We start from the raw sequence: 113,360 nt of genomic DNA on the forward strand, positions 1-113,360 counted from the left end.
CCTCGCCGGCCTGCAGGCCTCGCGCCGGGACCCTGCCTTCGCCGCCTTCCGCGCCCGCCTCGAGGCCGCCGGAAAGCGTCCCAAGCAGGCCATCATCGCCGTCGCACGCAAGCTCCTCACCGTCCTCAACGCCATGCTCCGCGACGCCAAGGACTACGCGACAGCCAACCCCTGAGGTTACAGTTGCCGGGTCGGGCCCGGGACGGGTTCGAACAGTCGCGATCGTCATGGATCACCTCGCAGGTTCACCGTGCGCGGCGGCTCCGCGGGGTCTCGCGGGGCGGCTGCCGGAGAGCCGGCCACCCCGGAGCCGTCACTCCATCGGAGCGATCGTGCCCGCCTCGACCGCGGCGGCCAGCTCGCCCTCGTCGGGCATGCCGCCGCGGCCTCGGCGGACCATCGCCCGCGGCGCTGGATTCCCCCGCGCCGCTCGGGTTACGTCCGCCGCACAGCGACAGAAGGACGCCCCATGCCCCGCCAGATCGTGATCGACACCGACCCCGGACAGGACGACGCGGTCGCAATCCTCCTCGCCCTCGCCTCGCCCGAACTGGAGGTCCTCGGCATCACCGCGGTCGCCGGCAACGTACCCCTGGAGCTGACGGCCCGAAACGCCCGCGTGGTGTGCGAGCTGGCGGGACGGACCGACGTGCCCGTCTTCGCCGGCTGCGACCGTCCGATGGGCCGCACGCTCGTCACCGCCGAGCACGTGCACGGCACCACAGGCCTCGACGGCGCCGACCTGCCGGAGCCGACGATGCCGCTGCAGGACGCCCACGCCGTCGACTGGATCGTCGAGACCGTCCGCGCCCGCCCCGAGGGCGCCGTCACGCTCTGTCCCCTCGGCCCACTGACGAACATCGGCACCGCCCTGACCCGCGCCCCCGACATCGCCGCCCGCCTCGCCGGCATCGTCCTGATGGGCGGCGCCTACTTCGAGGTGGGCAACATCACCCCGGCGGCGGAGTTCAACATCTACGTCGATCCCGAGGCGGCGGACGTCGTGTTCCGCTCCGGCGTGCCGCTGACGGTCATGCCGCTCGACGTCACCCACAAGGCGCTGACCACCCGCGCCCGCGTCGACGCCATCCGCGCCCTCGGCACCCCGGTCGGCGACGCCGTGGCCGGCTGGACCGGCTTCTTCGAGCGGTTCGACAAGGAGAAGTACGGCTCCGAAGGCGCGCCGCTGCATGACCCAACGGTGATCGCGTACCTGCTGCGCCCCGACCTCTTCACCGGCCGGCACGTGAACGTGGAGATCGAGACGGTCTCGGACCTCACCCGCGGCATGACCGTCGCGGACTGGTGGGGCGTGACCGACCGCCCGAGGAACGCGACCTTCGTCGGCGACCTCGACGCCGACGGCTTCTACGCGCTGCTGACCGAGCGGCTGGGACGGTTGTGAGCACCGCCCTGCACCTCTGCGGCCCGGACGACGCGGACCGGCTGGCACCCCTCCTCGCCCGGTTCGCCGCGGAGTTCGGCCTGCCGGACGAGGGGCGCGGGGCGGCGGTAGCGCCGCTGCTGCAGGGGTCGCCCTACGGCATGGTCTACCTGCTGGGGCCGCGCTCGGCGCCGATCGGCTACGTTGTCGTGACGCTCGGCTGGGGAATCGAACTCGGCGGGATGGAGGCCTGGATCGACGAGATCTGGATCCGCCCCTCGGTCCGCGGCCGCGGCATCGCCACCGAGGTGCTGCAGGCCCTGTCCACCCGCCTCGCCGCCGCCGACGTGAAGGCGATCCACCTCGAGGCCGACCGCGACGCGCCGGAGGCGCACCGCCTGTACCGGCGCGCTGGCTTCGCCCTGCGCGAGCGGCACTGCCTGATGACGCGGGTCCTCTGACTGGCGAAGGGCCCCTCGCCGACCTAAGTCCGTGACATGACCCTTCACGTCCCCTTCGACAACAGCTACGCCCGCCTGCCCGAGGCGCTCTTCACCCGCCAGCCGCCCCAGCCGGTCGCGGCGCCGCGGCTGATCGCGCTGAACGAGGACCTCGCCCGGCTGCTCCGCCTCGACCCCGCCGCGTTGCGCTCGGACGAGGGTGTGGCCGCCCTCGCCGGCAACGCCGTGCCCGACGGCGCCGCGCCGCTGGCGCAGGCCTATGCGGGCCACCAGTTCGGCAACTGGAACCCAGGCCTCGGCGACGGCCGCGCGCTGCTGCTGGGCGAGGTGGTGGGTACCGATGGGGTGCGGCGCGACATCCAGCTCAAGGGATCCGGCCGCACCCCCTATTCCCGGATGGGCGACGGCCGGGCGTGGCTGGGGCCGGTGCTGCGGGAATATCTCTGCTCCGAGGCGATGGCGGCGATGGGCGTCCCGACCACCCGTGCCCTGGCGGCCGTCGCGACGGGCGAGACGGTGGTCCGCGAGGCCCCCCTGCCCGGCGCGATCCTGACCCGCGTGGCGCAGAGCCACATCCGCGTCGGCACCTTCCAGCTGTTCGCCGCGAAGGGCGACCGGGACGCCCTCGCCGCGCTGGCCGAGCATGCGCGTGCGCGCCACTATCCGGAGGCCGACGGCATCCCCGGCCTGCTCGACGGCGTCGTCGCCGCACAGGCCCGGCTGATCGCGAGATGGATGAGCCTCGGCTTCGTCCACGGCGTGATGAACACCGACAACATGGCGATCTCGGGCGAGACGATCGACTACGGCCCCTGCGCCTTCATGGACGTCTACCACCCGGCGACGGTGTTCTCGTCGATCGACCAGTTCGGCCGCTACGCCTACCAGAACCAGCCGCAGATCGGTTTGTGGAACCTCGCGCAGTTCGCCTCGTCGCTGGTGCCGCTGATGGACGACCACGACGCGGCGGTGGAGCGGTTCACCGCCTCCCTCGACCGCTTCGCCGACCTCTACCAGGCCGCCTGGCTGGAGGAGTTCGGCGCCAAGCTGGGCCTCGCCGACGCGGGCCCCGACGACCGGCCGCTGATCGAGGAGCTGCTGACGCTCATGGCCACCGACGGCGCGGACTTCACCAACGCCTTCGGCGCCCTCGGCACGCCAGCGGCGCGGGACCAGTTCACCGACCGGGACGCCTTCGCCGCTTGGGACGAACGCTGGCAGGCCCGCCGGCCCGACCTCGCCCTGATGGCGCGGACCAACCCGAAGGTCATCCCCCGGACCCACCTCATCGAGGCGGCGATCGCCGCGGCCACGGCGGAGGACGTCGCGCCGTTCGAGCGGATGTTGGCGGCGGTGACCCGCCCCTTCGACGATCCGGGCCCGCCCTTCACCGTGCCGCCCACCGACGCCGAGCGGGTCACCCGGACCTTCTGCGGAACCTGACCTGCACCGGCGCACATGGGGCGCGCGATTTCTCCGTCTTTGCTCGCTGGCCGAACATGGCCCATCTTCGGCGCAGTCAGACACGCAATCGAAGAAGACCACGCCATGATCGACACCCTCACCCGCCACCAGCCCAACGCCCTCGCGCTCCTGCGCGTCGTCACCGGCCTTCTGTTCCTGCACCACGGCACGCAGAAGCTGTTCTCGCTGCCGCCGCTCCCCGAGGGGATGCAGGGCATGCTCGGCCCGCTCTTCTGGCCCGCCGGCATCCTCGAGGTGGTGGGCGGCGTCCTCATCATCATCGGCCTGTTCACCCGGCCGGTCGCATTCCTGCTATCCGGCATGATGGCCGTCGCCTACTTCCTCGCCCATGCGTCGCAGAACTTCTACCCGGCCCTGAACGGCGGCGACGCGTCGATCCTGTTCTCGTTCGTGTTCCTGTACCTGGTCTTCGCCGGCCCCGGCGCCTTCAGCGTCGATGCCGCGCGTCGCGCGCCCGCCTACGCCTGACGGACGGCAGGACGCGGGGGCCGGTTGATCAGCACGAGCCCTGCAGCGACGAGGAGGAGGGCCAGCGCCAGCGTTGGCCCCACCTCCTCGCCCAGCAGCGCCCAACCGAGCGCGACGGCGAGGACGGGCGACAGGAACGAGAAGGACGCGACCCCGGACGCGGGGTAGATCGACAGAAGCCACAGCCAGAAGACGAAGCCCGCCGTCACCACGACGACGATCTGGAAGGCCAGACCCCACAGGTGGATCGGCGCGAGATCCCGCACCAGCGGCCCGAACAGCGGCGCCAGCAGCAGCAGGATCGGCGCCGAGACCAGGACCTGCCACATCAGCTGCATCTCCGGCCGGACGGTCCGCAACGGCGACGCCTTCGCCAGCAGCCCCGTCGCCGCCCAGCCCACCGCCCCGCCGAGCGCGGCGAGATCCCCCGCCAGCGACGCCTCTCCGCCCCGCCGGCCCGCGAACGCGACCGCGACGCCGGCCATCGCGACCAGAAGGCCGAGGCCCTTGCGCGATGTGATCCGGTCGCCGGGGACGAAGACATGCGCCATCAGCGCCATCCAGACGGGCATCGAGTAGAAGATGATCGCCGACCGGCTGACCGTGGTGAGGTCGAGCGCCACGAACAGGCACAGGAACTCCAGCGCGAACACCGTGCCCGTCAGCACCCCGTACAGCGCCACCCGCCGCCCGCCGAACTCGACCGGCACGCGCCGCAGCCGCAGCCACAGCAGCAGGCACAGCACCGCCCCGGCCGAGCGCAGCCCGGCGAAGAACACCGGCTGCAGCCCGCCGTTCGTGACCTTGATGACGACCTGGTTGAAGGCCAGCAGCGCCGAGAAGGACGTGAGCGCGATCGCCCCGAACGCGTCGATGTGAGGCCTCGGCTCCATGCCCGGCACCGGGCACCGGGGGGCCGGCGCTGTCAAGCTGCCCCTCTCATCGAGCCATAAATATTCCCGGGGGAGTCCCGCGTCAGCGGGACGGGGGGCAGCGCCCCCCGAACGATCGCGTGCGCCCGCAAGGGCGCTCCGCTGGATCGGTCGGAAGGGAAGTGGCGCGGTTGACGGGGCTCGAACCCGCGACCCCCGGCGTGACAGGCCGGTACTCTAACCAACTGAGCTACAACCGCGCGTGAGGCGTCGTTTATGGCCCCCCGCCGGGGAGGTCAAGCGCCCCCGCGACGATTTCCCGACGAATTTCTCACCACCGCCAGACGATCCTCCGGGCGATCACCGGCATGCCGTCGATCTCGTCCTCGAACGGCCCGCCATCGACCCCGCCGAGGGCGGCATAGGCGGCGCGGGCGTCGTGGTTCTCCTCCGCGACCTCCAGCCAGAGCCCATGCCCGCCGCCTGCCGACAGCCGCGCGCAGGCGGCGCCGAACAGGGCGCGGCCGATGCCCCGGCCCTTCAGGTCCGGCCGGACGTGGAAGGCGCGGACGAACCCGACGGGCAGGTCCAGCCCGCCGCGGTTGCCGCCGCCCGGCTCCACGTAGAGGAATCCCTGAAGGTCGCCCGGCCCCCCGTGCAGCAGGATGAACCCGGTCTGCGGCAGCGCGCCGAAGCGGGCGGCGAGGAACCGCTCCACCGGCTCGCCCAGGTAGTCGGCCGGCAACAGGTCGGCGTACGCGCTGCGCCAGCTCGCCACGTTCAGGGCGGCTATCTCGGGCATGTCCGCCTCGGCGGCCTCGCGGATCGGAGTCTGGTGCAGTGTCATGTCGGAGAACGTCACCTCTCGGGCAGGGGGATGAATTCGGACGCGTCGCCTGGCGGCAGCTGGAAGCGCCCGTGTTCCCAGTCGCCCTCGCGCCATGCCTCCTTGGCGGCCTCGATCCGCTCCTTCGAGGAGGCGACGAAGTTCCACCAGATGTAGCGCGGTCCGTTCAGGGTTGCACCGCCCAGGACCATCAACCGAGCGCCCCGCGGCCCGGCGGTGACCGAGATGCGGTCGCCGGGGCGGAACACCATCATCCGGCCGGCCGGGTAGGTCTCGCCCGCGACCGTCACCTCGCCCTCCAGAACGTAGATGCCGCGATCCTCGTGCTCGTCCGGCAGCGGCAGCCGCGCGCCGGGGGCGAGCGTGGCGTCGGCGTAGACCAGCTCCGTCGGCACCGGGACCGGCGCCGCCGCGCCCCAGCCGGTGCCGAGGATCAGCCGCACCTCCTTGCCCTCGCCCTCCAGCACCGGCAGCTCGTCCGCGCCGGCATGGACGAAGGCCGCGGGGTCGTCCTCGCGCTCGTCCGGCAGGGCGAGCCAGGTCTGGATGCCGAACAGCCCGGACGGGCGCTGGCGCATCTCGCCGTCGGTCCGCTCGGAGTGGGTGATCCCCTGCCCGGCCGTCATCAGGTTCACCGCCCCCGGTTCGATCCAGGCGTCGGTGCCGAGACTGTCGCGGTGGTGCATCCGGCCGCGGTGCAGGTAGGTGACCGTCGCCAGCCCGATATGCGGGTGGGGACGCACGTCGATTCCTTGCCCGGTCAGGAACTCCGCCGGGCCCATCTGGTCGAAGAAGATGAACGGCCCCACCATCTGCCGCGCGGGCGCCGGCAGCGCGCGCCGCACCTCGAACCCGCCGAGGTCACGGGCGCGGGGGACGATCAGGGTCTCGATCGCGTCGACCGCGTCGCCGGTCGGGCAGTCGGGATCGAGGGCGGGGTTCCAGCTCATGTCTCCAGCCTCCTTGCTGCGGGATGAAGCTAGGACGGTCCGGCGGCGGCGGGAAGCGCCGCGGGGCGCACAGTGAAGGTGCGGAGCGGCCGGGCTGGTGGGTGGTGAGGGGCTCGAACCCCCGACATCCTCGGTGTAAACGAGACGCTCTACCAGCTGAGCTAACCACCCGCGCCCGGTCCGGTCCCATAGCCGAAGGACCGCGGCCCATCAAGCGGCGTCCCCCGGCTCGCCCGCGTCCAGCGTCCGGTGCGCCCCGCCCGCGACATGGTGGATCACCCCCTGCCCGCCCGGCACCTCGGCGACGCGATCCAGACCCAGACCCAGCGCGGCCGTCCGCAGGAACCGCGATGTGACGCCGTGCGTGATCGCGACGGTCGGTCGGTCGAGGCCTTTCAGATACTCCGTCACCCGCGCGAGCAGCGCTTCGAACGGCTCGCCCCCCGGCGCGGCTTCGTAGAGGGCGAGGAAGTGGGCGTCCGGCCCCAGCCCCGCCTCGACGCGGATCTCCTCGCGGTTGCGACCGGCCCACGCGCCCACGCCGATCTCGCGCAGGCGGTCGTCCACGCGCGCCTCCCCGGCGCCATTCAGGATCAGTTCCGCCGTCCGCCGCGCGCGCCCCTGCGGGCTGACGTCGAAGCGATGGGTCGCGGGCGTCACTCCCATCTCCGCCAGCAGCCGCCCCATTGCCCGTGCCTGCGCCTCGCCCCGCGGGGTGAGCGCACTGTCGAGAGGTCCCTGCCAGCGGCCGATGCGGTTCCACTCGGTCTCGCCGTGGCGGACGACGTAAAGATCCGGGGGCGTCAGGAGCACCGGCGGCTCGTTTTCCGGTCAAGCGGGCGTGACGGCCGGACAACGCCGGGCGTTGCACCGACACCTTCGATGCGACCGCGGCGCGCCGGCTGGATGAGGGTGGCGTGAGACGGCGCAAGAGTGTCGCGGCTGCGCACCACCGATCGGGTGCAGAGGCTGCCGTCGCGGAACATAAGGCATTCAAGATGGACAAATTGCCTTCGACCTCGATTAGGTAGGCAAGCGTGCATTGCGGAGCAGGACGCGGATATGGCCACGACGGATCGGGAAAGCGTCGAAGCCCTGGCTGAGAAGCTCCGCATCACCCTCCGGGCGATCGCCACGACGAGCGGCGAACCGAAGGCAGCGGGGCGGCTGGGCGTCAATGCGTACCTCACGATGCACCTCCTGCTCGATGAACGCGACCTGATCTGGAACGAGGCGATCGAGGCCGCTGCCGTCGAGGTCGAGACATCGACGTCCGAGATGATCGCGGCCGCGGTGGCGCCGGCCATCCGGATGCTGAAGCGCTAGACCGCCCGGTCATCCGCGGCCCGGGCCGGACCTGCCCCGCAGACGCGCGGTCCAGTGCAACGATGAGATGCGGCGCGAACGGCGGAAGGCTGGTGGGTGATGAGAGATTCGAACTCCCGACATCTTCGATGTGAACGAAGCGCTCTACCACTGAGCTAATCACCCGTCGGGCGAGGCCTTAAACGTCCTCGCCGGGGTCTGCAAGAGGGTCCTTGGCGGCGTCCATGATGACTTTCACGGTAAGGACGCGACGCTTCTCCCCCGCCTTGCTGCCGACGATCCTGATCTTGCCGAGACCGGTCAGGCGCATCTCCTCGCCGCTCCGCAGCGCGTCGCCCAGCACCTCGAGGGCCGCCGACGCGGCGGCGCGAGCGTCGGCGCGGCGCATTCCCGTTCGATCGGCAATGCGCTCCGCGAACTCCCCGATCCGCAGCTCCGAAGGTTGTAATGCAGGGGCGTCGTCCGCCGAGGAGGAGTCCCCGACCGGCGATCCGCCGGACGACGCGATGGTGAAGGTCGGCCTGGATTTCGCCATCGGAACCTCCTGCTGCGCCACCGGTGTAGCAGGAGCGGAACCTTCCCCATACGGTCGCGTGGGCCGCGAGGCGACGCGGCCGGCGGCGCCGTGTCGGGAATCCCACGATGCCGGATCCCTTGACAGACAGGGCCCGGCGGGCGGAGGCTGCGCACGTTGACGCTAGGACATTGGACACAGGAGATTGCAATGATCCGGACCTCCCTCATCGCGGCAGGAGCCTTGGCCCTGTCGCTGGCCGGCCCCGCCGGCGCCGGTGGCTTCGCCGACGAGATTGTCGAGGCACCGCCCGCCGTCATCGTCGAGCCGCCGGCGCCGCGGGGGTCGTTGCCCGGCTGGGTGATCCCGGCGGTGCTCGTCGCCGGCCTCATCGCGCTCGCGGTGTCTGGCGACGACAGCGACGACGACGAAGGCGTCGGGGGCTGATCGGGGGACGCCCTCACGACGGCATACGAAAAGGGCGCGCCGCAGTGGCGCGCCCTTCTCCGTCTTATGTCGCCTGCGCGGCGGGCGTCAGTGCGCCGTCGCGCCGGGCCCGTCGCCGGTCTGCAGCGCCTTGGCCGCCGCTGCGGCGTCCTCGGCCTCCTCGTCCCAGTCCACCGCCTCGGGCTGGCGGACGAGGGCGAGCTTCAGCACCTCGGAGACGTGGGTGACGGGGATGATCTCCAGCCCCTCCTTCACGTTGTCCGGGATCTCCGGCAGGTCCTTCTCGTTCTCCTGCGGGATCAGCACCGTCTTGACCCCGGCGCGCAGCGCCGCGAGCAGCTTCTCCTTCAGGCCGCCGATGGCGCTGGCGTTGCCGCGCAGCGTGACCTCGCCGGTCATCGCGATGTCCTTCCGGACCGGGATGCCGGTCAGGACCGAGACGATGGCGGTCACCATCGCCAGGCCGGCCGACGGGCCGTCCTTGGGCGTGGCGCCGTCGGGCACGTGGACGTGGATGTCCCACTTCTCGAACCGCGGCGGCTTCACCCCGATGGTGGGCGCGATCGAGCGGACGTAGCTGGACGCCGCGTCGATCGATTCCTTCATCACGTCGCCCAGCTTGCCGGTCGTCTTCATCCGGCCTTTGCCGGGCAGGCGCAGCGCCTCGATCGAGAGGATTTCGCCGCCCACGGACGTCCAGGCGAGGCCGGTAACGACGCCGACCTGGTCCTCCTTCTCGGCCAGACCGTAGCGGAAACGCGGCACCCCGAGGAAGTCGGAGAGGTTGTCCTTCGTCACCTCGACGCGGGTCGTCTCCTTCTTGATCAGCTTGGTGACCGCCTTCCGGCCCACCTTGGAGATCTCGCGCTCGAGGTTCCGCACGCCCGCCTCGCGGGTGTAGGTGCGGACGATCTCGAGCAGGGCGTCGTCGCCCATCGAGAATTCCTTGGCGCGCAGCCCGTTGTTCTTGAGCTGCTTGGGCAGCAGGTGCTGGCGCGCGATCTCGAGCTTCTCGTCCTCGGTGTAGCCGGCGAGCGGGATGATCTCCATCCGGTCGAGCAGCGGCCCCGGCATGTTGTACGAGTTCGCCGTCGTGATGAACATCACGTTGGAGAGGTCGTACTCCACCTCGAGGTAGTGATCGACGAAGGTCCCGTTCTGCTCGGGGTCCAGGACTTCCAGCATCGCCGACGCCGGGTCGCCCCGGAAGTCCTGTCCCATCTTGTCGATCTCGTCGAGCAGGATGAGCGGGTTCGTCGTCTTCGCCTTCTTCAGCGCCTGGATGATCTTGCCGGGCATGGAGCCGATGTAGGTCCGGCGGTGGCCGCGGATCTCGGATTCATCGCGCACGCCGCCCAGCGAGATACGGATGAACTCGCGCCCCGTGGCCTTGGCGACCGACTTGCCGAGAGAGGTCTTGCCGACGCCGGGCGGGCCGACGAGGCACATGATCGGCCCCTTCAGCTTGGCCGACCGCTGCTGCACGGCGAGATACTCGACGATCCGCTCCTTGACCTTCTCGAGGCCGTAGTGGTCGGCGTCGAGCACCTTCTCGGCGCCCGCGAGGTTCTTCTTGGTGCGCGACTTGGTGCCCCACGGCACGCCCAGCAGCCAGTCGAGGTAGTTGCGAACGACCGTGGCCTCGGCCGACATCGGGGACATCGACTTCAGCTTCTTCAGCTCGGCCTCGGCCTTCTCGCGCGCCTCCTTGGAAAGCTGCGTCTCGTTGATGCGCTTCTCCAGCTCCGCGACCTCGGACGCGCCGTCCTCGCCGTCGCCCAGCTCGCGCTGGATCGCCTTCATCTGTTCGTTCAGGTAGTACTCGCGCTGCGTCTTCTCCATCTGGGTCTTGACGCGCGACTTGATCTTCTTCTCGACCTGCAGGACCGACATCTCGCCCTGCATCAGGCCGTAGACCTTCTCCAGCCGCTCGGCGACGGAGAGCGTCTCCAGCAGGTCCTGCTTCTGCTTGACGTCGATCCCGAGGTGACCCGCGACGAGGTCGGCGAGCCGCGCCGGTTCGGTCGTCTCGGTGACGGCCGACAGCGCCTCTTCGGGGATGTTCTTGCGGACCTTGGCATACTTCTCGAACTCCGCCGCGACCGAGCGGACCAGGGCCTTGACGATGTCCTCGTCGCCCATCGTCTCGTCCAGCGTCTCGACCGACGCCTCGAAGAAGCGGTCGTTCGAGGTGAGGTTCTTCATGCGCACGCGGCTCTTGCCCTCGACGAGGACCTTCACGGTGCCGTCGGGCAGTTTCAGCAGCTGCAGCACGTTCGCCAGCACGCCGGACCGGTAGATGCCGTCCTCGCCCGGGTCGTCCTGGCTGGGGTCGATCTGGCTCGACAGCAGGATCTGCTTGTCGTCCGCCATCACAGCCTCGAGCGCCCGCACCGATTTCTCGCGCCCCACGAAGAGCGGCACGATCATGTGCGGAAACACCACGATGTCCCGCAGCGGGAGCACCGGGTAGGAGGAGTGCTGTGAGAGTTCCATGCTCGTCATCCTTGTTCTATGGCAAGGCGGCCTGGTCCCTTGTTGGCAACCCTTGGGCCGTCCCCCCGTCAGAGCCCAAGACTTGGGACCGCGGTGGACCCGTTTCAAGCGTCCCGAGACCTGCCGGCCAGTCTGCCGTCCGGCCCCGCGGCCCGCAAGCGCGTAATCCGCCAAATTGCCGGGACGGGGTCGTCGCTCCGCCACAATCAGTTGCGAAGGCATTCGGAATGCACGCATCCGCGTCCGGCCCCCGGGCGGCGGGAGGCGCCGAACCAAGGAGGGGCGATGACCGGCCCGATCACGCTCTCGCGACAGGGGCGGCGACTGGCCCTCGTCGCCGTCGCCGTCGCCTTGGCGGTGCTGCTGCGCCTCGGCCCCACCGTCTGGGCGATCTACCTGGCCGCCGTCGCCTACGTCGCCGCCGTTCTCGTCCTGCGGTTCGCGCCGCGGGCGCGGCGCGGACTGGACGCCGCCGCGGTCGGGCTGGCCCTCCCGGCGGCGTTTCCGGTGGCGGGCGACGTCTACGCGGGCCTGTCGCTCATCGTCGGCGTCACCTTCTGGCACGCAGTGCACGGCAGCCTGTCCTGGCGCGGTCCCCTGCGGGTGTCCGTCACCAGCACCACGAGCTTCCGCGCCGAACTGCCGCTGCACGCGGCGTGGGAGAGGCTGGTTCCCGGCGCAGGGCATCCGGACGATTTCTGGACCGGGACGATGCTCGACTACGACACCGATCCGGACGATCCCATGACGCTCTACACCCGCTTCGCGACGCCGGACGGCCTGTTCTCGGAGGCGACCGTGACCGTCCTCGGCGCCGAGCCACCGGGCGAGGTGCGCTACCGCCTCGAGACCGACGCCCGTCCCTCGGAGGAGGAGACGACGCACGTCCTGCGCCTGACGGCCGCGGGGCCCTTCGAGACGCGGGTCGGCTGCGAGGTGACGCACGAGGCACTCACCCTCGGCGCGGCGCTCGAGTTGTGGCTCGACGACGCGGTCGGCCTCGACCTCGGGCGCGTCGCCACGCCGCTGTCGCGACGCAGCCGCTGGCGCCTGACGCGGATGTCCGCGGAGCCTGTCCCCGCGCCGCGCCGGGCCGAACGGATGCCGGTCCAGGTGCGGGAAATCGGACTGCCTCCGCAGGCCACGCCGATCGACCGCCGCCACTCCGCTCCTGCCGCGGCGGGACAGAGGGTCATGAACACGCGCCTGCAGGACCTGCCCGATCCCGACGATTTCGAGGAGCCGCTCGACATCATGGCGGTGATGGAGCGACTGCAGGCGAACTAGACCGGCTCGATGTCTCCCGCCGCCCGGGCGGCGTGGAACTCCGCCTCGAACGCGGCGAACCGGCCGGCGGCGATGGCGTCCCGCATCCCGGCCATCAACTCCTGGTAGTAGTGCAGGTTGTGCCAGGTCAGCAGCATGCCGGCGATCATCTCCTTCGCCCTCACCACATGGTGCAGGTAGGCGCGGGAGTAGCCGCGGCAGGCCGGGCAGGTGCAGGCCTCGTCCAGCGGGCGGGGATCGTCGGCGTGGCGGGCGTTGCGCAGGTTCACCTGCCCGCGTCTGGTCCATGCCTGCCCGGTCCGGCCCGAGCGGCTGGGCAGGACGCAGTCCATCATGTCGATGCCGCGCTTCACCGCGCCGACGATGTCGTCCGGCTTGCCGACGCCCATCAGGTAGCGCGGGCGGTCGGCCGGCAGCATGCCGGGCGCGTAGTCCAGCACGCCGAACATCGCCTCCTGCCCCTCGCCGACGGCGAGCCCCCCCACCGCGTAGCCGTCGAAGCCGATCCGCGTCAGCGCCTCGGCGCTCTCCTGCCGCAGCTCGCGCGTCACGCCGCCCTGCTGGATGCCGAAGAGCGCGTGGCCGGGGCGATCGCCGAAGGCCGCCTTCGACCGCTCGGCCCAGCGCATCGACAGGCGCATGCTCTCGGCCACCCGCGCCTCGTCCGCGGGCAGCGCCGGGCATTCGTCGAACGCCATCACGATGTCGCTGCCGAGCAGGCGCTGGATCTCCATCGACGTCTCGGGGCTGAGGAAATGCTTCGAGCCGTCGACGTGACTGCGGAAGGTCACGCCCTCCTCCGTGAGCCGGCGCAGGTCGGCCAGGCTCATCACCTGGAAGCCGCCGGAGTCGGTGAGGATCGGCCTATCCCAGTTCATGAAGCTGTGCAGGCCGCCGAGGCGCGCCACCCGCTCCGCCCCGGGGCGCAGCATCAGGTGGTAGGTATTGCCGAGCAGGATATCGGCGCCCGTCGCCGCCACGCTGTCCGGCAGCATCGCCTTCACCGTCGCGGCCGTGCCGACGGGCATGAAGGCGGGCGTGCGGATCGTGCCTCGGGGGGTCGAGATGGCGCCGGTGCGTGCGGCACCGTCGGTCGCGTGCAGGGCGAAGGAGAAGCGGTCGGTCATGGTGGGGCGATACGGCGGGACGGAGGCGGTGTGAAGGGGCAGCCGGTGGTCGCATCTGGCTGGCAGAGATGATGCCGACCGCGAAGGCGGCGTTTGGCCGCGGCCGGACGCTCCGGCGCGGCGGTGGGGGCGCTTTATCTCGCCTCTCCCGGACGACCTGAAGCGTCTCGCAGGTGGCGAGGAAGCGTCTGGCCGGGGGGCGGCCAGACGCTGCCCGGGCCGCTTGCGCGGCTGTTCCGGGCGGACACTTGTCTCGGGTGGGCGAAAGTCACCGGGACCGGCATCGGTGGGTTTCGCTCAGAACAGCGACAGCTGGTCCCCCGCCCGGGGCGGCACCCGGAACAGGTCGCACCGTAGCGGCGGCAGCTTGCGGTCGAGGCCGAGGCGGCGGCAGGCGATCTCGAAGCGGTGCCGGAACAGCCGCGCCCACTCCCCCTGCCCCGTCATCCGCTTGCCCCACTCGGGATCGTAGTCGCGCCCGCCATGCAGCTCGCGCACCCGCCCCATGATCCTCTTCGCCCGGTCGGGGAAATGCTCCTCCAGCCAGTCGCGGAACAGGTCCGCCACCTCGCGCGGCAGACGCAGCACGATGGCGGAGGCGACGACGGCCCCGGCGTCGCGTCCCGCGGCGAGGATCGTCTCGGTCTCGTGGTCCGTGAGCGCCGGCACCACCGGCGACACCATGACCCGCACCGGGATCCCCGCCTCCGACAGCCGCCGGATTGCCGCCAGCCGCCGCGCCGGCGCCGGCACCCGCGGCTCCATCGCGCGCGAGACCCTGGGGTCCAACGTCGTCACCGAGATGCCGACCCGCACGAGCCCCTCCGCCGCCATCGGCGCCAGCAGGTCGATGTCGCGCTCGATCAGCGTGCCCTTGGTGACGATCGAGACCGGGTGCCTGTGCGCCGCCAGCACCTCCAGCACGCCGCGCATCACCCGCCGCTCTCCCTCGATCGGCTGGTAGGGGTCGGTGTTGGTGCCGATGGCGATGGTCTGCGGCACGTAGCCCCTCGCCCGCAACTCGTCCTCCAGCACCCTCGGCGCGTCCGGCCGGGCGATCAGCTTGGTCTCGAAGTCGAGGCCGGGCGACAGGCCGAGGAAGGCGTGGCTCGGCCGGGCGAAGCAGTAGATGCAGCCGTGCTCGCACCCCCGGTAGGGATTGATCGACCGGTCGAAGCCGATGTCGGGCGAGGTGTTGCGGGTGATGATCTTGCGCGGCCTCTCCACGCTCACCTCGGTGCGGATCGGCGGCAGCTCCTCGTCCCGGCCCCAGCCGTCGTCCACCGCCTCGGTGGTGAACCGGTCGAAGCGCACGGCGGGATTGTCCACCGCGGCGCGGCCACGGCGCCGCTCGGCCGGAATCGGAATCGGGGCGTCCTGCATGACGGGCACTCTAGAACGAAAAGAGAACACTTGAAAGAAGCGGCTGCACACCATGAGGATTTCTCATTTGCGCCGGCGTCGGTCGCGGTGCAGGCAGTGTCGGTATCCGTCCAGACCGATGACGCGTTCGGGCGCACAGGCTGGGATCAGATCACCTGCGAGCAAAGGCGCCCCGCCATGGCAGACGACAACGACGAGATCATCCTCTCCGAACTCGACGACGAGGATCTCGTCCAGCAGATGTTCGACGACCTGTACGACGGTCTCAAGGAAGAGATCGAGGAGGGCGTGAACATCCTGCTCGAGCGCGGGTGGGAGCCGTACCGCGTCCTGACCGAGGCGCTCGTCGGCGGCATGACCATCGTCGGCCGCGACTTCCGCGACGGGATCCTGTTCGTCCCCGAGGTGCTCCTCGCCGCGAACGCGATGAAGGGCGGCATGGCGATCCTCAAGCCGCTGCTGGCCGACACCGGCGCCCGGACCATCGGCAAGATGGTGATCGGCACCGTGAAGGGCGACATCCACGACATCGGCAAGAACCTCGTCGGCATGATGATGGAGGGCGCGGGCTTCGAGATCATCGACCTCGGCATCAACAACCCGGTCGAGAACTATCTCGGCGCTCTGAAGGAGCACGACGCCGACATCCTCGGCATGTCGGCGCTGCTGACGACGACGATGCCCTACATGAAGGTCGTGATCGACACGATGGTCGAGCAGGGCATCCGCGACGACTACGTCGTGCTCGTGGGCGGCGCGCCGCTGAACGAGGAGTTCGGCAAGGCGATCGGCGCCGACGCCTACTGCCGCGACGCGGCGGTGGCGGTCGAGACGGCCAAGGAGTTCATGGCCCGCAAGCACAACCAGGCACGGGCGGGCTGACGCGGGCGGTCAGCCCCCACGCCGATGGGCGGAGGGAGCAGCGCAGGCCCGACGGGGAACCGCCGCTCCGTCCGCCGCGACGCTTTCGCCCGGCGGCGGCGCCCCCGCACCGGACCTGTTCCGGGCCTAGCATCGGCCAGGTTCATGGAGGCCCCGGCTCAAGGCCGGGGCGGAGCGTCCGGCTCGACAAACTCGCAGACCCGTCGCCGGAGCCCCACCCGCCCCGGATCTGATCCGGGCCTAGCGTCGGCCAGGTTCATGGAGGCCCCGGCTCAAGGCCGGGGCGGAGCGTCCGGCTCGACAAACTCGCAGACCCGTCGCCGGAGCCCCACCCGCCTCGGACCTGATCCGGGGCCTCGCTGGGCCAGCGTGCAACCTATCTCGTCGGGGCCCCGGCTCGAAGACCGGGGCGCGAGGCGCGTGACAATCCCGGCTCGCCCGGGGCGGCGCGTCCTTCAGCCCTTGATGTCGCGCCAGCGGCGGCCGTCGCGGTGGATCAGCATCTGCGCGTCCTCCGGGCCGCCGGCTCAAGGCCGGGGCGGAGCGTCCGGCTCGACAAACTCGCAGACCCGTCGCCGGAGCCTCACCCGCCCCGGACCTGATCCGGGGCCTCGCTGGGCCAGCGTGCAACCAGTCTCGTCGTGCCCCGCTCGAAGGCCGGGGCGCGAGGCGCGTGACGATCCCGGCTCGCCCGGGGCGGCGCGTCCTTCAGCCCTTGATGTCCCGCCAGCGGCGGCCGTCGCGGTGGATCAGCATCTGCGCGTCCTCCGGCCCGCCGGTGCCCTGCTCGTACAGCTTGGGCACGTCCGCCCGGCGCTCCCACCCTTCGATGATGGGGTCGGTCCAGGCCCAGGCGGCCTCGACCTCGTCGCCGCGCATGAACAGGGTCTGGTTGCCGCGGATCACGTCCATGATCAGCCGCTCGTAGGCGTCGGGCACGTCCTCGCCGTCGGGCCCCAGCGCATCGGCGAAGGTCATGTCGAGCGGCACGTCGACGAGGCGCATGCCGCCCGGCCCCGGCTCCTTGATCGTCACCTGCAGGTCGATCCCCTCGTTCGGCTGCAGCCGGATCGACAGGATGTTGCGGTGCCGCGCCTCGTCGCCCTCGAACATCGAGTGGCCGAGGTCCTTGAACACGACCGCGATCTCGGACGAGCGCGCCTTCAGCTTCTTGCCGGTGCGCAGGTAAAACGGCACCCCCGCCCAACGCCAGTTGGCGATCATCACCCGCATCGCGACGAAGCTCTCGGTGAAGCTGCGGGGATTCTCGGAATCCTGCCGGTAGGACGGGCTGTCCTCGCCGGCGTCGTACTGGCCGCGCACGATGTGGTGCGCGTCGACCGGCTGCAGGGCGCGGATCACCTTCAGCTTCTCGTCGCGCACCGCGTCGGCCTCGAACTGGGCCGGCGGCTCCATCGCGATCAGGCAGAGGAGCTGCATCAAATGGTTCTGCACCATGTCCCGCATCGCGCCCGACTTGTCGTAGTAGGCGCCGCGGCCGCCGACGCCCACCGTCTCGGCGACGGTGATCTGGATGTGGTCGACATAGTGCGAGTTCCACAGCGGCTCGAACAGGACGTTGCCGAAGCGGATCGCCATCAGGTTCTGCACCGTCTCCTTGCCGAGATAGTGGTCGATCCGGTAGATCTGCCGCTCGTCGAAGTGGCTGGCGAGCGTGGCGTTCAGCGCCTTCGCGCTCTCCAGATCGCGGCCGAAGGGCTTCTCCACCACGATCCGACTGTCGCCGTCCGCGATGCGGTGCTGGTGCAGCCGCTCGGCCAGCGGGCCGAACAGCGAGGGCGCGACCGAGAAGTAGAAGGCCCGCACCACGCCGTCGCGCATCAGCCCGGACAGCTGCGACCAGCCGCCCTCGCCGGTGGCGTCGATGGCGACGTAGTGCAGCCGCCCCAGGAAGTCCTGCAGCGCGGGGTCCTTCTTCTCCTCGCCGCCGAACTCCTCGATCGCGGCGCGGGCGACCTCGCGGTACTCGGCGTCGTCATGCTCGGACCGAGCGGCGCCGATGATGCGGCTGCCCTCGGGCATCTGGCCGGCGATGAAGCGGCGGAACAGGCCGGGCAGGATCTTGCGCCGGGCGAGGTCGCCGGTGCCGCCGAAGATCACGAGGTCGAACGGATCGACCGGGATGACGCGCGAAACCATGGTGCCCCCGCCTGTCTGGACCACCGCGCGCATACCGTCCGGGCGGCGCCAAGTCCAGCGAGAGGCGCCCGATTCCGCCTTGCCCGGGGGGCCGCGGGCGGTCACATGGAGGGATGGACAGCGCCTTCTTCGGTCTCGACCCCTATCACATCCTGCTGCTCGCCCTCGGGACCGCACTTCTGTTGTCCTACTGGCTGCCGCGGCTGATCTTCCGCCGGGCGCCGGCGGCGACGGCGTTGCTGATGGTCTTCGGGGTGCTGATGGGCTTCGCCATGCCGCAGCTCTTCACGGGGATCGACCCGACCGAGAATCCGGCCCTGTGGGAGATCTCGGCCGAACTCGTGGTGATCGTCGTCCTGTTCGGCACCGGCCTGCGCATCGACGAGCTGGGGAGCCTGCGCATCTGGCGGCCGACGATCGGCCTGCTGGCCATCACGATGCCGCTCACCATCGCCGCGATCGCCCTCGCGGGGTGGAGCCTTGCCGGCATGACCGTCGCGGGCGCGATCCTCCTCGGCGCCGTGCTTGCGCCGACGGATCCGGTCCTCGCGGGCGACATTCAGGTCGGCCCGCCGCTCGAGGGGCGCGAGCATCCGGCCCGCTTCGCCCTCACCACCGAGGCGGGACTGAACGACGGCCTCGCCTTTCCCTTCGTCTACCTCGCCCTGCTGATCGCCGAGCGGGGGGCGGCGCCGTCGCTGTGGCTGGCCGAGTGGCTGACGATCGACGTGGCCTACCGCATCGGCGTCGGCGTGCTGCTCGGCGCCGCCATCGGCTGGGTGCTGGGGCGCATCCTCTTCGCCGTGCCGTCGTGGAACACGCTCGCCGCGTCGGGCCCCGGCGTGATCGCTCTTGCGGGCGTCTTCATCACCTACGGTTTCGTCGAACTTCTCGAGGGCTACGGCTTCATCGCCGCCTTCGTCGCCGGCGTGGTCTGCCGCCGGGCCGAGAGCGGGCACGCCTTCCACGGCCGCCTGCACGGCTTCCTCGAAAGCGTGGAGCATGCGATCACGGCGATCCTGCTCGTGCTGCTTGGCGGCATCATGCCGCTGCTCTGGGGGCACCTGTCCTGGCCGCACACCGTGATCGGCTTCGGGCTGATCCTGCTGGTCCGCCCGCTGGCGGGGCTGGTCGGCCTGATCCCCTCGGGCCGGCCGATGCGCGAGCGGGCGGTCGTCGCCTTCTACGGGGTGCGCGGGATCGGCTCGGTCTACTACCTCGGCTACGCCGCCACGCACGTGGAATTCATCGACGAGGGCGCCCTGTGGGCGGTGGTCGTCTTCACCATCTTCGCCTCGACCGTGGTCCACGGCCTGACGGCGAAATACAGCGTCGAGCTGCTGGAGGACGACCCCGGGGGCCGCGCCGCCTAGGCCTCGAGCTCGGCGTCCCAGTAGAGGTAGTCCAGCCAGCTGTCGTGCAGGTACCCGGGCGGGAACTTGCGGCCCATGTTCCGCAGCTCCTCGGCCCCCGGCTGGCGCGGCGGGCGGCGCAGCGACAGGCCCGACTGCCGCAGGCTGCGCGAGCCCTTGCGCAGGTTGCACGAGGCGCAGGCCGCGACGACGTTCTCCCAGCTGGTCACGCCGCCGCGGGCGCGCGGGACCACGTGGTCGAAGGTCAGGTCGCCGCGGGCGCCGCAGTACTGGCAGCAGAATTCGTCCCGCAGAAAAAGATTGAAGCGCGTGAAGGCCACGCGCTTCTGGGGTTTCACGAAATCCTTCACGACCACGACCGAGGGTATTCGGATCCGGGTCGAGGGCGAGTGGACGAAGTCGTCGTACTCGGCCACGATGTCGACCCGGTCGAGCCAGACCGCCTTGATCGCCTCCTGCCAGGGCCAGAGGGACAGGGGGTAGTAGCTGAGGGGTCGGTAGTCCGCGTTCAGGACGAGGGCGGGGTGGCTCTTCAGCGCCGCCGGTTCACGTACGAAACTCGTCCTGAAATCACCGTCCATCGCAGCGGACTCCTCTCCACTCCATCGCCCGTGTGCCGGGGGCGGAGCGGGAGCCCCGCTCCTGCCTTCGGTCGGACTATATCTGGCACTTTCCGTCTGGCAAGCCCAATAGGTTTAGTCCTTGCTGCACCTGCACTAGCCCGCCTCCGTGAAGGCGACGTGACAGTCGTCCACAGGCGTCGCGACCAGCGTCCGCGTGGGCCGGAGGGCGGCGGCGAAGGCCTCGTCGTGGGTGACGAGGATCAGCGCCCCGCCGAAGCCGGCGAGGCCGGTCTCCAGCAGCTCCAGCGCCTCCAGGTCGAGGTGGTTGGTCGGCTCGTCGAGGATCAGCAGCTCCGGCGGCTCGGGCGCGCCGAGGACCAGCGCGAGGCCGAGGCGCAGCCGCTCCCCGCCCGAGAGGGTCGCGGCCGCGCGGTCGCCCGCTGGCCCGCGAAAGCCGGCGCGGGCAAGCGCGGCGCGGGCGCCCTGCTCCGTCGCCGCCGGATGGCGGGCGAGGTAGGCCGCGACGAGGGGCACGGCCGGATCCGGCGCCGCGAGCGCCTGATCGAGAGAGGCGCGGCCGGGGGTGACGCGGCAGGTGCCCCGGGTGAGCGGGAGCGCGCCCGAGATCATGGCAAGGAGCGTGGACTTGCCGGCGCCGTTGGGGCCCGCGATGCGCAGGCGCTCGGGTCCGGTGACGGTGAGGTCGACGGGACCGTAGCGCCGGCCGCCGCGCTCCGCCTCGGCCGCGCTCAACTGCAGGACCGTCCGCCCCTCCGGCAGCGGCGCGGCGGCGGCGTCGAAGCGCAGGGCGACGGCGGGCCGGATGGCGCCCTCGGCGCGGGCAAGGCGGGCGTCGGCAGCCTCGATCGCGCGGGCGTCCAGCCTCGACGCGCCCGAGGCGGTGTTCTCCGCCCGCTGCTTCTGCATGTCCATCAGCATCTTGCCGTGGCTGCCGCTGGCCCGCAGGCGCCGGCCCTGCCGCCCGCGGCCCGCCGCCGCCTGCGCCCGCGCCTCGGCCGCCGCGCCCGCCGCCGCCCGCGCGTCGCGGGCACGGTCCAGCTCCGCTTCGGCCCGCTCCGCCGCCGCCGCCCGGGCGGCGATCCAGTCGGACCAGCCGCCGCCCGTGAGCGTCACGCCCTCCGGCGACAGTTCGGCGATCCGATCCGCCCGCTCCAGCAGCGCCCGGTCGTGACTGGCCACCAGAGCGACCCCGCCGAACCCCTCCAGCATCCGCGCGACCGCCGCCTGACCATCCGCGTCCAGATCGTTCGTCGGCTCGTCGAGCAGGATCGCCGCCGGCGCGTCGAAGGTGACCGCGGCCAGCGCCGCCCGTCGCGCCTCGCCGCCGGACAGCTCCCCTACCCGCGCATCGGGCGGCGCAGCCAGGTCCATACGGGACAACGCCGCAACGATCCGCTCGGCCAGCGTCCAGTCGATCTCGTCCGCATCGTCGAACGCCCCCGCCTCGGCGCGACCCAGCGCGTCCCACGCGCGGCCCTGCCCGAACAGGTCCACGATGCGCAGGCCCGGGTCCGGCGCCTGCTCCAGCCGGCGGAGGGCACCGGGCGCACGGGCGGTCCCCTCGTGCGGGATGCGGCCGGCGATGGCGTCGAGAAGGGTGGTCTTGCCGCAGCCGTTGCGACCCACGAGCCCGGTCAGGCCGGGCGGCAGCGAGACGGTGACAGGGGCGAAGAGAGGAGAGCCGTCAGGACGGCGGACGGTGAGATCGGACAGGATCAGGGCGGACATCGGCAGCTCCGGAGACGACAGGGACAAGGGCGAGCGTCACTGCCGTCCGATCCATCTGTCCGTTCTCCATGCGCGTGTCCGTCCGTCCACCTTACCCGATCCCGGCGCGCCGGGCCAGCCGCTACTTCTTGAGCGGGTCGTGGCCCCAGTTCATCAGCGAGTAGCGCCAGTTCGTCTCATCGACGTCACCGTCGGGCCGCTGGGCCGTGTGGCGGCCGATATAGCCGTTGACCTTGGCCATGTGGTCCCACTGGTCGTCGGTCAGGTCGTCCTTCTTCGTGCTCTTGATCTCGATGATCCTGCGGCCGGACTTGTGGCCGGTGGACTCGCCCTCGCCGCCGGTGTCGCCGACGGATTTCGACTCGCCCGTCTCGAGCCACTCCTCCAGCTCCTTCGGCGTCATGTTCACGCGCTCGCGCCACTCGTCCCAGATCGTGTCCCGGTCCTTGCTCATCGTGCTGTCTCCTTCATGGTCTCGGCCCAAGCGCCCGTGGCGGCGGGGCGGTTCCGCCGCTATGGGTCACGTGAGCGACAGGAGAGAGCGGGATGGGCGCACCCTCGGCGGCGGAGGCGATCGCGAACAACGTCGCGCTGTGCCGGGCCGTGCTGTCGGCGAACGGGCGGCGGGTGACGCCGTTCGGCGACGGCTACGTCACCTGGGACGCGCCGCTGCCGCTCTACCCGTCGGCGGTCCTGACGGCGCCGGAGAGACCCGACGGCCTGGTCCGGCTGCCCGAGGGCGCGGGGGTGAAGGACGCGACGGGGCGCCACGACCTGAGCCCTCTCGGCTTCCGCCGGCTGATCGAGGCGCGCTGGATCGGCTTCCCGGCCCCACGACCCGAGCCGGCGCACGCGCCGGAGCGGATCGGCCGCGACGGCCTGCGCGACTGGGCCGCGGCGTGGGACGGCGGCGCCGAGGTCTGGCGGTCGGGCCTTCTCGCCCTGCCGGAGGTGCGGATCGTCGGCTGGCGACTGGCGCGGCGCCTGATCGCGGGCGCCGTCCTGAACGAGGGGCCCGCGGGCACGGTCGGCCTGTCGAACCTGTTCGGACCGCCGGAGGACCTGCCCTCACGCATCGCCGGCATCGCAGCCACATGGCTCGACCGGGCCGTCGTGGCGTGGGAGGCGGACCCCGCCCCGTTCCTCGCCCTCGGCTTCGCCGATCTCGGCCCGCTCGCCGTCTGGCTGCGCACCTGACCGCCCGCCGGCGGACCCTCGCCCGGCCCCATCCCATGTGGATGACAGCGGGCGGGAACCTGCCTATAGTGCCCTCACCGGAAGACCCCGACCCAACGGGGCGACGGCGAGAGGCATCGGCAGGAAAGACCAGACATGGCACGGATCACGCGCCGGGGACTGACCCTCGGCCTGCTGGCGGGGGGCACGCTCGCCGCCTGCGGCAACGGCATCGGCGGCGACGGGGCCGCCATCATCGACAGCCGCGTCGACCAGACGGTCAACTACATGTTCGGCGCCTACCCGGGCACGCAGGACCTGATGGCCCGCTCGGCGGGCATGCTGGTCATGCCGGTGGTGACCGAGGTCGGTCTCGGCCTCGGCGGCACCTACGGGCGCGGCGCGCTCCGCGTGCGGGGCGCGACGGTGGACTACTACTCGCAGTCCTCGCTGTCGGGCGGCCTGCAGCTGGGCGCGCAGCAATATTCCCACGTCCTGTTCTTCATGACGGCGGAGTCGCTGCTCAACTTCCGCCAGTCCGACGGCTGGGCGGTGGGCGGCGACATCGAGTACGCCTACCTCGACCAGGGCGAGACGCTGCGGGCCGAGACGACGACCTCGCGTCTGCCGGTGATCGCGGTGATCTTCGCGCAGACCGGCCTGCGGGTCGGCGCCACGATCGAGGGCACGAAGTACACGCGGATCATTCCCTGACGGCCGCCGCCGCCTCGACCCGTGCCACGTCGAACGGGTCGTCTATCTCGCGGCGCACCCGCTCCATCGCGCGGGCGGCGCAGGCGCGGGCCGCGGCGGCGAGCCCGGGATCGGCCGACCGGCCGAGGGCGGCGAGACGCTTCTGCAGGAAGATCTGCACCTCGGCGAGGCCGGCGCCGTCGCGGGCGATGGCCTCGAACGCATTCACCACCAGCGTCTCGGCCTCGATCCGGGGCGCGGTGACCACCGCGCCTTCCGCCGGGGCGCAGGGGCGCCAGCATTCCAGCACCCGGGCGATGCGGCCCAGCACGTCGATCGCGGTTCCGGGGTCGTTGATGCCGGGCGACAGCGCCTTGGATCCCAGCTCGGACAGCAGGATCAGGCCGAAGCGCGGGTCCTGCTCGGTGGTCCGCAGCACGCCGAGGTGAAGGGCGTCCCGCACGGCCTGGTCCAGCTCCTCCCCGCCGCCGCCCTCGACCACCGCCAGCACATCGCCCACGTCGATGAAGCTGCCGGGCCCGACGGCGAGGTGCACGCGCGCGCCCGCCTCCTCGGCAGCCTCGATCAGCGGCTCGGGATTCAGCGCCTGGACGTAGGCGCACTCCTCCGCGCAGATGCGCCGCCCTTGCGGGATGTGGTCCGGCGGCGCGCCGAGCCGCTCCCAGAAGTCGCCCGAGCGCGCTTCTGTCGCCCGGATCGCCTCGCGCTCGATCCCGGCCCCGACATGCAGCAGCGAGCCGACGCTCTGCAGGTGGATCATCCAGCGGATCATCTGGCCGACGATCAGCGCGAGCACGAGGAGCGTGGTGAGGTAGAGCGCCGCCTCGTCGGCCTTGGTGAAGCCCGGCCGTTCGGACAGGACGATGGCGATGAGGGCGTAGATGTAGGCGCCGATGAAGGTGGCGAGCGCGGTCTGCGTGCGCGTGTCCTTCATCAGCTCGCGGTGCGTCCGCGGCGTGAACTGCTGGGACGAGGACCGGAACACCGAGACCATCACCGTCAGCGAGAAGGTCGTGACCGTCAGCATCGAGGTCGCGATGATGTCGAGAAGACGATGGACGGCGTCGGTGCCGATCTCCTCGACCAGGCTCTCGCCGATGTAGCCGCCGACGATCTGCGCGATCAGCAGCGCGATGATCGCGAGCGAGGCGACGAGCGCGATCCTCACGTAGAGGCGCCGCGACAGGCGGCGCAGCGTCCGCAGGATCCCCTTCATTCCGCCGTCCCCCGCTTCTCGCGTCACGGCACGTCCTAGTCCGACGCAGGCGTCGGTCGAGATCGCGCGAGACTTCGTCGCGGCTGCGGGGCGCCGGTGACGGCTTGACCGGCCGACCGCGTCGTGGCCAGGCTCGCTCCATGCAGCCGCTGATCCTGACTACGTTCGACTGGGTGCCCGAGGGGCCGCGCGGCTATGTTCGCGACCTGCGCGTGCGCTGGGCGCTGGAGGAGGCGGGCCTGCCCTACGAGGTCCGGACGACCAACGCGGTGGACCGCGGCGCCGACCACCTGGCGCGGCAGCCGTTCGCGCAGGTGCCGTACCTTCAGGACGGCGACCTCTGCCTCTTCGAGAGTGGCGCCATCCTCTGCTGGCTGGGCCGCCGGAGCCCGGCGCTGATGCCACAGGACGAGGCCGGGCGCGCCGTGGTGACGCAGTGGATCTTCGCCGCGCTCAACTCGGTCGAGCCGCATGCCGTTGCCTGGGCCAGCGCCGTGGCGAAGGGGGCGGAGCCGCCGGCCACGCTGGGCCGGCGGCTGGACGGGCTGGAGCGGGAGCTGACGGGGCGGGAGTGGATCGCCGGCGCCTTCTCGGCCGCCGACATCGCGCTCGCCGACGTGCTGCGCGGGCCGGACCGCCGCGGCGGGCTGGACGGGCACCCGGCCGTCGCCACCTACCTGGCCCGCGCCACGGCGCGCCCGGCGTTCCGGATCGCGCTCGCCGACCAGCTGGAGCATTTCGCCAAGGCGCCCCCGCCCGGACCGGTGGGAGGGGCGCGATGACCGGCGGGCCGTAGCCGGAGCGGCATGCCCGGGCAGGCAGCCTCCGGTCCCGGACAGACGCTTTCTCGCGGCGGGATGGTCGAGGTCACGCGGGCACCGCGGCATGAACCCGCTACCGGAAAAGCGGCGGTGCGTCCGACCGCGGCCAGCCGCCGCCCTCCGTGAGGGCTGCGGGCATCCTGAAGATCCGCAGCCATGCACGGGCCAGAACCGACGCGATCGGTCGCAATCCGACCGTCCGGGCCGTGCCGCCCTTGCCAAGCTCGGCGGAAAGCGGACGGGGGAGTGCGGGCGATGAGGACGACGACGCGGGTGGCGGTGATCGGCGGCGGCGTGGTCGGCTGCTCGGTCCTCTATCACCTGACGAAGCTGGGCTGGTCGGACGTGATGCTGATCGAGCGGTCGGAGCTGACCTCCGGCTCCACCTGGCACGCGGCCGGGGGCTTTCACACCCTCAACGGCGACACCAACATGGCGGCGCTGCAGGGCTACACGATCCGCCTCTACCGCGAGCTGGAGGAGCTGACGGGCCTGTCCTGCGGCCTGCATCACGTGGGCGGGATCACCTTGGCGGACAGCCCGCAGCGGATGGACCAGCTGAAGGCGGAGCGGGCGAAGCACCGCTACATGGGCCTCGACACGGCGATCCTGTCGCCGGCCGAGGTGGCCGAGATGACCGACGGGCAGGTGAACACCGACGGGTTGCTCGGCGCGCTGTACGACCCGCTCGACGGGCACCTCGACCCGTCCGGGACGACTCACGCCTATGCCCGGGCGGCGCGGATGGGCGGGGCGGAGATCGTGCTGCACAACCGGGTGCTGGAGACCAACCCTCGCCCGGATGGGACCTGGGACGTCGTGACCGAACAGGGCACCATCCACGCCGAGCACGTGGTGAACGCCGCCGGCCTGTGGGCGCGCGAGGTCGGCGCGATGGCGGGCGTCTACCTGCCGCTGCTGCCGATGGCGCACCAGTACCTCGTGACGGACGAGATCCCCGAGATCGTCGCCTTCCTCGACCGCGGGAAGGAGTTCCCGCACGTCATGGACCCCGGCGGCGAGAGCTACCTGCGGCAGGAAGGCCGCGGCCTGTGCATCGGCTTCTACGAGAAGGCGCCCGAGCCGTGGGGCCTCGCCGGCACGCCGTGGGAGTTCGGGCACGAGCTGCTGCCCGACAACCTCGACAAGGTGGAGGACAGCATCGCCTTCGCCTACCGCCGCTTCCCGGTGCTGGAGCGGGCGGGCGTCAAGCGGGTGATCCACGGCCCCTTCACCTTCGCGCCCGACGGCAACCCGCTGATCGGGCCGGTGCCGGGGCTGCGGAACTACTGGTCCGCCTGCGCAGTCATGGCCGGCTTCAGCCAGGGCGGCGGGATGGGCCTCGCCCTCGCGCAGTGGATGATCGAGGGCGAGGTGGAGCGCGATCCCCGCGGCTTCGACGTCGCCCGCTTCGGCACCTGGACGACGCCGGGCTACACCGTGCCGAAGGTGGTCGAGAACTACCGGATGCGGTTCTCCGTCTCCTATCCCAACGAGGAACGCCCGGCGGCGCGGCCGTTCCGGATGACCGCGATGTACGACACCTTCGACCGAATGGGCGCCGTCTGGGGCCAGCAGTACGGCCTGGAGGTCGCGAACTGGTTCGCCCGAGGCGGCGAGCCGCGGGTCGAGACGCCGAGCTTTCGCCGCTCGGACGCGTGGGAGGCCACGGCGCGCGAGGTGCGGGCGGTCCGCGAGCGGGTCGGCATCAACGAGCTGCAGAACTTCGGCAAGTACCGCGTGACGGGCGCTGGCGCCGAGGCGTGGCTGTCGCGTGTGATGGCCGGGCGGCTGCCGGCGGAAGGGCGCATCTCGCTGTCGCCGATGCTGGCCGACAGCGGCAGGCTGATCGGCGACTTCACCATCGCGCGGCTGGGGCCGCAGGCGTTCCAGCTGACCGCGTCCTACGGCGCGCAGGGCTGGCACATGCGCTGGTTCGAGCGGCACGCGGGCGAGGGCGCGGTGGTCGAGAACATCTCGGACCGCTGGACCGGCTTCCAGATCGCGGGGCCGCGCGCGGCGGAGCTGCTCGGCCGGGTGACGAACGCCGACGCGGGCGCCCTTCCCTTCCTCGGCGCGGCACGGATGACGGTCGGCATGGCGGATTGCCTCGTGCTGCGGGTCAGCTACACCGGCGACCTCGGCTACGAGATCTACGCCGACGCCACCTCGCAGCGGCACCTGTGGGACGTGCTGTGGGGCGCGGGCGCGGACCTCGGCCTCGCGCCGTTCGGGATGCGGGCGATGATGAGCCTCAGGCTCGACCGCGGGTTCGGCTCGTGGGGCCGGGAATACACGCCCGACTACACGCCGGCCGAGACCGGTCTCGGACGGTTCCTGGACTGGTCGCGGGAGGGCTGGATCGGCCGCGAGGCCGCGCTGGCCGCGCGGGAGCCGTCCCGGCGGCTCTGCACGATGGTGGTGGAGGCGGCGGACGCCGACGTCTCGGGGTGGGAGCCGATCTGGCTGGACGGCGCCGTGCGGGGCTTCTGCACCTCGGGCGGATACTCGCACTGGACCGGCCAGTCGGTGGCGATGGGGTTCCTGCCGCCGGAGGCGATCGCGGACGGGCGCGCGGTGGAGGTGGAGATCCTGGGCGCGCGGCGGGCAGCGACGGTGCGGACCGCGCCCCTCTGGGACGATCCGCGGATGAGGGCGTGAGCGGGGTCGCCTCCCGGGAACGTGTGCCCAAGGGCCGGCCCGCCCCGGCCCTGAGCCGGGGCCCCGCGGGACCGGGTGCCGCGTCCCGTTAGGGCCTCGGACCCGACGGCGGGGCGGCATACAGGCTTGGTTGCGCGAGGCCCCGGGTCGCGCCCGGGGCGGGATTCCACCGGTTGTCGACGATCCTCCTGTGCCGCGCGCGGCCCCTGCCCCGTTGCCGGCGGACCTGCCGCTGTCTAGCTTCGCCGGATGACCCCGATCCTGATCCTCGCCGCCGGCCTGTCGTCGCGCATGCGCGGCCGCGACAAGCTGGCCGAGACCGTGGACGGCGTGCCGCTCCTGACCCGGATCGCAGGCGCGGCGGTGGCGAGCGGTGAGCCGGTGCATGTCGCGCTGCCCGCCTTGGACCATCCCCGCGCCCGGCTGCTCGACGGGCTGGACGTGGTGCGCCTGGTCCTGCCAGGCAGCGCGGACGGCATGGGCGGCACATTGCGCGACGGCGTCAAGGCGCTGCCCGAGGCGGCGCGCCTCCTCGTCCTCCTCGCCGACCTGCCGCTGATCGGGCCGGACGAGATCGCCGCCGTCCTCGCCGCCCCCTCGGCCGCGCCGCACGCGCTGATCTGGCGCGGCGCCGCGGCTGACGGAACGCCGGGCCACCCGATCCTGTTCGACGGCTCGCTGCGGCCCGGCTTCGCCCGGCTCGGCGGCGACGACGGCGCGAAGGCGGTCGTCGCCGCGCACCGGGACCGGACCCACCTCGTGCCCCTGCCTGGCCGGGCCGCCACGCTGGACCTGGACACCCCGGAGGCATGGGCCGCGTTCCGGTCCGGCTCGGCCCCCGAGACGTGAAAAGGGGGAAGCGCCCCCCCGCGCTTCCCCCTCGATCCGTCCGCGCCGGCGTCCCCGGGACGCCGGCGGGACAGGGCTGCAACCAAAGTCTACCGCGCAACCAACAGCCGGGCCTCGTGCTTCTTCAGCGAGCGACGGGCGGCCTGGTAGCCTTCCAGCCCCTCGGCCGACTTCAGCTCGGGGAACAGTTCGAAGATTTCGGAGCGCTGCGCGTCGCCGATGCCCTTCAGGCTCCAGTCGCCGGGCTGGAAGCTTTCGGTCCAGGCCCCGTTCGACAGGACGACCTCGTGGCGGTCGAACATGAAGTGCACGTAGGTGACGCTCATCGCCTCGACCGAGTGGATGCCCGGCGCGCCGACGAGGTGCTTGGCCGAGGCGAGAACCTCGCTCTCCTCGAAGTAGAGCTGCGTCCGCTCGCCGCTGACGAGAACCCGGTGGTTCGGCGAGACGATGGTGTCCCGCTCGGGCAGGCCGTTGCCGAGGGCGCCGGCGCGGATCAGCACCGGCTGCAGGTGCGGCGCGGACATCAGCGCCTTGCCCGACATCACCTTGGTGCCGACCCAGCGGATCTCCTGGATGCCGTTGTCGCGGGTGATGATCCGGTCGCCCTCGCGCAGCTCCTCGACCAGCCGCTCGCCCCGCGGGGTCGCGATGACGGTGCCGGGGGTGAAGCAGGGCACGATGTTCTCGATCTCGATGAAGTCGAGACGCGAGCCGTCGCCGAAGGTGACGTAGCCGTCCTCGCGGTCCTCGGAGGTGTAGGTGATCGAGTCGAAGTCGACGCCGGTCAGGTCGAGCACGTCGAAATCGTCGCCGCCCGAGCCGCCGTCGACGTAATCGCCGCCGTTCCCGCCGAAGAAGATGTCGCGATCGTTGCCGCCGTACAGTTCGTCGTTGCCCTGGCCGCCGATGACGGTGTCGTTGCCGCGGTCGCCGTGGATCGTGTCGTCGTCGATCTGCCCGTCGAGGTAGTCGTCGCCGCCGCCACCGTACATGGTGTCGTCGTCGTCGGCGCCATAGACGGTGTCGTTGCCGGCGCCGGCATAGATCACGTCGAGGCCGTTGTCGGTGACGAGGTCGCCCTCGTCATCACGAATGTACAGGCTATCGACCGTCGGCGTCTCGAAGCCGCCGTAGATCGTGTCGTTGCCGGCGCCGCCGTAGATCGTGTCGTTGCCCTCGTTGCCGATGAGGGTGTCGTCGCCCTGGTTGCCCCAGACGGTGTCGTCGTCGATGCCCGCATCGACCCGGTCGTCGCCGGCGCCGCCCTTCACCTCGTCGCTGTCGTCGCCGGTGCGGATCCAGTCGTTGCCGCGGCCGCCGTCGACGGTGTCGCGATCGTTGTAGGGGTCCGGATCGGTCGGCAGCGGCGGGTACGGATTGTCGAACAGGCCGATGTTGCCGTCGCTGCTGTCGATGTGGTCGTCGCCGTCGCCGCCGTAGATGCTGTCGTTGCCCGAGCCGCCCATCACGCTGTCGCCCTGCGGGCCGGAGAGACGGATCTCGTCGTCGCCGGAGCCGCCGTCGACGCTGTCGGCACCGAGGCTGTCCTGGATGTAGTCGTTGCCGGCGCCGCCGTTCAGCGTGTCGTCGCCGATGTTGCCGAAGATCGAGTCGTCGCCGTTGCCGCCCGAGATCGAGTCGTTGCCGGCGCCGCCGTAGATCTCGTCGTTGCCCTCGAGGCCGCGGATCACGTCGTTGCCGCCGAACCCGTAGACGAGGTCGTCGTCGCCGAACTCGCCCGGCAGCAGCGCATCGTCGTTGTCGATGCGGTCACCTTCCGGGTCGCCGGTATAGCCGAGGTCGATGATGTCGTCGCCCGACGTGCCCTCGACCGTGCCGTCCGGACCCGGAGGCGGCGGCGGCGGCGGGTTGTTCTTGAACTCCTCGATCTCGTCGAAGTCGATCGTCTCGCCGGTCTCGTTGCCGTGCTCGTCGAGGAACACGACCGTGCCGTTGTAGCCGTTGCCGTTCGAGTCGGTCACCAGGTTGTCGAGGCGGTAGTTGCCGAGGCCCGTCAGGTCGAGGACATCCCAGTCGTCGCCTTCCGAGCCGCCGTCGGCATAGTCGCCGGCGCCCGCGAACAGGACGTCGCGATCGGCGCCCCCGGCGACCCAGTCCTTGCCTTCACCGCCGATGACCGTGTCCGACCCCTCGCCGCCCTTGAGCGTGTCGTTCCCGGTGCCGCCCTTCAGCAGATCGTCGCCCGACCCGCCCCACAGGATGTCGTCGCCGGCGCCGCCGTCGATGGTATCGTTCCCGGGCCCGCCGTACGCGGTGTCCTGGTCGTCGCCCATCTCGACGATGTCGTCACCCTCGCCGGCGTGGACCACGTCCTCGCCGCCTCCGGCATAGATTATGTCCTGGCGGTCGGCGCTGGTGTCGACCTGCGCGCCGCCGATGACGTCGTCTCCGGACGTACCTTGAACCGTAACGGGCATTCCACTGTCTCCTCTACACGCCGCGGGCGGCGGCGGCGGCGTGGCCGCACACATGTCTGGACGGGACGGCACCGTTCAGGTGCACGATCCCGCACGCTTCGACGATCGCCGAAGCGGTGAGTCCTTGTTCCGCGACGAGGCAAGGGACGCCCTGTGCAGACACTTTCACTTTCGCGGGCCGAAACTGGCTCGCGCCGGCCACCCCCATGGCCGGGCCCCTCGGAGGGGACACGAAGAGTGATAGAGGCAGGCTTGTGTCGAACAAAGAGAAAAGTGTTGGTAAATCGACCTGACGGGAGCCTCACTGGTCTGAAAATACGTCCCTTTTCAGGAGACGCTCACTCCCCCCGGGAAGGATTGTTTCCGATTTTCCCTACCGCCGATGGCACATTCAGCGCTTGAGGCCGCAGCATCTTGGTCTGCCCGAGCGCCTCCTGCACGCGAGGGTTGCACTCCGAATGGAATTTGTAGCCGCGCCGGAAACGGAAGGTCCGCCGTGGATCGGCGCTGGCGGTTGACGCGGCGTCCGACCGCCTGGCGCCCGCGTCGTAGGCGGTCTGGAACCAATCGCCCGGCTCGCGTCCCATTGCGGCCGAAATCTCGACCGACTAGCCGAATCGTAACGATCGGAGAGGTTTTCGACAGGCCGGTTCGGCATTTGGAAAGGAAAGTTGGTGCCGGCGGAGAGACTCGAACTCTCACGATGTTGCCATCGGCGGATTTTGAATCCGCTGCGTCTACCATTCCGCCACGCCGGCCGGCCGCCCTCGCAGTAGCCGGGCGCCCCTGTTCCGTCAATCTGCCGCGAAGGCGTCCGTCTCGGACGCTCGGCCGTGTCCGCTACAGGCGCTCGGCCGAGAAGGTGTCGCAGTTGGCCATGAGCGGCTCTTCGTAGCCGCGGGCGAACCAGCGCTGGCGCTGCTCCGACGTGCCGTGGGTGAAGCTGTCGGGGCGGACGACCTGCCCGGACTGGCGCTGCAGCGTGTCGTCGCCGATGCGGCTGGCGGCGTTCATCGCCTCGGCGATGTCCCCCCGCTCGATCACGCCGAGGCGGTCCTCCGCGAGGCGGGCCCACAGACCGGCATAGCAGTCCGCCTGCAGCTCGATCCGGACGGAGATCGCGTTCGACTGCGCCTCGCCCACCTGCCCGCGGACGCGGTTCGCCTCGCCCAGGGTGCCCGTCAGGTTCTGAACGTGGTGCGCGACCTCGTGCGCGACGACGTAGGCCGCGGCGAAGTCGCCGCCGGCCCCCAGCTGCTGCTGCAGGGTCACGAAGAAGTCCGTGTCGAGGTAGACCTGCTGGTCGGGCGGGCAGTAGAACGGTCCCGTCGCCGACCCGGCCACGCCGCAGGCAGAACTGGTGCGGCCGGAAAACAGGACGAGGACCGGGGGCTGATAGGTCGCGTTCAGCTGCTCGGGGAAGACCTGGCCCCACACCTGTTCGGTGTCGGCCAGGACCACCGAGACGAACTGCCCCGCCTCTTCCTCGTCCTGCGTCAGTTCGCGCTGGGCACCGGTCTGCACCGCGCCGTCGCTTCCGCCCAGCAGGGGCGTGAGATCGACGCCGAGGAAATAGCCGACCACGACGATCGCCAGCACCCCGAGGCCGCCGGCCCCGCCGACCGCGAGACCCCCGCCGCCGGAGCGGCGCCGGTCCTGGATGTTGCGGCTGCCCCGCCGTCCACGCCATTGCATCGCCTGCACTCCGCTTGCCTTGACGGAGGCAGTTGACCACGCGGCGCCCCCGTGCGCTAAGGACGAAAACGCAGGGGCGGTTCCCTTTCCATGCTGCGCAGGATGTACGACGCGACGATGGCGCTGGCGGGTCACCGCCGGGCCGAGCCCGCGCTCGCCCTCGTCAGCTTCGCCGAATCGTCCGTGTTTCCGATCCCGCCCGACGCGCTGATGGTGCCGATGGTGCTGGCCCGGCCGGACCGCGCCTGGATCATCGCGGCGATCTGCACCGCCGCGTCGGTCGCCGGTGCGTTGCTCGGCTACGCGATCGGATGGGGCCTCTACGAGGCCGTCGCCCGGCCGATCCTCGACTTCTATGGCAAGGGAGAGGATTTCGCCGCCTTCGCCGCGCGCTACAACGACTGGGGCGCCTGGGCGGTGCTGATCGCCGGCGTCACCCCGTTCCCGTTCAAGGTCATCACCCTCGCCTCCGGCGCGACCGGCCTGTCCTTGCCGGTCTTCGTCGTCTCGTCCATCGTCGCGCGCGCAGGCCGCTTCTTCCTCGTCGCGGGCCTCCTGCGCTGGATCGGGCCGCCGGTGCGCGACTTCATCGAGCGCCGGCTCGGCCTCCTGACCGCCCTCTTCACGGCCGCCCTCGTCGGCGGCTTCGCACTCGTGAGGTTCCTCTAGATGCGCTCGCCGCTGATCCTTCTGGCCACCCTCGGCTCCGTCGCCCTTCTCGGCGGCGCCTTCCTGTTCCAGTCGTTGGGCTGGCAGCCCTGCGCGATGTGCCTGTGGCAGCGCTGGCCGCACGCCGCCGCGATCGCGATCGGGGTGATCGCGCTGGCGACCGGCTGGCGGGGCCTGGCCTGGCTGGGCGCGCTCGCCGCGGCGACGACGACCGGCATCGCGATCTTCCACACCGGGGTCGAGCGCGGCTGGTGGGAGGGCCCGGCGAGCTGCACCGGCGTCGGCCCCGGCCTCGGCGGCGACCTTCTGTCCACCGACGGCCCGGCGCCGGTGCTGTGCGACGTCTTCACGCCGTTCCTGTGGGGGCTGTCGATGGCGAACTGGAACGCGATCCTGTCCGCCCTGCTGGTCGTCGTCTGGGTCGCGGCCGCGCGCGCGAAGGGCTGACGGGGCGCTGACCCCGCGGCGGGGCTGGTCAGACGGCCCGGCCCGCCCCATCATCGACCCCATGACCAGGATCCTCCTCATCGGCGCCCCGATGGACGCCGGCAAGCGGCGGCGGGGCTGCCTGATGGGCCCCGACGCCTACCGTACCGCCGGCCTCGGCGACGCGCTGACGCGCCTCGGCCACGAGGCGGTGGACCTCGGCAACGTCGTCCCAGACGACGCGGCCGTGGCGCCCTGCCCCAATCCGGCGGTTCATTCGCTGGCCGAGTGCGTCGGCTGGACCTCGGCCCTGCGCCGGGCGGCCGAGAGCGCCGCGCCGGACGGCGTGCCGGTCTTCATGGGCGGGGACCATGCGCTGTCTCTCGGCTCCGTCTCGGGCATGGCGGCGGTCGCGGCGCGCGAGGACAAGCCCCTCTTCGTGCTGTGGCTGGACGCGCATTCCGACTTCCACACGCCGATCACGACCGAGACGGGCAACCTGCACGGCACGCCGGTCGCCTACGTCACCGGCCGCGACGGCTTCGAGGCGTTCCCCAAGTTGGCGGCGAGGGTGCCGATCGAGAATGTCGGCATGATCGGCCTGCGCAGCGTCGACCCGCCCGAGCGCGAGGCGCTGGAGGCGGGGAACGCCATGCTCGTCGACATGCGCCAGATCGACGAGGAGGGCATCCGTGCGCCCCTGGCGGCCTTCCTCGACAGGGTCGCGGCGGCGCGTGGCCTGCTGCACGTCTCTCTCGACGTCGACTTCCTCGATCCCTCGGTCGCGCCGGCCGTCGGCACCACGGTCCCCGGCGGCGCCACGGTGCGCGAGGGACACCTGGCGATGGAGATGCTGTCCGACAGCGGTCTCGTCCGCTCGCTCGACCTGGTGGAGCTGAACCCGTTCCTCGACGAGAAGGGCCGCACCGCCTCGCTCATGGTCGAACTGACGGCGAGCCTGTTCGGCCGCCGCGTCTTCGACCGCCCGACGCGGAGCTACGCGTGACGGCACCCGGCCCCAAGGCGCTGGTCCCGTTCGTCAGCGTCGAGCACATGATGCGCATCGTCCACCGCGTCGGCCTGCGGCCGGCGCTGCGGGCCATCGCGGGCGAGATCGAGGCCGACTTCCGCCGCTGGGAGAGCTTCGACAAGACGCCGCGGATCCCGGCGCACCACCCGCTCGGCGTGATCGAGCTGATGCCGACGGCCGACGGCGAGACGTACGGCTTCAAGTACGTGAACGGTCATCCGAAGAATGCCGCGGGGGGCCTCCAGACCGTCACCGCGTTCGGGCTGCTCGCGGACATGGCGACGGGCTACCCGGTGCTGCTGTCCGAGATGACGATCCTCACCGCGCTGCGGACGGCGGCGATGTCGGCGCTCGCAGCGAAGTACCTGGCGCCCGAGACCGCGACCATGGCCGTGATCGGCAACGGCGCGCAGTGCGAGTTCCAGTGCCTCGCCTTCGCCGAGCTGTGCGGCATCACCGACGTGCGCCTGTGGGACATCGACGGCCGGGCGACGGAGAAGGCGGCGCGCAACCTCGCCGGGACGGGCCTGCGGGTGACGTCCTGCGGGTCGGCCGAGGAGGCGATCGAGGGGGCGGGCATCGTCACCACCTCGACCGCGGACAAGCGGAACGCGACGATCCTGTCGGACAACATGGTCGGCGCGGGCGTGCACCTGAACGCTGTCGGCGGCGACTGCCCGGGCAAGACCGAACTCGCCGCGGGCATCCTGCACCGGGCGTCGATCTTCGTGGAATACCCGCCTCAGACCCGGGTGGAGGGCGAGATCCAGCAGCTGGACCCGGACCATCCGGTGACCGAGCTGTGGCAGGTGATCGCCGGCACCGCGCCGGGGCGGCGGTCGGCGACCGAGGTGACGCTGTTCGACAGCGTCGGCTTCGCGATCGAGGATTTTGCGGCGCTGCGCTGGGCGCGAACGGCCGCGCTGGAGACGGGCCTGCACGCCGAGCTGGACCTGCTCGCGGACCCCGACGATCCGCGGGATTTGTTCGGCATGGTCATGCGGGCGGCGCCGGCGGACGACTAAGCCGGAGCGCGAAAGAAATTCGTCGAATTTCCCTCTTGGAACCGGTCAAAATTCGACGAATTTTGTCCGGGACCAGCTGAAAATTCGAGAATTTTCAGCGCTGCCCGGCGTCAGTGGTACACGAACTCCCCCGTCACGTTCCGCCACTCGCCGGGCGAGATCATCTTGCGATGGACGAACCGCACCGAGTGGAGCGGTCCCTCGATCTGCTCCTGCCAGAACTCGATGAAGCCGAACAGCTTCTCGTGGTCGGGGGCCAGATCGTAGTCCTGCCAGACGAAGGTGTTGAGAACGTTACGATAATCCGGCATGCGGTAGAAAAGTTCCGCCGTGGTGAGGCCGTAGCCCTTCAGCATGAGCTCGGTCTCGGACGGGGTGGTGTCGGGCATCGTGGTCTGCTCCTGGTCTTGACGCCATGGGAAAATGAGAGCATAGGCCCGGCAAAAGTCAATTAACTCAATCTATTAGCCACTAGCGCCTGCGGCTGCCAGTTTGGGCGGCTCAGGTCTGTTGCACCCCATCCTTGGTCCCTATATAGCCAATATCACCCAGATATTGTGAGCGGTCCGGAAAGGCGGCAAGCGTGAGCGACACCCCCGTCCCCCCGAGCGACGACGAAGAAGAGGGCGCGCCGCCCGAAAGACCGGCATGGGGCGGACCTTCGGTCTCGATCGCGCACGAGATGAAGACCGCCTACCTCGACTACGCGATGAGCGTGATCGTCTCCCGGGCGATCCCCGACCTGCGCGACGGGCTGAAGCCGGTGCACCGGCGGATCATCTACGCGATGGACGAGGTCGGGAACACGCACGACAAGCCCTACCGCAAATCCTCGCGCCCGGTCGCGGACACGATGGGCAAGTACCACCCGCACGGCGACAGCGCGATCTACGACGCGCTGGTGCGGATGGCGCAGGACTTCTCGATGTCGCTGCCGCTGCTGGACGGTCAGGGCAACTTCGGCTCGATGGACGGCGATCCGCCGGCGGCGTTCCGTTATACCGAGGTGCGGATGGCGCGGGCCGCGTCGTTCCTGATCGCGGACATCGACAAGGACACGGTCGACTTCCAGGACAACTACGACGGCAAGGACGAGGAGCCGACGGTCCTGCCGGCGCGGTTCCCGAACATGCTGGTCAATGGCGCGGGCGGCATCGCCGTCGGCATGGCGACCAACATCCCGCCCCACAACCTCGGCGAGGTCATCGACGCGACGCTGGCGCTGATCGACGAGCCCGACCTCAGCTCCGAGCAGCTGATGGAGTACGTGCCCGGCCCCGATTTCCCGACCGGCGGCGTGATGCTGGGCCGCTCCGGCGCACGGAAGGCCTACCTCGAAGGCCGCGGCAGCGTCATCATCCGCGCCAAGACCCACGTGGAGGAGATCCGCCGCGACCGCTGGGCCATCGTCGTCGACGAGATCCCCTACCAGGTGAACAAGGCGACGATGATCGAGCGGATCGCCGACGCCGCCCGCGACAGGCGGATCGAGGGCATCGCCCACGTCCAGGACGAGAGCGACCGCCACGGCGTGCGCGTGGTGGTCGAGCTGCGCCGCGACGCCACCGCCGAAGTGGTGCTGAACCAGCTGTTCCGCTTCACGCCGATGCAGGTCAGCTTCGGCTGCAACATGCTGGCGCTGAACGGCGGCAAGCCCGAGCAGCTGACGCTGCGCAACTTCCTGCATTACTTCCTCGAATTCCGCGAGGAGGTGATCGCCCGCCGCACCGCGTTCGAGCTGAACAAGGCGCGCGAGCGCTCTCACATCCTCTGCGGTCTCGCCGTCGCGGTGACCAACGTTGACGAGGTGGTCGCCACCATCCGCTCCAGCGCCGACGCCGCCGAGGCGCGCGAGAAGCTGATGGAGCGGCGCTGGCCGGCGCACGACATCGCCGACTACATCCGGCTGATCGACGATCCGACCCACACGATCAACGAGGACGGGACCTACAACCTGTCCGAGGTGCAGGCCCGCGCGATCCTCGACCTGCGGCTGCAGCGTCTCACCCAGATCGGCGTCAAGGAAGTGACGGACGAGCTGCAGGACCTGGCCGCCAAGATCAAGGACTACCTCGACATCCTGCGGTCGCGCGAGCGCATCCTCGGCATCATCCGCGACGAGCTGACCGAGGTGCGCGATCTCTTCGCCGTGCCGCGGCGGACCGAGATCGCGGACTGGGCCGGGGACCTCGACGACGAGGACCTGATCGAGCGCGAGGACATGGTCGTGACCGTCACGCAAGGCGGCTACATCAAGCGCACGCCCTTGGCCGAATTCCGCAGCCAGCGGCGCGGCGGCAAGGGTCTGGGCAGCATGCAGACCAAGGAGGATGACGTCGTCACGACGCTGTTCGTCGCCAACACGCACGATCAGCTGCTGTTCTTCACCACCGACGGCATGGCCTACAAGCTGAAGACCTGGCGCCTGCCGCTGGGCAGCCGGACCGCGCGCGGCAAGGCGATCGTGAACATCCTGCCGATCCCGCAGGGCGTCTCGATCGCCGCGATCATGCCGGTCGACCGCCCCGAGGAGGACTGGGACGAACTGCAGATCGTGTTCGCCACCTCGGCGGGGACCGTGCGGCGCAACGCGCTCAGCGACTTCACCAACGTGAACCGCGCCGGCAAGATCGCGATGAAGTTCGAGGACGAGAACGAGGGAATGCGCCTGATCAACGCGCGCATCGCCTCGCCCGAGGACGACGTGATGCTGGTCACCGCCCGCGGACGGGCGATCCGCTTCCCCTCGACCGACGTGCGGGTTTTCAACTCCCGTGCCAGCGTGGGCGTCCGCGGCATCCGCCTTGCGGACGGCGACGAGGTCGTCTCCATGTCGGTCATCCGGCACTTCGAGGCGACCCCGGAGGAGCGGGCCGGCTACCTCAAGATGCGCCGCGCGATGGCCGGCGTGACCGAGGAGGCCGAGGCCGACGAGGACGACGAGGCGGTGGCCGGCGCGATCAGCTCGGAGCGCTACGCCGAGATGTCCGCGTCCGAGAACCTGATCCTCACCATCACCTCCCGCGGCGCCGGCAAGCTGTCGTCGAGCCACGACTATCCGGTCCGCGGCCGTGGCGGCCAGGGCGTCGGCGCGATGGACCGCGCCATGCGCGGCGGCCGCATCGTCTCGTCCTTCCCGGTCGAGATGGGCGACCAGATCATGCTCGTCACCTCCACCGGCCAGTCGATCCGTGTGCCGGTCGAGGGCATCTCGTTCCGCTCGCGCACGGCCGGCGGCGTCAAGGTCTTCGACACCGGCCGCGGCGAGGAGGTTGTGGGCGTGGCCTGGATCGCCGAACAGGCGGAAGAGGCCGCGGCCGAGGCCGGCGAGCCGCCGCCCGAAGCGCCCGAAGCGCCCCCCGAGGCGTGACGATGGCGCCCGTGATGCACGGGCGCCACATCCGGCTCCGGTCCGCGAAGGCTTCCCGAGGGAAGCCATGTTGTTTCGCCGCCGCTGCGGCACAAGACTGCACCCGGTCGGCGAGTGGACCCGCGAGCTATGCAGAACTGGGATGACCTCCGCTTCCTCCTGGCTCTCGCCAGATGCGGCACCATGACCGAGGCCGCCAAGCGGCTCGGCTCCAACGTAGCCACCGTCTCGCGCCGAATCGAACGGCTGGGCACGCGGCTCGGCTATCCCCCCTTCGCCAAGACGGCAGAGGGGTGGGTTCCGGCCTCGTCCATCCTGCCCCTGATCGACATCGCCGAGACCGTCGAGGCCCGCCTCGCGCTGGAGCTGAACCGGGCGCGGGCGATGACGTTGACCGAGCGCGTCCCGATCCGCCTGGGCGCGCCGCCCGTCGTGACGCTGGGCGCCCTCCTTCCGATGCTGCGCGACGCGCCGCACGCGCTCGGCGGGATCGAGCTGACTCTGATCGACCGGGTCAGCGGGGACGGCCTCGGCGATCACGACATCATCGTCCGCTTCGACATGCCGCCCGCGGGGCGCCTGATGACCCGCAAGGTCGGCCGCCTCGACGTCCGCCTCTACGGCCGGCCCGATGCGGAGGAGACCGGCGACTGGGCCGGCCTGACCGGCTGGACCGAGGCGAGCGGGCCGATGCAGCTGGGCCTCGCCCGCTTCGGCCGGCCGCCGTCGCTGCGCGTCGACACCTACAACACGCTTGCCAGCCTCATGCGCTCGTCGGGCCTGCCGGGGCCCCTTCCCGACACTGCGCTGTCCTTCGACGACGTCCTTCAGCCGCTCGATCCGGGCGGCGCCTCCTGGTCGGTCGATCTGTGGAGCGCCTACCACGAGACCCGCCGGAACGACCCGGCCATCGATCGCGTGCTGGAGTGGATCGTCGCCGCCTGCGCCCGGGCGCAGGACCGGGCCGGACCGGTTGCGAAAACGCAAGCGCGATCTCGCAGCAAACAGGGTTGATCGCCTCCAAGATCGGCTCAACCTTGGGTTTAATCGGGGCGTCAGTCCCCGTGCACCCCTTGAGGTTGAGTACGATGAATCCTTCGATCCTTCTTCCGTGCCGCATGGGCATGGCGATGGTCTGCGCCTCCTGCGCAGTCCTGTTCCTTGGCAGCCGGAGCCTGCAGGGCCCGGCCGAGATCGCGATCGGCGCGATGCTCGCTGTCGCCGGCATCTGGCTGCTGTTCGGCGTGCGGACACGGGTGATGGCGGTGATCGCGACGGTCCTGATCTCCGGCCACGCTGTCCTCGTCGGCGCCGCCACTCCCGTGCCCGACGCGATGCCGCTTCTGGCAGCCGTCCTCAGCCTGCCGCTCGCCCTGTTCGGCGGCGGCCCGTTCGCGCTCTACAGCAAGGGCTGGCGCGAGATCTTCTGACCTCCCTCCGGGGCCTCTCGGGAACGGCTGGTCCGCGCAAGCGCGGGCCGGCCGTTTCACTCCCGGTCCGTCGCGACCCTTCCCTCGCCGGCCCGGCGACGATATGTGCGCCCCATGACCGAGACCCTCCACATCGTCGGCGGCGGCATGGCCGGCAGCGAAGCCGCCTGGCAGGCCGCGCGCCTTGGCATCCCCGTGGTGATCCACGAGATGCGCCCCCGCGTCGGGACCTTTGCCCACAGGACCGGCAATCTGGCCGAAATGGTCTGTTCGAACTCGTTCCGCTCGGACGATGACGAACAGAACGCGGTCGGCCTCCTGCACTGGGAAATGCGCGCCGCGGGCGGACTCATCATGGAGACGGCGGACTGCCACCGCCTGCCGGCGGGCGGCGCCCTCGCCGTCGACCGCGATCCGTTCTCCGAAGCGGTAACCGCGCGCCTTCGTGACCATCCTCTGATTTCCGTGACGGACGAGGAGGTTACCGAGCTTCCCTCGTCCGGCCACTGGATCGTCGCCACCGGTCCGCTCACCTCCTCCGCCCTCGGCGCCGCCATCGCCGCCGAGACCGGGGCCGAGGCACTCGCCTTCTTCGACGCCATCGCGCCCATCGTCCATGCCGAGACGATCGACATGTCCGTCGCCTGGCGCCAGTCGCGCTACGACAAGGGCGAGACCGAGGAGGAGCGCACCGCCTACATCAACTGCCCGATGACGAAGGCGGACTACGAGGCGTTCATCGACGCCCTTCTCGCCGCCGACAAGACGGAGTTCCGCGAGGGGGAGACGGCCGGCTATTTCGACGGCTGCCTGCCCATCGAGGTGATGGCCGAGCGCGGCCGCGAGACGCTCCGCCACGGTCCGATGAAGCCGATCGGCCTGACCAACGTCCACCGGCCGGAGGAGAAGGCCTACGCGGTGGTCCAGCTGCGCCGAGACAACGCGCTGGGGTCGCTCTACAACATCGTCGGCTTCCAGACGAAGATGAAGTACGGCGCGCAAGCGCAGGTTTTCCGGATGATTCCCGGCCTGAAGGACGCCGCCTTCGCGCGCCTCGGCGGCATCCACCGCAACACGTTCCTGAACTCGCCCACGCTGCTCGACGGCCAGCTGCGCCTCCGCTCGCGCCCGAACGTCCGCTTCGCCGGACAGATCACCGGCGTCGAGGGCTACGTCGAGAGCGCGGCCTCCGGCCTTCTGGCGGGGCGGCTCGCGGCGTTCGAGATCCTCGGCCGCGCCCTGTCCGCGCCGCCGCCCACCACGGCGACCGGCGCGCTCGTCACCCACGTGACCGGCGGCGCCGAGGCGAAGACGTTCCAGCCGATGAACGTCAATTTTGGCCTGTTCCCGCCGCTGGAGGACGCCCGCGGCGGCCGGCGCGGGCGCCGCGAGCGGTACAAGGGCTATACCGACAGGGCGAAGGAGGACTGGCAGGGCTGGCTCACCGCGCAGGACGCACCGGCGCTTGTCTGACGCGGCGGCGATCCCCACTTCAGGGAACGAACCGCGACCCATCGGAGTTCGCCGCCCATGCTGTACCTACTCGCCCTCCTCCTCCCCCCGCTCGCCATCGCCCTGGCCGGTCGACCGATCCTCGGCGTCGTCATCTTCTTCGTCTGGCTGCCGGCGATCGTCATTTCGGGCGGGCTCGGCCACCCGATCTTCATCCTGCTCGCGTGGTTGGTGATCCATGAGCGCAGCACCGGCTGGGCCTCGCGGCGCTCCTGACGTCCGCACCCGCTTCGCGCCCTCGCCTACCGGCCCGCTCCACCTCGGCCACGCCTTCTCGGCCCTGACCGCCGCACAGCTGGCGGAGAAGGCCGGGGGGACGTTCCTGCTGCGGATCGAGGACATCGACCGACAGAGGTCGAAGCCGGAATGGGAGCAACGGATCTACGACGACCTTCGCTGGCTCGGCCTTGAATGGCCCGAGCCCGTCCTGCGCCAGTCCGAGAGGATGGCCGCCTACGACGACGCGCTCGAACTGCTCTGGCGGGCGGGGTTGCTGTACCCCTGCAGCTGCAGCCGCGCCGACATCTACCAGGCGGCCAGCGCCCCGCAGGAGGGCGCGCCGCTGACCGGTCCCGACGGCATCGTCTATCCCGGCACCTGCCGCCCCGCCGACGCCCCCGCCCGCCGCACCGACCGCCGCCCCGGCGGGGCGCTCCGCCTCGACATGGCGCGGGCGGCCGGTCGCCTAGGCGACATGCCCTACATGGAAACCGGCGAGGGCGGGCCGCGGTCGGTCGCGGGGCCGGCGGCGATGATGGTGGAGCGGATCGGCGACGTGGTGCTGCAGCGGCGCGACTTCGGCACGTCCTATCACCTTGCGGTGGTGGTGGACGACGCCGCGCAGGGCGTCACGCTGGTGACGCGGGGCGCCGACCTGGCCGAGGCGACGCCGATCCACGTCCTGCTGCAACGCCTGCTCGGCCTGCCGCTGCCGTGGTATCACCACCACCGGCTGATCCGCGACGAGACCGGCCGGCGTCTGGCGAAACGCGACGACGCCCGTGCGATCTCGCGCTACCGCGCCGAAGGGGCCACGCCAGAGAACATCCGCCGCATGGTCGGCCTCGCCTGACCTGCTCCCCTATCTTGCCTGCAAATACTCCGGCGACCGGCCCGCCGCCCGCGCGCCGCTCAGGCCTCGGGCGCCAGCAGTTCCACCTCGTCCCCGTCCCGGACGGCCGTATAGAAACACGCCCTCCGGCCGGTGTGGCACGCCGGCCCGGTCTGCCGCACCAGCGCCAGCAGGCAGTCGCGGTCGCAGTCGAGCCGAAGCTCCACCAGCTCCTGCACATGCCCCGACGTCTCGCCCTTCACCCAGAAGGCCGCGCGCGAGCGGGACCAGTAGGTCACGCGCCCCGTCTCCAGCGTGCGCGCCACGCTCTCGGCGTTCATCCAGGCCAGCATCAGCACCTCGCCCGTCGCCGCCTCCTGCGCGATGCACGGGATCAGGCCGGCGGCGTCGTAGCGGAGCGTCGCGGGGTCGAACATTTCGGGAAATCCTTTGGCATTGCCGGACCGCGCGCCTATCTAGTGGGCAGCGCCAGAGAGGGCAACGCGATGTCCGAGACCGACCTCATCAAGCTGTATTCCGGCCGCATCCTCGAGCTTGCGGCGTCGATCCCGCATCGCGGCCGGCTGGACGCGCCCGAGGGGACGGCCCGCAAGCGCTCGCCGCTGTGCGGGTCGACCGTGACGGTGGACCTGAACGTCGAGGACGGACGCGTGGCGCAGTTCGCGCAGGACGTGAAGGCCTGCGCCCTGGGGCAGGCGTCGGCGTCGATCCTCGGCGCCTCCGTGGTCGGGCAGGACGAGGCGACGATCCGCCGCGGCCGGGACGAGCTGGTGGCGATGCTGAAGGAAAACGGGCCGGTGCCATCGGCCCCGTTCGATGAACTGAAGGTGCTGGAGCCGGCGAAGGACTACCGCAACCGGCACCCCTCGATCCTCCTCGCCTTCGAGGCGACCCTCGACGCGTTCGAGGCAGCCCGGGCGCGACAAAGCGCCTGAGCGGCCCCACGGGGGACTTTTCCGGCCCCCACCCGACAGCCTGAAAAAGAAAACCGCCGCACCTTCGGGACCGAAGGGCGGCGGCAGGCAGAAGGCATCCCGTTGGGACAGTCGCTGACCGCTGGGGGAGGCAAACCCCGGGGGAACGGCCCGCCGGCAGGCGACCGGCGGGCAATCTGGCCTGCGCGGGGTTGGGACAGCGCGCAGGCGGGCGGTCGGCGAGACGGGACGCCGGGCAGAAACTCAGAACAGGTGAGGCAGCGACAGGCTCCCCATCAGAAGGACGACGAGGGCCGCGGCCCCGACGCAGTCCGCGATCAGGGTCGAACGGCTGCGGATGATCGCGTCGCGGATGTCGTGGGCCATGTCGTCCTCCGGGTCAGTCACGCTTTCGTTGACCCTTTGTTCTCATATCGTTCCGCACCTGTCCAGAACTTTCTGAGAACATCCGTCAGCCGATGCCGATCAGCCGGATCGCCCGGTCCTGCTCCATCAGCCACAGCAGCAGCCGCGCCGCCTGTCCGCGCTCGCCCTCCAGCCCCGGATCGGTCGCCAGCAGCGTCCGCGCGTCAGACTGCGCAAACTCCATGAGCGCCGCCTGCCGCTCGATGTCGGCGATGCGGAAGCGCGGCAGCCCCGACTGCGCCGTGCCGATGACGTCGCCCGCGCCGCGCATGGCGAGGTCCTCCTCGGCGATGCGGAACCCGTCCTCGGTCTCGCGCAGGATCTCCAGCCGGCGCCGGCCGCCGTCGGTGAGCGGCTGGCCGTAGAGCAGCAGGCACGTCGATTCGGTCGCCCCGCGACCGACGCGGCCGCGCAGCTGGTGCAGCTGCGCCAGCCCGAACGTCTCGGCCCGCTCGATCACCATGATCGAGGCGTTGGGCACGTTCACCCCCACCTCGATCACCGTCGTCGCCACCAGCACCTTGGTCTCGCCCGCGACGAACCGCGCCATCGCGGCGTCCTTCTCGGCCGGCGGCAGCTGGCCGTGGACGAGGCCGCAGACCCCCTCGCCGAAGATCGCCCGCAGCCGTTTGAACCGGTCCTCGGCGGAGCTGAGGTCGGACGTCTCGCTCTCCTCCACCAGCGGGCAGACCCAGTAGACCTGGCGCCCCTCGGCGACCGCGCCGCGCAGCCGCTCCACCACCTCGTCGATGCGGCCGATCGAGACGAGCGAGGTCTTCACCGGCGTCCGCCCCGGCGGCTTCTCGTCCAGCACCGACAGGTCCATGTCGCCGTACTGCGCGAGCGCGAGGCTGCGGGGGATCGGCGTCGCGGTCATCACCAGCATGTCCACGCCCTCGCCCTTGGAGCCCAGCTCCATCCGCTGGGCGACGCCGAATCGGTGCTGCTCGTCCACCACGGCGAGGCGCAGGTCGGCGAAGGCGACGTCCTTCTGGAAGACGGCGTGGGTGCCGACGAGGATGTGGATGTCGCCCGCCGCCAGCGCCTTCAGCTTGGCTGCGCGTTCCGCGCCCTTGTCCCGGCCGGTGAGCAGCTCCACCACCACGCCCGCCATCTCGGCCAGGGGCCGCAGGCCGTCGAGATGCTGCCGCGCGAGGATTTCGGTCGGCGCCATCATCACGCCCTGCCCGCCCGCCTCCACCGCGATCAGGAGGGCGAGGAACGCGACCAGCGTCTTGCCGGCGCCCACGTCGCCCTGCAGCAGGCGCGACATCCGCGCCTCGCCGGCCATGTCGGCGGCAATCTCGTCCACCGAGCGCAGCTGCGCCCCGGTGGGCGCGTAGGGCAGCGCGGCGAGGACCTTGTTCCGCAGGCGACCGTCCCCTGTCGTCGGCCGCCCCCGCGCCTTGCGGGTGCGGGATCGCGCCAGCGCCAGCGTCAGCTGGTGCGCCAGCAGCTCGTCGTAGGCCAGCCGCCGCCGCGCCGGCGCCTCCGGCGAGAGGTCGGCGCCGTGCTCCGGCCCGTGGGCGGCGTGCAGCGCCGTGCGCCAGTCCGGCCAGCCCTCGCGGGCCATCAGGCTCGGCTCGATCCATTCCGGCAGCTCGGGCGCCAGCGCCAGCGCCGCGCGGGCCGCCTTCGTCATCGTCTTGAGCGTCACGCTGCCGGTCAATGGGTAGACCGGTTCGAAGTCGGGGATGTCGTTCGCCTCGCCGGGCGGCAGCACGTGGTCGGGGTGGACCATCTGGGCGATGCCGTCGAACAGCTCCACCCGGCCCGAGACGAGGCGCCGCTCGCCGGTCGGCAGCAGGCGCTTCAGGGAGTCTCCGCGGGCGTGGAAGAAGACGAGCTGGAAGGCGGTGCCCGCGTCCTCCACCGTCACCCGGTAGGGCCGGCCCTTCACCTTCGCCGGCTGGTGCGCGCCGACCGTCACCTCGACGGTCGCGACCGCGGGCGGCGTCACCTCGCGCACGCTGGCGCGGCGGCGACGGTCGATGCCGGAATGGGGCAGCGTGAAGAGAAGGTCGCGCGGCTTCTCGATGCCGCCGGCGGCGAGGGTCTGCGCGGTCTTGGGGCCGATGCCGTCCAGCCCGGTCAGGTCGCCGAAGAGCGGCCACAGGCGTTCCGGCCGCCCCGCCATCAGAGGCCGCCGATCAGCGCGATCCAGCCGTCCTCGTCCAGCGTCTCGACGCCCAGCTCCTCGGCCTTCTTCGCCTTCGAGCCCGCGCCGGGGCCGGCGACCACGAGGTCGGTCCTGGCGCTGACGCTGCCGGCCACCTTGGCGCCGAGCGCCTCGGCGCGGGCCTTGGCCTCGGCGCGGGTCATCTTCTCCAGCGTACCGGTGAAGACGATGGTCTTGCCGGCGACCGGGCTGCCCAAGTCGCGCGCCTCCGGCGGCTCGACGGTCAGGTGGCTGACGAGGCGGTCGATGGAGGCGCGCTCCGCCTCGCTGCCGAAGGCCGTGACGAGGGACGCGGCGAGCACGCCGCCGACTCCCTCGATGCCGACGATCTCGTCCCAGGCGTCCTTCGCCTCTGGCGCCACGTCCGCCCAGGCGGCGTCGCGGACCCGTTTCGGCTCCGCCCGGCGTCCCTCGTCCGCCGCAGCGGCGCGCTCCTCGGCCTCGGCCGCCTCGGCGGCGAGGTGGGCGGCGGCGGCCGGGCGGGCGCGGTCGACGGTGGCGGTGAGCGCGTCCCATTCGCGAAAATGCCGGGCGAGGTCGGCGGCGGCGACCTCGCCCAGATGCCGGATGCCCAGGCCGAAGAGCAGGCGGGCGAAGGGGATCGTCCGCTTGTCGTCGATGGCGCGGAAGAGGTTGGTCGCCGACGTCTCGCCGTAGCCGAGGCGGTTCTTCAGCCTTGTGACGTTCTTCGCGTCCCGCTCTTCCAGCGTGAAGATGTCCGCCGGCTCGCGGATCGGCAGCTGGTCGTCGGCGAAGAACATCTCGATCTGCTTCGCCCCCAGCCCGTCGATGTCGAAGGCGGGGCGGCTGACGAAATGCTTCAGCTTCTCCACCGCCTGGGCCGGACAGATCAGTCCGCCGGTGCAGCGGCGCACGCTGTCGCCGGGCTCGCGGATGGCCGGGCTGCCGCAGTCGGGGCAGGTCTCGGGGAAGGCGTAGGGCGCGGCATCCTTCGGCCGCTGCGATAGGTCCACGTCCGCGACCTTGGGGATCACGTCGCCGGCGCGGTAGACCTGCACCCAGTCGCCGACGCGGATGTCCTTGCCGCCCCGGATCGGCGCGCCCCTGTTGTCGCGGCCGGCGATGTAATCCTCGTTGTGCAGCGTCGCGTTCGAGACGACGACGCCGCCGACGGTCACCGGCGTCAGCCGCGCGACGGGGCTGAGCGCGCCGGTGCGGCCGACCTGGATGTCGATCGCCTCGAGCCGGGTCCAGGCGAGTTCGGCCGGAAACTTGTGCGCGGTCGCCCAGCGGGGCGTGGTGGAGCGCAGGCCGAGGCGGCGCTGCAGGGCGAGGTCGTTCACCTTGTAGACGACGCCGTCGATGTCGTAGCCGAGCGTGGCGCGCTGCGCCTCGATCTCGCGGTAGGTGGCGAGCATGTCCTCGGGCCCGTCGCAGAGGCGGGTGAGCGGGTTGGTGCGGAAGCCGAGCGCGGCGAGGCGCTCGATCGCGCCCAGCTGGGTGTCCGCCAGCGGCTCGGACAGCTCGCCCCAGGCATAGGCGAAGAAGCGCAGCGGCCGCTCCTTCGTGACCGCGGGGTCGAGCTGGCGGAGCGAGCCGGCGGCGGCGTTGCGGGGGTTGGCGAAGGTGCGCCCGGTCTCGGCGCCGCGGGCGTTCAGTGCCGCGAAATCATCGTGGCTCATGTAGACCTCGCCGCGGACCTCGAGGACGTCCGGCGCGCCCTGCAGCGTCCGCGGGATGTCGGGAATCGTCTCGGCGTTGCGGGTCACGTTCTCGCCCGTCGTGCCGTCGCCGCGGGTGGCGGCGAGGACCAGCGCGCCGTTCTCGTAGCGCAGCGACAGGGACAGTCCATCGATCTTGGGCTCGGCGGTGAAGGCCAGGTCGGCATCGTCGCCGAGCCCCAGATAGCGCCGGACCCGCGCCGCGAACTCGGTCACCTCGGCGTCGTCGAAGACGTTGTCGAGCGACAGCATCCGCACCGCGTGCGGCACCTTGGCGAAGGCGCCGGAGGGCGCGGCGCCGACCTGCTCGGACGGGCTGTCCGCGCGCTTGAGCCCGGGGAAGCGCCCCTCGATCGCGGCGTTGCGGCGCTTCAGCGCGTCGTACTCGGCGTCGCTGATGTCGGGCGAGTCGGCGCCGTGATAGGCGTCGTTCGCGGCAGCGAGCCGCTGCGCGAGGTCCGCGAGCTCGGCCTCGGCCGCCTCGGGCGTCAGGCTGTCCACGTCGGAGGCCCCGGTCGCCCCGCCCTGCCCTCGCCTGCCTGTCGCCACGCCTCGTCCCCGCCGGCCCATGCCCGACGCCCGTCTTAGAAGCCGTCCTCCCGTCCGTAAAGCAGTCCCGTGAGTGGGGCCGGCGCGGAGGGCGGGCTGCGCCCGGGCGTCAGGCGCCGAGGGCGATCTTCTCTGAATCCTCCGCCTTCGGCTGGGGGTCGCGCATGACGTAGCCGCGGCCCCAGACGGTCTCGATGTGGTTGTCGCCGCCGGTGGCCTGGCTCAGCTTCTTGCGCAGCTTGCAGATGAAGACGTCGATGATCTTCAGCTCGGGCTCGTCCATGCCGCCGTAGAGGTGGTTGAGGAACATCTCCTTGGTCAGCGTCGTGCCCTTGCGGAGCGAGAGAAGCTCCAGCATCTGGTATTCCTTGCCGGTCAGGTGCACCGGCTCGCCGCCCACCTCGACCGTCTTGGCGTCGAGGTTCACGGTGATCTGCCCGGTCTTGATGACCGACTGGGCGTGCCCCTTGGACCGGCGGATGATCGCGTGGATGCGGGCGACCAGCTCTTCCCGGTGGAAGGGCTTGGTCAGGTAGTCGTCGGCGCCGAAGCCGAAGCCGCGCAGCTTGCTCTCGGTGTCGTCGTCGCCGGACAGGATCAGGATCGGGGTGTCGATCCGGCTGAGCCGAAGCTGACGCAGCACCTCGTGCCCCGTCATGTCGGGAAGGTTGAGGTCGAGGAGGATCAGGTCGTAGTCGTAGAGTTTCGCCAGGTCGATCCCTTCCTCCCCCATGTCTGTGGCGTACACGTTGAGGTTGGCATGGGTGAGCATCAGCTCGATGCTGCGCGACGTCGCGGGATCGTCTTCCACCAACAGGATGCGCATGCTCGGCCTCCGAACTGTTGCGTTGTCCCGACCCTAGACCGCAAATGGTTAACCTGACGTTACTAAAAGGACGAACGGTGAACGGACGCCCGGAAACCTTACCGCCCGTGTCCCGACCTGTCACCCCGGGGGTTGCCGATACTTCTGCAGCGCAGTCGCGCGCAGCGCCGCCTCCCCGTGGATCGCGACCGCCGTCACCCATTCCTCGAACTCCTCTCCGGAGATCCGGTAGGTCGTCAGCGCCGTCTCCCGGCTGATGAGCCCCGCCGCGACCGCGCGCACCACCGCCGCCTTGCGCGAGGCGACCCACCTCTCGGTGTCCGGCGGCGGCAGGTCCGCCCGCGTCATGATGCGTCCGTCCGGCAGCGTCACCGACCGCGGACCATCCACCTTCTTGAGATACATCTCACACCCCATGATCAGCATCGTGAGCGGGGCGGACCTTCGGTCGGCGGCTTTTAAGGCTGCGTGAAGCGGTCCCTTGAGAACACGGCCAATTTTCCTATATTCGCCGCCTTGCGCCCGCCCTTTCCCCGAACGAGGCCTCCCATGCCGCTCGATCCCGCGCTCAACTCGCTCGGCCTGGCCAAGTCGCCGGCGGATACCCGCGTCGTCGTGGCGATGTCGGGGGGCGTCGATTCCTCGGTCGTGGCCGCGATGCTGGCCGAAGAGGGCTACGACGTCGTCGGCGTGACGCTGCAGCTGTACGACCATGGCGCTGCGCTGGCCAAGAAGGGCGCCTGCTGCGCCGGGCGCGACATCCACGACGCCCGCCGCGTGGCCGAGACGATGGGTTTCCCGCACTACGTCCTCGACTACGAGAACACGTTCCGCGAGGCGGTGATCGACGAGTTCGCCGACAGCTACATCGCCGGCGCCACCCCGGTCCCCTGCATCCGCTGCAACGAGCGGGTGAAGTTCCGCGACCTGCTCGGCACCGCGAAGGACCTCGACGCCGACTGCATGGCGACGGGCCACTACATCCGCCGCGAAATGGGCGTGGACGGGCCCGAGCTGCACATGGCGGCCGACCCGGCGCGCGACCAGTCGTACTTCCTGTTCTCGACCACGGCCGAGCAGCTGTCCTACCTGCGCTTCCCGCTCGGCGGCCTCGTCTCCAAGGCCGAGACGCGGGCGCTGGCGCAGCGCTACGGCCTGCCGGTGGCGGACAAGCCCGACAGCCAGGACATCTGCTTCGTGCCGAACGGCAACTACGCCGCGGTGATCGAGAAGCTGCGCCCCGGCGCGGCCGAGCCGGGCGAGATCGTCCATGTCGACGGCCGCGTCCTCGGCGAGCACCGCGGCGTCATCCACTACACCGTCGGCCAGCGCCGCGGCCTCGGCATCGGCGGCCTGACCGAACCGCTGTACGTGGTGAAGCTCGACGTCGATGCGCGGCAGGTGGTGGTCGGCCCGGCCGAGCTGCTGGCGACGCGTACCGTGCCGGTGAAGGAGATCAACTGGCTGGGCGACGGCGCCTTCGAGGCGGGGGCGCGGGACATCTCGGTCCGCGTGCGGTCCACCCGCCGGCCGGCGGAGGCGGTGCTGCGGCCGACCGGGCCGACGACGGCCGAGGTGACGCTCGCCGTCGCCGAGGAAGGCGTGGCGCCGGGACAGGCCTGCGTCTTCTACGAGACCGGGGGCACCCGCGTCCTCGGCGGTGGCTGGATCACCCGCTAGCGCGCGCGGAACAGCCCGCCGAGGATGCCGCGGACGATGCGGCGTCCGGTGGTGCCGCGCAGCTCCTTCAGCGCCGCGTCGCGCAGGGCGTCGCCGAAGCCCTTGTCGTCTCGGCGCGCCCTCTCCTGCCGGACGCCGCCGCCGCGGCGGCCGCCGTCCCAGCGGCGGGCGTGGTTCAGGCCGTCATCCTCGGTCTCCGACGCCGCCGGCTCGGACGCCTCCTCCGCCCGCCGGGCCAGCATCTCGCGGGCCGACTCGCGGTCGACGGGCGTGTCGTAGCGCCCGCCGAGGCCGGAGCCGGCGATCAGCCGCGCCCGCTCCTCCGGGGTGACGGGGCCGAGCTGCGACGAGGGCGGGCGGATCAGCGTGCGCTCGACGAGGCCGGGCACGCCCTTCTCGTCCAGGAACGAGGTCACCGCCTCGCCGGTCCCGACGTCGCGGATCGCGTCGGCGGTGTCGAAGCGGGGATTGTCGCGGTAGGTCTCGGCCGCCTTCTCCAGCTCCTTGCGGTCCTTGGCCGTGAAGGCGCGCAGCGCGTGCTGGATCCGGTTGCCGAGCTGGCCGAGGACGGTGTCGGGCACGTCCGCCGGGTTCTGGGTGACGAAGAAGACGCCGACGCCCTTGGACCGGATCAGCCGCGCCACCTGCTCGACCTTGTCGATCAAGGCATCCGGCGCGTCCTCGAACAGCAGATGCGCCTCGTCGAAGAAGAAGACGAGCTTCGGCTTGTCCGGGTTGCCGACCTCGGGCAGCACCTCGAACAGCTCGGACAGCAGCCACAGCAGGAACGTGGCATAGAGCCGGGGCGCGTTCATCAGCCGGTCGGCGGCGAGGATGTTCACCACACCCCGCCCGTCGGCCGAGTGGCGCATCATGTCGGCCAGATCCAGCGCCGGCTCGCCGAAGAACTGCGCGGCGCCCTGGTTCTCGAGCACCAGCAGCGCCCGCTGGATCGCGCCGACCGAGGCGGTGGTGACGTTGCCGTAGCGCAGCGACAGGTCGCGCGCGTTCTGGCCGCACCAGACCAGCAGCGCCTGCAGGTCCGACAGATCGAGAAGCGGCAGCCCCTCCTCGTCGGCGACGCGGAAGGCGACGTTCAGCACTCCTTCCTGCGCGTCGCTGAGGTCGAGGAGGCGGGACAGCAGCAGCGGACCCATCTCGGCGACGGTGGTGCGGACGGAATGGCCCTGCTCGCCGAACAGATCCCAGAAGGTGACGGGCACGGCGCGGTAGTCGAGGTCGAGGCCGATGGTGGCGGCGCGCTCGCGGAACGCCGCGTCCAGCTTGTGGTCCGCGCGGCCGGGGAGGCCGAGGCCGGACAGGTCACCCTTCACGTCGGCGAGGATGACGGGGACGCCGGCTGCCGACAGCCCCTCGGCCAGGATCTGCAGGGTGACGGTCTTGCCGGTCCCGGTGGCGCCCGCGATCAGGCCATGCCGGTTCGCCATGTCGAGGCGCAACCACTGCTTCTCGTCATGGCCGTCGCCACCACCGCCGACAAAGATCGCGTCGCCGTCCATCGGACCCTCCCGGGGCCGAACGGTCGGCCGCGTCTGCTGCGTTCAAAGCGAACAATAACTTCTTAACCTCTTGATGCCAGTCTGTTGCTGCGGGACCGGACCGATCTGTCGCCGGCCCCGCATCCTCCCTGTCAGACTTGGTCGCGCCTCGGCGCGGCCATTTTTTCGTGTCAAGAGGAAAGGCGCGCGATCCTCCGCGGCTGTCGGAAAAAATACACAGATGCGCTGTTGACGGACCGCCCTGCCGTGGCGTAGCGTCCGGCGCAATAGGTCGGCCAAGTCCGACAGGGAGAACGGGAAAGGGGGTCCGCACGGGCCCCTTTTTCTATGGCGTGACCTCGACCACGGTCGGCTGACACCGGCGTGAGGCGCGGGTAATTCGTCCCTGACAGGCCACGCGGGGCGTGATAGAGCCGCGGGCGAACGCGACCAGACCCGGGAAGACACGATGTTCAGGCACCTGACCCTTTCGACCGCGCTGGCCCTCGTGCTGGCCGGTCCGCTCGCCGCACAGGACGCGACGGCCACCGACGAGACCGCGACCGACGAGACGCCGACCGACGACGCCGCGACCGGAGAGACGGCGACCGGCGAGACCGCGACCGAAGAGACCGCGACGGGCGAGACCGACGCGGGCGCGGCCACCGAGACCACGGACGGCGCCGCGACGGACGGCGGGGGCGCGCCCTCTATCAACGACCTCTCCATGGGCACGCCCGAGGGCGCCCAGGCCGACGGTCCCGGCGCGCCGTACGTGCGCGAGGAGTTCGGCGACTGGTCGCTGCGCTGCCTGCGCGTGGAAGAGGGCGCCGAGCCCTGCACGCTGTACCAGCTGCTGCTCGACGAGGACGACAATCCGGTCGCCGAGATCGCCCTGTTCCCGCTGCCCGAAGGGTCCGAGGCGGTCGCCGGCGCGAACTTCGTCGCGCCGATGGAGACGTACCTGCCCGCGGGCCTCCGCCTCACCGTCGACAGCGGCGAGACGCTGACCTACCCGTTCACCTTCTGCTCGCAGCGCGGCTTCTCGCCGCTGCTGTCGTCGGGCTGCCTGGCGCGGATCGGCTTCGACCAGGCGATGGTCGACCGCTTCAAGCGCGGCGCCGCGGCGCAGATCGTGATCGTGCCGGCGCTGGCGCCGGACCAGCAGGTGGTCCTCGACGTGTCGCTGTCGGGCTTCACCGCCGGCTTCGACGCCCAGTCCGCGAACGCGCCGGCGCAGTAAGCGGGCGGACCGCAAGATCGGGGGCGTCGCCGCGGGCGGCGCCCTCTTTCGTGGCGCAGGAGGATCCCCTAAACCCCGCCCCGGCCCTGCGCCGGGGCCTCGATCCGAAAGGGTGCGACGGCCGCGCGAGGTCCCGGATCGAGCCCGGGACGGGTGGCCACTGGGCCAATCCATCGCGTCTGTAGGGTGGGTGAAACCCATTGCGTTCCGCAGCGGTGGGTTTCACCCACCCTACGCGGCGCGCAGCGCCAGCACCGCGTTGAGGCCGCCGAAGGCGAAGGCGTTCGACAGCACGGCCGTCACCTTGGCCTCCCGCGCCACGTTCGGCACCACGTCGAGGGCGCAATCCGGATCCGGCGCCTCGTAGCCGATGGTCGGCGCGATCACCCCCTCACGCAGCGCCATGAGACAGGCCAGCAGCTCCACCGCGCCGGTGCCGCCGATCAGGTGGCCGTGCATCGCCTTGGTCGACGAGATCATCAGCCGGTCCGCCGCCGCTCCGAAGGTCGCCGAGATCGCCGCACATTCCGTGCGATCATTCGCCGCGGTCCCGGTGCCGTGGGCGTTGATGTAGCCGACCTCCTCCACCGCCATCCGCGCGTCGGCCATAGCCCCCGTCATCGCCCGGGCCGCCCCGTCGGCCGACGGCACGACGATGTCGTCCGCGTCCGAGGTCATCGCGAAGCCCGCCACCTCGGCCAGGATCTCCGCCCCCCGCGCCCGCGCCTGCTCGTACTCCTCGAACACGAAGACCGCCGCGCCCTCGCCCTGCACCATGCCGTCGCGAGTCGCGCTGAACGGGCGGCAGGCCTCGCGGCTCATCACGCGCAGCCCTTCCCACGCCTTGATCCCGCCGAAGCACAGCATCGCCTCGGACCCGCCGGTCAGCATCGCCGGCGCCATGCCGGAGCGGACCATGTGGAACGCCTGCCCCATCGCGTGATTGGACGAGGCGCAGGCGGTCGAGACCGTGAAGGACGGCCCCTGCAGCCCGAACTCCATCGACACGTGCGCCGTCGCGGCGTTGTTCATCAGGCGCGGCACGACGAAGGGGTGCACCCGCGTCTTCCCCTCCTCGTACACCGCGCGGTAATTGTCGTCGGTGGTGGTCAGCCCCCCGCCGGAGGTGCCGAGGACGACGCCCATGCGCGTTTCAAGCTCGCCCTCGACCACGAGGCCCGACTGCGCCATCGCCTGCCGCGCGGCGATCAGCGCGAACTGGGTGAACCGGTCGCAAAGGGCCAGCTGCTGACGGGAGAAGTGCGCCGCCTCGTCGTAGCCCTTCACCTGCGCGCCGATCTGCACCGCCAGCCGGTCGAGGTCGCGGATCTCCAGCCGGCCGATCCCGCACCGCCCCTCGCGCATCGCCTCCAGCGTGGAGGGCACGTCGGGGCCGAGCGCGTTGATCGTACCGGCGCCGGTGATGACGACCCGTTTCACGGGAGGTTCAGCCCTTCTGCTCGGCGATCAGCCGCTCCACCGCCGCGACGATGGCGTCGACGGAACTGACGTCGAAGCCGCTCTCCTGCGGGGCGTTGGCGTTGAACGGGACCGAGATGTCGAACGCCTCCTCGATCGCGAAGATCGATTCCACGAGCCCTAGGCTGTCGATGCCGAGGTCGGCGAGGCTGTGCTGCGGCTCCACGTCCGACGGTTCGAGCACCGCCTGCTCGGCGAGGATCGCGATCACCCTGTCGCGGACCGTCTCGGACACGTCCCCGGCTCCCCTTCTCGTTCGCCGCCCGTCTACTCGGACGGCGGGTCCTTTGGAACCGGTTTCTGGCCGGTGCGGACCAGCCGCCGCAGGGCGCGGACGCCGGCGAAGGCGCGGTCCATCCGCTCGGCCGGATAGCCGAAGACGACGCTGCCCGAGGCGACTTTCGAAATGATGCCCGCGCCGCCCCCCGCCACCACGTCGTCGCCGATGGTCACGTGGTCCGCGACCCCGGCCTGGCCGCCGAGGACGACGCGGTCGCCGATGCTGGCGGAGCCGGCGATGCCGACCTGCCCGCACAGCAGGCAGTGCCGGCCGACGGTGACGTTGTGGCCGACATGGACGAGGTTATCGAGCTTGGTGCCGTCTCCGATGCTCGTCGGGCGGATCGTGCCGGCGTCGATGGTGGCGTTGGCGCCGATCTCGACGTCGTCGCCGAGGAGGACGCCGCCGAGGCTCTCGATCTTGTGCCACTCGGGCGGGTCGGTCGGCGCCAGAGGTTCGGCGCCGCGGGTCCGCTTGGCCCGCTCCGGGCCGGAGGGCGCTTCGGTCACGTAGGAGAAACCGTCGCTGCCGATCACCGCGCCCGGCTGCACGACGAGACGGGCGCCGGCGACCACGCGCGGCCCGATCCGCGCGCCGTCCCGGATCGCGGCGAAGGGACCGATCCGCGCGCCCTGCCCGACCGTGACATGCGCGCCGAGGCGGCTGCCGGCGCCGATCTCGGCGTTCGCGGCGATGTAGGTGAAGGGACCGACGACGACGTCCGCGCCGATCCTGGCCGAGGGCTCGATCACCGCCGACGGATGGACGCCGGCCCCGAAGGCGTCGCCCGGCGCGAAGGTCTGCGTCAGCCGCGCCATCGCGAGGCGCGCGCGCGGCGCGAAGATCGCCGCCGCAAGACCCATCGCCTGCCAGTCGGCGCCGGGCCATACGATGGCGGCCCGGGCCTGCCCGACGGACAGCCCGGCCGCGAAGTCGGGAGACAGGGCCAGCGCCAACTGGTCGGGGCGCGCCGAGGCGGGCTCGGCCGCGCCCGTCACCTTGATTTCGCCGTCGCCCTGAACCTCTGCGCCGAGGGCGGCGGCGATCTCTGCGATCGTGTGCGGCATGGAACCTCCGGGCCTGCCCCGGAGGCGAGCGTTAGCCCGAGACGCCGGGGATCGCCACCCCTTCGGCCGCCAGGGCCGACCAGATCCGCGCATCCCGGCCGTAGACGTCGTTGCGGTAATGCACCCGCCCTTCGACGTCCGTGAATGCGGTCCGATAGACGAGGTGAACCGGCAGCGGCTCCTCCAGATCCACCCGCGTCTCCGCACCGCTGTTCAGCCGCGTGTTGAAGAAGCCGACCGGATCGTCCTCCTGCGCCTCCAGCAGGTGGTAGGCGAAGTCGAGCGGGTCGTTCAGGCGGATGCAGCCGTGGCTGTAGGTGCGCACCGTGTTGGCGAAGAGGTGCCGCGACGGCGTGTCGTGCAGGTAGATGTTGTACTGGTTCGGGAACATGAACTTCACCCGCCCCAGCGCGTTGCCCGGCCCCGGCGGCTGCCGGATCGAGTAGTTGCCGGCGCTGCCCACGTTCGACACGTTCACCACGCGCCCGCGATAGTCGATCGCCTGGAAGCCGCGCGGCACGCGGCCGCCGTACTCGTTCACGATGATCGAGCGGGGCACGTACCAGGACGGGTTGATCACCATGTGATCCATCACGTCCGAGAATTCGGGCGTCTGCCGGTCGGCGGAGTTGGCGCCGATCACGCTGCGGGTCTGGAAGGTGACCTGATCGTGGTCCACCACCTGCGCGGTGAAGTCGGTGAGGTTGACCCAGATGTGCCGGTCGCCGCGCTCGAAGTTCATCCAGCGCTCGCGCTCCATCGCGACGAGCACGCTTTCCAGCCGCTCCTCGACCGAGGTGTTGATCTCGGCCAGCGTGCCCTGCCCGACCACGCCGTCGGGCTCGATGCCCACGGACGCTTGGTAGCGGCGGACCGCCTCCTCGATCTCGGAATCGTAGGTGGCGGTCACCGTGTGGCCGAGCCAGCCCATCGCCATCAGACGGTTGCGCAGCGCGACGACCGCCGGGCCGGTGGCGCCGGGCGACAGGTTGCCGGCCGGCACGGTCGGCCCCCAGCCTCCGGTCGCGATCAGGCGCTCGTACTCCATCTTGGCGCGCATCAGACGGACGTACTCGGGATTCCGCGGCGCAAGCCCGCGGATGTAGTCGAGGGGATCGTCGGCCTGCATGAAGCCGGTCAGCAGCTCCTGCCGGTCGGTATAGGGCACTTCGCGGCGGATCAGGCCGACCACCTCGCGCGGGGTGAGGATGCCGGACTGCACCGCGCGGGCATACTCGAGCAGTTCGCGGCTGAGCTCGACCTCCATCTGCCCCTGCTCGAATGGCGTGTCGGCTGCGCGGAGACGCGCCATCAGTGTCTCGGCGTCGAATCGCGCGGCCGGAAGGCCGTGCGCCGGCGCCTGCGTCAGCGCGGTCATCAGCGCGTTGCGCCGGGCCACCGCCTCAGCCGAGTCGCCGGACCACACGCCCTCGAATCCGCGGGCGCGGTAGAAGGCGGCGATGTCGTCGTCCCGCGAGGCGGTTTCGGCGACGGCCTGGCGGAAGGCGTCGACTTGGGCGGCGGAGGTCTGCGCAGTGACAGCGAGACCGATTGCAATCGCCACGGCGGCGATCGAGTGGCGAAGGGGGAGGCTCATGCAAGGTCTCTCCGACAAGACTGGCAGCGGCAAATCAAACAGATAGCCCAGTCAAGCTCATGCGGTTCCCCAGCGTCCAGTGACATCCGATATCAAGTCACGAATCCCGTGCCTTTTCAGCCGCGCCTGCATGCAAAAGCGCCACGGTTCCGCATTTCGCCGGACTGTGGCAGAAACTCGCCGATTTTCGGTTTCTTAAAGGTTCACGGGGATACTTCGTCTTGGTCGGTGGGACCGGCTATGGCATAAGGTCCGGGCATCTGGGGACAAGGATGGCAGGACCGGCGCAACGACGTCGGTGGAATGAAACGACAAAAGCGACGGGACAGGCGCTTCGGACATGACACACTCAGGTACGAACCTCTCTCGGAGGGGCATTCTTCGCGCGTTCGCGGCCACGGCACTGGTGGCGGCACCGACCTACTCCAACGCCTTCGGCCTTCTGCGCGGCGCCGGCGACGTCCGGCGGATCCGGATGTATTCCGGGCGCACGGGCGAGCGGCTCGACACGATCTACTGGATCGAGGGCGAGTACATCGGCGAGGCGCTGAGGGAGATCAATCTCTTCATGCGCGATTGGCGCAACGGCCAGGCGATCCAGATCGACACCCGCACCGTCGACATCATCGCCGCGACGCACAACCTGCTGGACGGTGGCCGCGAGCCCTACATGCTCCTGTCCGGCTACCGCTCGCCCGAGACGAACGCGATGCTGCGGCGGACCTCCTCCGGAGTCGCGCGCAACTCGCTGCACATGGTGGGTCAGGCGGCGGACCTGCGGCTGAACGGCCGCTCGGTCAACCAGATCGCCCGCGCCGCGGCCTCGTGCCACGGCGGCGGCGTCGGCCGCTACTCGGGCTCCAACTTCGTGCACATGGATTGCGGCGCGGTCCGCACCTGGGGAAGCTGAGGCCCCTGCACGACCGGACGGATCGGGGCGCCTGCGGGCGCCCTTTTCGTTTGCGCCGGCCCCCTGTCGCCGACGAACCGACGCCGGCCTTTTAGCCGTTGCGGGGGCCCCGGCAGGCGGCTATACCCCGCGGCGCGGCACCCGTAGCTCAGCTGGATAGAGCGCTGCCCTCCGAAGGCAGAGGCCAGAGGTTCGAATCCTCTCGGGTGCGCCACCTTCCCTCGTCGCCGCCCCGTCAGGCCGCGCGCAGGACCTTCTCCATCGCCTTGCCCCTCGCGAGCTCGTCCACCAGCTTGTCGAGGTAGCGGATCTCCTGCATTAGCCCCGGCTCCATCTCCTCCACCCGGATGCCGCAGATCACGCCCTTCACCGCGTGCCTGGCGGGGTTGAGGGCGGGGGCACCCGCGAAGAACGTCTCGAAATCCGTGCCGTCCGCGATTCGCGCCTCCAACTGCGCCTGCTCGTAACCCGTCAGCCAGCGGATCACCTCGTCCACCTCGGCCTTCGTGCGCCCCTTCTTCCCGGCCTTGGCGACGTAGTGCGGATAGACGCTGCCGACGCTTGTGGTGAAGATCCGGTGCCCGGCCATGACGTGTCCTCCCTGACGCCGCGGCAGGATACGCGCCCGCCGCAGCCGGTCAACGCGTCAGGCGAAGAGATCGCGGCACAGCTCCAGCCCGCTCACCAGCGCGTCCACTTCTTCGCGCGTGTTGTAGAGGCCGAAGGACGCGCGGCAGGTAGCGCCGACGCCCAGATGTTCCAGCAGCGGCATCGCGCAGTGGGTGCCGGCGCGGACCGCGATGCCGCGCTGGTCGAGCACGGTGGAGATGTCGTGCGCGTGCGCCGCCCCCTCCAGCGTGAAGGAGAAGATCGCGGCCTTGCCGGGCGCTGTGCCCTGGACGTTCAGCCAGTTGAGGCCGCCGAGCCGCTCCACCGCGTAGTCCCGCAGGGACGCCTCGTGGGCGGCGACGTTCTCCATCCCCAGCGCCATCAGGTACTCCAGCGCGACGCCGAGTCCGATGGTCGAGACGATGCCGGGCGTCCCGGCCTCGAACTTCATCGGCGGGTCGTTCCAGGTGACCGCGTCCTTGCGGACCTCGTGGATCATGTCGCCGCCGCCGAGGAAGGGGCGCATCTCGGCCATCCGCTCGGGCCGGACGTGGATCGCGCCGGAACCGGAGGGGCCGTACAGCTTGTGGCCGGTAATGGCGTAGAAATCTGCGCCGATGTCCTGGACGTCGACCGGCCGGTGCACCGCCGCCTGCGATCCGTCCACCAGCACCGGAACGCCTTTGGAATGAGCGCCCTGCACGATGCTCTTCACGTCGACGACGGTGCCGGTGACGTTCGACAGGTGGGTGATCGCAACCAGCTTCGTCTTGGGGCCGATCGCGTCGATCACCGCCTGCGGGTCGAGCGCGCCGGTCATGTCGCAGTCGACCCATTTCAGCACCACGCCCTGCCGCTCGCGCAGGAAGTGCCAGGGCACGATGTTGGCGTGATGCTCCATCACGCTGAGGACGATCTCGTCCCCCGCCTCCATCCGCGGCGCGGCCCAGGCGTAGGAGACCATGTTGATCCCCTCGGTCGTGCCGGTGTTGAGGATGATCTCGTCGGGGCTCGCGGCGTTCAGGAAGCGGGCGATGGTTTCGCGCACGCCTTCGTACCGCTCGGTCGAGAGGTTCGACAGGAAGTGCAGGCCGCGGTGGACGTTGGCGTATTCCTCGGCATAGGCCCGGGTGACCGCGTCGATCACCACCTGCGGCTTCTGCGCCGAGGCGCCGTTGTCGAGGTAGACCAGCGGCTTGCCGTTCACCTGCCGGGACAGGATGGGAAAGTCCGCGCGGACCTCTGCGACGTCGTACATGGATCAGGCTCCCGAAGTCGTGGCGCCGACGCCGATCAGCGCCAGGATGAGGCTGAGGCCGATGCCGAGGCCGAGGACGGCGAGGATCAGCGTCACCGCCGCGCGGCCGAGGCCGTCGAAGCCGTGCAGCTCGCGCGTGAAGTTCAGAAGGCACCAGAGAAGGACGAAGAGGCCGGCCAGCCCGACGAAGAGGGCGAGCGGCGGCAGGACGAGGACGGTCAGGATCTGCGCGAGGCGGACGGCGATCGCCACCGCCTCGAGCCAGACGACGAGGGCGAGCGCTCCTTCGAGATCGCCCTGCCCGCCCAGCATCCGCCCGGTCCAGGTCACCGCGAAGACGGTGACGACGAGGGACGAGGCGAGAAGGACAGCGTAGGCGAAGGGGCTGAGGACGAGGACCGTGCCCGAGCCGAGCGCCAGCTCGATCACCGCACCCTCGGCCAGCGCGGCCACGAGGACGCCGAGACAGGTGACGGCGCCGAGGCCGGACCACAGCGCGCCGGTCGGCAGCCGGAGGGCAAGCACCGCCCGCGCCGCCGCGGCCGGATCGAGAAGGGACAGGCGCAGGAGGCGCCCCAGGTCGCCGAGGGTCAGCGTCATGGCCGCGCCGCTTCGCGCAGGCCGAGCGCCCAGAACAAAGCGAGCGCGGCGAGCCACAGGATGCCCACGACCTGCGCCCCCGGACCGGACCCGGCGAGGCCGTGCATCAGGCCGTAGAGCAGCCCCGCGGGGGCCGAGGCGAGGACCGCCCAGAACAGCGCCAGCCGTGCCCCGTAGGGCGTCAGCGCCGGCGCCAGAAACCGCAGGCCCAGCCAGCTGAGGCCTGCGACGAGGTACAGGGCGAGCGGCCAGACGATCAGCCACGCCACCGCCTCGTAGGCGACCAGCTGCTCCAGCGGCCGGCCGGTCTCGATCGCGAGGCGGGACAGGCGCGGCCACTGCGCCACGAAGATCAACGCGCAGCCCAGCATCAGGAAGAACAGCGCCTGCGGTTCGTGCCGGCCGCGGTCGAGCAGCGACCGGATGGTGCCCGCCGGCCGCCGCCACGCGTTCAGGATGTCGACCGTGACCGCCACGCGCCCCTGCCCGTCAGCGCCGCCGCGCCAGCCACTCGCCGAGGCGGATCTGCAGCTCCTCGGCCAGGGCCGCATCCTCGATCTCCGCCAGCGCCTCGGCGAGGAAGGACAGCGTCAGCAGGTCCGTCGCCTCGGCTTCGGGCACCCCGCGGGAGCGCAGGTAGAACAGCGAGTCCCGGTCGATCGCGCCGGAGGTGGAGCCGTGGGAGCAGGCGACGTCGTCGGCGTAGATCTCCAGCTCGGGCTTGGCGAGGAACTGGCTGTCCTCGTCCAGCAGCAGCGACTGGCTGATCTGGTAGCCGTCGGTCTTCTGCGCGCCCTGCTTCACCAGGATCTTGCCCTGGAAGACGCCGGTGGCGCCGTTGCGCAGCACCTTCTTGAAAACCTGCCGGCTCTCGCAGGCGAGCGCGTCGTGGGTGACGAAGACGGTGTCGTCGTGGTGGAGGTCCCGCCCGTCGCCGACGCAGGCGCCCGCGACATGGGCGACGGCGTCGTCGCCGGTGAACTCGACGACCTGCTCGTTCCGGGTCAGCCGGCCGTTCACGGTGAGGGTGAAGCTCTTGTAGACGCTCTCGGTCCCGAGACGGGCGAAGGCGTGGGTCGCCGCGCGGCGTTCATGGTCGCGGCCCTGGGTGCGGACGTGGTGGAATGTGCCGCCGTCGGCGACGTCGACCTCCATCGCCTCGTTGAACCGGGCAGCGGCCGGCCCGGTCTCCAGCAGAGTCAACTCCGCCCCCTCTTCCACCTTCACGAGGTGGTGGAGGATGGCGTCCGATGTCTCCGAACCATGAAGATAGACGATCGCCACCGGCCGCTCGGCCCGGCCGGTGGCGCGGATCACGAGACCATCGGTGGCGAAAGCGGTGTTCAGCGCCGCGAACGGCCGCTCGACCGGGGTCTGCCCCCGCGTCTCGAGCTTGCCGTAGAGGTCCTTCGCCCAGTGGATGTCGCGGGTCATCGCGTCGGACAGCCGCTCGATCTCCAGCCCCGTCATCTCCAGCGGATCGGACGCGGCGGCGTCGAAGACGCCGTCGACGAAGATGACCTTCAGCCGGTCGACGCCGTCCCAGATCGGCGCCTCGTGCGCCTCGAAGACGGCCGCCGGCGCCGGCTCGGGCGCGTTCAGGCTGGAGGGGTCGGTGAAGCGCCAGTACTCGTCCCGCCGCCCGGGCAGGCCCATCGCGGTCAGGCGCGACAGCGCATCCTCGCGCGCCGCCCGCCCCCATCCGGCGCCCTCCGGCAGGGTCAGCCCCGCCAGCCGCGCCTCGGTCGTGTCGGCTTTCGCTTGCGGCAGGGCCATCAGGCCACCTCCGCCAGGATGTCGGCGTAGCCGTTCTCCTCGACCTCGAGCGCGAGCTCGGGGCCGCCGGATTTCACGATTCGGCCGTCGGACATGATGTGCACCACGTCGGGCGTGATGTGGTTCAGAAGGCGCTGGTAGTGGGTGATGACGACGAACGACCGCCCCTCGGAGCGCAGCGCGTTCACGCCGTCCGAGACGAGCTTCATCGCGTCCACGTCGAGGCCGGAATCGGTCTCGTCGAGGATGCAGAGCTTGGGTTCGAGGATCGCCATCTGCAGGATCTCGTTGCGCTTCTTCTCGCCGCCGGAGAAGCCGACGTTGACGGGGCGCTTCAGCATCTCGGCGTCGATCTTCAGATCCTTCGCCTTGGCGCGGATCAGCTTGAGGAAATCGGCCGAACTCACCTCGTCCTCGCCGCGGGCCTTGCGCTGGCTGTTCAGCGCGGTGCGCAGGAACGTCATGTTGCCGACGCCGGGGATCTCCACCGGGTACTGGAACGCCAGGAACAGGCCGGCGGCGGCCCGCTCCTCGGGGTCCATGTCCAGGATGTCTGCGCCTTCCAGCAGCGCCGATCCCTCGGTCACCTCGTAGCCGTCGCGGCCCGACAGGACGTAGGACAGGGTCGACTTTCCCGACCCGTTCGGACCCATGATCGCGTGCACCTCGCCGGCGCCGACTGCCAGGTCCACCCCTTTCAGGATCTGCTTGTCCTCTTCCTCGAGCTTGACCTTCAGGCCCTTGATATCCAGCATTTTTCGTCTCCTGTCGTCTCGGTCCCGCGGGTCAGTGCCGGCGGGTGAATTCGGTCATGATGAAGTCGAGGTCCGCGCCCTCGATCGGCCGCGGAGTGACTTCGAAGCGGGCCATCCGGCCCACGATCTCGGCCGGGGCGCCGAACCGCTCCACCACGTGGTAGGGCGCGCGCCCGGCATAATCGTCGAACAGCACCGTCACCGGCGCCGCGGTGCGGAACAAGGTCGCGAGGAAGCAGCCTGTCCGGAACCGTCCGTCGATCAGCACGACGTCCGGCTGCACGAAGTCGTCACGGTCCCAGACGCCGAGCGGGTAGCGGTGGAACCGCCGCCACGCCCGGTTGTCCGCCGGCTTGCCCCACTTGGCCGTGGGGCCGATGTCGGCGTGGTGGAACCGCAGCCGCGCCTTCGGCGGGTGCGCCGTGAACCACGCCTCCAGCCGCGCGATCCAGTCCGCGTCGCTCTCCACGGTGAAGACGTCCGCCTCCGGCTGCTCCGCCGCCACCGCCGTCGATCCGCCCGAGCCGTACTCGAGGATAGCCCGCGCGCGGCCGTACAGGTCGCGCAGCAGCGCGGCCTCCGCCTCCGGCAGCCGAAGCTCGGGCGGCTGGAGGGCGGCAGTCTCAGCCAAGGCGGACCGCGGTCCCAGAGGCGGACACCATCAGCATGGAGCCGTTCTGCCCGATCACCTCGTAGTCGAGGTCGACGCCCACGACCGCCGTCGCGCCGCGCGCCGCGGCCCGCTCCTCCAGCTCGCGCAGCGCGGTCTCGCGCGCCTCGCCCAGCGCCTGCTCGTAGGCGCCCGAGCGGCCGCCGACGATGTCGCGGATGCCGGCGAAGAGATCGCGGAACACGTTCGCGCCGAGGATCGCCTCGCCGACGACGATGCCCTTGTACTCTGCAATCTGGTGCCCCTCGACCGTGGGGGTGGTGGTGATGATCATGGCTGTCGTCCTTCGCTCTCGCCCGAACCCCTCTCAGGCGTCGTCGTCCTCGTCGTCCTCGTCCGCCGCCGCGACGTCCGCCGTCACGGCCTCCCGCATCAGCCCGACCACGTCCGCGATCACCTGCGCCGCGGTCACGCCCCAGCCGTGGAACGCGCCGTCGCCGTCGCGCAGGTCGAAGTCGAGGTCGGCGCCCTGCCGCTCCAGCACCACGTAGGCCTCGGCCCGGTGCCACAGGCGGCGGTTCTGGAAGTAGGGCGTCACCTCGATCTCGAAATCGTCGACGTGGGTGATCCGTCCCCACGGCATCCGGCCCGGGGGCGCGAGCGCGGCGGAGAGGTCCGCCACGAACGCGTCCCGCGCCTCGCCGAACGCCGCGTCGGTCTCGGGGTCGGCGACGCGGGCGTCCTCGTCGTCGTCCTCGAACTCGTCTCCGGGATCGAAGCCGATGCGTCCGCTCACCCGACCGACCCCTCCAGCGAGATCGCGACCAGGGCCTGCGCCTCCATCGCGAACTCCATCGGCAGCGCCTGCAGCACTTCCTTGCAGAAGCCGTTCACGACGAGGGCGACCGCCTCCTCCTCGTCCATGCCGCGCTGGCGGCAGTAGAAGAGCTGGTCGTCGTCCACCTTGGACGTCGTCGCCTCGTGCTCCACCCGCGAGGAATTGTTCTTCACCTCGATGTACGGAACCGTGTGCGCCCCGCACTCGGACCCGATCAGCAGGCTGTCGCACTGCGTGTAGTTGCGGCTGTCCTTCGCCTTCGGGTGCATCGAGACGAGCCCGCGATAGGTGTTCTGCGCCTTGCCGGCGCTGATCCCCTTGGAGACGATCCGGCTGCGCGTGCGCTTGCCGAGGTGGGTCATCTTGGTGCCGGTATCGGCCTGCTGCATGTTGTTGGCGATGGCGATGGAGTAGAACTCGCCCTGGCTGTCGTCGCCGCGCAGGATGCAGCTGGGATACTTCCAGGTGATCGCGCTTCCGGTCTCGACCTGCGTCCACATCACCTTGGCCCGGTCGCCGCGGCAGTCCGCCCGCTTGGTGACGAAATTGTAGATGCCGCCCTTCCCGTTCTCGTCGCCGGGATACCAGTTCTGGACGGTGGAGTACTTCACCTCCGCGTCCTCCTCGACGACGATCTCGACCACCGCGGCGTGCAGCTGCGCGGTGTCGCGCTTGGGCGCGGTGCAGCCCTCGAGGTACGAGACGTACGATCCCTTGTCGGCGATGATGAGCGTCCGCTCGAACTGGCCGGTGTTCTCGGCGTTGATCCGGAAGTAGGTCGACAGCTCCATCGGGCAGCGCACGCCCGGCGGCACGTAGACGAACGAGCCGTCCGAGAAGACCGCGCTGTTCAGCGTGGCGTAGAAGTTGTCCGAGGTCGGCACGACGCTGCCGAGGTACTTGCGCACCAGTTCGGGATGCTCGCGGATCGCCTCGGAGATCGAGCAGAAGATGACGCCGGCCTTCTTCAGCTCCTTCTGGAAGGTCGTGCCGACGCTGACGCTGTCGAACACGGCGTCCACCGCCACCCGGCGCTCGGGCTTCGGCTCGCCGTCCTCGGTCGCGTCCGGCGCCTGCCCGGCGCTGCGGGTCGAGTTGTCCTCGGGCGTCGGCACCTCGCCAGCGCCCTCGACGCCGGCGAGGATCATCTGCTCCTTCAGCGGGATGCCGAGTTTCTGGTAGGTCTCCAGGAGCTTGGGATCGACCTCGTCCAGGCTCTTGGGCTTCTTGTCGAAGCTCTTCGGCCGGGCGTAGTAGTACTGGTCCTGGAAGTCGATGACCGGATAGTCGAGCATCGCCCACTTCGGCTCCTTCAGCCCTGTCCAGCGGGCGAAGGCGCCGAGGCGCCACTCCGTCATCCACTCCGGCTCGTCGTTCTTGGCCGAGATCAGACGGACGATGTCCTCGTTCAGCCCCTTCGGCGCGAAGTCCATCTCGACGTCGGTCGACCAGCCGTGCTTGTACTTGCCGGCGAGCGAGGCGACGCGGTCCACGGTCTCCTGATCGACGCCCTCGCGCGCCTCGGTGGTGTCCAGAGCGGTCATGGCTTCCCCATCCGGTCAGGCCGCGCGGCTGGCGCGCAGCTTTTTCAATCTCGTGGTCCAGGCCTCGGCGAACCGCAGCACCTGGTCTTCCGTCGTCTGCGGCCCGAGCGAGACCCTCAGCCCCGCATCCGCGCCCGCAATCCCCATGGCGGTCAGCACCCGGCTCGTCTTCACCTTGCCGGACGAGCAGGCGGACCCGGCCGAGACGGCAAAGCCCGCAAGGTCCATCGCCATCACCTGCGTCTCGCCCTTCCAGCCGGGCGTGACCATCATCGTGGTGTTGGGCAGGCGCGGGGCCTCCTTGCCGGCAAAGATAGTATCGGGGCTGTCGGCCGCAATGGCCTTTTCTAGAATGTTTCTAAGCTGGGCAACCCTGTCCCACGTCCCGCCCGCAAGCTCGCGCAGCGCCGCCTCGGCGGCCGCGGCCATCCCGGCGATGCCGATCAGGTTCTCGGTGCCCGAGCGGCGGCCCATCTCCTGCCCGCCGCCCTTCAGCTGCGCGGCCAGGTCGTGGCCCCGCGGCAGGATCAGCGCGCCGGTCCCCTTCGGCCCGCCGAACTTGTGCGCCGACAGGATCGCGACCTGCACGCCGGACCATTGATAGCTGAACGGCAGCCGCCCGATCCCTTGCGTCACATCCGCGACGGCGAGGCCGGCGGGCAGGTCCTGCACCACGCCGGTCTCGGAATTGGCCAACTGCAGCGCGGAGGTCGCGGGGTCGTCCACGGTGACGCGCCCTGCCCCGTCCACCGACAGGCCGGCATCGATCCAGGCGTGCACCGCGTCGTGCTCGACGTCCGCGCCGCACAGCCCCCGCCCGGCCAGCGCCAGCGCCGCCGCCTCGGTCGCGCCGGAGGTGAAGACGATGTCCGCCTCCCCCGCGCCCAGCGCCTCGGCCAGCCGCCCGCGCGCCCGCTCCAGCAGCCCCTTCGCCGCCCGCCCCTCGGCGTGCACCGACGAGGGGTTCCCGGCGATGTCCATCGCCTCGGCCATCGCCGCCCGCGCCTCGGGCCGCAGCGGCGCGGTCGCGTTCCAGTCGAGGTACACGCGCTCCATCAGGACGTCCCTCGACAGATCGAATGACCGTCACCCGGAAGCGCCGGCCCTGCTCCCCTATCTTGCCCCAAATACCTCCGGGGTCCGGGGCAGCGCCCCGGGTCTCTCCACAGGCGCGCCGGCCCGCTCATTCGTCCACAACCTCGAACAGCGACGGCACCGCCGGGCACGGCACGAGGCCGTTGGCGGCGACGTCGGACAGCCGCGTCTGGTGGAGAAATACGTAGACGTGTGCCGACAGGCCCTCCCACAGCCGGTTGGTCAGCGACTGCGCCTTGGACCCGGACGTGCCGCCCGAGGCGCCGGCGCCCTTGTGCATCGCGCTCACCGTCTCGTCGACGGCGGCGAGGATGTCGGCCACCCGGATCTCCGCCGGCGGGCGCGACAGGCGGTAGCCGCCGCCGGGGCCACGCACGCTCTCCACCAGCCCCTCGCGGCGCAGCTTGACAAAGAGCTGCTCGAGGTACGGCAGCGACAGGTTCTGCCGCCGGGCGATCTCGGACAGGTTCACGAGGCTGCCCGCCGGCTGCAGGGCGATGTCGGTCAGCGCGACCATCGCGTAACGTCCCTTGGTGGACAGCTTCATCGGCCCCGATCCCGCCGGCCCGCTGCGCGCGTCAATCCGATTGACGCCCCGCGGACCGGCCATTAACTCCAGCAAAGCCCCGGACGGCCCTGCCGCCCGGATTAGAACGTTTCTAAGGTAGCCGAGGGTTTCCGTCAAGAATGCCTTCCCGGTGCCGTAGCCTGGGGTTCCCCTGATGCCCGAAGTCATCTTCCCCGGCCCCGAGGGCCGGCTCGAAGGCCGCTACCACCCGCAACGGTCGAACGACGCGCCGATCGCGATCGTGCTGCATCCGCACCCGCAGTTCGGCGGGACGATGAACAACAAGGTCGTCTACAACCTGCACTACGCGTTCCACCAGCTGGGCTTCACGGTCCTGCGGTTCAACTTCCGCGGGGTCGGCCGCAGCCAGGGCGAATACGACCAGGGCATCGGCGAGCTCAGCGACGCCGCCTCGGCGCTCGACTACCTGCAGTCGCTGAACACCAACGCCAAGCATTGCTGGGTCGCCGGCTTCAGCTTCGGCGCGTGGATCGGAATGCAGCTGCTGATGCGCCGGCCCGAGATCACCGGCTTCATCTCGGTCTCGCCGCCCGCCAACATGTACGACTTCTCGTTCCTCGCGCCCTGTCCCTCGTCCGGCCTCGTCATCAACGGCTCGGCCGACCGGGTGGCACCGCCCGCGGACACCCGATCGCTCGTCGGCAAGCTGCACGAGCAGAAGGGCATCACGATCACCCATGTCGAGATGGAGGGCGCGGGCCACTTCTTCGAGGATCCGCACATGGAGCCGATGATCGGCACCGTGAAGGACTACGTCGCCCGCCGCCTGACAGAGACGACGCGCTAGGGTCCGGGGGCCGCCTCTTTCCGCCGCCAAGGCGGGCGGCTAGGCTTGCCCTCGCACAAGGACGAAGGATCGGCGCACATGGGTGTGGTGGAGGATCTGGCCGACGCGCTGGCGAAGGACACGCTGGAGGCGGCGGACGCGATCGACGATCCGAATCTCGTGGACGAGGTGTCCGGCGTCATCCTCGCGCAGAGCCAGACCCTGCAGGAAGCCTTCATGACCGCGATCCGCGTCCGCCGCTCCGAGCGGGCGGGACGTCGGTTCCTCGACACCCGGATCGCGGCGGCGCGGGCGGGCAAGGCTGCTCCCCCTCCGCCCACTTCGGACAATCCGGACGTCTGAGGACGCACGGGTGGACTGGGACGAGGCAGACCTCTTCACCGTGCCGCTGCTCGACGGCTCCTTCGGGCTCGGGCAGGTCTGCGAGGTGCTCGAGGATGGGGCCCTGGTGCTCCTGACCGACAGGCGCGGCACGGTCGGCGGGCCGGTCGGCGTGTCCGAGATCACGAGCCTCGTCCGGGTGCCGCGCGACCCGTTGGACACGGGCCAGTGGAAGGTCGAGACGTTCGTGGCGCTGCCGCGGCCGCGTTCGGCGATCGAGTCGCGGTACGCGGCCGACGGGGTGCAGGACCCGGCGGTCGTCGAGGCGTTCCTCTCGGCCTGGCATGGCCTCCTGCCGTGGGACTACTTCCCGGCCGGCGTCTTCGACGGCCTGCTCTACCGCGGGCGCGCGCGTCCGGGCTGATCGCCCGGCTGTTCGATCGTGCCCTCGTCGCGCAGGTGCGCCCGCAAAAGCTCCACGTTCCGCAGGTTCGCCTTGAAGGCGGCGTCGAAGATGTCGCCGAGGATGGGGATCGCGCCGATGGCGGTGTCGATGCCGGTGTTGAAAGCCATCCTGGTCAGCGTCGAGGTCGGCGCGCCCAGTTCCTTCGCGCGCCAGATCAGCCAGGCCGAGGGTGCGAACGCGACCGCGTCGCCGATGCCCGGCACGAGGCCGATGATCGAATCCCAGCCGAACGAGAACCGCGTGCCCGGCACGCCGAACCGCGCGTCGAGAAGGTTCGCGAGCCGGTCCAGCCGGTCCAGCTCTCGCTGGCGGTCGATCCGGCGCGGGGTCGACGCGGCGCGGACGGGGGCGTCGTCGGTGCGGTCGGCATAGGACATCTCAGGGGCCTCCTGCTGAAGGGGTCGGTTCGGCAACGCGTCGCGGCCGCGAGCGTTCCCGCCGGAGCAAGCCGCCGCATGACAGTATACCACGGCATACCTCTTCTCAGCCCGGCCCCGATCGGCTAGAGACGCGGTCGACGTCGCATTCACCAGCAAGGGAACGCCGCCATGGCCGACAGCCGCACGCCCGACATCGTCTACACCATCGTCGACGAGGCGCCCGAGCTGGCGTCCGCCTCGCTCCTGCCGATCATCCGCAGCTTCGCCTCCGCCGCCGGCGTCACCATCGGGACGAAGGACATCTCCCTCGCCGGCCGCATCCTCGCCGCCTTCCCCGAGCGGCTGAGGGACGACCAGCGCGTCCCCGACGACCTCGCGGAGCTGGGCGAACTGGTGAAGACGCCGCGCGCGAACGTCATCAAGCTGCCGAACATCTCCGCCTCGGTCCCGCAGCTGAACGCCGCGATCCGCGAGCTGCAGGCGCAGGGCTACGACGTGCCCGACTATCCCGACAGCCCCTCGACCGACGCAGAGAAGGACGCCCGCGCCAGGTACGACGCGATCAAGGGATCGGCCGTGAACCCGGTCCTGCGCGAGGGCAACTCCGACCGCCGCGCCGCCACCGCGGTCAAGAAGTTCGCCCAGGCGAACCCGCACCGCATGGGCGACTGGTCGGCCGACAGCAAGACGCGCGTCGCCTCGATGTCGGGCGGCGACTTCTTCTCGAACGAGACCTCCGTGACGCTGAAGGACGCAGCGACGGCGAAGATCGTCCTGACGACGGCCGACGGTACCGAACACGTCCTGAAGGACAAGGTCGCCTACCCCGCCGGCACCGTGGTCGACGCCACGTACATGAGCGCGGACGCGCTCGACGCCTTCCTCGCCGACGAGATCCAGCGGACGAAGGACGAAGGTGTCCTGTTCTCGCTCCACCTCAAGGCCACGATGATGAAGGTCTCGGACCCGATCCTGTTCGGCCACGCCGTGCGCGCCTATCTCGCCCCGGTCTTCGAGGCGCACGGCGACCGTCTGACGGCCCTCGGCGTGAACCCCAACTCCGGCCTCGGCGACCTGATGTCCCGGGTGAAGGACGAGCCGGAGATCCGGGCGGCGATCGACGCCTGCCTGAAGGAGCGCCCGCCCCTCTACATGGTCGACTCGGACCGTGGCATCACCAACCTGCATGTCCCGTCCGACGTCATCATCGACGCCTCGATGCCCGCGCTGATCCGCGGCGGCGGCAAGGGCTGGGGGCCGGACGGCAAGGAGCACGACGCCGTTTGCGTGATCCCCGACAATTCCTACGCGCCGGTCTACGACGCCGCGATCGAGTTCTTCAAGGCGAACGGCAAGCTGGACCCGGCGACCGCCGGCACCGTCCAGAACCTCGGCCTGATGGCGCAGAAGGCCGAGGAGTACGGCAGCCACCCGACGACGTTCGAGATCCCGCAGGACGGCACGGTGCGGATGGTGCTGGAGGACGGCACGGTCCTGCATTCGCACGACGTGAAGGCCGGCGACATCTGGCGCTCCGCCTCGGCCCGGAAGGCGCCGATCGAGGACTGGGTGAACCTCGCCATCGAGCGGCAGAAGGCCACCGGCTACCGCTCGATCTTCTGGCTGGACGAGAACCGCGCCCACGACGCCGAGCTGATCGCCTACGTCAAACCCCTGCTGCAAGCCGCCGGCGTGGAAGACAGGTTCGAGATCATGGCCCCGCGCGAGGCGACCATCGCCTCGCTCGAGACCATCACCCGCGGCGAGAACACCATCGCCATCACCGGCAACGTGCTGCGCGACTACCTGACCGACCTGTTCCCCATCCTCGAGCTCGCGACCAGCGCCAAGATGCTGTCCATCGTCAAGCTGATGCAGGGCGGCGGCCTGTTCGAGACCGGCGCCGGCGGCTCGGCCCCCAAGCACGTGCAGCAGCTGCAGTCCGAGAACCACCTGCGCTGGGATTCCCTCGGCGAGTTCTGCGCGCTGGGCGAGTCGCTGCGCTTCCTCGCCGACCAGTCGGGCAACGCCAAGGCGCGCGTCCTCGGCGACGGCGTGGACGCGGCGACGCAGGGGGTGCTGGACAACGACCGCTCTCCCGGCCGCAAGGCGGGCGAGCCGGACAACCGCGACAGCCACTACTGGTTCGCCCGCTACTGGGCCGAGGCGCTGGCCGCGCAGACCGATGACGCCGACCTTGCCGCCCATTTCGCGCCGGTCGCGACCGCGCTGGCGGACGGCGAGGCGACGATCCTGGAAGAACTGCACGCCGGCCGCGGCCAGGCGGTCGACCAGGGCGGCTACTACCACCCCGACGCCGCAAAGACGGCGTCCATAATGCGCCCGTCCGCCACTCTGAACGCAATCATCGGCTGACCGATCGGGCGTCGCCCCGCGCGGGCGGCGCCTTTTCCCGGCGAATCCGCCCCGTCGCCTTGCGGCGACACGGCGCGCCGCCCAAGTTGCGCGCGACGCGACCCCAACCACCCGAGGTGCCCCCCATGTCCAAGATCAAGGTCGAGAACCCGGTCGTCGAGCTCGACGGCGACGAGATGACCCGCATCATCTGGGACTTCATCAAGCAGAAGCTGATCCTGCCCTACCTCGACGTCGACCTGCTCTACTACGATCTCGGCATGGAGGAGCGGGACCGCACCGACGACCAGATCACCATCGACGCCGCCGAGAAGATCAAGGAGGTCGGCGTCGGCGTGAAGTGCGCCACGATCACTCCCGACGAGGCCCGGGTCGAGGAGTTCGGGCTCAAGAAGATGTGGCGCAGCCCCAACGGGACGATCCGCAACATCCTCGGCGGCGTGATCTTCCGCCAGCCGATCATCTGCCGCAACGTGCCCCGCCTCGTCCCCGGCTGGACCCAGCCCATCGTGGTCGGCCGCCATGCCTACGGCGACCAGTACCGCGCGACCGACTTCCGCTTTCCGGGCCCCGGCAAGCTGACGCTGAAGTTCGAGGGCGCGGACGGCGAGGTGATCGAGCGCGAGGTGTTCGACGCGCCGTCCTCGGGCGTGACGATGGGGATGTACAACCTCGACGACTCGATCTTCGACTTCGCCCGGGCGTCGATGAACTACGCGCTGAACCTGAAATGGCCGCTGTACCTGTCGACCAAGAACACGATCCTCAAGGCCTATGACGGCCGGTTCAAGGACATCTTCCAGGAGGTGTTCGAGACCGAGTTCGCGGACCAGTTCAAGGAGGCCGGCATCTGGTACGAGCACCGGCTGATCGACGACATGGTCGCGGCCTCGCTGAAATGGTCGGGCGGCTACGTCTGGGCCTGCAAGAACTACGACGGCGACGTGCAGTCCGACACCGTGGCGCAGGGCTTCGGCTCGCTGGGCCTGATGACCTCGCAGCTGATGACGCCCGACGGCAGGATCGTCGAGGCCGAGGCGGCGCACGGCACGGTCACGCGTCACTACCGCCAGCACCAGCAGGGCAAGCAGACCTCCACCAACTCCATCGCGTCGATCTACGCCTGGACCGGCGGCCTCAAGCACCGGGCCAAGCTGGACGGCAACGACCGGCTGATGACCTTCGCCGAGACGCTGGAGAAGGTGACGGTGCAGGCGGTCGAGGACGGGTTCATGACCAAGGACCTCGCCCTTCTCGTCGGGCCGGACCAGAAGTGGCTGACGACGATGGGCTTTCTCGAGAAGATCGACGAGTACCTGCAGAAGGCGCTCTGACCGCCGCCGCGGGCGGCCCGCCCAACCTTCGCCGGGGCCGAGGCGCGCGGGATCGCCGCGCGCCTCCGCCGGCCCGGCCTGCGGGCGCTCGCGGGGGTGCCGTCGCCGGGATCGTGGGCCCGGCGGCCCCGTGACAGCGCCCGCGTCCGGCGCTAGGGCGGGCGGGAAAGGACCGCTCCCATGCCCGCCACCTACCTTCTCCTGCTCGTCGCCGTCGTGTTCGAGGTCATCGCCACCTCCGCCCTGCAGTCGAGCCGTCAGTTCACGCGCCTGATCCCGTCGCTGATCGTCGTCTGCTCCTATGCTACCGCGTTCTACCTGCTGTCGCTGACGTTGAAGACGATCCCGGTCGGCGTGATGTACGCGATCTGGTCGGGGCTGGGGATCGTGCTGATCGCGGTCATCGGCATGGTCGTCTACGGCCAGCGGCTGGACCTGCCGGCCGTCCTCGGCCTCGCCATGATCCTCGGCGGCATCCTCGTCATCCACCTGTTCAGCCGGGTCACGCCGCACTGACCTTGCAGCGGGCCGCGCCCGCCCCTACGTCACGTCTTTCCGCCGCAGCGCAGCATGGCGCTGGCGTTATCGCCCGCCGCAGGCTATGCGGCGCGCAACCCCGAGATCCAAAGGCCCGAAATGGATATCCGCAACATCGCGATCATCGCGCACGTCGACCACGGCAAGACCACGCTGGTCGACGAGCTTCTGAAACAGTCCGGCACCTACCGCGAGAACCAGGCCACGACCGAGCGGGCGATGGATTCCAACGACATCGAGCGCGAGCGCGGGATCACCATCCTCGCCAAGTGCACGAGCGTCGAGTGGAAGGGTACCCGGATCAACATCGTCGACACGCCCGGCCACGCCGACTTCGGCGGCGAGGTGGAGCGCATCCTCTCCATGGTCGACGGCGTCGTGCTGCTGGTGGACGCGGCCGAAGGGCCGATGCCGCAGACGAAGTTCGTCACCTCCAAGGCGCTCGCCCTCGGGCTGAAGCCCATCGTCGTCCTCAACAAGGTCGACAAGCCGGACGCCGAGCCGGATCGCGCGCTGGACGAATGCTTCGACCTCTTTGCCTCGCTCGGCGCGAGCGACGACCAGCTCGACTTCCCGCACCTCTACGCCTCGGGCCGCGCCGGCTGGGCCGATGCCGAGCTGGACGGGCCGCGCAAGGACCTCGGCGCGCTGTTCGACCTCGTCGTGCGGCACGTGGAGCCGCCGAAGCAGCTCGCCCACGCGGGCGAGCCGTTCCGTATGCTCGCCACCACGCTGTCCGCCGACCCGTTCATCGGCCGTATCCTCACGGGGCGCGTCGAGGCGGGCACGCTGAAGGCCGGCGAGACGATCAAGGCGCTCAGCCGCAAGGGCGACGTGATCGAGCGCTTCCGCGTCAGCAAGATCCTCGCCTTCCGCGGTCTCGGCCAGCAGCCGATCGAAGAGGCGGTCGCCGGCGACATCGTCACGCTCGCCGGCATGTCCAAGGCGACGGTCGCCGATACCCTCTGCGATCTGTCGGTCGAGAACGCGATTCCGGCCCAGCCCATCGACCCGCCGACCATCTCGGTCACCTTCGGCATCAACGATTCGCCCCTCGCCGGCCGAGACGGCAAGAAGGTGCAGTCCCGCGTCATCCGAGAGCGGCTGATGAAGGAGGCCGAATCGAACGTCGCGATCAAGATCGCCGACACCCCCGGCGGCGAGGCCTTCGAGGTGTCGGGCCGGGGCGAGCTGCAGATGGGCGTCCTGATCGAGAACATGCGCCGCGAGGGGTTCGAGCTGTCGATCAGCCGGCCGCAGGTGATCTTCCGCGACGAGGGCGGCCAGCGGATGGAGCCGATCGAGGAAGTGACCATCGACGTCGACGACGAGTTCACCGGCGTCGTGGTCGAGAAACTGACCGGGCAGCGCAAGGGCGACCTCGTGGAGATGAAGCCCGCCGGCGCCGGCAAGACGCGCATCGTCGCGCACGTGCCCAGCCGCGGCCTCATCGGCTATCACGGCGAGTTCCTGACCGACACCCGCGGCTCGGGCGTGCTCAACCGCATCTTCCACGGCTGGTCGCCCCACCGCGGCCCGATCCCGGGCCGGCGCCAGGGCGTGCTGATCTCGATGGAGAACGGCACCGCCGTCGCCTACGCGCTGTGGAACCTGGAAGAGCGCGGCAAGATGTTCGTGAACCCGCAGGACCCGGTCTACGAGGGCATGATCATCGGCGAGCACAGCCGCGACAACGACCTCGAGGTGAACCCGCTGAAGGGCAAGAAGCTCACCAACATCCGCGCCTCCGGCACGGACGAAGCGGTGCGCCTGACCCCGCCGGTGCAGATGTCGCTGGAGCAGGCGATCGCCTACATCGACGACGACGAGCTGGTGGAGGTGACGCCGACGGCCGTGCGCCTGCGCAAGCGCTTCCTCGATCCCCACGAGCGCAAGCGGCAGGCTCGCGCGGCCAGCTGAGGCGAGGGGCGCCCCCCCGGGGCGCCACGACCCTTGCCCGACAGCCCGTCCCGGCCTTGCGCCGGGACCTCGCGTGGCCTGCGTGCCCTCTCCGGCGAGGCCCCGGGTCAAGCCCGGGGCGGGTATCCGATGATCCACGAAAGACGGTGCCTGCCGGGCGGGCGGCCTGCCGCTTCGCGGGCCGCTTGCGCGGCCGATTCCGGGCGAGATACGCTGGCTTCACCCGCCACGCCCGGAGGAGCCCCATGCCCCACCCGATGAAACTCTCCCGCGCCGACTGGCTGCGCGGTCCGGACAGGTGGCGCGGCCACGTGGACGGCGCGCGGTTCGGCGCCGGCGTCACCGTCCTCTTCTACGCGACCGAGACCGTCGGCGAGGGACCGAAGCTGCACGTCCACACCTACGACGAGATCTTCGTGATCCGGCAGGGCCGCGCCCGCTTCACGATCGGCGACGAGACGATCGACGCCGAGGAGGGCGACGTGCTGTTCGGACCGGCGAACGTGCCGCACAAGTTCGTCAACCTCGGCCCCGGGCGGCTCGACACCGTGGACATCCATCACAGCCCGGAGTGGGTGCAGACCAACCTCGAGTGACCGGCGCCTTGCGACCCGCGAAACATTCTTGCCCGTCGGCGATTTCCCGCGACATTTTCTCCGTCACTCCGGGTTGACCCCCCCTGCCCCGCGTGCATAAGTCGCCCCGCACGACGGAGCCCTCGACATGATGTCCCTTATCGTACTCGTAGAGGAAAGGCGCATGGGCCGGTAACGGTAGACCCAGTGGTCACGACCCATGCGCCCCCGGACCCCCCGGGGGCTTTTTTGTCGGCAACAGGCGCGTCGCAAGAGGAGATACGGCGATGACCCGCGAGATGACCGGAGCAAGGATGGTGGTTCAGGCCCTGAAGGATCAGGGCGTGGACGTGGTCTTCGGGTATCCCGGCGGCGCGGTACTTCCCATCTACGACGAGATCTTCCAGCAGAACGACATCCGCCACATCCTCGTCCGGCACGAGCAGGGCGCGGTCCACGCGGCCGAGGGCTATGCCCGCTCCACCGGCAAGCCCGGCGTCGCGCTGGTGACCTCGGGCCCCGGCGCGACGAACGCCGTCACCGGCCTGACCGACGCGCTGATGGATTCGATCCCGATCGTCGTGATGACCGGGCAGGTCCCGACCTTCATGATCGGCTCGGACGGCTTCCAGGAGGCGGACACCGTCGGCATCACCCGGCCCTGCACCAAGAACAACTGGCTGGTGAAGGAGACGGACGCGCTGGCGCCGACCATCCACGAGGCGTTCCACGTCGCGACGACCGGCCGCCCCGGCCCGGTGCTGATCGACATCCCCAAGGACGTGCAGTTCGCGACGGGGCGCTACTCCGAGCCGCGCGAGATGAGGACGCACTACAAGCCGCAGGTGAAGGGCGACCGCGCCGCCATCGAGGCGCTGGTCTCGGCGATCGAGACGGCGCAGCGCCCGGTCTTCTACACCGGCGGCGGCGTCATCAATTCCGGCCCCGCCGCCAGCCAGCTGCTGCGCGAGCTGGTGGAGGCGACGGGCTTTCCCATCACCTCGACCCTGATGGGCCTCGGCGCCTATCCGGCGAGCGGCGACAAGTGGCTGGGGATGCTGGGGATGCACGGCCTGTACGAGGCGAACATGGCGATGCACGGGTGCGATCTGATGATCTGCATCGGCGCCCGCTTCGACGACCGGATCACCGGGCGCGTCGACGCCTTCTCGCCCGGGTCGATCAAGGCGCACATCGACATCGACGCCTCGTCGATCAACAAGGTCGTGCACGTCGACATCCCGATCCTCGGCGACGTGGCCCACGTGCTGGAGGACCTGCTGAACGTCTGGAAGTCGCGCGGCCGCAAGACCGACCGCGAGGGGCTGGACGAATGGTGGGCCGCCATCACCGACTGGCGGTCGAAGAAGTGCCTGAGCTACAGGAACTCCGACACCGTCATCAAGCCGCAATACGCGCTGGAGCGGCTGGAGGCGCTGACGAAGGACCGCGACCGCTACATCTGCACCGAGGTCGGCCAGCACCAGATGTGGGCCGCGCAGTTCATGGGCTTCGAGGAGCCGAACCGCTGGATGACCTCCGGCGGCCTCGGGACGATGGGCTACGGCCACCCGGCCTCCATCGGGGTGCAGATCGCGCATCCGGACGCGCTGGTCATCAACGTGGCGGGCGAGGCGTCGTGGCTGATGAACATGCAGGAGATGGGCACCGCGGTGCAGTACCGTCTGCCGGTCAAGCAGTTCATCCTCAACAACGAGCGCCTCGGCATGGTCCGCCAGTGGCAGGAGCTGCTGCACGGCGAGCGCTACAGCCAATCGTGGAGCGAGGCGCTGCCCGACTTCGTGAAGCTGGCCGAGGCGTTCGGGGCGAAGGGCATCCTGTGCACCGATCCCAAGGACCTCGACGACGCGATCATGGAGATGCTGGAGTACGACGGTCCGGTGATCTTCGACTGCCTGGTCGAGAAGCACGAGAACTGCTTCCCGATGATCCCGTCGGGCAAGGCCCACAACGAGATGCTGATGGGCGACGCGGTGACGGCCGGCGCGATCGACGCCAAGGGGTCGGTGCTGGTGTAGGAGGGGCGGCGCGGCCGGACGCAGGTTCGGCCGCCCCGCTCCACACGGCGTTCCTAGGGCGACCCCGTCCCGGGCTAGACCCGGGACCTCGCGCAGACATGTCGGCAGTTCCGGGGTCACGCGTGACCGTCTGGCGACCGGACCAGCTCGCACCAACACGGACCAACGGAGGGCAGCGTCTGGCCGCGGTCAGACGCTCCCCGGGCGCGGTAGGGGCGCTTTATCGCGCAGCCCCGGACGACCTCGTTCGTCGCGCAGGTGGACAGGAAGCGTCTGGCCGGGGGGCGGCCAGACGCTGCCCGGGCCGCTTGCGCGGCTGATTCCGGGCGGAGCGTGATCTTCAGATGTCCGCGGGGGTCGGGCTCCTCCAAAGCTTCATCAGCTAGACCAGAAAAGGCAGGCCACCCACACCAGCCCCCCGCCCGGCAGCGCCACTGCGAATGCCAGCACGGCCGCGCCAAGCGGCGTCAGGCGCGGGCCGGTCGCGCGGTGGCCGTATACGGCCTCTCCCTCCTGGCGTTTCATGGCGCGCGTTTACCGCGTTTTCAGTTGCGACAGGCTTAACGTCAGTGATGGACCCGCCCTCGCCCGACGCGCCGCCGCTGCAGCAGCATTCCGGCTATGCCGCCGCGCTCGCCCGCCTCGGCCGACGGGCCGAGACTGTGCGCACCGGCGGCGCCGCCATGCTGGTCCTGCGCCGCGGTCCGCTCACGCTCACCGCCCGCGGTCCGCTCTGGGACAGCGCACTCGACCTCGCCGCCCGCACCCTCTGGCTGCGCCGCCACGGGCCGCGGCTCGTGGAGGCGGAGGCGGACGACGCCCCCGCCCTCGCCGCGGCGGGGTATGGGCGAGTCCTCACCTCCGCCGCCGTGGCGGATCTGGACCTGACCGGCGGGCCGCAGGCGATCTGGGCCCGCGCCCGCGGCAAGTGGCGCAACCGTGCCCTCGTCGGCCGCCGCGCCGCCCTTCGCCTGCGCAACGCTCCCTTCGACGGCGACCCGGACCACTGGCTGCTGTCGGCCGAGGCGCGGATGCGGTCGGAGCGCGCCTACCGCGCCCTGCCCCTCGCGCTGACCGTCGCGTTCGCCGCCGCCAACCCCGGCGCCGCCCGCCTCTTCGTGATGGAGCGCGGGACGCAGCCGCTCGCGGGCATGCTGTTCTTCCGCCACGGGCGCGCGGTCACCTACATGACCGGCTGGACCGGGCCGGAGGGCCGTGCGGTGTCGGCCCATCACCTGATCCTGATGCGGGCGGCGGCGTGGTACGGGGCGCGCGGCGCGGTGCGGATGGATCTGGGCTCCGTCGACACCGAGGCCGCGCCGGGCCTCGCGCGGTTCAAGCTGGGCTCGGGCGCGCGCCTGCGCCGCCTCGGCGGCTCGTGGCTGCGCCTGCGCTGGTAGGCCTTGCGCCCGTCCCGCCGCCCGGCGAAGAGGGGTGCATGACCGCCCTGCCCCCCTTCCGATGACCAACCAGACCGGCGCCCTCCTCATGGTCCTCGCCATGGCGGGCTTCGCGCTCGAGGACATGGTGATCAAGCTGATGGCCGGCAGCCTTCCTGTCGGGCAGATCCTGCTGATCGTCGGCGCCGGCGGCGCGCTCGTCTTCTCGGCGATCCTGCGGGCGCGCGGGCAGCGGGTGCTGACGGCCGACATCCTGTCTCCGGCCGTCGTCGCCCGCAACGTCTCGGAGATCGTCGGCACCTGCGGCTACGTGCTGGCGCTGGCGCTGATCCCGATCTCGCTGGCCTCGACCATCCTGCAGGCCGTGCCGCTGATCGTCACCCTCGCCTCGGCGCTGCTGCTGGGCGAGCGGGTCGGATGGCGCCGCTGGGCCGCGATCGGCGTCGGCTTCCTCGGCGTTCTCCTCGTCCTGCGGCCGGGAATGGAGGGGTTCCGCCCCGAGAGTCTGCTGGCCCTCCTCGGCGCCGTCGGCCTTGCCGCGCGCGACGTGGCGGCCCGCCGGGTGCCGGCGCGGGTCAGCTCGATGCACCTGTCGACCTGGGCCTTCGCCGCGCTGGTCCCCCTCGGCGCCGTCCTGCTGTGGGTCGAGGGCGGGCCGGTCACGATGGCCCCGCTCGATATCATGCGGGCGGCCTTCGTGATCGCGACCGGCGTCGTCGCCTACTGGCTGATCGTCGCGGCCAGCCGCGCCGGCGACGTGTCGTTCGTCGCGCCGTTCCGATACACGCGCATCCTCTTCGCCCTTGCCGTCGGCTACGTCGTCTTCGCCGAGAGGCCGGACGCCTTGACCCTCGTCGGCGCCGCCATCATCGTCGGCTCCGGCGTCTACACGCTGTGGCGCGAGGCGCGGGTGCGCAGGGCTTCCCCGAAGGACGCCGCCGCGCTATGACCCCGGCGAGCCGTCGTTATCGCTAACACCGCCCCGGAGGATACCATGAGCACCATCGTCGACATCCACGCCCGCGAGATCCTCGACAGCCGCGGCAACCCCACGGTCGAGGTCGACGTGATCCTCGAGGACGGCACGATGGGCCGCGCCGCGGTCCCGTCGGGCGCCTCCACCGGCGCCTACGAGGCGGTGGAGAAGCGGGACGGCGACAAGGGCCGCTACAAGGGCAAGGGCGTGCTGGAGGCGGTCGCCTCGGTCAACGGCGAGATCGCCGAGGCGGTGGTCGGCATGGACGCGACCGAGCAGGTCGAGATCGACATGACCATGATCGAGGTCGACGGCACCGACAACAAGGGCCGCCTCGGCGCCAACGCGATCCTCGGCGTGTCGCTGGCGGTGGCGAAGGCCGCGGCGGAATACACGACGCAGCCCCTGTTCCGCTACGTCGGCGGCACCTCGGCCCGCATCCTGCCGGTGCCGATGATGAACATCATCAACGGCGGCGAACACGCGGACAACCCGATCGACATCCAGGAATTCATGATCATGCCCGTCGCGGCCGAGACGGTGCGCGATGCGGTCCGGATGGGGTCCGAGATCTTTCACACGCTGAAGAAGGAACTGTCGGACGCCGGCATGGCCACCGGCCTCGGCGACGAGGGCGGCTTCGCGCCGAACCTCGGCTCCACCCGCGAGGCGCTCGATTTCATCCTGAAGTCGGTCGAGAAGGCCGGGTATCGGCCCGGCGAGGACATCTTCCTCGCCCTCGACTGCGCGGCCACGGAATACTTCAAGGACGGCAAGTACGAGATGGCGGGCGAAGGAAAATCCCTGTCGTCGGCGGAGAATGCCGATTACCTCGCCGCCCTCGCCGCGGACTACCCGATCATCTCGATCGAGGACGGCATGTCGGAGGACGACTGGGAGGGTTGGGCCGCGCTGACGGCGAAGCTCGGCGGCAAGGTGCAGCTGGTGGGCGACGACCTATTCGTCACCAACCCCGCCCGCCTGGCCGACGGGATCGCCAGGGGCACCGCGAACTCGCTGCTGGTGAAGGTGAACCAGATCGGCACCCTCACCGAGACGCTGAAGGCGGTCGAGATGGCGCACCGCGCCCGCTACACCTGCGTCATGTCGCACCGCTCGGGCGAGACCGAGGATTCTACCATCGCCGACCTGGCCGTCGCCACCAACTGCGGTCAGATCAAGACCGGCTCGCTGGCGCGGTCGGACCGGCTGGCGAAATACAACCAGCTCATCCGCATCGAGGAGATGCTGGGCGCGACGGCGGAGTATGCGGGGCGCTCGATCCTGCGGAGCTGAACGAAAAAGGGCCCCCGAACGGGGGCCCTTTCCGTGGAATCCGCTGGTTTACCACCAGTTCTCGCCGACCTCGGGCAGGTTCGCGAGCTGCTCTTCGCTCAGCCGGGTGACGAACGAGTACTGATCCACTCCGGCCGACCGAACCATGCGGACGTCGTCCGACGTCACGATCACGTGGCTGTCGCCGATGTCGAGGAAGCCGCCGGTTTCGACGACGAGGCCTGCCATCGTGCCGTCAGGCGACAGGACGACGTCGGTCACGTTGCCGATCTGGTCCCAGTCGGTGTCGACTTCGTTGTAGTAGCCGACGCTATCCCAATCGGCCTCGCCGATGTCGGCGTCGAGCGTGTAGACGTCGCCGTCGGTCAGCTCGCTGGTCCGGATCAGGTTGCCCATGTTCTCGGTGGAGACCATGCCGGACGCATAGCCGTCCTCGGAGACGCCGGTCATGTGCTGCTCGGCCAGGGCCGCGCCCGAAAGGCCGGTGGCGAGGGCGAGGGTCGCGGTCGTGAGGGTCATCTTGCGGATATGCATGGTGGTCCTCCTTCTTGGCTGTTTCGTTCTGGGTTCTGCGGACTCAACGGGCGGGCGCCGGTCCCGTTCCGAGATTTCGGGACCTTTCGGCTCCTCGTGCCGGCGCCTCAGTCGTCCTCGGGGTCGAGCACGTCGTCGAGGTCGTCCAGCTCTTCCAGCTGCTCGTTGCTGAGGCGTGTCACGATGTAGAACTCGTCCTCGCCCGGCTGCTGCACCAGACGCAGGTCGGAGAGGGGGATCAGGACGTTCTTTTCGCCGATCCCGAGGAAACCTCCGACCTCCACCGTCACGCCCACCACACTCCCGGCCGGGTCGATGATGAGATCCTCGACCTCGCCCACCTCGCCCCAGTCGGCCGACACCGCGCCGAAGGGCTCGCCGCTGGTCCAGAAATTGGCGTCGTAGGCGTCAGCGAGGGCATAGACCCGCGCGTCCTCGATGTCCTCGGCGCGGACCATCGGCCCGGTCGGCTGCTCAGGCGCGTAGGTGGCCTCGGCGCCCGCGGTCTCCATCGGCGCATCGTCCGTCACCGCCTCGTCCTCCATCACGGCGCCCTCGAGCGCCGCCTCGGCCTCGTCGTTGGTGTCCTGCGCGACGAGCGGCGTGGCCGCGATCAGGGCGAGGGGGAGGGCATAGCGGAACATGGGATGGCCTTTCACGTCTTCGGGATGCGCTGGCAACGCGGCGCGCGGCGCACAGGTTCCGGTCGCGCCCTTGCCGCCGCCCCGGTGCCGGCCTAGCAACGGGGGCATGGAAGGCCAGGACATCATCCGCACGCTCGATCTGGCGCCGCACCCCGAGGGCGGCTGGTTCCGCCAGACCTGGATCGCCGAGGCCGCGCCCGGCGAACGCGCGTCCGGGACGTGCATCTACTTCCTCCTGCTGGCGGGCGAGCGCAGCCACTGGCACCGGGTGGATGCCACCGAGATCTGGCACTTCCACGCGGGCGCGCCGCTGGTCCTGTCCGTCGCAGAGGCGGACGCGGGGCCGGCGGAGGACCTCGTTCTCGGCTCCGACCTCGCCGCCGGCGACCGGCCGCAGCGCATCGTACCCGAGGGATGGTGGCAGGCGGCGGCGACCACGGGCGACTGGACGCTGGTCAGCTGCACCGTCTCGCCCGGCTTCCGGTTCGAGGGATTCCAGCTTGCGGCGCCCGGCTTCGACATTCCCCGCGCCGATGGCTGAGCGCCTCTCGGACGTCCGCGGGCTTAAATGCCCCCTGCCCGTCCTGCGCGCGCGCAAGCTGCTGATCGGGATGGCCCCGGGCGAGGTGCTGCGCCTTCTGTCCGACGATCCCGTGGCGGTGATCGACCTGCCGCATTTCTGCGCCGAGGCCGGGCACGACCTCGTCGGGACCGAGGCGGCGGAGGGCTGCGGCACCGCCTACCTCATCCGCAAGGGCAGCCCGTAGTAACGCGAAGGGCCGGGCTTGCGAGGCCCGGCCCGTTCAGTCTTCGTGCGGAAGGCTCAGCCGCGGCCGAGCGACCACCAGCCCCGCCGCTTCGGCTTGTCCGAGGTGTCCGCCTCGGCCAGTGCCGGCTCGCGGGTCTCGTCGTCCCTGGCTTTCTCCGGCTCGGGCTCGGCCTGCGCCTCCGGCTCCGCCGCTGCGGCGGACGCCGGCTCGGCCTCCGCCTCCGGCTCCGGCTCGGCGGCGGGCTCCGGCTCGGCCTGCGCCGCGACCTCGGGCTCCGTCGCGGGTTCGGGCGTGACCGCCTCGTCGGGCACCGCGGCGGCGGCCGATCCGGCGCTGTCGCCGTCACCGGGAACAGCCTCGACCGACTGTTCCGCGACCGGGGCCGGCTCGGGCGCCGGCTCGGTCTCCGCCTTCTTGCGGCGGGTGCGGCGCTTGGGCTTCTCCTCGACCACCGGCTCGGGCTGGGCCTCGGCGGCGGCCGCCACCGTCTCGGCGACCCCTTCCGTCTCGGTCGACCCGGCGGGCTCCTCGGTCTTGCGGCGGGTGCGGCTGCGGCGGCGCTTGGGCTTCTCCTCGGCCTCGGCGGCCTCGGCGGGCGCCTCCGCCTCGGCCTGCTCCGCGGCGGGCTCGGGCACGCCTTCGGTGGCGGGCTCGTCGGAGTCGTCGTCCGACGACTCGTCGCCGTTCTCGCCGTTGTTCGCCTCGTCGCCGGGCTTGCGGCCCTTGCGGCGGCGGCGGCGCCGCTTCTTCTTCGGCCGGTCGTCGCCGGCCTGCTCGTCGCGCGCCTCCTCGGCCTTGTCGCCGGCCTCCGCCTCGGCGGTGTCCTCGTCGGCCTCTTCCTCGGCCACATCCGCGTCGTCGTCGTACTCGTCCGCGACCAGCGCCGCCGTCGTGTGCGACACGACCGGCCCCGTCACCTCGGGCACAGCCCGCATGGCGGTCTTGAACTTCTCCACCATGTAGTCCGGCGACACGAGCGTGAGGTCGGCCTCCAGCCGGACGCTCATGCCGTAGCGCGCCTCGATCTGGGCGATGTGCTCGCGCTTGTGGTTGATCAGGTAGTTGACGATCCCGACCGGCGCCTTGACCAGCACCTCCTTGGTGCGGCCGCGGACGCCCTCTTCCTCGATCTGGCGCAGGATCGACAGCGCGACGTTGTCGTCCGAGCGCAGCAGGCCCGTGCCGTGGCAGTGCGGGCAGGGCTGCGTCGTCGCCTCGAGCATGCCGGGGCGCAGACGCTGGCGCGACATCTCCAGCAGGCCGAAGCCCGAGATGCGGCCGAGCTGGATGCGCGCGCGGTCGGTCTTGAGCTTGTCCTTGAGGCGCTTCTCGACGGCGGCGTTGTTCTTGCGCTCGTCCATGTCGATGAAGTCGATGACGATCAGGCCGGCGAGGTCGCGCAGGCGCAGCTGGCGGGCCACCTCCTCGGCCGCCTCGAGGTTCGTCTTGAGCGCCGTCTGCTCGATCGAGCCCTCCTTGGTGGCCCGGCCGGAGTTCACGTCGATCGCGACAAGCGCCTCGGTCACGCCGATCACGATGTAGCCGCCGGAGGGCAGCTGCACGGTCGGGTTGAACATGGCGTTGAGGTAGCTCTCGACCTGGTAGCGGGCGAACAGCGGCAGGTTGTCGCCGTAGGGTTTCACGTTCTTGGCGTGGGACGGCATGATCATCTTCATGAAGTCCTTGGCCGTCCGGTAGCCGTCCGCGCCCTCGACGATCACCTCGTCGATCTCCTTGGAATAGAGATCGCGGATCGACCGCTTGATGAGATCCCCTTCCTCGTAGATCCGGGCCGGCGCGATGCTCTTGAGCGTCAGCTCGCGGATCTGCTCCCACAGGCGCTGCAGGTATTCGTAGTCGCGCTTGATCTCGGACTTGGTCCGCTGGCTGCCTGCGGTGCGGATGATCAGGCCCGCGCCCTCGGGCACGGCCATCTCGCCCGCGATCTCCTTGAGCTTCTTGCGGTCGACGGCATTGGTGATCTTGCGGCTGATGCCGCCGCCCCGGGCGGTGTTCGGCATCAGCACGCAGTAGCGGCCGGCGAGGCTGAGGTAGGTGGTCAGCGCGGCGCCCTTGTTGCCCCGCTCTTCCTTGACGACCTGGACCAGCATGATCTGCCGGACCTTCACGACCTCCTGGATCTTGTACTTGCGGGCCCGCGGCTTGCGGACCGGGCGCACGTCCTCGATGTCGTCCTCGTCGGCGACGGATTCGATCGTGTCGTCCTTCTCGGGCGGGGCCTCGGGGCCGCCGTCCTCGTCGTCGTCCTCGCCGGCGGCGGGCGTCTCGACCGGAGTCTCGGCGACCGTTTCCATCGGCGAAGCGCCTTCGGGGGTGTCGCCTTCGCCGTCCTCGTCCTCGCCGAGGTCGATCGTCTCCATCCCCTCGGGATGTTTCGACGCGACGGCGTCGCCCTTCGACGACGCGGCCCGGCTGCGCGAGCGCGACCGCGAGCGGCGGCGGCCGCGCGGCTTGTCGCCGTCCTCGTCGTCTTCGTCGTCGGACGAGTCGCCGTTGTCCTCGTGCGCCTCGGCCTGGGCCTTCAGGCTCTCGGCGTAGGCGCGCTCCTCGGCGAGCAGGGCCTGCCGGTCGGCGATGGGGATCTGGTAGTAGTCAGGGTGGATTTCCGAGAAGGCGAGAAAGCCGTGCCGGTTCCCGCCGTAATCCACGAATGCCGCCTGCAGCGACGGCTCCACGCGGGTGACCTTGGCGAGGTATATGTTGCCGGCGAGCTGCCGCTTGGCGGCACTCTCGAAATCAAACTCCTCGACCTTGTTTCCGTCCACCACCACGACCCGGGTCTCTTCCGGGTGGGTGGCATCGATCAGCATTTTCCTGGGCATTTTGTCCGATTGCACGCAAGCGCCGCCCCGGTCCTGACGGGCCGGGAGGGGGGTTGGCGTGACTGTCAGGGGCGTGCCGCGCCGCAGCCGCGACCACGCCCCTCGGGGCGGTCGGTTCGGCGGCAGGGGTGCGTGCGCTTGGCATCGCGTTTCGACTCCGACGCCTACCCCGTCACCGGAGCGCGGCGCCCGTTTCTTTCCCCGGGCGGGACCGGACCTTTCGGGAAGCGGCACGCCGTCGGGGAATCTCGCGGCCCGTCACCGGGCCGATCCAGTCTGCGCAGGCCCCGGCTTGAAGGGCCGCGGCGTCCTGCGGCAGAAATTCCGACCGGACCGGCAAGGGCTGCGCGCCCCTCGGTCCGTTCCCCCTACATAGGGGAAAGGTGCGGCCCAATACAATCGGAAATGTAACTGCAGCGCGACGTGTCGCCGGCTGGCCCGGCCCACGCCGTCGGCCCGGCCCGAGACCTCGCAACCGAGCGACCTTGCGAGGCCGGATGATGACCGCCGCGCGACGTGCGGGATCGCTGACCCCGTGACCGTGCGGGTGGCGGCAGAGCCGACGAAGAGGTCAAGGCCGCCCCTGGCAGGACCAGCGTGGAGATAAGCCACCGGTCCGCTGCCAGCCGCCCGCAGGCGGCGAAAGCGGGCGCGCCCGGGAGGACCTCCCGCCGCCCTGCCCTCACAGATAGTCGGACCGCTGCAGCCCGTACTTCGCCATCTTCTCGTTCAGCGTCCGGCGCGGCAGCTGCAGCTCTTCCATGACCCCGACGATGGAACCCTTGTGGCGGCGCATCGTGTTGTCGATCAGCATCCGCTCGAACGCCTCGACGAACTCCTTGAGCGGCTTGCCTTCGGTCGTCATCGCCGGCTTGCTGTCGTCGGTGTCGGCCATCAGCAGCGAGGCGATCGTGCCGGTGCCGCGGCGGTTCTGCAGCACCGCCCGCTCGGCCACGTTGATGAGCTGGCGGACGTTGCCGGGCCACGGCGCCTGCAGCAGCTGCGCCGCCTCCTGCGCGGTGACCTGCGGCGCGTCGCAGCCGTACTCCTCGGCATACTGCTCGCTGAGGCGGGTGAAGAGCGTGAGGATGTCCTCGCCCCGCTGGCGCAGCGGCGGCACGACGATCCGGAGCGCGGCGAGGCGGTAGAACAGATCCGGCCGCAGCACGCTCTCGGACGTCTTGCCCTCGTCCTGCAGGTTCGAGATCGCGACGATCCGCGTCTCGCCCGGGCTGCCCTGCTCGTTAATCGCGGTCAGCAGGCGCGCCTGCATGGACGAGGACAGCGCCTCGACGTCCTCCAGGACCAGCGTCCCGCCCCGCGCCTCCTCCATCGCCGGCAGCGGCTCGCCGTCCTCGACCGGGCCGAACAGGCGGCGGGGCAGCGTCTCCTCGTCGAGGGCGCCGCAGGAGATCAGGACGAACTTCTTGGACGCGCGGCTGCCCACGGCGTGCAGCGCGTGCGCCACCAGCGTCTTGCCGGTGCCGGTCTCGCCCTCGATGAGGACGTGCCCGTCGGCCTGGCCGAGGTCGAGGATGTCCTCCTTCAGCCGCTCCATCGCCGGAGAGGCGCCGATCAGCTTCTTCATCAGCGCCGAGCCGTCCGACAGCTCCTTGCGCAGCGCCCGGTTGTCGAGCGTGAGGCGCCTTGCCTGGCTGGCCTTCTTGGCCAGCTCGGTCATCCGGTCGGGGTTAAACGGCTTCTCCAGGAAGTCGAACGCGCCGATCCGCATCGCCTCCACCGCCATCGGCACGTCGCCGTGGCCGGTGATCATGATGACCGGCAGCATCGAATCGACGCTCTTCAGCTTCTTGAGGAACTGCATCCCGTCCATGCCGGGCATCTTGATGTCGCTGACAACGATGCCCGGATAGTCGGCGCCGAGGCCGCGCAACGCGTCCTCCGCGCTGGCGAACGTCTCGGTGTCAAACCCCGACAGGGCCAGCCACTGGCTGATCGACTGCCGCATGTCCTTCTCGTCGTCGACGATCGCGACCTTCATCGCCTTGCTCATCGCCTCACTCCTATTCCGCCGCCTCGCGGCCGGCCTCCCAGGTCGGGAGCTGCACCTCGAAGACCGCGCCGCCGCCCGCCGAGTTGCGGGCGGTCAGTCGACCGCCGAGGTCGTTTATGATGCCGGACGAAATGGCAAGGCCCAGCCCGACGCCCTCGCCCTTCTCCTTGGTGGTATAGAAAGGCTCGAAGAGCTGTTCGAGGTCCTCGATGCCGGGACCGTTGTCACGCACGGTCAGCCGCATCGTCCGGCCGGTGGCCAGCACGATCTCGATCCGCGGCGTGGGCGTGGTCTTGGTGGCGTCGATGGCATTGCGCAACAGGTTGATGATGACCTGCTCCAGCCGCAGACGGTCGCCGAAGATCATCACCGGCTCGGCGGGCAGCGTGCGCTTGATCTCGACCTGCCGCGTCTTGAGCTGCGGCTCCATCATCGCCAGCGCCGAGGACAGCGCGGCCCGTGCGTCCACGGGTTCGAACGCATCCTGCCCCTTGCGGGCGTAGGACTTCAGCTGGCGGGTGATGGCGCCCATCCGGTCGATCAGGTCGTCGATCCGCTGGAAGCTCGACAGCGCCTCGTCGGGGCGCTTGCGCTGCAGCAGCAGGCGTGCGCCGGCGAGGTAGGTCTTCATCGCGGCCAGCGGCTGGTTCAGCTCGTGGCTGACGGCCGCCGACATCTCGCCCAGCACCGCCAGTTTGGACGATTGCTGCAGCGACTGCTCTGCCACCTCGAGGCTCTTCTCGGCCTTCTCGCGCTCGGCGATCTCCCGCTGCAGCGCGGCGTTCAGCGCGCGGAGTTCTGCCGACTCGCGCTGGAAGAGGACGAGCCGGGAGGCCGTCTTGCGGCCTGACAGCCAGAAGGCGAAGGCCAGAAGTATTGCGAATCCCATGATCTCGAGCGCGAGGACGCCGTTCACCCGCTCGCGGACCGAGTTGTAGGTGGTGAAGCCCACCATCGTCCAACCCTGGAACGGCACCCGCATCTCGCGGCGCATCACCGCCTCGCCGCGGAAGTAGGCCTCGATCGGAAGGGCGGTCCAGTCTCGGGTGGCGCGGATCGCCCGCTCGATGGCGGAGGGCGCGTCGGCAACCTCCAGCGCCTCGGTCTCCTGCAGGCCGCGCCAGCGCGGCTCGGTGGCGAGAATGACGGTGCCGGAGCTGTCGGTGACGATCACCGCGTCCGACGTGCCGGCCCAGCTGCGCTCCAGCTTGGCGAGGTCGACCTCCACCGCGATGACGCCGAGGAGGTTCCGGTCGCTCTCGATCTTGCGGGAATAATGAAAGGCGTAGGCGCCCGAATCCCGTCGCCAGCTGGTGAATACGGTGCCCGAGGAGCGCAGCGCCTCGACGAAGAACGGCGAGTTGCGCTGGTTCTCGCCGAGGCGGGCTCGGTCCGTCGCGGCGACGACACGCCCGTCGCGGTCGTACAGGACGAGAGAGGCGGCGCCGATCTCGTCCACGAAGGTCAGCAGGCGCTGGGTGGAACGGGAATAGTCGCCCGAGTTCAGCGCGCCGATCAGCTCGGGGTCGCGGGCGAGGAGCTGGGGGACGATGGAGTTCCGCTGCAGTTCGGCCACGAGGTTTCCGACGTTCAGCGTCAGGCGCACCTCGGCGCGGTTGCGCGTCGTTTCGGTGAAGCGCTCGGTCAGGTACTGGTTGGTGAACCATATGACGGCGAGCGCGACGATGCAGAACAGGCCGATCGCGATCCGCGCCCAGACGGCACGGCTCGCCTCGGTGCCGTCGGAGGCGGCGGGTTCGGCCTGGTCGTTCATGGGCGGAGTCTAGGGTCGCAACCCCGGCGGCTCAAGTCACACGCGCTCCAGCGCGTCGGCGAGACCGGCGAACAGCGCCCGCCCGTCGGTGCCGCCGTGCGCCGGGTCGGCCGCCCGCTCCGGGTGCGGCATCATGCCGAGGACCCGGCCGTTGGCCGAGACGATGCCGGCGATGTCGTGCCGCGAGCCATTGGGATTGTCGCCGTAGGTGAAGGCCACCTGGCCCTCGCCCTTCAGCCGCGCCAGCGTCTCGTCGTCGGCGAAGTAGTTGCCGTCGTGGTGCGCGATCGGCAGGGCGATGGTCTGGCCGGCGGCATAGCCCGAGGTGAAGGCCGTCCCGGCGTTGGTCACCGTCAGCGGCACCGTCCGGCAGATGTAGCGCAGGCCGGCGTTGCGCAGCAGCGCGCCGGGCAGCAGCTTCAGCTCGGTCAGCACCTGGAAGCCGTTGCAGATTCCGAGGACGTAGCCGCCCCGCTCGGCATGGAAGCGCAGGGCGCGGGCGATGGGCGACTGCGCCGCGATGGCGCCGCAGCGCAGGTAGTCGCCGAACGAGAAGCCGCCCGGCACCGCGACGAGGTCCACGCCGTCCGGCAGCGCGTCGTCCTTGTGCCAGACCATCGTGACCTGCGCGCCGGCCTGCTTCAGCGCCACCGCGATGTCGCGGTCGCAGTTGGAGCCGGGAAAGACGATGACGGCGGCCTTCATGCGCGTGCCTTTCGGAAGAACAGCCGGTCCACGATCAGCCACAGCGGCAGCGCGATCGCCACCGAGGCCGCGAGGAACAGCGACAGCATGGCCGGGATGAACCACAGACCCTGCCAGGTGTCCATCCTGACGTTCCCGCGGTGGCCCGGGATGGCGCGGATCATCGCCGTCTCGCCGACCGCGACGTCGAAGCTGGAATGCGAGGAGCCGACGCTGGCGCGGTAGTCCTCGCCGTCCATTCTGTAGGTGAAGATCGGCTCGTAGTTGATCGTGCCCCGGTCGAATACCGTCTCCCCCGGCCACTCGTAGCGCTGGACGACCGTGCCCTCGACCCGCTCGGAGCGCAGCACGTAGAGGGCGTTCTCGGCGAGGAAGCCGAGGGTGGCAATGGCGAACAGGACCGGCAGCACCCAGACGATGATCTTCGCCCGGGTCCGCCATGTCATGTCGGTCAGGAAGCGGCTGCGCAGGATCGCATGGCCGATGGGGTGCGGGTCCATGGGGAATGTCCTTCGTCGGAAATCGTCGTGGCGCTGAAATGCAGGCCGCAGGCTAGCGGGTGGACGGCCCGCGATAAAGATCCGGTGAAGGGCGAATGCTGCCGTCCCGGGCCTGACCCGGGACCCCCAGGGACCCGGCGCGCCATTTCCCGCGAGGCCCCGGGTCGGGCCCGGGGCGGGGGGCCGCCAGACGCTGGGGATGTGCTCCGGAGTCGGGCGGGTCTGTCGTGCCTACGAGAGGGCCGCGGCTGGCCGCGGGCAGACGCTCCGACGCGGCGGTAGGAGGAGCTTTATCCCGCCACCCCCGCAGGACCCCTATCGTCTCGCTGGTGGCGCGGAAGCGTCTGGCCGGGGGGCGACCAGACGCTGCCCGGGCCGCTTGCGCGGCTGATTCCGGGCGGGAAGAGCGGCGTGCGGAAGTCTGGGAGGGGTGCGGCGGGTGGGTCGAAGCCCCATCCTACCGAAGGGCAGCGGCTGGCCGCGGTCAGACGTTCCGACGCGGCGGTAGGGGGAGCTTCATCCCGCCACCCCCGCAGGACCCCTGTCGTCTCGCTGGTGGCGCGGAAGCGTCTGGCCGGGGGGGCGGCCAGACGCTGCCCGGGCCGTTTGCGCGCCTGATTCCGGGCAGGGCGTAGGGTGGGTGAAACCCACCGCCCGCCGCCCGCCGCAAGGCGGGTTTCACCCACCCTACGGATCTGCGCCCGCCGGCGATCCGGCGGGCGAAGGTCGCGCTATCGCCTCACACGAACCGGTTCACCCAGTTCTCCAGCCGCTCCTGCCGGCCCGACCGCGGCTCGGGGTTGATCCCCTCGCGCTCCACCTTCTCGGCGATGGCGGCCAGGTCCATGCCCAGCAGGTCGGACGTGTCCCACCCGGCGTAGCGCTCGTCGCGCATCCGCTCGAGCCCGCCATCCTCCAGCATCGCCGCCGCGGCCTTCAGGCCCGCGGCGCAGACGTCCATGCCGCCGACATGCGCCAGGATCAGGTCCTCGGGGTCGAGGCTCTGGCGCCGGATCTTGGCGTCGAAGTTGGTACCCCCGGTGGTGAAGCCGCCGGCCTTCAGCACCTCGTAGTAGGCCACCGCGACCTCGGGCACCGAGACCGGGAACTGGTCGGTGTCCCAGCCGGACTGGTAGTCGTTCCGGTTCATGTCGATCGAGCCGAGGATGCCGAGCGAGGCGGCCAGCGCCAGCTCGTGCTCGAACGAGTGCCCCGCCAGGATCGCGTGCCCCTGCTCGATGTTCATCTTCACCTCGTTCTCGAGGCCGAAATCCTTGAGGAACGAGTACACCGTGCCGACGTCGTAATCGTACTGGTGCTTGGACGGCTCCTGCGGCTTGGGCTCCACAAGGATCGCGCCCTCGAAGCCGATCTTCTTGGCGTAGTCGACGACCATCGTCAGGAAGCGGCCGGCATGCTCGCGCTCCTTCTTGAGGTCGGTGTTCAGCAGAGTTTCATAGCCCTCGCGCCCGCCCCACAGGACATAGTTCTGCCCGCCCAGCTGGTGCGTGGCGTCGAGGCAGGTCTTCACCGTCGCCGCGGCGAAGGCGAAGACGTCGGGGTCGGGGTTCGTCGCCGCGCCCGCCATGTAGCGGCGGTGCGTGAACATGTTCGCGGTGCCCCAGAGGAGCTTCGTCTTCGACGTCTCCATCTTCTGCGCGAAGTAGTCCGTCATCTCCTGCAGCCGCGCCGTGTTCTCGGCGAAACTGTCGCCCTCGGGCCGGACGTCGGCGTCGTGGAAGCAGAAGAACGGCACGCCGAGGATGCGGAACATCTCGAACGCGACGTCGGCCTTCATCTTCGCATGATCCATCGTGTCGCCGAACCACGGCCGGTCGAAGGTCTGGCCGCCGAACGGGTCGCCGCCCGGCCAGGCGAAGGAGTGCCAGTAGGCGACCGAGAAGCGCAGCTGGTCCTCCAGCCGCTTGCCCATCACCTGCGCGTCGGGGTCGTAGTGGCGGAACGCGAATTCGTTGGAGGAGTCGGTCCCCTCGTAAACGATTTCGGGAATGTCCTTGAAGAAGTCGGTCATGGCGGATGGCCCTTCCTTGTCGTCAGCGGTTCTTGATGGCGGAGTAGGCGTCCCGGTAGCGGGCGTGCCCTTCGGTGAAGGCTGCGGTCAGCGCCGGGTCGGGATCGACCGTCCGGGCGATTGCCGGGCGGGTCGCGATCTCGGCCCCGGCGCCGGTGGCGGCCATGATGGCCAGCCGCGCGGCGCCGAACGCGCCGCCGTAATCGCCCGCCGCCGGCAGCTCGACCGGCAGGCCGAGCGAGGTGGCGATGGCGCGCACCCAGTAGTCCGACTTGGACCCGCCCCCGGCGGCGATCAGCCGCTCGATCGGGGTGCCGGTGCCGGTCAGCGCGTCGAAGCTGTCTCGGATCGCGAAGGTGATCCCCTCCAGCACCGCGCGGGTCATCGAGTCGCGGTCGGTGGCGTGGTCGAGATGCAGGAAGGCGCCGCGCACGTGGGCGTCGTTGTGGGGCGTGCGCTCGCCGCCGAGATACGGCAGGAACAACGTGCCGCCCGGCGCCCGGAGGTCGCCGAGGCGGGCGGTCATCTCCGGCGCCGGCTCCCCCGCGATCTTCGCCCACCAGTTCAGCGCGTCGGCCGCGGCGAGGATCACGCCCATCTGGTTCCACATGCCCGGAAGCGCGTGGCAGAAGGTGTGCACCGCCGTCGCCGCGTCGGGGCGGAAGCTGCCGGCCGCGGCGAAGAGCACGCCCGACGTGCCGAGCGAGACGAACGCGTCCCCCGGCCGCACCACGCCCGAGCCGACACCGGCGGCTGCATTGTCGCCGCCGCCGCCGGCCACGACCACGTCCGAGGGCAGGCCCCACTCGGCCGCGAGGTCGCCGCGGACGGTGCCCGACGGCTCGGACCCCTCGACGAGGCGAGGCATGTGATCGCGGCTGAGCCCCGTGGCAGCGAGGAGGTCGTCCGACCAGTCCCGCTTGCCGCAGTCCAGCCACGCCGTGCCGGCCGCGTCCGACATCTCGGCCACGTACTCGCCGGTCAGCCAGAGGCGCAGGTAATCCTTCGGCAGCAGGACCTTGGCGACCTTGGCGAAGGTCTCGGGCTCGTGCTTCGCCACCCAGACCAGCTTGGGCGCGGTGAAGCCGGGAAAGACGATGGTGCCGGTGATCTCGCGGAAGCGCGGGTCGGCGTCGAGCGCCGCGGCTTCCTCGTGGGCGCGGGTGTCGTTCCACAGGATGCAGGGCCGCAGCACCTGGCCCTGGGCATCCACCAGCGTCGCGCCGTGCATATGGCCCGACAGGCCGATGCCGCGCACGGCCGACAGATCCGCCTTGCCGGCGAGGGCCCGCATCGCGGCGCCGCAGGCGGTGATCCAGTCGGCGGGGTCCTGCTCGGACCAGCCGTCGTGGGGGCGGCTGACGGTGAGCGGCGCATGCGCCTCGGCCACCGCCTCCTGCGCGTCGTCGATCAGAAGGGCCTTCAGGCCCGAAGTGCCGAGGTCGAGGCCGATATACATCAGACGCGTCCCGTCCGGTCGCCGTCGGTCTGCATGGAAAAGCGCCTCCCTCTCGTGCTCCGGCACCCTCCCGGCGCCGGCCGTCGCGGCCCCCCGGGCCGTCCGCACCTTTGAGACCCCATTGCACGCGCGGTGTCAAAACGAAAGCCGTCACGGAAGGCGCCGAAACGGTGTCGGCGGGTTTGACGAATCCCCGGGGCGGGACTAGAACATTTGGAGAACATCCAGCCCGGAGGTCCCGGTGTGCCCATCCTCGCCAGAACCCGTCCCGTCCCCTGCCCCGCCCCTGTCGCCGCCGGTGCCGAAGCTGCCGGACCGGCTGTCGCCCGCGCGTGTCTCGCGCGGTCCCGACGTCGGCCCGGAGCGCCCGCCCGGCATGCTGTCGGAGGTCTTCGCCACCGCGGCGATGGACGGTGCGCCGACGGGATTCGTGCTGGCGAGCCTGTCGGGCGTGACCGCGCCCGTCCTCTGGGTGCAGGACCGTCTGTCCCGGCGCGAGGCGGGCGTGCCCTGCCTCGCCGGCCTGCCCGAGGGGCTGGAGGTGATGCACCTGAAGGTGTCCAAACCGCTCGACGTGCTCTGGGCGCTGGAACAGGCGCTGGGGGCCGCGGGCCTCGGCGGGGTGATCGGCGAGGTCTGGGGGGATCCGCCGGCGCTCGACTTCACGGCGACCAAGCGGCTGGCGCTGCGCGCCGAGGCGCGGGCGCTGCCCTGCTGGCTGATCCGGCGCGCGGCGAGCGCGAACCTCTCCGCCGCGCGGGAGCGCTGGCGCGTCGGCTCGCTGCCGTCGCTGCCGGATCCCGAGGACCAGCGCGCGCCGGGGCAGCCGCTCTGGTCGGCGGAGCTGTTCCGCTCGCGCTGGCGGGCGCCGGCCGCCTGGGTGGCGCGCCATGAACCGGGCCGCGGACTGGTGCTGGAGCACGGGACCGAGGCGGAGGGCGGCGCTGTCGCGGACCTGCAGACGGCGGCGGGCTGAGGCCCCGGTGGGTTTCACCTACCCTACAGGGCGCATCGCGACCCGCGGCGGTCGGTGTAGGGTGGGTGAAACCCACCGTGCGTCCCCACCCTCCCGCGCCGCCGCGCCCCCCGGGAGGCACCCGGCATGAGCGGCGAGGACAAGCTGCCGGTCCTCGCCCTCCTCCCGCGCCGAACGACCGATCCCCAGCCCCCGCGCCCGCGGGCGGGCAACCTGCACCCGGACAGGCCTCGCCCGGCCCGCCCCCGCCCCGCCGTGCCGGCGGAGCCGCGGCCGGCGCCGCCCGCCCCCGTCCCGGCGGACGCCGAGACCTTCGAGCGCGCGCTCGCCGCCCTGCGCGCCGCGCTCGAGGTCGAGGTCGCGCGCCCCCGCAAGGCCCCGGACCTGCCGCAGCCGGAGGAGGAGGAGACGTTCTCTCCCGTCGGCACGCCCCGCGCGATGCGCCGCCCCGGTCCCGCCGGCGCCCCGGCCCGCTCCGGCGCCGCAGAGAGTCGCCCCGGCGACGACGACGGCCCCTCCCGCCGGGATCCGGCACCGCGCCGCATCCTGTCGCTGTCGCTGCCCCGCTTCGCGATGGAGCGCTGGCTGCGCCACCTCGCCCGCGGCGCCGAGGCCCCGCCCGAGGATCTGCCGATGGCGCTCGCCGTCGAGGGGCCGCACGGGCCGGTGATCCACGCCACCAACCGCGCGGCCGAGGCGGAGGGCGTCCATGCCGGCGCCCGCGTCGTCGACATGCGCGCGCTGCTGCCGACCCTGCGGGTCGACTTCGCCGACACCGGCGGCGACGCGGCGGCGCTGGCGCGCCTCGTCCTCTGGGCGCGGCGCTGGTGCCCCTGGACCGCGGGCGACGGGCTGACCTCCGCCGGCGGCGCGGGACTCGTCCTCGACACGACCGGCTCGGACCACCTGTGGGGCGGCGAGGCGGCCATGCTGGCCGAGATCGAGGGCGCGCTCGCCGTCGCCGGCTTCACCGCCCGCGCCGCGCTCGCGCCCACCCGCGGCGCCGCCTGGGCGCTCGCCCGGTTCGGCGGCGTGCGCGAGGTCTGCCCCGCCGGGGCGGTCGAGACGCGCCTCGCCCCCCTTCCCGTCCGCGCGCTGCGGCTGGAGCCGGCGACGGTGCAGACCCTGAACCGCCTCGGCCTCAAGACGATCGGCGACCTCCTCGCGGTGCCGCGCCTCTCCCTCGCCCGCCGCTTCTCGCGCGAGGCGCCGGCGTCCAACCCGCTCCTGCGGCTCGACCAGGCGACGGGCCGCACGGCCGAGCCGGTGGACCCGCCCGAGGAGCCGCCCCGCTTCTCGGTCCAGACCCGCCTGCCCGAGCCGGTGGAGGACCCGGTGCCGCACCTGCCCGCCCTCGCCCGCGAGCTCTGCGCCGGCCTCGCCGAGGCGGGCCACGGCCTGCGCCGCGCCGTCCTCACGGTCTACCGCACCGACGGCGAAGTCGCGTCGGTCACTGTGGCCACCTCCGCCGCGATGCGCGACCCGGCGCACCTGGTGCGTCTGTTCGACGGCCGTCTCGACCGGCTCGACCCCGGCTTCGGCTTCGATCTCGTCACCCTCGACGCCGCCCTGACCGAGGCGATGGACCAGGCGCAGCCCGGCCTCGCCGGAGAGCCGCACGCGGCCGAGGCGGTGGCCCGCCTGGTCGACCGCCTCTCCGGCCGGTTCGGCGGGGGCTCCCTGCTGCGCCCCGCCCCCCGCGCCCGCCACGTCCCCGAACGGGCTGAGGGCTGGAGCCCGGCGATGGCCGGCGCCCTGCCCCCGCGCCTGCTGCGCCTCCGCGTCCTGCGACCCCTCCGCCTCCTCGAGCCGCCCGAGGAGGTGCGCGTCCTCTACGCCGTCCCCGAAGGCCCGCCGGCGCAGTTCGTCTGGCGCCGCCAGACCCTGCGCGTCTCGCGCTACGACGGGCCGGAGCGGATCGCCCCCGAATGGTGGGCCGACCGCCCCGGCACCCGCCTGCGCGACTATTACCGGATCGAGGATCATCTCGGCCGCCGCTGGTGGCTGTACCGCGCAGGGGTCGAGGGCGACGGCCGCGGCACCTCTCCCGAATGGTTCCTGCACGGGGTGTTCCCGTGATCCGAAGGCGCGCCTTCGGCGCATTCTCCTTTGTACGGGGGGGCTGTCCGCCCCCCTCTTGGCCCCGGACCGGGGTCCGGGGCCAATTCACCCCCCGAGAGGTATTTGGGGGCAAGATAGGAGCAGGAAAAAGGAAAGGCGGGACGTCCGGTGCCCAGGGCCCATTCGTCCCGCCCGGGGAGAGCGCGTCAGCGCCGCCCCTACCTTGCACGGTTATCGGCTCTCCAGCCTGTACCGTGAAGCAAGAGAAGCACACTAACCTTAACGCGCTCTTAAATCCTGCTCCTATCTTGCTCCAAATACCTCTCGGGGGGGCGTGCGCCAGCACGCGGGGGGCAGACAGCCCCCCTCCGACGGTGCCACCCCGTACCCGTGCCTGAGCCATGCCGGAAAACGACCAGGTCCCGAAGCGCACGCTGCCGGAGGACGGGGAGTTCGCGCCGAACCCGCGCGCGCCCTTCGTCGAGCTGGGGCTGGCCTCGTGCTTCTCGTTCCTTGCCGGCGCGTCCGACGCGGTGGACTTCGCGCTCGAGGCGTGGACGCAAGGGTACGACGCGATCGGGATCGCCGATCTGAACACCTTTGCCGGGGTGGTGCGGCTGCATACCGAGGCGAAGAAGGTCGGCATCCGGCCGCTGATCGGCACGCGCCTGCGCACCGTCACGGGCGAGGAGATCCTCGCCTATCCGCGCGACCGCGAGGCCTACGGCCGGCTGTCGCGGCTGATCTCCAAGGGGCGAACGGCGGCGCCGGACGGGTCGTGGCAGGCCAAGGGCGTGTGCGAGATCACGCTGGCCGACGTTGCCGCGGCGGCGGAGGGGTCGGAGCTGATCCTGATCCCGCCGCGGGATCTGAGCGGTTTCGCCCGGGTGCTGCCGAAGCTTCTGCGGCAGGTGCCGCAGATCGCGCACCTCGCCGCGGCGCGGCTCTACCGCGCGGGCGACCGGGCACGGATCGGGGCGCTCGACCGGCTGGCGACGAAGCACGGGCTGGAGCTCGTCGCCACCAACGACGTCCTCTACCACGCGCCCGAGAGGCGGCCGCTGCAGGACGTGATGACCTGCATCCGCGAGAAGACGACGCTCGCCGCCGCCGGCTACCTGCTGGAGCCGAACGCCGAGCGGCATCTGAAACCCCCGGCCGAGATGCAGCGCCTGTTCTCGGAATGGCCGCACGCGATCCGCGCGGCCCGCGACCTCGCCGACCGGGTGCGCTTCGACCTCTCCGAGCTCGCCTACGAATACCCGCGCGAGGTCATTCCGGCGGAGATGAGCCCGCAGGCCTACCTCGAGCAGCTGACCTGGGAGGGGGCGGACCGGCGCTATCCGGACGGGGTGCCGAAGACGACGCAGGCGACGCTGAAGAAGGAGCTGGCGATGATCGAGAAGCTCGACATCGCGCGCTACTTCCTGACGATCCACGACATCATCCGCTTCGCCCGCGACGAGGCCAGCCCGCCGATCCTGTGCCAGGGGCGTGGCTCGGCCGCGAACTCGGCCGTCTGCTACGTCCTCGGCATCACCGCCGTCGATCCCTCGCAGCACCAGCTGCTGTTCGAGCGCTTCATCAGCGAGGAGCGCAAGGAGCCGCCCGACATCGACGTCGATTTCGAGCACGAGCGGCGCGAGGAGGTGATCCAGCACATCTACGGCAAGTACGGCCGCGACCGGGCGGGCCTGTGCGCCACCGTCATCCACTACCGGCCGCGCAGCGCGATCCGCGAGGTGGGCAAGGTGATGGGCCTCTCCGAGGACGTCACCGGTGCGCTGGCCAAGACGATCTGGGGCCATTGGGGCACCGATATGGGCGAGAGCCAGGCCGCGGAGGCCGGCCTCGATCTCACCGACCCGGTGCTGCGGCGCACGCTGATCATCGCGCAGCAGCTGATCGGGATGCCGCGGCATCTGTCCCAGCACGTGGGCGGGTTCATCCTGACCGAGCGGCCGCTGACCGAGACGGTGCCGATCGGCAACGGGGCGATGCCGGACCGCAGCTTCATCGAGTGGGACAAGGACGACATCGACGCGCTGGGAATCCTCAAGGTGGACATCCTCGCGCTCGGGATGCTGACCTGCATCCGCAAGTGTTTCGACATGATTTCCGCGCATTACGGGCGGGAGCTCACGCTTGCCACGGTGCCGCAGGAGGACCCCCGTGTCTACGAGATGCTGTGCCGGGGCGACAGCGTCGGCGTCTTCCAGGTGGAGAGCCGGGCGCAGATGAACATGCTGCCGCGCCTGCGCCCGCGGGAGTTCTACGACCTCGTCATCGAGGTGGCGATCGTCCGGCCGGGGCCGATCCAGGGGGACATGGTGCATCCCTACCTCCGGCGAAGGTCAGGCGAGGAGGAGGTGGTCTATCCCGCCCCCGGCCATCCCCACGACCCCGCCGAGCTGAAGAACATCCTCGGGCGGACGCTCGGCGTGCCGATCTTCCAGGAGCAGGCGATGAAGATCGCCATAGAAGCTGCTGAATTCACGCCGAAAGAGGCGAACGAGCTGCGCAAGGCGATGGCGACCTTCCGGTCGAAGGGGACGATCGGCCTGCTTGAGGACAAGATGGTCGGGCGGATGGTGAAGCGCGGCTACGACGAGGAGTTCGCGCGGCGCTGCTTCGACCAGATCAAGGGCTTCGGCGAGTACGGCTTTCCAGAGAGCCACGCGGCGTCGTTCGCGCTCTTGGTCTACGTCTCCTCCTGGCTGAAATGCCATTATCCGGCAGCGTTCTGCGCAGCGCTCCTCAACTCGCAGCCGATGGGGTTCTACGCGCCGGCGCAGATCGTGCGGGACGCCCGCGAGCACAAGGTGGAGGTGCGCGGGCCGGACGTGAACTATTCGGACTGGGACAACGGGCTGGAGCCGGCGGCGCTGTCCGAAGGCGGCGTGCCACGGTTCGCCGTCCGCCTCGGCCTGCGGCAGATCGGCGGCTTCCGCGAGGATGCGGGGACGCGGCTCGCGGCGCGGCGGGACGGCGTCCCCTACCGGGATCTGAAGGAGCTGCAGGAGCGGGCGGGGATGAGCGCGGCGCAGATCGCGCGCCTCGCCGAGGCGGACGCGATGCGCTCGATGTTCCTCGACCGGCGGCAGGCGCTGTGGGACGCGAAGGGACTGCACGACGCGCCGGACCTGCCGCTGTTCCGCGAGAGCAGGGACGAGGGCGAGGAGCGGCCCGTAGGCCTGCCGCCGATGCCGGTGGCCGAGCAGGTGGTGGCGGACTACCAGACGATCCGCCTGTCCCTGAAGAAGCACCCGATGGCGTTCCTGCGCAAATCCCTGACCCGGCAGGGCTATCTGCCCGCCGAGGGGCTGGCGCGGGTGCGCAACAGGCAGAAGGTCAGGATGGCCGGCCTCGTCCTGATCCGGCAGCGGCCGGGCAGCGCGAAGGGCGTCTGCTTCATCACCATCGAGGACGAGACCGGGGTCGCGAACCTCGTCGTCTGGCCGAAGGTGATGGAGGCGTTCCGCAAGGTCGTCATGCAGTCGCGGCTGATCGTGATCCACGGCTACATCCAGCGCGAGGTCGAGATCGTGCACGTCGTCGCCGAGCGGCTGGAGGACCGGACCGACGCCCTGTACCGGCTGGCGCCCGAGGGGCTGGCGGGGACGCTGGCGCGGGCGGACGAGGTGGTGAAGCCGGTCCAGGGCTCGCGGGGGGCGGGGCACTCCCATCCGCGGGACGTGCGCATCATCCCCAAGAGCCGGGACTTCCACTGACCGCGTGATCCGAAGGAGCGCCTGACGGCGCATTCCTTATGGTTCGGGGGGCGTTCCGCCCCCGTCCGGCCCCCGAAGGGCCGGACTCCCCCTGAGGATATTTATGGCTCGGTGAGAGGGAGGACGGAGGGCGCGCGGTCCTCGGGCGGGGGTCGGTGCCTGCGAAACGGGCGCCTCGCCTGCCGCGCGGGCGGCGCGGGCACGCGGGCGGCGGGGTGGCGGTGCGAGCGTGTTGCTCTTGGCCGTCCGGGCCATATGATCGACCCCATGAGCCAAAGTCAGAGCCAGGGCCCGGATGGGCAGAGCCAGAGCCAGTCCGGGCAGCGCCAGCGCCAGAGTTACGACGAGATGTGGGGCGCCGGCGACATGGGCGACGCCCCGCCGCGCGACCCCTACCGCGCCTTCGAGAGCTGGTTCCGGGACGAGAACCCGGCGCGCCTGCGCCGCAAGCAGCGCGAGGCCGAGGAGATCTTCCGCCTGACGGGCATCACCTTCAACGTCTACGGCCAGGCCGAGGCGAACGAGCGTCTGATCCCGTTCGACATCGTGCCGCGGATCATCTCGGGGCGGGAATGGTCGCGCCTCTCCCGCGGGATCGAGCAGCGGGTGCGCGCGATCAACGCCTTCCTGCACGACATCTATCACCGACAGGAGATCATCCGCGCCGGCCGCCTGCCCAAGGAGATGATCGCCCGCAACGAGGCGTTCCTGCCCAAGATGATCGGGGTGCAGCCGCCGGGCGGAATCTACACCCACATCGTCGGCGTCGACCTCGTGCGCACCGGCGACGACGAGTTCTATGTCCTCGAGGACAATGCCCGGACCCCGTCGGGCGTCAGCTACATGCTCGAGAACCGCGAGACGATGCTGCGGATGTTTCCCGAGCTCTTCAGCCGCAACCGGGTGCAGCGGGTGTCGAACTACCCGCAGCTGCTGCACAAGTCGCTCGCCGCCTGCGCGCCGCCGGGGGCGACGGGCACGCCCGTCGTGGGCGTGCTGACGCCGGGCATCTACAACTCGGCCTACTACGAGCATGCCTTCCTCGCCGACCAGATGGGCGTGGAGCTGGTGGAGGGGAACGACCTGCGCGTGGTGGACGGGCGGATCGCGATGCGGACCACCCGGGGCTATACGCCGATCGACGTCCTCTACCGGCGGATCGACGACGACTTCATCGACCCGCTGAACTTCAAGCCCGAGAGCCTGCTTGGCGTGCCCGGCATCTTCGACGTCTACCGCGCCGGCGGGATCACCATCGCCAACGCGCCCGGCACCGGGATCGCGGACGACAAGGCGATCTACTCCTACATGCCCGATATCGTGGAGTTCTATACCGGCGAGAAGGCGATCCTGCAGAACGTGCCGACCTGGCGCTGCTCGGACCCCTCGGCGCTGAAATACGTCCTCGACAACCTGCCCGAGCTCGTCGTGAAGGAAGTCCACGGCTCCGGCGGCTATGGGATGCTGATCGGCCCGACCGCGTCCCGCCGCGAGATCGCCGAGTTCCGCGAGAAGCTGAAGGCCCGGCCCGGCAACTACATCGCGCAGCCCACGCTGTCGCTGTCGACCTGCCCGATCCTCACCAAGGCGGGCCTCGCGCCGCGCCATGTCGACCTGCGGCCGTTCGTCCTGTGCAGCCCCGAGGGGGTGACGATCACGCCCGGCGGCCTCACGCGGGTCGCGCTGAAGAAGGGCAGTCTCGTCGTCAACTCGTCCCAGGGCGGCGGCACCAAGGACACCTGGGTGCTGGAGGAATAGGGCGATGCTGGGCAAGACCGCGGGCGGCCTCTACTGGATGTCGCGCTACCTGGAGCGTGCCGAGAACACGGCGCGCCTGATCGACGCCGGCCAGCGGATCGCGCTGACGCGCGCGGGGTCGGACGAGGACTGGCTGTCGGTGCTGCAGACCGCCGCCTCGAGCGAGGGCTACCTCGACAAGTGGGGGGAGGTGACGCGCGAGCAGGCCATAGACTGGCTGCTGCGCGACCGCGACAACCCCTCCTCGGTCCTGTCGGTGATGGAATACGCCCGCTCCAACGCCAAGCTGGTGCGCACCGCAATCACCCGCGAGGTGTGGGAGAGCGTGAACGAGACGTGGCTGCGCCTGTGCGACATCCTCGCCCGCCGGGTGAGCGAGCGGGACCTGCCCGAGGCGCTCATGCGCATCCGCCAGCGCACCGGACTGGTGCGGGGCGCGATGCACGGCACGATGCTGCGCAACGACATCTACGACTTCGCGCGGATCGGAACCTTCGCCGAGCGGGCGGATTCCACCGCCCGCATCCTCGACGTCAAATACTACGTGCTGCTGCCCTCGGCCTCGTCCGTGGGATCGTCGCTGGACAACGTGCAGTGGGAATCGATCCTTCGCTCGGTCTCGGCCGAGGGGGGCTTCCGCATGGTTCACGGGCACGAGCCGCGGCCGAAGGCGATCGTCGACTTCCTCGTGCGCGACCGCCGGATGCCCCGCTCTCTCGCCTTCTGCGCCGGAAAGATCCGCGACAACCTCGGCTACCTCGCGCAGGACTACGACACCCGCCTGCCCTGCCACGACAAGGCCGAGGCGCTGGCGATGACCTATCTCGGCCGGTCGGTCGACGAGATCTTCGACCACGGCCTGCACGAGTTCCTGCAGGAGTTCCTCGGCGATCTCGCCGCCCTCGGCCACCAGGTCGAGACGGACTACCGCTTCACCGAATAGGGCCCGCCCATGCGCCTCGCGATCCGCCACACGACGAGCTACGCCTACGACGGCCCCGTGCCCTACGGGCTGCAGCAGATCCGCCTGACGCCCAAGAGCGGCCAGGGCCAGACCGTCCACCACTGGGAGACGGTGATCGAGGGCGGCCGGGTCGAGGTGTCGTTCATCGACCAGAACCGCAACCTCGTCCAGCTCGCCACCTTCGACGAGGGCACGCGGGAGATGCGCGTCCACTCCCGGGGGGAGGTCGAGGTCGCGGAGACGAACGGGATCGTCGGCGCCCATGGCGGCTTCATGCCCCTGTGGCTGTTCGAGCGGTCCACGCCGCTGACCCGCGCCGGCCAGCAGTGCCGGCAGATCGTCGCCTCCGTCCGGGACGAGGCGGACGAGCTGACGCGCCTCCACCGGCTCAGCCACGAGATCGGCGCCCGGATCGAGTGGCTGCCGGGGATCAGCAACGTCGCCTGGACCGCCGAGGAGGCGCTGGCCGAGGGGCGCGGCGTCTGCCAGGACCACGCCCACGCCTTCATCGCCTGCGCCCGTGCGCTGGGGCACCCGGCGCGGTACGTCTCCGGCTATCTGTTGATGGAGGACCAGCCCAAGCAGGACGCCACCCACGCCTGGGCCGAGGCGCACATCGGCGGGCTCGGCTGGGTCGGCTTCGACGTGTCCAACGGCATCTGCCCCGACGAGCGCTACGTGCGCGCCGCGACGGGTCTGGACTATGCCGAGGCGGCGCCCATACATGGCACCAGATATGGTGCGGCCGAGGAGCGACTCGCGGTAAGCGTGGAGGTCGAACAGGTCCAGCAGTAGGAACGGACCGGCATGACCTACGGGGTGGCGCTCAAGCTCGACCACGGGCTGGTCTTCATGACCGACACGCGCACCAACGCCGGTCTCGACAACATCTCGACCTACAAGAAGATGTTCACCTGGGTGGATGAGGGCGAGAGCGTCGTCACGATCCTCTGCGCCGGCAATCTCGCCACCACGCAATCGGTCGTCAGTCTGATCGACGAGCGGATGAAGGCGCCGTCCGAACGCTCGCCCTCGATCCTGGGACTGCCGTCGATGTTCCAGGTCGCCCGCCTCGTCGGCAACACGCTGAAGGAGGTGATCGCCGCGAACGCGCAGGCCGGCCAGAAGGCGGACAGCGCGTTCAACGCCACGATCATCGTCGGCGGGCAGGTCGCCGGATCAGAACCGCGGCTGTTCCTCGTCTACCCCGAGGGCAACTTCATCGAGGCCGGCGACGACACGCCCTTCTTCCAGATCGGCGAGACGAAGTACGGCCGGCCGATCCTGGTGCGCGCCTTCGACCGCGGGATGAGCTTCGAAGCGGCGGCGAAGCTGCTGCTCGTCAGCTTCGATTCCACGATCAAGGCGAACCTCTCGGTCGGCCTGCCGCTGGACATGGCGCTGTACGAGGCGGGGAGCCTGAAAGGCGGGCTGACCCGCCGCTTCGAGGCGACGGACCCCTACTACCACGCAACTTCGGATGGCTGGGGGGTGGCGCTGAAGGCGGCCTTCGACCACCTGCCCGACGTCGCGCTCTGACGTTCAGGCCTGCGCCCGCTCCTGGGCGGCACCGAGGGTCGCGTCGATCGCCTCGGTCAGCCGGGGCGGCGCGAGCGGCTTCTCCACGATACGCGCCCAGTCGAACTCGTCGAGAAGCTCGACGGAGTTGTAGCCGGTCAGGAACACCACCGGGATCCCCCGCGACCGCAGGGTCTGTGCAACCTCGAGGCTGGTCTCGCCGTGGCCCAGATTCACGTCCAGCAGCGCGAGGCCGAACTCGCCCTCCTCGGCCTGCTGCAGCGCCTTGTCCCGGCGGGCCACGTAGGTCACGTCCTCGAATCCCATGTCGGCCAGCATGTCCTGGGTATCGAGCGCAATCAGGACTTCGTCCTCCACGTAGAGGAGTCGCAAATCAGAATAAGTCGGTCTCAAGGCTGTCGTCCCGCGAAGTTGCCCTCTCCCAGTCAATCTCCACAACGACGCGCAGGCCCCGGGGGTTCCACTGGAAATCGGCGGAGCCGTCCAGCGTGTTCTCCGCCGTGGTCCGGATCAGGGTGGAGCCGAAGCCGGTCCGCTCGGGCGGTTTGATCTCTGTCCCGCAATCCTCCTGCCAGGACAGGCGCAGACGTTCGCCGTCGCCCTCGTCCGTCCGCGCCCAGCTGAGGAGGAGTTGCCCCCCCTCCCGCGACAGCGCGCCGTACTTGGCGGCATTGGTCGCCAACTCGTGCAGGATCAGGCCGAGGCCCAGCGTCGCCCGCGCGTTCAGGTGCACGTCCGGTCCGCGGGTCCGGATGACGTCGGCGCCGTAGACCGAGATCAGTTCGGGCCCGATGAGGTCGCGGATCGAGGTCGAGCGCCAGTTCGCAGCGGTCAGCAGCGAATGGGTCTCCGACAGCGCGCGGATCCGCTTGGCCAGCGTGTCGAGGACGACGTCGGGCGCGCGGTCGTCGCGCCGCGCCCGGTTGATCAGCGCGGTCACGTTCGACAGCATGTTCTTCACGCGGTGCTGCAGCTCGCGCATGACCCGGCGCAGCTCCTCGCGCGTCTCCTTCTGCTGGGTCACGTCCACGACGTTGATGCCCACCGCACGGATGCCGTCGGAGTTGCGCAGGGGGTAGTAGTCGACGAGCCACGACCGATCGTCGTCCTCGTCGCCGTCCGCAGCGGTCCGGCCGACAACCTCCTGCGTGAGGATCGGCTCGCCGGTTTCGAAGACGCTGCGGATGCCTGCGCCGACCGTGTCGGCGATCACGGGCACCATGTCCCGCAGGCGCTTGCCATAATGCGCCTCGATCGGAAGACCGTTGATCTCGGCCAGCTTCTGGTTGACCCGCAGGTAGCGCAGATCCTCGTCGAACAGGGCCATCGCGACGGGGCTGACACGGTACAGCTCCTCCACCTCGGCGAGGTTGGCCCGGGCCTGCCGGCGGGCGACCTCCAGCTCGCTCGCGACGCGGTGGAAGTCGCTGACGTCCACCAGCGAGAAGACGACGCCCTTGCCGTCGGCGCCCTTCAGCGGCGCGGTGACGATGCGGGCGTGCAGGTGCGCGCCCTTGCGGGTGCGGAAATCCTCTTCCACCGGGCGACCGGTCTCCTGCGCCCTCCGGATCGCGGCCGTCAGCGGCTCGAGTTCCAGATCCGAGGCGATGTCGCCGAGCGGCCGGCCGATGTCTCCGTCGACGAAGCGGAAGAAGGTCTGCGCCTCCGGCGTGAAGCGCCGCAGCCGCAGGTCGGGTCCGAGGAACACGCTCGCGAGGGCCGAACTCTCCATGTACGAGCTGAGGTCGCGGTTGGCGGTGTTCAGCTCCTCGACCTTGGCCTGCAGCTCCTCGTTGATGGTCGAGAGCTCCTCGTTCGCGGACTGGAGCTCCTCGTTCATCGACATCATCTCCTCGTTCGAGGATTTCAGCTCCTCGTTCGAGGTTTCCAGCTCCTCCACCGTCGTGCGGATGGTCTGGCGCGCATCGTCCAGCTCTCCTTCCAGCTCGCGGATGTAGCGGGACTGTTCGCTGTCGTCGGACGGCAGGTGCGCATCGATGAGGGCGTCGCCCCCGAGGCGCGAGTGGAAGACGACGACGATCTCGTCGGTCGGCAGCAGCTCTCCCGTCAGCTCGAGGCTCGCCCTTTCGCCGTCGAGCTCGCCCTCGAACGCCACCGCCGCGACCGTCCCCTCGTCGCGGCTGGACACGCCGTTGACCAGCCGCCGCACCGGCACGTCGAGCGCCGGATGGATCAGCGCCCCGATCTCGAGCTTCAGGTCGCCCGGCTTCAGCCGCAGGTAGCGCTCGGCCCCCGGCGAGGCGTACGAAACTGTCTGCCGGCCCGTCAGCACGACGTAGGGCGGCGCGTGACGGCTGAGGATCGCATCGCGCACCCGGTCCTTGGCCGAGACCGTCCCGACCCCGCCGGGCCCGGACCGGACCTCCGCCCGCGGCTGCCCGTGCCGCCCGACGTGGTCGAATGGCAGGTTCAGGGGGGCGGCCGGCACGTCGTTGCGGCGATAGATGCGGTTTGAAACGTCGACGTCCTTGAAACGACCCTTGAGGCTCTGCGGATTCTCGCTGAGGCCGAGGAACAGGAAGCCGCCCGGCTTCAGCGCGTAGTGGAACACCTCCACCGCGGTTTCCTGCAGCGCCTTCTCGAAATAGATCGTGACGTTCCGGCAGCTGACGAGATCGAGGCGCGAGAAGGGCGGGTCGCGCACCAGGCTCTGGTTCGAGAAGCGCACGATGTCCCGCAGGCGCCGGCCCACCTCGTATCCATTCGAGGAGGTGCGGAAGTACCGCTCCAGCAGCTCGCTCGGCACCTCGTCGGCGATGGAGTTCGGATAGATCCCGGCGCGCGCGATCTGCAGCGCCTCTTCGTCGATGTCGGTGCCGAAGATCGCGACCGTGGGGCTGGCGTCGGTGCGCGACAGCTCTTCGGCGACGAGCATGCCGAGGGTGTAGGCCTCCTGCCCGGTGGAGCAGCCGGGCACCCAGATCCGCACCTCGCGGCCCGTGCCGGTCTCCTGCATCAGCTCGGGGATGACCTGCGTGCGCAGCGCCTCGAACGCGGCGGGGTCGCGGAAGAACGAGGTGACGTTGATCAGCACGTCGCGGAACAGGCGCGAGGCCTCGTCCCGGTCGCGGATCAGCCGCTTGACGTACTCGTTCGGACTGCTGATCCCGAGGACGGACATCCGCACCGACAGCCGCCGCAGCAGCGTGGCCTGCTTGTAGCGCGAGAAGTCGTGGCCGGTATGGTGGCGCAGGTGCTTGAAGACCGTCGCCACGAACTCGCCGTCGTTGCTGATCGTCGGCTCGATCCCCTGCCGCCGCTGGTAGAAGTCGTCGAGGACGTCCAGCATCTCCTCGGTGCGCAGGCTCATGTCGACGGCGCCGGTGGCGATGGCGCTGCGGGGCATGCCGTCGTAGCGCGCCTGCCGGGGATCCTGCGCGAAGACGAGGCCGCCGGCCTCCTTGATGGCGAGCGCGCCCTTGGCGCCGTCGCTGCCGGTGCCCGACAGGATGATCGCGGCGGCGTCCGGACCCGCCTCTTCGGCCAGGCTCTCGAGAAAGACGTCGATGGGCCGGCGCTGGCCGCGCGGCGCCTCGAACTTGCCCAGGGCGAAGCGGCCTCCCTCGACCGTCAGCGACTGGCCGGGCGGGATGAGGTAGATGTTCCCCCCCTCGACCGCCATGCCGTCCTCGATCGGCTGCACCGGCGTGCGGGTCCGCTTGCCGATCAGCTCGGGCAGCAGGCTCTCGTGGTCGGGGTCGAGGTGCTGGACGAGGACGAGCGCGAGGCCATGCTCGGCCGGCAGACGCGAGAACAGATCCTGAAACGCCTCCAGTCCGCCGGCGGACGCACCGATGCCGACGATGACGGGTCGCCCCGCGGACGCTTGGTCTGCCTTGTCTTTCATTCCGGTCGTCTTAGGGTTCGCCGTCGGGGCGGCAAGAGGGGAGTGACGCGACGGTGGCCGAGGTCAGGTTCAGCGAGAAGCTGCAGACGTTCCTGAGGGACAGTTCGATCCCGCTCAGCTTCGCCGACGCGTCCCGGCCCGACTGTCCGCTGATCGAGGTGAACCCCGCCTTCGAGGCGCTGACCGGCTATTCCAGGGATGACGTGATCGGCAGGAACTGCCGGTTCCTGCAGGCCGATCTCGACAACGAGATCGCCCGCGACGACATACGCTCGGCCATCGCGAACGGGACCGACGTGCAGGTGATCCTGCGCAATCGGCAGGCCGACGGCACGCCCTTCGAGAACCTTCTGTTCATGTATCACCTCAAGGTGAGCAGGTCGCGGTCGCTGTTCATGGGCTCGCAGTTCCGCCTCGACGCGAAGGACGCGGCGGGCCTGATCGACCGGGCGCAGAGCCGTGCGGTGCTGCTGGACGAGGGGATCGGCCGCGTCTTCGCCGAGACGGCGCGCCTGCGCACCGAGAACCGCCGCCGGCTGGCGCAGAGCGTGGGAGGCGTGGTGCGGGCGCACCTGAACGCAGGCGCCTGAGCGGGTGGTGCCGGCAGAGGGACTCGAACCCCCGACCCCCTGATTACAAATCAGACGCTCTACCAGCTGAGCTATGCCGGCCACCGCGCCCCGCCTATCGCCGAAAACGGCGCGCCGTGCAACGCCGCCTCAGCGGTTCGCCCGCGCCAGCAGGGCGACCGCAGCGAGGCCGACCAGCGTGATGGCGAGCGCGGCGGGCGCCGCCTCGGCGATGTTCTCGAGGCTGGCCTTGGCGTGCACCCGCGTCGCCAGCGTGTCGTAGTTGAACGGCCGCAGGAGCAGCGTCGCCGGCAGCTCCTTGACGC

General features: G+C 70.6%; 102 protein-coding genes and 6 tRNA genes (1 of these 108 running past the window's edge). 51 read left to right on the top strand and 57 right to left on the bottom strand.

Features of this window, described 5'->3' with window-relative positions; genetic code table 11:
• Positions 1-469: 469 nt before the first annotated feature.
• The 4 genes from A37W_RS0101930 to A37W_RS0101945 all read left to right on the top strand — a co-directional run bounded on the left by A37W_RS0101930 (position 470) and on the right by A37W_RS0101945 (position 3,798).
• On the top strand, positions 470-1,405 hold the full coding sequence (locus A37W_RS0101930; RefSeq protein ID WP_018301339.1) for a nucleoside hydrolase: 936 nt from the start codon (positions 470-472) through the stop codon (positions 1,403-1,405).
• The gene (locus A37W_RS0101935) at positions 1,402-1,845 is read left to right on the top strand and encodes a GNAT family N-acetyltransferase (protein ID WP_018301340.1); all 444 of its coding nucleotides are present in this window, start codon (positions 1,402-1,404) and stop codon (positions 1,843-1,845) included. Before A37W_RS0101930 ends, A37W_RS0101935 begins: the two co-directional genes overlap by 4 nt.
• A gap of 36 nt (positions 1,846-1,881) precedes the next feature.
• Positions 1,882-3,288 carry a protein adenylyltransferase SelO gene (locus tag A37W_RS0101940; RefSeq protein WP_018301341.1) on the top strand — a complete coding sequence of 469 codons (1,407 nt, stop codon included), beginning with the start codon at positions 1,882-1,884 and terminating at the stop codon, positions 3,286-3,288.
• Between the two features lie 105 nt (positions 3,289-3,393).
• Positions 3,394-3,798: a DoxX family protein gene (locus A37W_RS0101945; RefSeq protein WP_018301342.1), complete on the top strand. Its 405-nt coding sequence runs from the start codon at positions 3,394-3,396 to the stop codon at positions 3,796-3,798.
• Here A37W_RS0101945 and A37W_RS0101950 read toward each other — a convergent pair.
• The 6 genes from A37W_RS0101950 to A37W_RS0101975 form a co-directional block, all read right to left on the bottom strand.
• On the bottom strand, positions 3,789-4,691 hold the full coding sequence (locus A37W_RS0101950) for a DMT family transporter (RefSeq protein ID WP_018301343.1): 903 nt from the start codon (positions 4,689-4,691) through the stop codon (positions 3,789-3,791). The two genes, A37W_RS0101945 and A37W_RS0101950, sit on opposite strands and share 10 nt — an antisense overlap.
• A 162-nt stretch (positions 4,692-4,853) precedes the next feature.
• Positions 4,854-4,930, bottom strand: a tRNA-Asp gene (locus A37W_RS0101955).
• A 71-nt stretch (positions 4,931-5,001) separates the two neighbouring features.
• Positions 5,002-5,532, bottom strand: a complete 531-nt coding sequence (locus tag A37W_RS22640; protein ID WP_018301344.1) for a GNAT family N-acetyltransferase — start codon at positions 5,530-5,532, stop codon at positions 5,002-5,004.
• Positions 5,529-6,467 (bottom strand): pirin family protein, encoded by a 939-nt coding sequence (locus A37W_RS0101965; protein ID WP_018301345.1) that lies wholly within the window; start codon positions 6,465-6,467, stop codon positions 5,529-5,531. The genes A37W_RS22640 and A37W_RS0101965 overlap by 4 nt, the downstream gene beginning before the upstream one ends.
• 95 nt (positions 6,468-6,562) lie before the next feature.
• A tRNA-Val gene (locus A37W_RS0101970) sits at positions 6,563-6,638 on the bottom strand.
• Positions 6,639-6,677: 39 nt separating this feature from the next.
• On the bottom strand, positions 6,678-7,280 hold the full coding sequence (locus tag A37W_RS0101975; protein WP_018301346.1) for a histidine phosphatase family protein: 603 nt from the start codon (positions 7,278-7,280) through the stop codon (positions 6,678-6,680).
• A 249-nt stretch (positions 7,281-7,529) separates the two neighbouring features.
• Between A37W_RS0101975 and A37W_RS0101980 the strand changes: the two genes are divergently transcribed.
• Positions 7,530-7,793 carry a hypothetical protein gene (locus A37W_RS0101980; protein ID WP_018301347.1) on the top strand — a complete coding sequence of 88 codons (264 nt, stop codon included), beginning with the start codon at positions 7,530-7,532 and terminating at the stop codon, positions 7,791-7,793.
• 90 nt (positions 7,794-7,883) lie between these two features.
• On the opposite strand, the gene A37W_RS0101985 is transcribed toward A37W_RS0101980, so the two are convergent.
• Together A37W_RS0101985 and A37W_RS20725 are read right to left on the bottom strand one after the other, a co-directional pair.
• Positions 7,884-7,958 (bottom strand) — tRNA-Val (locus A37W_RS0101985).
• A 13-nt stretch (positions 7,959-7,971) separates the two neighbouring features.
• Positions 7,972-8,349, bottom strand: a complete 378-nt coding sequence (locus A37W_RS20725; RefSeq protein WP_156169384.1) for an HU family DNA-binding protein — start codon at positions 8,347-8,349, stop codon at positions 7,972-7,974.
• 168 nt (positions 8,350-8,517) lie between these two features.
• Between A37W_RS20725 and A37W_RS0101995 the strand changes: the two genes are divergently transcribed.
• On the top strand, positions 8,518-8,754 hold the full coding sequence (locus A37W_RS0101995; RefSeq protein ID WP_018301349.1) for a hypothetical protein: 237 nt from the start codon (positions 8,518-8,520) through the stop codon (positions 8,752-8,754).
• Positions 8,755-8,841: 87 nt separating this feature from the next.
• Here A37W_RS0101995 and lon read toward each other — a convergent pair whose 3' ends face one another.
• A complete protein-coding gene (gene lon / locus A37W_RS0102000) occupies positions 8,842-11,250 on the bottom strand; it encodes an endopeptidase La (protein WP_018301350.1) in 2,409 nt (802 codons plus the stop codon).
• 285 nt (positions 11,251-11,535) lie between these two features.
• On the opposite strand from lon, the gene A37W_RS0102005 reads away from it, so the two are divergent.
• Complete coding sequence (locus A37W_RS0102005; protein WP_018301351.1) at positions 11,536-12,537, top strand: hypothetical protein; 1,002 nt, start codon at positions 11,536-11,538, stop codon at positions 12,535-12,537.
• On the opposite strand, the gene tgt is transcribed toward A37W_RS0102005, so the two are convergent.
• Together tgt and A37W_RS0102020 are read right to left on the bottom strand one after the other, a co-directional pair.
• Positions 12,534-13,664, bottom strand: a complete 1,131-nt coding sequence (gene tgt / locus A37W_RS0102010; RefSeq protein ID WP_018301352.1) for a tRNA guanosine(34) transglycosylase Tgt — start codon at positions 13,662-13,664, stop codon at positions 12,534-12,536. The genes A37W_RS0102005 and tgt overlap by 4 nt on opposite strands.
• Positions 13,665-13,961: 297 nt before the next feature.
• Positions 13,962-15,047 (bottom strand): PA0069 family radical SAM protein, encoded by a 1,086-nt coding sequence (locus A37W_RS0102020; protein WP_018301353.1) that lies wholly within the window; start codon positions 15,045-15,047, stop codon positions 13,962-13,964.
• Between the two features lie 177 nt (positions 15,048-15,224).
• Between A37W_RS0102020 and A37W_RS0102025 the strand changes: the two genes are divergently transcribed.
• A complete protein-coding gene (locus A37W_RS0102025) occupies positions 15,225-15,929 on the top strand; it encodes a corrinoid protein (protein ID WP_018301354.1) in 705 nt (234 codons plus the stop codon).
• A 708-nt stretch (positions 15,930-16,637) separates the two neighbouring features.
• On the opposite strand, the gene zwf is transcribed toward A37W_RS0102025, so the two are convergent.
• Positions 16,638-18,089: a glucose-6-phosphate dehydrogenase gene (zwf, locus tag A37W_RS0102030; RefSeq protein ID WP_026198239.1), complete on the bottom strand. Its 1,452-nt coding sequence runs from the start codon at positions 18,087-18,089 to the stop codon at positions 16,638-16,640.
• A gap of 113 nt (positions 18,090-18,202) precedes the next feature.
• Here zwf and A37W_RS0102035 point away from each other — a divergent pair, with 113 nt between their 5' ends.
• Complete coding sequence (locus A37W_RS0102035) at positions 18,203-19,462, top strand: cation:proton antiporter (protein WP_018301356.1); 1,260 nt, start codon at positions 18,203-18,205, stop codon at positions 19,460-19,462.
• Here the strand turns inward: A37W_RS0102035 and A37W_RS0102040 are convergent.
• From A37W_RS0102040 to A37W_RS0102050, 3 genes are all read right to left on the bottom strand, one after another.
• Positions 19,459-20,043 carry an HNH endonuclease gene (locus tag A37W_RS0102040; RefSeq protein WP_018301357.1) on the bottom strand — a complete coding sequence of 195 codons (585 nt, stop codon included), beginning with the start codon at positions 20,041-20,043 and terminating at the stop codon, positions 19,459-19,461. The genes A37W_RS0102035 and A37W_RS0102040 overlap by 4 nt on opposite strands.
• A gap of 135 nt (positions 20,044-20,178) precedes the next feature.
• Positions 20,179-21,774 (bottom strand): ATP-binding cassette domain-containing protein, encoded by a 1,596-nt coding sequence (locus A37W_RS20730; RefSeq protein WP_018301358.1) that lies wholly within the window; start codon positions 21,772-21,774, stop codon positions 20,179-20,181.
• Positions 21,775-21,895: 121 nt separating this feature from the next.
• Positions 21,896-22,228 (bottom strand): DUF3140 domain-containing protein, encoded by a 333-nt coding sequence (locus A37W_RS0102050; RefSeq protein ID WP_018301359.1) that lies wholly within the window; start codon positions 22,226-22,228, stop codon positions 21,896-21,898.
• Positions 22,229-22,320: 92 nt separating this feature from the next.
• Between A37W_RS0102050 and A37W_RS20735 the strand changes: the two genes are divergently transcribed.
• Both A37W_RS20735 and A37W_RS0102060 read left to right on the top strand, forming a co-directional pair.
• Positions 22,321-22,971: an enolase-like domain-containing protein gene (locus A37W_RS20735; protein ID WP_018301360.1), complete on the top strand. Its 651-nt coding sequence runs from the start codon at positions 22,321-22,323 to the stop codon at positions 22,969-22,971.
• Between the two features lie 135 nt (positions 22,972-23,106).
• The gene (locus tag A37W_RS0102060) at positions 23,107-23,664 is read left to right on the top strand and encodes a lipid-binding SYLF domain-containing protein (RefSeq protein WP_018301361.1); all 558 of its coding nucleotides are present in this window, start codon (positions 23,107-23,109) and stop codon (positions 23,662-23,664) included.
• Here A37W_RS0102060 and A37W_RS20740 read toward each other — a convergent pair.
• Positions 23,654-24,880: a DUF2254 domain-containing protein gene (locus A37W_RS20740; protein WP_018301362.1), complete on the bottom strand. Its 1,227-nt coding sequence runs from the start codon at positions 24,878-24,880 to the stop codon at positions 23,654-23,656. The genes A37W_RS0102060 and A37W_RS20740 overlap by 11 nt on opposite strands.
• A 140-nt stretch (positions 24,881-25,020) precedes the next feature.
• Here A37W_RS20740 and A37W_RS0102070 point away from each other — a divergent pair, with 140 nt between their 5' ends.
• From A37W_RS0102070 to A37W_RS0102080, 3 genes are all read left to right on the top strand, one after another.
• Positions 25,021-25,662, top strand: a complete 642-nt coding sequence (locus A37W_RS0102070; protein WP_018301363.1) for a glutathione S-transferase family protein — start codon at positions 25,021-25,023, stop codon at positions 25,660-25,662.
• Between the two features lie 294 nt (positions 25,663-25,956).
• On the top strand, positions 25,957-28,362 hold the full coding sequence (locus tag A37W_RS0102075; RefSeq protein ID WP_018301364.1) for a GcvT family protein: 2,406 nt from the start codon (positions 25,957-25,959) through the stop codon (positions 28,360-28,362).
• A 249-nt stretch (positions 28,363-28,611) separates the two neighbouring features.
• Positions 28,612-29,211 (top strand): nucleotidyltransferase family protein, encoded by a 600-nt coding sequence (locus tag A37W_RS0102080; RefSeq protein WP_018301365.1) that lies wholly within the window; start codon positions 28,612-28,614, stop codon positions 29,209-29,211.
• Between the two features lie 89 nt (positions 29,212-29,300).
• On the opposite strand, the gene A37W_RS20745 is transcribed toward A37W_RS0102080, so the two are convergent.
• The 3 genes from A37W_RS20745 to ypfJ all read right to left on the bottom strand — a co-directional run bounded on the left by A37W_RS20745 (position 29,301) and on the right by ypfJ (position 33,347).
• Entirely contained in the window at positions 29,301-31,652 is a 2,352-nt protein-coding gene (locus tag A37W_RS20745; protein ID WP_018301366.1) for a Hint domain-containing protein, read from the bottom strand.
• 672 nt (positions 31,653-32,324) lie between these two features.
• Positions 32,325-32,410 (bottom strand) — tRNA-Leu (locus A37W_RS0102090).
• Positions 32,411-32,492: 82 nt separating this feature from the next.
• Positions 32,493-33,347 (bottom strand): KPN_02809 family neutral zinc metallopeptidase, encoded by an 855-nt coding sequence (gene ypfJ / locus A37W_RS0102095; RefSeq protein WP_018301367.1) that lies wholly within the window; start codon positions 33,345-33,347, stop codon positions 32,493-32,495.
• Between the two features lie 90 nt (positions 33,348-33,437).
• On the opposite strand from ypfJ, the gene A37W_RS0102100 reads away from it, so the two are divergent.
• The 4 genes from A37W_RS0102100 to ocd all read left to right on the top strand — a co-directional run bounded on the left by A37W_RS0102100 (position 33,438) and on the right by ocd (position 36,497).
• Positions 33,438-34,016: a YqaA family protein gene (locus A37W_RS0102100; protein ID WP_018301368.1), complete on the top strand. Its 579-nt coding sequence runs from the start codon at positions 33,438-33,440 to the stop codon at positions 34,014-34,016.
• Positions 34,017-34,463: a disulfide bond formation protein B gene (locus A37W_RS0102105; protein WP_018301369.1), complete on the top strand. Its 447-nt coding sequence runs from the start codon at positions 34,017-34,019 to the stop codon at positions 34,461-34,463.
• A gap of 61 nt (positions 34,464-34,524) precedes the next feature.
• Positions 34,525-35,448, top strand: a complete 924-nt coding sequence (rocF, locus tag A37W_RS0102110; RefSeq protein ID WP_018301370.1) for an arginase — start codon at positions 34,525-34,527, stop codon at positions 35,446-35,448.
• Positions 35,445-36,497 carry an ornithine cyclodeaminase gene (ocd, locus tag A37W_RS0102115; protein ID WP_018301371.1) on the top strand — a complete coding sequence of 351 codons (1,053 nt, stop codon included), beginning with the start codon at positions 35,445-35,447 and terminating at the stop codon, positions 36,495-36,497. Before rocF ends, ocd begins: the two co-directional genes overlap by 4 nt.
• Positions 36,498-36,607: 110 nt before the next feature.
• On the opposite strand, the gene A37W_RS0102120 is transcribed toward ocd, so the two are convergent.
• The gene (locus A37W_RS0102120; RefSeq protein WP_018301372.1) at positions 36,608-36,886 is read right to left on the bottom strand and encodes an usg protein; all 279 of its coding nucleotides are present in this window, start codon (positions 36,884-36,886) and stop codon (positions 36,608-36,610) included.
• A gap of 194 nt (positions 36,887-37,080) precedes the next feature.
• Here A37W_RS0102120 and gyrA point away from each other — a divergent pair, with 194 nt between their 5' ends.
• The 6 genes from gyrA (at position 37,081) to gluQRS (ending at position 43,881) form a co-directional block, all read left to right on the top strand.
• Complete coding sequence (gene gyrA, locus A37W_RS20750; protein ID WP_040753316.1) at positions 37,081-39,867, top strand: DNA gyrase subunit A; 2,787 nt, start codon at positions 37,081-37,083, stop codon at positions 39,865-39,867.
• 129 nt (positions 39,868-39,996) lie between these two features.
• Entirely contained in the window at positions 39,997-40,881 is an 885-nt protein-coding gene (locus A37W_RS20755; RefSeq protein ID WP_018301374.1) for a LysR family transcriptional regulator, read from the top strand.
• Positions 40,882-40,955: 74 nt separating this feature from the next.
• The gene (locus tag A37W_RS0102135) at positions 40,956-41,297 is read left to right on the top strand and encodes a hypothetical protein (RefSeq protein ID WP_156169386.1); all 342 of its coding nucleotides are present in this window, start codon (positions 40,956-40,958) and stop codon (positions 41,295-41,297) included.
• 114 nt (positions 41,298-41,411) lie between these two features.
• The gene (trmFO, locus tag A37W_RS0102140; RefSeq protein WP_018301376.1) at positions 41,412-42,770 is read left to right on the top strand and encodes a methylenetetrahydrofolate--tRNA-(uracil(54)-C(5))-methyltransferase (FADH(2)-oxidizing) TrmFO; all 1,359 of its coding nucleotides are present in this window, start codon (positions 41,412-41,414) and stop codon (positions 42,768-42,770) included.
• A gap of 57 nt (positions 42,771-42,827) precedes the next feature.
• The gene (locus A37W_RS0102145; RefSeq protein ID WP_018301377.1) at positions 42,828-43,025 is read left to right on the top strand and encodes a hypothetical protein; all 198 of its coding nucleotides are present in this window, start codon (positions 42,828-42,830) and stop codon (positions 43,023-43,025) included.
• Positions 42,988-43,881: a tRNA glutamyl-Q(34) synthetase GluQRS gene (gene gluQRS, locus A37W_RS0102150; protein WP_018301378.1), complete on the top strand. Its 894-nt coding sequence runs from the start codon at positions 42,988-42,990 to the stop codon at positions 43,879-43,881. The genes A37W_RS0102145 and gluQRS overlap by 38 nt, the downstream gene beginning before the upstream one ends.
• A 59-nt stretch (positions 43,882-43,940) precedes the next feature.
• Here gluQRS and hisI read toward each other — a convergent pair whose 3' ends face one another.
• A complete protein-coding gene (hisI, locus tag A37W_RS0102155) occupies positions 43,941-44,297 on the bottom strand; it encodes a phosphoribosyl-AMP cyclohydrolase (RefSeq protein WP_018301379.1) in 357 nt (118 codons plus the stop codon).
• A gap of 69 nt (positions 44,298-44,366) precedes the next feature.
• Here hisI and A37W_RS0102160 point away from each other — a divergent pair, with 69 nt between their 5' ends.
• Entirely contained in the window at positions 44,367-44,816 is a 450-nt protein-coding gene (locus A37W_RS0102160) for an iron-sulfur cluster assembly scaffold protein (protein WP_018301380.1), read from the top strand.
• A 243-nt stretch (positions 44,817-45,059) separates the two neighbouring features.
• On the opposite strand, the gene A37W_RS24500 is transcribed toward A37W_RS0102160, so the two are convergent.
• From A37W_RS24500 to sciP, 5 genes are all read right to left on the bottom strand, one after another.
• A complete protein-coding gene (locus A37W_RS24500) occupies positions 45,060-45,182 on the bottom strand; it encodes a hypothetical protein (RefSeq protein WP_018301381.1) in 123 nt (40 codons plus the stop codon).
• Between the two features lie 85 nt (positions 45,183-45,267).
• On the bottom strand, positions 45,268-47,358 hold the full coding sequence (gene recG / locus A37W_RS0102170) for an ATP-dependent DNA helicase RecG (RefSeq protein WP_018301382.1): 2,091 nt from the start codon (positions 47,356-47,358) through the stop codon (positions 45,268-45,270).
• Positions 47,358-49,652: an NAD-dependent DNA ligase LigA gene (gene ligA / locus A37W_RS0102175; protein ID WP_081617014.1), complete on the bottom strand. Its 2,295-nt coding sequence runs from the start codon at positions 49,650-49,652 to the stop codon at positions 47,358-47,360. The genes recG and ligA overlap by 1 nt, the downstream gene beginning before the upstream one ends.
• Before the next feature lie 88 nt (positions 49,653-49,740).
• On the bottom strand, positions 49,741-50,457 hold the full coding sequence (gene ctrA, locus A37W_RS0102180; protein WP_018301384.1) for a response regulator transcription factor CtrA: 717 nt from the start codon (positions 50,455-50,457) through the stop codon (positions 49,741-49,743).
• A 120-nt stretch (positions 50,458-50,577) separates the two neighbouring features.
• The gene (gene sciP, locus A37W_RS0102185; protein WP_026198240.1) at positions 50,578-50,862 is read right to left on the bottom strand and encodes a CtrA inhibitor SciP; all 285 of its coding nucleotides are present in this window, start codon (positions 50,860-50,862) and stop codon (positions 50,578-50,580) included.
• 144 nt (positions 50,863-51,006) lie between these two features.
• On the opposite strand from sciP, the gene mnmA reads away from it, so the two are divergent.
• The gene (mnmA, locus tag A37W_RS0102190) at positions 51,007-52,137 is read left to right on the top strand and encodes a tRNA 2-thiouridine(34) synthase MnmA (protein ID WP_018301386.1); all 1,131 of its coding nucleotides are present in this window, start codon (positions 51,007-51,009) and stop codon (positions 52,135-52,137) included.
• Here the strand turns inward: mnmA and A37W_RS0102195 are convergent.
• Positions 52,134-53,657 carry a helicase HerA-like domain-containing protein gene (locus A37W_RS0102195; RefSeq protein WP_018301387.1) on the bottom strand — a complete coding sequence of 508 codons (1,524 nt, stop codon included), beginning with the start codon at positions 53,655-53,657 and terminating at the stop codon, positions 52,134-52,136. The two genes, mnmA and A37W_RS0102195, sit on opposite strands and share 4 nt — an antisense overlap.
• A 448-nt stretch (positions 53,658-54,105) precedes the next feature.
• On the opposite strand from A37W_RS0102195, the gene A37W_RS0102200 reads away from it, so the two are divergent.
• Positions 54,106-54,879 carry an invasion associated locus B family protein gene (locus tag A37W_RS0102200; RefSeq protein WP_018301388.1) on the top strand — a complete coding sequence of 258 codons (774 nt, stop codon included), beginning with the start codon at positions 54,106-54,108 and terminating at the stop codon, positions 54,877-54,879.
• Positions 54,880-55,110: 231 nt separating this feature from the next.
• On the opposite strand, the gene A37W_RS0102205 is transcribed toward A37W_RS0102200, so the two are convergent.
• From A37W_RS0102205 to A37W_RS0102220, 4 genes are read right to left on the bottom strand one after another with little or no spacing between them, the layout of a single operon-like run.
• Positions 55,111-56,319, bottom strand: a complete 1,209-nt coding sequence (locus tag A37W_RS0102205; protein ID WP_018301389.1) for a beta-ketoacyl-[acyl-carrier-protein] synthase family protein — start codon at positions 56,317-56,319, stop codon at positions 55,111-55,113.
• Between the two features lie 7 nt (positions 56,320-56,326).
• Positions 56,327-56,593: an acyl carrier protein gene (locus tag A37W_RS0102210; RefSeq protein ID WP_018301390.1), complete on the bottom strand. Its 267-nt coding sequence runs from the start codon at positions 56,591-56,593 to the stop codon at positions 56,327-56,329.
• Positions 56,594-56,625: 32 nt separating this feature from the next.
• The gene (locus A37W_RS0102215; protein WP_018301391.1) at positions 56,626-57,705 is read right to left on the bottom strand and encodes a UDP-3-O-(3-hydroxymyristoyl)glucosamine N-acyltransferase; all 1,080 of its coding nucleotides are present in this window, start codon (positions 57,703-57,705) and stop codon (positions 56,626-56,628) included.
• A 31-nt stretch (positions 57,706-57,736) separates the two neighbouring features.
• On the bottom strand, positions 57,737-59,302 hold the full coding sequence (locus A37W_RS0102220) for a L,D-transpeptidase family protein (RefSeq protein ID WP_018301392.1): 1,566 nt from the start codon (positions 59,300-59,302) through the stop codon (positions 57,737-57,739).
• 340 nt (positions 59,303-59,642) lie between these two features.
• Here A37W_RS0102220 and mepK point away from each other — a divergent pair, with 340 nt between their 5' ends.
• Both mepK and A37W_RS0102230 read left to right on the top strand, forming a co-directional pair.
• Positions 59,643-60,212: a peptidoglycan L,D-endopeptidase MepK gene (mepK, locus tag A37W_RS0102225; RefSeq protein ID WP_026198241.1), complete on the top strand. Its 570-nt coding sequence runs from the start codon at positions 59,643-59,645 to the stop codon at positions 60,210-60,212.
• A 137-nt stretch (positions 60,213-60,349) separates the two neighbouring features.
• Positions 60,350-60,426: transfer RNA gene (locus tag A37W_RS0102230), tRNA-Arg, on the top strand.
• Between the two features lie 21 nt (positions 60,427-60,447).
• On the opposite strand, the gene A37W_RS0102235 is transcribed toward A37W_RS0102230, so the two are convergent.
• The 12 genes from A37W_RS0102235 to iscR form a co-directional block, all read right to left on the bottom strand.
• Positions 60,448-60,801: a DUF2200 domain-containing protein gene (locus A37W_RS0102235; RefSeq protein WP_018301394.1), complete on the bottom strand. Its 354-nt coding sequence runs from the start codon at positions 60,799-60,801 to the stop codon at positions 60,448-60,450.
• 57 nt (positions 60,802-60,858) lie between these two features.
• On the bottom strand, positions 60,859-62,079 hold the full coding sequence (locus A37W_RS0102240) for a cysteine desulfurase (RefSeq protein WP_018301395.1): 1,221 nt from the start codon (positions 62,077-62,079) through the stop codon (positions 60,859-60,861).
• Positions 62,080-62,082: 3 nt separating this feature from the next.
• Positions 62,083-62,679, bottom strand: coding sequence for a YIP1 family protein (locus tag A37W_RS0102245; protein WP_018301396.1), 597 nt, complete (start codon positions 62,677-62,679; stop codon positions 62,083-62,085).
• Complete coding sequence (locus A37W_RS0102250) at positions 62,676-63,155, bottom strand: hypothetical protein (protein ID WP_018301397.1); 480 nt, start codon at positions 63,153-63,155, stop codon at positions 62,676-62,678. Before A37W_RS0102250 ends, A37W_RS0102245 begins: the two co-directional genes overlap by 4 nt.
• Before the next feature lie 13 nt (positions 63,156-63,168).
• Positions 63,169-64,455 carry a SufB/SufD family protein gene (locus tag A37W_RS0102255; RefSeq protein WP_018301398.1) on the bottom strand — a complete coding sequence of 429 codons (1,287 nt, stop codon included), beginning with the start codon at positions 64,453-64,455 and terminating at the stop codon, positions 63,169-63,171.
• Positions 64,455-65,210, bottom strand: coding sequence for a Fe-S cluster assembly ATPase SufC (gene sufC / locus A37W_RS0102260; protein ID WP_018301399.1), 756 nt, complete (start codon positions 65,208-65,210; stop codon positions 64,455-64,457). The genes A37W_RS0102255 and sufC overlap by 1 nt, the downstream gene beginning before the upstream one ends.
• A gap of 31 nt (positions 65,211-65,241) precedes the next feature.
• Entirely contained in the window at positions 65,242-65,841 is a 600-nt protein-coding gene (locus A37W_RS0102265) for a hypothetical protein (RefSeq protein ID WP_018301400.1), read from the bottom strand.
• Positions 65,834-66,154: a heavy metal-binding domain-containing protein gene (locus A37W_RS0102270; protein WP_018301401.1), complete on the bottom strand. Its 321-nt coding sequence runs from the start codon at positions 66,152-66,154 to the stop codon at positions 65,834-65,836. Before A37W_RS0102270 ends, A37W_RS0102265 begins: the two co-directional genes overlap by 8 nt.
• A 33-nt stretch (positions 66,155-66,187) precedes the next feature.
• Entirely contained in the window at positions 66,188-66,616 is a 429-nt protein-coding gene (locus A37W_RS0102275; protein ID WP_018301402.1) for a hypothetical protein, read from the bottom strand.
• On the bottom strand, positions 66,613-68,202 hold the full coding sequence (gene sufB / locus A37W_RS0102280) for a Fe-S cluster assembly protein SufB (RefSeq protein WP_018301403.1): 1,590 nt from the start codon (positions 68,200-68,202) through the stop codon (positions 66,613-66,615). The genes A37W_RS0102275 and sufB overlap by 4 nt, the downstream gene beginning before the upstream one ends.
• 15 nt (positions 68,203-68,217) lie before the next feature.
• Complete coding sequence (locus tag A37W_RS0102285) at positions 68,218-69,258, bottom strand: cysteine desulfurase family protein (RefSeq protein WP_018301404.1); 1,041 nt, start codon at positions 69,256-69,258, stop codon at positions 68,218-68,220.
• Between the two features lie 127 nt (positions 69,259-69,385).
• Positions 69,386-69,844, bottom strand: coding sequence for a Fe-S cluster assembly transcriptional regulator IscR (iscR, locus tag A37W_RS0102290; RefSeq protein ID WP_018301405.1), 459 nt, complete (start codon positions 69,842-69,844; stop codon positions 69,386-69,388).
• 175 nt (positions 69,845-70,019) lie between these two features.
• Here iscR and A37W_RS0102295 point away from each other — a divergent pair, with 175 nt between their 5' ends.
• The 3 genes from A37W_RS0102295 (at position 70,020) to A37W_RS0102305 (ending at position 71,418) form a co-directional block, all read left to right on the top strand.
• Positions 70,020-70,673 (top strand): alpha/beta hydrolase, encoded by a 654-nt coding sequence (locus A37W_RS0102295; protein WP_018301406.1) that lies wholly within the window; start codon positions 70,020-70,022, stop codon positions 70,671-70,673.
• Positions 70,674-70,751: 78 nt separating this feature from the next.
• On the top strand, positions 70,752-71,015 hold the full coding sequence (locus tag A37W_RS0102300; RefSeq protein ID WP_018301407.1) for a hypothetical protein: 264 nt from the start codon (positions 70,752-70,754) through the stop codon (positions 71,013-71,015).
• A 10-nt stretch (positions 71,016-71,025) separates the two neighbouring features.
• Positions 71,026-71,418 (top strand): hypothetical protein, encoded by a 393-nt coding sequence (locus tag A37W_RS0102305; protein ID WP_018301408.1) that lies wholly within the window; start codon positions 71,026-71,028, stop codon positions 71,416-71,418.
• Here the strand turns inward: A37W_RS0102305 and A37W_RS20760 are convergent.
• On the bottom strand, positions 71,391-71,837 hold the full coding sequence (locus tag A37W_RS20760; protein WP_018301409.1) for a DUF4112 domain-containing protein: 447 nt from the start codon (positions 71,835-71,837) through the stop codon (positions 71,391-71,393). The genes A37W_RS0102305 and A37W_RS20760 overlap by 28 nt on opposite strands.
• A gap of 171 nt (positions 71,838-72,008) precedes the next feature.
• Here A37W_RS20760 and A37W_RS0102315 point away from each other — a divergent pair, with 171 nt between their 5' ends.
• The 9 genes from A37W_RS0102315 to eno all read left to right on the top strand — a co-directional run bounded on the left by A37W_RS0102315 (position 72,009) and on the right by eno (position 84,293).
• Positions 72,009-74,216, top strand: a complete 2,208-nt coding sequence (locus A37W_RS0102315; RefSeq protein ID WP_018301410.1) for an NADP-dependent isocitrate dehydrogenase — start codon at positions 72,009-72,011, stop codon at positions 74,214-74,216.
• A 125-nt stretch (positions 74,217-74,341) separates the two neighbouring features.
• A complete protein-coding gene (locus A37W_RS0102320; protein WP_018301411.1) occupies positions 74,342-75,550 on the top strand; it encodes an NADP-dependent isocitrate dehydrogenase in 1,209 nt (402 codons plus the stop codon).
• A gap of 180 nt (positions 75,551-75,730) precedes the next feature.
• Positions 75,731-76,066: a DMT family transporter gene (locus A37W_RS0102325; RefSeq protein ID WP_018301412.1), complete on the top strand. Its 336-nt coding sequence runs from the start codon at positions 75,731-75,733 to the stop codon at positions 76,064-76,066.
• A gap of 120 nt (positions 76,067-76,186) precedes the next feature.
• Positions 76,187-78,007 carry a translational GTPase TypA gene (typA, locus tag A37W_RS0102330; RefSeq protein ID WP_018301413.1) on the top strand — a complete coding sequence of 607 codons (1,821 nt, stop codon included), beginning with the start codon at positions 76,187-76,189 and terminating at the stop codon, positions 78,005-78,007.
• Positions 78,008-78,264: 257 nt separating this feature from the next.
• Entirely contained in the window at positions 78,265-78,603 is a 339-nt protein-coding gene (locus A37W_RS0102335) for a cupin domain-containing protein (RefSeq protein ID WP_229666015.1), read from the top strand.
• 266 nt (positions 78,604-78,869) lie between these two features.
• On the top strand, positions 78,870-80,621 hold the full coding sequence (locus A37W_RS0102340) for an acetolactate synthase 3 large subunit (RefSeq protein ID WP_018301415.1): 1,752 nt from the start codon (positions 78,870-78,872) through the stop codon (positions 80,619-80,621).
• Positions 80,622-81,193: 572 nt separating this feature from the next.
• Entirely contained in the window at positions 81,194-82,021 is an 828-nt protein-coding gene (locus A37W_RS20765) for a GNAT family N-acetyltransferase (protein ID WP_018301416.1), read from the top strand.
• 61 nt (positions 82,022-82,082) lie between these two features.
• Positions 82,083-82,970: a DMT family transporter gene (locus tag A37W_RS0102350; RefSeq protein WP_018301417.1), complete on the top strand. Its 888-nt coding sequence runs from the start codon at positions 82,083-82,085 to the stop codon at positions 82,968-82,970.
• A gap of 45 nt (positions 82,971-83,015) precedes the next feature.
• On the top strand, positions 83,016-84,293 hold the full coding sequence (gene eno / locus A37W_RS0102355) for a phosphopyruvate hydratase (protein WP_018301418.1): 1,278 nt from the start codon (positions 83,016-83,018) through the stop codon (positions 84,291-84,293).
• Positions 84,294-84,341: 48 nt separating this feature from the next.
• Here eno and A37W_RS0102360 read toward each other — a convergent pair whose 3' ends face one another.
• Positions 84,342-84,827 (bottom strand): PRC-barrel domain-containing protein, encoded by a 486-nt coding sequence (locus A37W_RS0102360; protein WP_018301419.1) that lies wholly within the window; start codon positions 84,825-84,827, stop codon positions 84,342-84,344.
• A 107-nt stretch (positions 84,828-84,934) separates the two neighbouring features.
• Positions 84,935-85,471, bottom strand: a complete 537-nt coding sequence (locus tag A37W_RS0102365) for a PRC-barrel domain-containing protein (RefSeq protein WP_018301420.1) — start codon at positions 85,469-85,471, stop codon at positions 84,935-84,937.
• A gap of 106 nt (positions 85,472-85,577) precedes the next feature.
• Here A37W_RS0102365 and A37W_RS0102370 point away from each other — a divergent pair, with 106 nt between their 5' ends.
• Positions 85,578-86,012: a cupin domain-containing protein gene (locus A37W_RS0102370; protein ID WP_018301421.1), complete on the top strand. Its 435-nt coding sequence runs from the start codon at positions 85,578-85,580 to the stop codon at positions 86,010-86,012.
• Positions 86,005-86,238, top strand: coding sequence for a sulfurtransferase TusA family protein (locus A37W_RS0102375; RefSeq protein ID WP_018301422.1), 234 nt, complete (start codon positions 86,005-86,007; stop codon positions 86,236-86,238). The genes A37W_RS0102370 and A37W_RS0102375 overlap by 8 nt, the downstream gene beginning before the upstream one ends.
• Before the next feature lie 56 nt (positions 86,239-86,294).
• Here A37W_RS0102375 and A37W_RS0102380 read toward each other — a convergent pair whose 3' ends face one another.
• From A37W_RS0102380 to xylB, 7 genes are all read right to left on the bottom strand, one after another.
• A complete protein-coding gene (locus tag A37W_RS0102380) occupies positions 86,295-89,084 on the bottom strand; it encodes an Rne/Rng family ribonuclease (protein ID WP_040753319.1) in 2,790 nt (929 codons plus the stop codon).
• Between the two features lie 682 nt (positions 89,085-89,766).
• Positions 89,767-91,098: a sigma-54-dependent transcriptional regulator gene (locus A37W_RS0102385; RefSeq protein WP_018301424.1), complete on the bottom strand. Its 1,332-nt coding sequence runs from the start codon at positions 91,096-91,098 to the stop codon at positions 89,767-89,769.
• A gap of 10 nt (positions 91,099-91,108) precedes the next feature.
• Positions 91,109-92,872 (bottom strand): sensor histidine kinase, encoded by a 1,764-nt coding sequence (locus A37W_RS0102390; RefSeq protein ID WP_018301425.1) that lies wholly within the window; start codon positions 92,870-92,872, stop codon positions 91,109-91,111.
• 36 nt (positions 92,873-92,908) lie between these two features.
• A complete protein-coding gene (gene purQ / locus A37W_RS0102395) occupies positions 92,909-93,577 on the bottom strand; it encodes a phosphoribosylformylglycinamidine synthase subunit PurQ (protein WP_018301426.1) in 669 nt (222 codons plus the stop codon).
• Positions 93,574-94,077, bottom strand: coding sequence for a hypothetical protein (locus tag A37W_RS0102400; protein WP_018301427.1), 504 nt, complete (start codon positions 94,075-94,077; stop codon positions 93,574-93,576). Before A37W_RS0102400 ends, purQ begins: the two co-directional genes overlap by 4 nt.
• A 739-nt stretch (positions 94,078-94,816) precedes the next feature.
• Positions 94,817-96,109: a xylose isomerase gene (gene xylA, locus A37W_RS0102405; RefSeq protein WP_018301428.1), complete on the bottom strand. Its 1,293-nt coding sequence runs from the start codon at positions 96,107-96,109 to the stop codon at positions 94,817-94,819.
• 22 nt (positions 96,110-96,131) lie between these two features.
• The gene (gene xylB, locus A37W_RS0102410) at positions 96,132-97,568 is read right to left on the bottom strand and encodes a xylulokinase (protein WP_018301429.1); all 1,437 of its coding nucleotides are present in this window, start codon (positions 97,566-97,568) and stop codon (positions 96,132-96,134) included.
• A 298-nt stretch (positions 97,569-97,866) separates the two neighbouring features.
• Here xylB and A37W_RS20770 point away from each other — a divergent pair, with 298 nt between their 5' ends.
• The 7 genes from A37W_RS20770 to A37W_RS0102445 all read left to right on the top strand — a co-directional run bounded on the left by A37W_RS20770 (position 97,867) and on the right by A37W_RS0102445 (position 108,597).
• Entirely contained in the window at positions 97,867-98,544 is a 678-nt protein-coding gene (locus A37W_RS20770) for a hypothetical protein (protein ID WP_156169388.1), read from the top strand.
• Positions 98,545-98,670: 126 nt separating this feature from the next.
• On the top strand, positions 98,671-100,623 hold the full coding sequence (locus tag A37W_RS0102420; RefSeq protein WP_018301431.1) for a Y-family DNA polymerase: 1,953 nt from the start codon (positions 98,671-98,673) through the stop codon (positions 100,621-100,623).
• Positions 100,624-101,006: 383 nt separating this feature from the next.
• On the top strand, positions 101,007-104,336 hold the full coding sequence (locus A37W_RS0102425; RefSeq protein WP_018301432.1) for an error-prone DNA polymerase: 3,330 nt from the start codon (positions 101,007-101,009) through the stop codon (positions 104,334-104,336).
• A gap of 348 nt (positions 104,337-104,684) precedes the next feature.
• Positions 104,685-106,094, top strand: a complete 1,410-nt coding sequence (locus A37W_RS0102430) for a circularly permuted type 2 ATP-grasp protein (protein WP_018301433.1) — start codon at positions 104,685-104,687, stop codon at positions 106,092-106,094.
• A gap of 4 nt (positions 106,095-106,098) precedes the next feature.
• Positions 106,099-107,037 (top strand): alpha-E domain-containing protein, encoded by a 939-nt coding sequence (locus A37W_RS0102435; protein ID WP_018301434.1) that lies wholly within the window; start codon positions 106,099-106,101, stop codon positions 107,035-107,037.
• A 9-nt stretch (positions 107,038-107,046) separates the two neighbouring features.
• Positions 107,047-107,853, top strand: a complete 807-nt coding sequence (locus A37W_RS0102440; protein WP_018301435.1) for a transglutaminase family protein — start codon at positions 107,047-107,049, stop codon at positions 107,851-107,853.
• A gap of 12 nt (positions 107,854-107,865) precedes the next feature.
• Positions 107,866-108,597, top strand: a complete 732-nt coding sequence (locus A37W_RS0102445) for a proteasome-type protease (RefSeq protein ID WP_018301436.1) — start codon at positions 107,866-107,868, stop codon at positions 108,595-108,597.
• Between the two features lie 3 nt (positions 108,598-108,600).
• Here the strand turns inward: A37W_RS0102445 and A37W_RS0102450 are convergent, their stop codons facing one another.
• Together A37W_RS0102450 and A37W_RS0102455 are read right to left on the bottom strand one after the other, a co-directional pair.
• Complete coding sequence (locus tag A37W_RS0102450; RefSeq protein ID WP_156169389.1) at positions 108,601-108,954, bottom strand: response regulator; 354 nt, start codon at positions 108,952-108,954, stop codon at positions 108,601-108,603.
• Between the two features lie 16 nt (positions 108,955-108,970).
• On the bottom strand, positions 108,971-112,465 hold the full coding sequence (locus tag A37W_RS0102455) for a chemotaxis protein CheB (protein ID WP_018301438.1): 3,495 nt from the start codon (positions 112,463-112,465) through the stop codon (positions 108,971-108,973).
• Between the two features lie 53 nt (positions 112,466-112,518).
• Here A37W_RS0102455 and A37W_RS20775 point away from each other — a divergent pair, with 53 nt between their 5' ends.
• Positions 112,519-113,055 carry a PAS domain-containing protein gene (locus tag A37W_RS20775; protein WP_018301439.1) on the top strand — a complete coding sequence of 179 codons (537 nt, stop codon included), beginning with the start codon at positions 112,519-112,521 and terminating at the stop codon, positions 113,053-113,055.
• A 5-nt stretch (positions 113,056-113,060) separates the two neighbouring features.
• Here the strand turns inward: A37W_RS20775 and A37W_RS0102465 are convergent.
• Positions 113,061-113,136: transfer RNA gene (locus A37W_RS0102465), tRNA-Thr, on the bottom strand.
• 48 nt (positions 113,137-113,184) lie between these two features.
• On the bottom strand, positions 113,185-113,360 hold the 3' end of the coding sequence (locus A37W_RS0102470; RefSeq protein ID WP_018301440.1) for an ABC transporter permease. Its footprint extends 1,486 nt past the window's final position; only the last 176 of its 1,662 coding nucleotides appear in the window; the start codon falls outside the window, past its right edge — the gene reads right to left on this strand; the stop codon is at positions 113,185-113,187.

The sequence above is a fragment of the Wenxinia marina DSM 24838 genome (genome assembly GCF_000379485.1).
GTDB classification, from domain to species: domain Bacteria; phylum Pseudomonadota; class Alphaproteobacteria; order Rhodobacterales; family Rhodobacteraceae; genus Wenxinia; species Wenxinia marina.

Coding starts and splice junctions, on each gene's coding strand:
- A37W_RS0101980 (WP_018301347.1), top strand. CDS start 7,530: ATGGCCACGACGGATCGGGAAAGCGTCGAAGCCCTGGCTGAGAAGCTC.
- A37W_RS0102350 (WP_018301417.1), top strand. CDS start 82,083: ATGACCAACCAGACCGGCGCCCTCCTCATGGTCCTCGCCATGGCGGGC.
- A37W_RS0102435 (WP_018301434.1), top strand. CDS start 106,099: ATGCTGGGCAAGACCGCGGGCGGCCTCTACTGGATGTCGCGCTACCTG.
- A37W_RS0102050 (WP_018301359.1), bottom strand. CDS start 22,228: ATGAGCAAGGACCGGGACACGATCTGGGACGAGTGGCGCGAGCGCGTG.
- gluQRS (WP_018301378.1), top strand. CDS start 42,988: ATGAGCGCAGCACCGGCTGGGCCTCGCGGCGCTCCTGACGTCCGCACC.
- A37W_RS24500 (WP_018301381.1), bottom strand. CDS start 45,182: ATGGCCCACGACATCCGCGACGCGATCATCCGCAGCCGTTCGACCCTG.
- A37W_RS0102285 (WP_018301404.1), bottom strand. CDS start 69,258: ATGGAGCGCGTGTACCTCGACTGGAACGCGACCGCGCCGCTGCGGCCC.
- A37W_RS0102335 (WP_229666015.1), top strand. CDS start 78,265: ATGAAACTCTCCCGCGCCGACTGGCTGCGCGGTCCGGACAGGTGGCGC.
- A37W_RS0102215 (WP_018301391.1), bottom strand. CDS start 57,705: ATGCCGCACACGATCGCAGAGATCGCCGCCGCCCTCGGCGCAGAGGTT.
- A37W_RS0102295 (WP_018301406.1), top strand. CDS start 70,020: ATGCCCGAAGTCATCTTCCCCGGCCCCGAGGGCCGGCTCGAAGGCCGC.
- hisI (WP_018301379.1), bottom strand. CDS start 44,297: ATGTTCGACCCCGCGACGCTCCGCTACGACGCCGCCGGCCTGATCCCG.
- tgt (WP_018301352.1), bottom strand. CDS start 13,664: ATGACCGACCGCTTCTCCTTCGCCCTGCACGCGACCGACGGTGCCGCA.
- A37W_RS0102245 (WP_018301396.1), bottom strand. CDS start 62,679: ATGACGCTGACCCTCGGCGACCTGGGGCGCCTCCTGCGCCTGTCCCTT.
- A37W_RS0102430 (WP_018301433.1), top strand. CDS start 104,685: ATGTGGGGCGCCGGCGACATGGGCGACGCCCCGCCGCGCGACCCCTAC.
- A37W_RS0102100 (WP_018301368.1), top strand. CDS start 33,438: ATGCTGCGCAGGATGTACGACGCGACGATGGCGCTGGCGGGTCACCGC.
- iscR (WP_018301405.1), bottom strand. CDS start 69,844: ATGAAGCTGTCCACCAAGGGACGTTACGCGATGGTCGCGCTGACCGAC.
- A37W_RS0102325 (WP_018301412.1), top strand. CDS start 75,731: ATGCCCGCCACCTACCTTCTCCTGCTCGTCGCCGTCGTGTTCGAGGTC.
- A37W_RS0102160 (WP_018301380.1), top strand. CDS start 44,367: ATGTCCGAGACCGACCTCATCAAGCTGTATTCCGGCCGCATCCTCGAG.
- zwf (WP_026198239.1), bottom strand. CDS start 18,089: ATGGTTTCGCGCGTCATCCCGGTCGATCCGTTCGACCTCGTGATCTTC.
- A37W_RS0102440 (WP_018301435.1), top strand. CDS start 107,047: ATGCGCCTCGCGATCCGCCACACGACGAGCTACGCCTACGACGGCCCC.
- sufB (WP_018301403.1), bottom strand. CDS start 68,202: ATGACCGCTCTGGACACCACCGAGGCGCGCGAGGGCGTCGATCAGGAG.
- A37W_RS0102425 (WP_018301432.1), top strand. CDS start 101,007: ATGCCGGAAAACGACCAGGTCCCGAAGCGCACGCTGCCGGAGGACGGG.
- mepK (WP_026198241.1), top strand. CDS start 59,643: ATGACACACTCAGGTACGAACCTCTCTCGGAGGGGCATTCTTCGCGCG.
- A37W_RS20745 (WP_018301366.1), bottom strand. CDS start 31,652: ATGCCCGTTACGGTTCAAGGTACGTCCGGAGACGACGTCATCGGCGGC.
- A37W_RS0102020 (WP_018301353.1), bottom strand. CDS start 15,047: ATGCAGGACGCCCCGATTCCGATTCCGGCCGAGCGGCGCCGTGGCCGC.
- A37W_RS0102380 (WP_040753319.1), bottom strand. CDS start 89,084: ATGCCCAGGAAAATGCTGATCGATGCCACCCACCCGGAAGAGACCCGG.
- A37W_RS0102025 (WP_018301354.1), top strand. CDS start 15,225: ATGGCAGACGACAACGACGAGATCATCCTCTCCGAACTCGACGACGAG.
- trmFO (WP_018301376.1), top strand. CDS start 41,412: ATGACCGAGACCCTCCACATCGTCGGCGGCGGCATGGCCGGCAGCGAA.
- A37W_RS0102005 (WP_018301351.1), top strand. CDS start 11,536: ATGACCGGCCCGATCACGCTCTCGCGACAGGGGCGGCGACTGGCCCTC.
- A37W_RS0102105 (WP_018301369.1), top strand. CDS start 34,017: ATGCGCTCGCCGCTGATCCTTCTGGCCACCCTCGGCTCCGTCGCCCTT.
- A37W_RS0102255 (WP_018301398.1), bottom strand. CDS start 64,455: ATGGCCCTGCCGCAAGCGAAAGCCGACACGACCGAGGCGCGGCTGGCG.
- A37W_RS0102060 (WP_018301361.1), top strand. CDS start 23,107: ATGGCACGGATCACGCGCCGGGGACTGACCCTCGGCCTGCTGGCGGGG.
- A37W_RS0102040 (WP_018301357.1), bottom strand. CDS start 20,043: ATGGACGGTGATTTCAGGACGAGTTTCGTACGTGAACCGGCGGCGCTG.
- eno (WP_018301418.1), top strand. CDS start 83,016: ATGAGCACCATCGTCGACATCCACGCCCGCGAGATCCTCGACAGCCGC.
- A37W_RS0102370 (WP_018301421.1), top strand. CDS start 85,578: ATGGAAGGCCAGGACATCATCCGCACGCTCGATCTGGCGCCGCACCCC.
- A37W_RS20730 (WP_018301358.1), bottom strand. CDS start 21,774: ATGTCCGCCCTGATCCTGTCCGATCTCACCGTCCGCCGTCCTGACGGC.
- A37W_RS0102320 (WP_018301411.1), top strand. CDS start 74,342: ATGTCCAAGATCAAGGTCGAGAACCCGGTCGTCGAGCTCGACGGCGAC.
- A37W_RS20765 (WP_018301416.1), top strand. CDS start 81,194: ATGGACCCGCCCTCGCCCGACGCGCCGCCGCTGCAGCAGCATTCCGGC.
- A37W_RS0102300 (WP_018301407.1), top strand. CDS start 70,752: ATGGGTGTGGTGGAGGATCTGGCCGACGCGCTGGCGAAGGACACGCTG.
- A37W_RS20740 (WP_018301362.1), bottom strand. CDS start 24,880: ATGAAGGGGATCCTGCGGACGCTGCGCCGCCTGTCGCGGCGCCTCTAC.
- A37W_RS0102270 (WP_018301401.1), bottom strand. CDS start 66,154: ATGATCATCACCACCACCCCCACGGTCGAGGGGCACCAGATTGCAGAG.
- recG (WP_018301382.1), bottom strand. CDS start 47,358: ATGGCGGGGCGGCCGGAACGCCTGTGGCCGCTCTTCGGCGACCTGACC.
- A37W_RS0102240 (WP_018301395.1), bottom strand. CDS start 62,079: ATGTACGACGTCGCAGAGGTCCGCGCGGACTTTCCCATCCTGTCCCGG.
- ypfJ (WP_018301367.1), bottom strand. CDS start 33,347: ATGCAATGGCGTGGACGGCGGGGCAGCCGCAACATCCAGGACCGGCGC.
- ctrA (WP_018301384.1), bottom strand. CDS start 50,457: ATGCGCATCCTGTTGGTGGAAGACGATCCCGCGACGTCGCGCAGCATC.
- A37W_RS0101995 (WP_018301349.1), top strand. CDS start 8,518: ATGATCCGGACCTCCCTCATCGCGGCAGGAGCCTTGGCCCTGTCGCTG.
- A37W_RS0102400 (WP_018301427.1), bottom strand. CDS start 94,077: ATGGACCCGCACCCCATCGGCCATGCGATCCTGCGCAGCCGCTTCCTG.
- A37W_RS0102340 (WP_018301415.1), top strand. CDS start 78,870: ATGACCCGCGAGATGACCGGAGCAAGGATGGTGGTTCAGGCCCTGAAG.
- A37W_RS0102445 (WP_018301436.1), top strand. CDS start 107,866: ATGACCTACGGGGTGGCGCTCAAGCTCGACCACGGGCTGGTCTTCATG.
- rocF (WP_018301370.1), top strand. CDS start 34,525: ATGACCAGGATCCTCCTCATCGGCGCCCCGATGGACGCCGGCAAGCGG.
- A37W_RS0102385 (WP_018301424.1), bottom strand. CDS start 91,098: ATGAGCAAGGCGATGAAGGTCGCGATCGTCGACGACGAGAAGGACATG.
- A37W_RS0102080 (WP_018301365.1), top strand. CDS start 28,612: ATGACCCCGATCCTGATCCTCGCCGCCGGCCTGTCGTCGCGCATGCGC.
- A37W_RS0102220 (WP_018301392.1), bottom strand. CDS start 59,302: ATGAGCCTCCCCCTTCGCCACTCGATCGCCGCCGTGGCGATTGCAATC.
- A37W_RS0102195 (WP_018301387.1), bottom strand. CDS start 53,657: ATGGACGGCGACGCGATCTTTGTCGGCGGTGGTGGCGACGGCCATGAC.
- A37W_RS0102070 (WP_018301363.1), top strand. CDS start 25,021: ATGCAGCCGCTGATCCTGACTACGTTCGACTGGGTGCCCGAGGGGCCG.
- A37W_RS0102455 (WP_018301438.1), bottom strand. CDS start 112,465: ATGAAAGACAAGGCAGACCAAGCGTCCGCGGGGCGACCCGTCATCGTC.
- A37W_RS0101930 (WP_018301339.1), top strand. CDS start 470: ATGCCCCGCCAGATCGTGATCGACACCGACCCCGGACAGGACGACGCG.
- A37W_RS0101945 (WP_018301342.1), top strand. CDS start 3,394: ATGATCGACACCCTCACCCGCCACCAGCCCAACGCCCTCGCGCTCCTG.
- A37W_RS20735 (WP_018301360.1), top strand. CDS start 22,321: ATGGGCGCACCCTCGGCGGCGGAGGCGATCGCGAACAACGTCGCGCTG.
- mnmA (WP_018301386.1), top strand. CDS start 51,007: ATGCCGCTCGATCCCGCGCTCAACTCGCTCGGCCTGGCCAAGTCGCCG.
- A37W_RS0102145 (WP_018301377.1), top strand. CDS start 42,828: ATGCTGTACCTACTCGCCCTCCTCCTCCCCCCGCTCGCCATCGCCCTG.
- sciP (WP_026198240.1), bottom strand. CDS start 50,862: ATGTATCTCAAGAAGGTGGATGGTCCGCGGTCGGTGACGCTGCCGGAC.
- A37W_RS0102200 (WP_018301388.1), top strand. CDS start 54,106: ATGTTCAGGCACCTGACCCTTTCGACCGCGCTGGCCCTCGTGCTGGCC.
- A37W_RS0102235 (WP_018301394.1), bottom strand. CDS start 60,801: ATGGCCGGGCACCGGATCTTCACCACAAGCGTCGGCAGCGTCTATCCG.
- typA (WP_018301413.1), top strand. CDS start 76,187: ATGGATATCCGCAACATCGCGATCATCGCGCACGTCGACCACGGCAAG.
- A37W_RS0102390 (WP_018301425.1), bottom strand. CDS start 92,872: ATGAACGACCAGGCCGAACCCGCCGCCTCCGACGGCACCGAGGCGAGC.
- lon (WP_018301350.1), bottom strand. CDS start 11,250: ATGGAACTCTCACAGCACTCCTCCTACCCGGTGCTCCCGCTGCGGGAC.
- purQ (WP_018301426.1), bottom strand. CDS start 93,577: ATGAAGGCCGCCGTCATCGTCTTTCCCGGCTCCAACTGCGACCGCGAC.
- sufC (WP_018301399.1), bottom strand. CDS start 65,210: ATGCTGGATATCAAGGGCCTGAAGGTCAAGCTCGAGGAAGAGGACAAG.
- A37W_RS0102375 (WP_018301422.1), top strand. CDS start 86,005: ATGGCTGAGCGCCTCTCGGACGTCCGCGGGCTTAAATGCCCCCTGCCC.
- A37W_RS0102420 (WP_018301431.1), top strand. CDS start 98,671: ATGAGCGGCGAGGACAAGCTGCCGGTCCTCGCCCTCCTCCCGCGCCGA.
- A37W_RS20760 (WP_018301409.1), bottom strand. CDS start 71,837: ATGTCCTATGCCGACCGCACCGACGACGCCCCCGTCCGCGCCGCGTCG.
- A37W_RS0101950 (WP_018301343.1), bottom strand. CDS start 4,691: ATGGAGCCGAGGCCTCACATCGACGCGTTCGGGGCGATCGCGCTCACG.
- A37W_RS20755 (WP_018301374.1), top strand. CDS start 39,997: ATGCAGAACTGGGATGACCTCCGCTTCCTCCTGGCTCTCGCCAGATGC.
- A37W_RS0102120 (WP_018301372.1), bottom strand. CDS start 36,886: ATGCCCGACACCACCCCGTCCGAGACCGAGCTCATGCTGAAGGGCTAC.
- A37W_RS0102365 (WP_018301420.1), bottom strand. CDS start 85,471: ATGTTCCGCTATGCCCTCCCCCTCGCCCTGATCGCGGCCACGCCGCTC.
- A37W_RS0102315 (WP_018301410.1), top strand. CDS start 72,009: ATGGCCGACAGCCGCACGCCCGACATCGTCTACACCATCGTCGACGAG.
- A37W_RS0101940 (WP_018301341.1), top strand. CDS start 1,882: ATGACCCTTCACGTCCCCTTCGACAACAGCTACGCCCGCCTGCCCGAG.
- ligA (WP_081617014.1), bottom strand. CDS start 49,652: ATGGGCCGGCGGGGACGAGGCGTGGCGACAGGCAGGCGAGGGCAGGGC.
- A37W_RS0102035 (WP_018301356.1), top strand. CDS start 18,203: ATGGACAGCGCCTTCTTCGGTCTCGACCCCTATCACATCCTGCTGCTC.
- A37W_RS0101965 (WP_018301345.1), bottom strand. CDS start 6,467: ATGAGCTGGAACCCCGCCCTCGATCCCGACTGCCCGACCGGCGACGCG.
- A37W_RS0102075 (WP_018301364.1), top strand. CDS start 25,957: ATGAGGACGACGACGCGGGTGGCGGTGATCGGCGGCGGCGTGGTCGGC.
- A37W_RS0102360 (WP_018301419.1), bottom strand. CDS start 84,827: ATGCATATCCGCAAGATGACCCTCACGACCGCGACCCTCGCCCTCGCC.
- xylB (WP_018301429.1), bottom strand. CDS start 97,568: ATGTATATCGGCCTCGACCTCGGCACTTCGGGCCTGAAGGCCCTTCTG.
- xylA (WP_018301428.1), bottom strand. CDS start 96,109: ATGACCGACTTCTTCAAGGACATTCCCGAAATCGTTTACGAGGGGACC.
- A37W_RS0102135 (WP_156169386.1), top strand. CDS start 40,956: ATGAATCCTTCGATCCTTCTTCCGTGCCGCATGGGCATGGCGATGGTC.